Below are 115,343 nucleotides of genomic sequence, written 5' to 3'. Positions count from 1 at the left end.
AGCGGGGCATCGACCGGGTCTACAGTACCTACACCTGGAAGATCCACGCCACCAAACTCCTCTCGCTCTCCAAAATCTACGGCTTCTGGAACTACACCTCTCAAGAAAACCGCGAAGATATGCTGCGGTACATTGAAATGCTGTTCCACCTGCTCTACAAACCCATGGCGAAGAGCCTGTTGGAAAAACATATGCAGGCGTAACCTCAAGTAGAACGCGTTCCGCAGGCTGTGGCTTGGCCTGCGGAATGCCGTCATCCATTTCTGATCAATATCTGATTAATAACAGCTCAAACTTTCGCGGGTATCGCGTCCGGTGGTGGGATTGGTGCCTGACGCCATGTCACAAAGCTGTTCCTGAACATCGCCCCGCAGCAGCACATCGGTGAAATCTGCCCCGCTAATGGTGGCACCATCAAACTTTGTATTAAAGGCAAAGGCACCTTCGAGTACCGCGTTGGTCAAATTCGAGCGGACTAGACGAGCCGTATCGAGGGTCGCGTAGCTAAGATCCGCACCTTCTAGATTTGTGTTTTCTAAGTTTGCGCCAAAAAAGCTAACCCCACGCAGGTCTGAATAGCTGAGATCACTGTTACGCAGATTGGCTTTGGTAAAACTAGAGTCCGTCAAAACACGATGGGAAAAATCTGAATCCACTAGGTTTTGCTTGGTGTAGTCTTCTGCCCAAGCCTTACCAGGATAAAAGGTTAGGGCGATCGCTCCCCCTAAGATTCCCACCAGGGCGATCGCCCCTAATCGGTGCCATTGCTGACGAAGAACCTGCCCCATGGCCTGAAAACGGACAACCACTTGTCGGAGATTTCGACCTACTGGAAAACGTTCCATACCCTTGTTCAACGCGACGCTGTATCCTGATACTACCGGAATCTGGGGCAGGATCGTTCGATCAGTAGACTTCGATCAGTAGACAGAGGAGGTCAAGCATGGGAGATGACAGCAAGCAGCAAGACCGAGCAGCATTAGGCGATCGCGGTGAACGCTTGGTAGCCCAGTGGCTGATCCAAGAAGGTTGGACGATTTTACAGCGGCGCTGGCGCTGCCAATGGGGTGAGCTAGACCTAGTGGCCTATCGCTCCGACGGACGCAGCCGTGGCACCCTATCCTTCGTGGAAGTGAAAACCCGCAGCACTGGCAACTGGGATGCCGACGGACGATTGGCGATCACCCCTGGCAAGAAAATTAAACTGGGCCGAGCCGCAGAGCTGTTTCTATCCCGCTATCCTCACCTGAGCGATATGGACTGCCGCTTTGATGTTGCCCTTGTCCTGCGGCGATCGCCCCCTGTTAACGCAAAACAGCCAGATGCAAAACAGCACCGCCCGATCTCTCCAGGCAGTGCTGATGGTCAAACCAGTCAACCAGTCTCTATTCAACTTGGGATACCGGTCATCTACGACAACGACTGGCTCACCCTAGATTACATCGTCAATGCTTTTGATGAGGGCTTGTGATTAGGCTAGCGTTTCTGGGCAGTAGCCAAGACCTTGCACAAACTGACGGCGAAATTCTTCAATTTCATTGCGGTCGGGCTGCCCATGGGACACCACAGCCACTTGGTAGCGACGCATCACGTCTACTGGCGATTGTCCATTTTCCAGACCCCACAGCGCCATGCGCACGCGGATATCGGGTTCACTGGGAATGCCAAGTTCAGCAAGAAACGCCTGAAAGTCTCCGTGGCGCTGAGCATCAAGGCATCCATCGATCTTAACTTTCACCACCCATCCATCAATTTGGTGGATCACGGTCATAAACTGTACTGGCAGCCAGGTGGTGTTGTGTAGACGTTCGATCACCCGAAGCACTAAGCTGGCGTTGGCTAGATAGTAAAGGTATTCCATATCTTTTTGCTCGAAGTTGAGCCTCATTTCTCCCTGTTCTCATTGTGGTTCCTTTAGACAGGGGTGAGTAGGGGAGAAGCACCCGACTTACTATGGGGAAGTCCACCCAAGTTCTGGATTTTCTGGGTATTAGCCGGGTTAACCCTTCCCTTGTTTTGTTGGGTTGTGCTAACCCATCCTTAGGAACGGTGCGATATGCTAATCAGCACCCCTTGCTGCTTCAACCTAACGGATTGGGGCATTCTAGGCCACCTAACCCCAACATTTTAGTGAACCGCACTCTCTTCTATGACCTACGACAGTTTGGCCACGCCACCACCTGTGCCATCAAACCCATCTAATGACCTGGATCGATCGCTCTCGGCCTATGATTACCACCTTCCGGAGGAGCGAATTGCCCAAAATCCAGTCGTCCCCCGCGATCGCTCTCGGCTGCTCGTAGTCAACTCGACCACCACCCATGAGCATCAGCATTTCTACAACTTACCGCAGTGGTTAAAACCTGGGGACTTACTGGTACTCAACAATACCCGTGTGCTGCCCGCCCGTCTCTATGGCCGCAAACCCGGTGGGGCGGCGGCGGAAATTTTACTCTTGGAGGAACGGGGGGTGAACCAATGGCTCGCCCTGGTGCGCCCCGGACGGCGGCTGCGCCCCGGTGCCCAGATCACCTTTGGCAATCCCGACCAAGATCCGTCCTTAACCCTCGTCGGCACGATCCAAGAGGTCGATCCCGAAACCAGCGGGCGGATTATTGAATTTCAAACCCCACCAGGGCGATCGCTGCTGTCGCTCCTCGATGACCTGGGCAAGATTCCCCTACCGCCCTACATCACCGAAAGCACCGCCGAGCCCGAGCAATATCAAACCGTCTACGCCGAGCGTCCGGGAGCCGTTGCCGCGCCCACGGCTGGTCTGCACTTTACCCCAGAACTCTTCGAAACCCTACAATCCGCTGGCATTAACCATACCTACCTGACGCTGCATGTGGGCGTGGGCACCTTTCGCCCCGTGGAGGCGGAGGTGATCACCAACCACCAAATGCATGGCGAGTGGCTGGATATTTCCCCAGAAACCGTGGAGGCGATCGCCCGCACGAAGGCCCAAGGCGGCCGCGTTTTTGCAGTGGGAACAACGGTGGTGCGGGCCCTTGAAGGGGCAGCCCAATCGGGGCACCTACAGCCTTTCTCCGGCAAAACCAATTTATTTATCTATCCCGGCTACACCTGGCAGGTGGTTGACGGCATGATTACCAACTTCCACTTGCCCAAATCAAGCTTGATGATGCTAGTCAGCGCCTTAATTGGCCGCGAACGGCTGCTGTCGCTCTACCAAGACGCGATCGCCCAAGCCTACCGCTTTTATTCCTTTGGGGATGCCATGCTGATCTTGCCCGAAGCCCGCATAGATGCATCTCCTGACCTAGCCCCACCCCTGTGACGCCCCTTGAACCCCATGATGAACTTTTCCCGTTCCAGTCTGATCCAAGCCCCCGCCAGCACCGTTTGGGAGTTCCACGAACGCCCTGATGTGCTAGACCTGCTCACCCCGCCCTGGCAGGCCGTGTCTGTAGTGCGGCGTGAGGGCGGCCTGGGGGTGGGTGCGGAAAGTGAATTTCAGCTTTTCCTGGGGCCCATTCCCCTGCGCTGGCTGGCCCGCCATACCGCCTGCGATCTCTACGAAGAATTTATCGACGAACAGGTCACCGGCCCCTTCGCCTACTGGCAACATCGCCATCAGTTCAAAGCCGAGGGCGATCATACTCGGCTCACGGATGCGATCGCCTTTTCCCTACCCGGCGGTTGGGTTAGCGATCTCATGGGCGGTTGGTTTGTCCAAGCCCAGCTTGATCGATTATTCGCCTACCGGCATCAGGTCACCCAGCGCTACTGCGAGCTGTAGCCCTAGCGATCGCTGCCATTATTTTGCAGCAGCGGACGCACCACTAAGAAACCAGCTCCAAAGGCGGTGAGCATCACCACCACAATCACCAGCGTCAGCCAAAGTCCATTCATACTCCGAGGCTGACGAGTTTCTGCAGGCTGGGGGGCTTCGGTCTGCTCCGTAAAGAAGGCATCGAAGCTGGGTAGATCAGGAGCCGATGGCGCTTGGCCTGTCGCAGATGACGGTTCCGCCATGGGCCTGGCCGATGCTGTCGGAGCTGATGGGGCCGGGGCAGATGGAGCTGATGGGGGAGAAGCTGCCGCAGTAGATGGTGCAGCCGTACCGCCCACCAAGGGCTGCACCATCAACGCTGACTGCACTAGGCTGGTAAGAGCCTGCTGCAGTTGCTGATTGTGCTGGATGAGTTGCTGGTTTTTATGGCTGACGGAAATGAGTTGACCTTTGGTGGTTTCTAGCTCCGCCGCAAGCTGCCGGTAGACTGAAATGGGGACAGAGGGCGCGTAGCCATTTCCCCCGCTTGCAGCAGGCGGAGTCACAGACGGAGTGGTTTGAGAGTGAAGTTTGGGTGCCATCAGTTACAAACGCTGTCTTAGAATACTGAGCTGAACAACTGGGTGGTGCAAGGCGGGGGAGCCGGGAAACCTTGATCATCCGTGAGTCTTCATCCGCTGCCCACATCTAAGGACTGAATCAAGGCAGGCGTGCCTGGACAGAACATGTACATCGACGGAAAAGACTGACCTTAGGGTAGCTGAAATTTGAGCGATCGATCCCGTTTTTGCGAAATTGGTTACGACTTGCCCCACACCTGCCCATCAAGAGATGATGGTAGAAGTAGACCATGCACCTAATATCTAGAACCAATTAGACTCAACGCAAGCCATGACTAACCCTGCATCTAGCTCCACCACCGTAGACCATCAACCCAACACCCAAGCTACGGCCCAAAACGATGAACCCAAGTATGGAGAACGGGAAATCGCCGAAGGCAACCTGATTACCTTCCCCAACCCCCGTCCCGGCCGCCGCTATACCATTGCCATCAGCCTGCCGGAATTTACCTGCAAATGTCCGTTTTCCGGCTATCCCGACTTTGCCACCATCTACGTCACCTATGTACCCAACCAGCGGGTGGTGGAACTGAAGGCCATTAAGCTCTATATCAACAGCTATCGCGATCGCTACATCTCCCACGAAGAATCGGTGAACCAGATTTTGGACGATTTAGTCGCCGCCTGCGATCCCCTAGAGATGACCATCAAGGGCGACTTCACCCCTCGCGGTAACGTGCATACCGTGGTGGAAGTTCATCACCAAAAGCCAGCCCAATGACCCCAGCCATGACCGATCGCGATCGCCTCTTCCAGGTCATCGAAACCCTGGTGATGCACCATTCCCCCAGCGGCGCTGAGGGTGAGATTGATGGCTATTTGCGAGCGCAGTTCACCGCCCTCGGGCTCGACTGTTGGCAGGATCCAGCCGGAAATGTGATCGCCCGCGTGGCCGGGCAGGATTCTAGCCGGGCGATCGCCATCACTGCCCATAAGGACGAAATTGGCGGCTTGGTGAAAACCATTGACGCCGAGGGACGGGTACGGGTGGGCAAGCTCGGCGGTGCCTTTCCCTGGGTCTATGGGGAGGGCGTGGTGGATCTTTTGGGCGATCGCCACACCGTCAGCGGCATCCTCAGCTTTGGATCACGCCATGTGTCCCACGAATCACCCCAAAAGGTGCTCCAGGACGATCAGACTGTCCGCTGGCAAGATGCCTGGGTGGAAACCAAGCGTACCCCCGAGGAGCTGGCGGCCGCGGGCATCCATCCCGGCACCCGCATGGTGATCGGCAAGCACCGCAAGCGCCCCTTTCGCCTGCAGGATCACATCGCCAGCTACACCCTAGACAACAAGGCATCGCTAGCCATTTTGCTGGGCTTGGGCGAAGGCCTGCGATCGCCCGCCGTGGATGTCTACCTCGTTGCTTCCGCGAAGGAAGAAGTGGGCGCGATCGGGGCGCTGTACTTCACCCAGCACTTCGCCCAAAGCTTCAGCCAGCGGCTGCTCCAGTCTCTCGATCAAGACGACACCGTCCCCCGCAATACCCTAGAAGCGATCGCCCGGCAGATTGCCCAGTCTCAAACCCTCGACGCCCTGATTGCCTTAGAAATTTGCCCCCTGTCGCTGGAATATCCGGTGCAGGATGGGCCAGCCCCGGTGCTGCTGGTGCAGGACGGCTACGGGATCTATGACGATGGGCTCAACCAAGAGCTGCAACAGGCGGCGATCGCTGCCCAGATCCCCCTGCAGCTCGCGGCCCTCAGCGGCTTTGGCAGTGATGCCTCCATCGCCATGAAAAACGGTCACGTGGGGCGGGCCGCCTGCCTGAGCTTTCCCACCGAAAACACCCACGGCTACGAGATCGCCCACCTGGATGCGATCGCCCATTGCATCACCATCCTGCAGCATTATTGCGAGTCGTTAGGGTAGAGCAGGGATTCCTAAGCTAAGCCACCTACCCAATCCCACCCAATCCCCAACGGTGACTTGTGAAGAGCGATCGCCCTCCCTGGGGAAAACCGTGTCGGATGTAACAACCTGTGAATCCCTCAGGGCTGATCCCCGACCGTCCTTAATAATGGAACATAGATAATCCATCGCCCTTTAGGTTCAACTATGCCCATAACCGTCGCCGAGGTCATGAGTCGGGATCCGATCACGGTCAATCCCAACTCTCCCCTCAAAGAAGCAATTCAAATTTTGGCGGAGCGCCACATTAGTGGATTGCCCGTGGTTGACGATCAGGGCAAACTGGTCGGCGTCATTTCCGAAAGCGATCTGATGTGGCAGCAAACGGGGGTGACCCCGCCCGCCTATATCATGCTGCTGGATAGCGTCATCTATCTCGAAAATCCAGCTCGCTACGACCGCGAACTCCACAAAGCCTTGGGGCAAACCGTGGGCGAAGTCATGACCAAAGAAAGTGTCACCGTGCCGCCCAGTAAGCCACTGAATGCCGCCGCCCAGCTCATGCACGAGCGCCATGTACGTCGCCTACCCGTGGTAGACAGTGACGGCACCTTGGTCGGCATTTTGACCCGAGGTGACATCATTCGCCATATGGCTAGCCAAGACTAGATCCCCGCCAGTCCCGTCCCGAGATCGGATCACGAAGCCCCTTTGAGACAAGTGTATTTGCCCATGACCCATCCAGAGTCGATCCAGGCCTTACTCACTGCCGATGATGCCGGCGATCGCATCAGTGGCATCAATCAACTCCGAAAGATTGATCCAGCCGTTGCCTTTCAGATGATCCAGCCCGCCATTAACGACGCCAATGTGCGGGTGCGGTATGCCGCCGTCAGCCAACTGGCGTCCCTAGGGCTCCAAGATCGGCACCATGCCCTGCATCTCTTGCGCGATCGCCTTCTGAATGATCCCGAGCTCGACGTGCAGGCGGCCGCAGCCGACTCCCTAGGCGCGCTGAAGCTCACCGAGGCCTACGACGACTTGGAAAAGCTGTACCACTCCACCTCCGAGTGGCTGATCCACGTCAGCATCGTGGCTGCCTTGAGCGAAATGGGCGAACCGCGTGCCTTTGAGCTGCTCTGTACGGCCTTGAGTTCTGAGAATGAACTGGTGCGCACGGTGGCGATCGGGGCCCTGGGAGAATTTGGCGATCATCGAGCCATCCCCCTCTTAATTCCCTATGCCAACAGCGATGATTGGCAAGTGCGCTACCGCGTCGTGCAGGCCCTGAGCCGTCTCGATAGTCCTGACGTCCGAGCTACCCTAGAGCACCTGTCCCACGATCCCATGGAGTCGGTTGCCCAAGAAGCCAAGGCCTACCTTAACTCTGGGTCATGACATCCTGAGCAATCGGCTGACGCTGCGCTGACCCTTGATTACAATAGCTTTTATGGTCAACGCAACCCATTACCACACCCTTTCTGTTAGCCCCTCTGCAACCCAGGCGGACATTAAGCGTTCCTACCGGCAGTTGGTTAAACGCTTCCATCCTGACAGCAATCGGCATATCGGCAGTCATGAAGCGATCGCCCAGATTAATGCTGCCTACGAAATTCTCAGCGATCCCCAAACCCGGCGTTCCTACGATCGCCAGCTTGGCTATGGTCAGCACAAACCCGATCGCCAGGCAGAGCGTGGGCCATCTCCCCGCCAGCGCCGCCGAGGACGAGATGCGGATGAACATCTGCGCCAATGGCTGCAGCGAGTCTATCAACCGGTCAATCGTGAACTGTGTGAGGTGTTGTACTCTCTAGATGAGCAAATTGACGACCTCGCCGCCGATCCCTTTGATGATGAGTTGATGGACGATTTTCAAGCCTATTTGGAACAGTGCCGAGAAGCCCTAGCCCTGGCCCATCAGCTTTTTCAATCCATGCCCAACCCCGCCAGCGTTGCCGGGGCCGCAGCCAATCTTTACTACTGTCTCAGCCAGCTTAGCGATGGCGTGGATGAACTCGATCGCTTCACCGCCAGCTATGCCGAGCATTACATCCATACGGGGCAAGAACTGTTTCGCATTGCCCACCGACTGCGGCAAGAGGCGGAAGCCGGCATCTGCGAGTTGGGCATGGCGATCGCCCCCTGAGTTCTAAGATTGCGAGTACAATAGAAATTTGGGTATTTGAGCAGCGGAGTTCTAAGCAGTCTAGCAATGCTCTAGACAAGGCGATCGCATCATTACGGCGGGGGTGATGGGGGTTCGTGAATGGCTCAGATTTTTACTCGTCTATTCTGAATCACTCTCTATCGCGGCTGACGTCTCACGCATAAGTCTATGGTACTGCCGGTTGTTGCAATTATTGGTCGCCCCAATGTGGGCAAGTCTACGCTGGTCAATCGTCTCGCTGGGGTGAACGAAGCGATCGTTCATGATGAGCCCGGGGTGACGCGCGATCGCACCTACAAGCCAGCTTTCTGGCAAGATCGAGACTTTTTAGTCGTCGATACCGGCGGTCTTGTGTTTGATGACGATACGGAATTTCTGCCGCTGATTCGCGAACAGGCCATGGCGGCCCTCGCCGAAGCTAGCGCGGCGATCATGGTGGTGGATGGTCAAGACGGCGTCACCAACAGTGATGAAGAAATTGCTACCTGGCTACGTCAGCATTCCGTGCCGGTGTTGATTGCGGTGAACAAGTGCGAATCGCCCGACAAGGGGCTGATGCAGGCGGCGGAATTTTGGAGCCTAGGACTGGGCGAACCCTTTCCCGTCTCAGGCATCCACGGTAACGGCACCGGCGATCTGCTGGATCAGCTAATCACCCATCTACCGCCGATTAGTGAACTGGAAGAACTGGACGAAATCCGTGTGGCCATCGTCGGACGACCCAACGTGGGTAAATCGAGCCTGCTCAATGCCTTTGTGGGCGAAGCCAGGGCGATCGTTAGCCCCATTTCCGGCACCACCCGCGATGCCATTGACATGGTGGTGGAACGAGACGGCAAGCGCTACCGGCTCATCGACACGGCCGGTATTCGCAAAAAGAAACAGGTGGAATACGGCCCAGAGTTTTTTGGCATCAACCGAGCCTTTAAGGCCATTCGCCGAGCCAATGTGGTGCTGTTGGTGATTGATGCCGTCGATGGCGTCACCGAGCAAGACCAGAAGCTAGCCGGACGCATCGCCGAAGAAGGCCGGGCCTGTGTGGTGGTGGTAAACAAATGGGACGGCGTCGAAAAAGACTCCTACACCATCTACGACCACGAACAGAAAACCCGCGATCGCCTCTACTTTGTGGAATGGGCCGAGATGATTTACGTCAGCGCCCTCACTGGACAGCGGGTACCCAAGATTTTGGAACTAGTCGATCGGGCTGCTGAACAGCACCAGCGCCGCGTCTCCACCTCAGTGATCAACGAAGTCTTGGAAGACGCTGCCCGTTGGCACTCGCCGCCCACCACCCGCCAAGGTCGCCAGGGTCGGATTTACTACGGCACCCAAGTGACCAGCCAGCCGCCCTCCATCGCCCTCTTTGTCAACGATCCTAAACTCTTTGGCAACAACTACCAGCGCTATATTGAACGCAAATTCCGCGAAAGCCTTGGCTTTGCGGGCACCCCGGTTCGTCTCCTGTGGCGCGGTAAGAAGATGCGCGAAATGGAACGGGGATCCAACCGCGCCACCCGCGTGTAGCGCCGCTAGGCAAACTTAGGGCAGGGCGGAATCAGGGTAGGATGGAAAGTCGATTGGGCACCTCTGGTCTTCTATGGATTTATTGCGATCGCTCCCGATTGGGCTCTATCTTGAAACGCCCGTTACTTGGCTGCATAAAACCGATCCGCGGATCAAACTCGGGTGGTTGGTCAGCATTTTGCTTAGCCCCATTGCTGCCAATTCTGCTTGGCGGCTTTCCATCGTTGGCTTTCTGATCGTCCTCACCTTTATCCTGCGCATTCCAGGACGGGTATGGCGGCGGCAGTTGGGTCTCTTAGCTGCCTTCAGCCTGCTGTTGTTTGGCATCACCACCATTGCCCCCGATGGGCTGAATGTGTCTTACACGCCCCGATTGCCGGCCCAGGATCTCACCTTCAATAGGGTGCGATCGCCTGATGCACCACCCGAACCCGCCGACGAAGCCCTCGCTAATTTACCCCAGCCCACCAGCTACCGCTACATTTTGGTGCAGCAGCCCCTCTTTCGCATGGGCAACCGGCAGGTGATCCTCAAAGTGACCCAGCGCTCCCTCGACCTCGCGGTTCGTATCGGCAGCCTCACGTTTATCCTGCTCTACAGCAGCACGCTGTATCTCTTGACCACCGCACCCGAAGAAATTGCCGCCGCCTTTGAATACCTCGCCCAACCCCTGAAACGGTTCGGTGTTCCCGTGACCGAAATTGTGCTCACCCTCACCCTCTCCCTGCGGTTCATTCCCCTGGTGTTGGAGGAAGTGCAAAACCTGGTTCGCGCCGTGCGCACCCGAGGCATTAGCTGGAAAAAGCTGGGCTTTCGCGGCTCCGCCCAAGTTTGGCTGACGGTGGCCGAACGATTCTTGGAAAACCTACTGCTGCGGGCCGAGCAAATTGCCAGCGCCATGCTCGTGCGTGGCTTTGTCGGTGCCAATCAACACCAGGTACGCTGGTACGAATTTCGCCTACAGCTCAGGGATGGCATCATCATGGTCGGCATCCTAGCCTTTTGGGGGCTGCGCATCTATTGGGGCGGGCGCGGATGAGCCGAGAGTCCAACAGCCGACCCTGGCACTGGCGATCGCTGCCCTTGCAACAGCGCACCGGATCGGACGTCTTTGAGCAATTATTTCGATCGCCCTTTTGTACAGGCATTGGAGCGATCGCCACCCTGCTGGAAAGCCCCGCCACCTATTCCCCCTACGATTCCAGCCAGCCCTACCCCCAATCGCGCTACTCCATCTGTGCGGGAGCACCCCGCCGTGATGGCAATCAATGGCGCATCTGGACTCCCAACCTCGGGCAAATTCTGCCCACCTTGCAGCATCTCCACCATGGTGACAGCGACATTCCCAACGCCGACCTCCCCTTTATCGGCGGCTGGCTCGGCTGGCTCGGCTATGACCTCGCCTGGGAAATTGAACGGCTGCCCTGGCGACGGGAGGATCAACTGCCCTTCCCCGTTGCCTACTGGTACGAACCCGAGAATTTCGCCGTGCTCGACCATTGGCAGCAGCAGATCTGGATTGCCACCACCGATCCCCAAGCGGGCGATCGCCTCCAGCACCAGCTAGAAACCTCCCTCCCCAACCCTATCCTCAGCCTGCCTCAGATGGGTCGCGCCTCCTATGCCACCCAAGCTAACGACTACCAAGCCGCCGTGCGTCGGGCCCAGCACTATATCCAAGCGGGCGATATCTTCCAGACCAACCTCTCCCTGCGATTTGTTACCACTGGCTTTGCCGACCCCTGGCAACTTTACCGTACCCTCCATCAGATCAACCCCTCCCCCTTCGCGAGCTATTGGCAAACGCCCTGGGGTGCCGTCATCAGCTGTTCCCCCGAACGTTTAGTCCATCGCGTCGGTCGCCAAGCCCAAACCCGCCCCATTGCTGGCACCCGTCCCCGAGGAAAAACGCCAGAGAGCGATCGCCACTACGAGCAAGAGCTGCTCAGCAATGCCAAGGAAAACGCCGAACACATCATGCTGGTGGATCTGGAGCGCAATGACCTAGGGCGAGTTTGCGACTGGGGCACGGTGGAGGTTGATGAACTGCTCGCCATTGAGCGCTACAGCCACGTGATGCATCTGGTGAGCAATGTTCGAGGGATCGTGAGTCCTGATATTGATGCGATCGCCCTGATTCGCGCCCTCTTCCCCGGCGGCACCATCACCGGCTGCCCCAAGGTGCGCTGCATGGACATTATCGAAGAGCTAGAGCCCGTACGCCGCAGCCTCTTCTACGGTTCTTGCGGCTATCTCGACTGGCGTGGACATCTAGATCTAAATATCTTAATTCGTACCCTCCTGGCCGTCCCCGATGAACCATTCATCACCGGCGCACAACCGTTTCATATCTATGGGCAGGTGGGTGCGGGCATCGTTGCCGACAGTGATCCCGGTCTGGAGTGGGAGGAATCCTTGCAAAAAGCTAAGGCTCAACTGGCGGTCTTGGCTGGCTAGCGGCCACAGCCCATCGTCCATCCGTCAACCCAGACGGTGCGTTACGGCTTCGCCTAACAGCACCCTACTGGTACAACACGTTAGGTGTGTCCCACCACTACCCTACTGAATCTGTCATAGATAGGATAATCTCCTCTACCTCACATGCATCAGGCAACCAAACCTAGAAAATCTCGAATTAGATACGTCATAGCGCTCTGAACCTGCTGATTATGTCCAGGATACAGGCATAGTGTTTCATCTGCCATTCTAACCTCTATCGACAGCCAAGATACAGGTGGAGGATCATCATTATCTTTAGTGACAGGCTCAACAGACAAAATTCTACTTAATGGATAACGAATAATTTTTGGAGGTCTTCCAGGAAAAATTGCCGGGGTAGAACAGGTGAGGGTGCCAACTTGTTGATCAAAGGTATAGGTTGCATAGCGACCACCGCCCAACCCTCTGGCGATTAAGATGCCTGTGAAGGGCAAGGCAGCAGCGATCGCTCCCAATACAAGCGCCGGCCATAGAACTGAGCTAGCGAAGAAAACAAAGGCGCTGGCCACCCCAAAAAATATCAGAGGTTGAATCACCAATTTTTTAGCGCTGGGTGTTCCTCCATAGCTGTAAAGTCTTGCGCCATCAAGAATCACCAACTGCTGTGGTGAATGATCTAGCACCTGCATCGATGGGTTAAGAATTTGGCGTGACTGCATATGTGTTGGCGCTGATGACCTGAAAGAACCCGCGAGTGCACCTATCAACGAGAACAGCTTGCCTGTATGAGCAAGGAGTCGGGCGATCGCTTATCTATATAGCCTTGTTATCAATCTCAGACACCTATCGTATCCACAGCATGTCCACAGCATATCCACAGCGATCGCCCTCGTCAATCTTGATGTCCCGAATCGGTCTGTCCAGCCTCAGGGGCATTGAGCTTAGGCAACATCTGAGGCGGGCCCAGATCGGTTAGTTCATACCCTTGAGGATAACTACGTTGCGGTTCATCCATGTAGAAACTAGGCGTTTGCCGAGGGGGAACGTAGCGGAGGATGTTGCCACGCGATCGCAGCGCTTGCTCTACAACTCGACGCTGCCAGGGTTGGGGCGTGGGGAAGCCAAAGGCATGGATCATGCGATCGTCCATGATCGCATAAACAAAAGGGCGCACCAGAGGACGCAGGGGCTGGGGAAACCAACTGAGAAATAGATTTAACGTAGATTCTCCCACCCGTTGATTCGCGTCGCTGTAGTGAAAATGCTGGCGCTCGTAGTCTAGGTTATAGGCTTCAAAGGCTTCATAGCTGCTGGGAATATCTTGAATATGCATGAGCTGCCCTATGGACAACCAAAAATAAAATAAAGCCTGCTTTTCTAAGGGGCTTAAGGGACGCCAGCCAAAGCGCTCAATCCATCGCACCGGCTCATAGATAAAGGTGGAAAGGACGTAGAGAAAATCAGCATTTTGAATAGGAAAGTGACCGTGGATCTGATTCATCCGTTGAATCACGGACTGCCCTTTAGGAGAGTCATAGCCCCATTTGAGAATCATCGAGACCATCAGACCCGTATCATCGTATCGTTTTTGGGGATGACGATGAAATTCCGCCGTGCGATCGAGGAGCGTCGCCACACTCGGAACACAAAAGGTGCGGAATAAGGCAATTTCTAAGGCACGAGTGATATCCCAAGGAAATTCATACCCCGCAAGCTGCCGACAGATGTCGCAGGTATCCCGCACTGGGTCGAGCTGTTGAATGGCATGGAATCGAGCAAGTCTTTGCATATAGGTTCTCCCATGGGCATCAAAGGGACTACATCCATGAATAACTCCACGCCTCCGCCCTCAGCCTGTGATTGCAATCACAGGATAGGCATGGATCGATCACCTTAAAGACTGACCGACTTCACACATCTAAGGCGATCGCCTCACGTCGCCCCAGCGCCACTTCGTCCACAATACAGTCACATCTACAAATCAGGGTTTAGGAGTTGAGCTATGGATCACGTTAATAGCTATCGCTCACCGTCTCACTTAGCATCTGCCACCCAGGGCAAGGGCAAAACAACCGTTCGTCAGCGCAAGCGCCAGCACATTCAGCGTGGCCAGCAAGAGTTTGAGCGATCGCTCCATGTGTTAGGTCATCTCTTTCGCGAGGCTTCTAGTAACCAACAGCCTCAATAGGGCGACCGGGGCCATGGGCGATCAGATCACCGTTGCTTACGCTTGAGATGGTCAAGTTCTTCATCCATCTCCCATCGCTGAAATGTGGCTTCCAGCGGATCGGGAGCCGACTGGAACGTGTAATCTTTCTGGCTCCAGCCCGTTGCCTGCCAGGTTTGTTCGGCCTGGGTGCTAGTGCGTACAGCCTCAGCCTCAGCTCGCTTAGACTGCACTTCTTTCCGACGCTGCTGAATTTGGTTTTGGAGAGCGATCGCTTGCTGGATGCGCTCCTTCGTCAACTGCATCTGCCCCCAAAGCTGATTGCCCTGGCGCAATAGAGCGGCTTCCCGTTCCTCTGCAGGCTTCACTAAATCAAATCGTTGAGCGGCTTTCGCCTTTTCCACCCGTCCATGCCAGCGCTGCACGTCCTGAGCAGTTTCGAGGATTTGATCCTTGAGGTGCTGCTCACGGGTCTGTAGTTCTGCAAGTAAATTGATAGCATCCTCCTCTTGTTGGTAAAGCTGCTCTTCTAGCGCCATCAACTCAAGATGGGGATTATCACGAAGAAACTCCTCTAATCGCGTTTCCAGAAAGCGGCTAAAGTCTTCAAATACGCCCATAGTCAGACCCAGGTTGACGCTGCTCCTCTATCCTGCCATAATCCCACGCGGACTGCCCTAAACCCGTGCAATAGTCACCGTCTCGGATTGATCTTGATACTTGCCCTGCCTGGCTTCGTAGCTCACCTGACAAGGCTCTCCTTCCAAAAACAGCAGTTGCACAATGCCCTCGTTGGCATAAATGCGACAGTCGGCGCTCGACGAGTTGGAAAATTCCAGGGTCAAATGGCCGCGCCATGCTGCTTCGGCGGGCGTTAGATTGGCAATGATACCACAGCGTGCATACGTGGATTTACCGATACAAATTACGGTGATATTGTCAGGAATACTCAGTTTTTCCAGGGCAACACCTAGACCATAGGAATGGGCCGGCAGGATGAAAAATTCGCCGCTTTCGTCTTGATGGAGCTGGGTTTGCACCAAGTTATCAGGGTTGAAACATTTGGGATCGACCACCGTACCGGGTATGTGCCGAAAGATACGAAACTCCGCTGGCGATAGGCGAATGTCGTAGCCATAGGAAGAGAGGCCATAGCTAATCACCAAGCGATCGCCCCCTGCCGACTCCAAGCGCCGCACAAGGGATGGCTCGAAGGGCGCAATCATGCCCTGGTTAGCCATTTGATGAATCCACGTATCGTTTTTAATCATGATGTGCTTACGGCTTGCAGAGCAGGCAAAGAATGGGTTTAAGAACGGTAACTGCGGCGCAGTTCGGTAATTTGATCCGCAATGTTGAGGATGGATTCGGGCATGTCGGGGCCGGTCAAAATCACATCCACTTGGCTGGGGCGCTGGTGCAGAAATTCTAGAACTTCGGCTTCAGGAATGAGGCCAAATTTGGTTGCTAGGCTCAGTTCGTCTAGCACGATCAGCGCATAGTCGCCGCTGTAGACCGCCGTCTTGGTATAGTCCCAAAGCGCCTGCAGGGCGATCGCCTCTGCCTCTTCGATATGGGGCGTATCGATACATCGCGGCAAATCACAGCGCAGCCAGGTGAGGTGCTGACCAAGCTGAACGGGGTGGTCGGGCCCTTGCTGAATCCCACCTTTGAGAAACTGAACCACCAGCACCGGTGTACCTTGACCTGCCAAGCGGAGGGACTGAGCCATCACGCTGGTGAAAAAGCTTCGATGCGGCCCAGTAAACACCTGAATCAGCCCTTCAATGGTATGGCAGAAGGGGCGGTGATCATTCAGGGCATGGGTTTCAATTTGGGAAACCATAAAACTACTCTACTGAAAGAATCTGGGAGAACCAGCAAGCAAACGGGCCAAAAAAAATGGCCGCAAACAGTCAGGGCGATCGCGGCAGACGACGCCGTTGGGTTGAAGATTGCATCACCCTGTTCGAAGAAATGCCTCTCTCACAAACCGCTGATAATAGGGCAGTATAGCCTAGATTTTGATATCGGTTGGTAGCCCAGCAGCCGGGAAAATACTTTCCAAATATAGCGCAGCTTTTAGGCAGAAACTTGGTTTATAACGCTATATGTAGCATTAGCATTCCTAGTTCAGGATCCCGGACGGGCTTGAATTAGGGCGATCGCCAGTTGGCAAAATCCATCAATTTCTTCCCCCAGAGTGAGGTAGGCAGGGCGATAGGTGAGGCGATCGAGATAGGGCTGTAGATTGGCCACCCCCACTCCGTTTTGAAAGTCCTGAAACAATTCTTGATCATTGGGACTATCGCCCACGGTCACCACTAAATGTGGAGGGTATTGGGGAAAATGGTGCTGTAGCACGGCTAGCAATCCTTGCCCTTTGTTTTGCGCCAGCGGTCGAATGTGACACTGCACGGTACTGTAGGTGAAACCCCAGCCCTCCTGCTGGCAGCGATCGCCCAAGCGCTGTAGATCCACCGCCGATAGTTCTCCCACGTCAAACGTCCAATCCGTCAGCCGAAAGTGGTTATCGGTGGATGCTTGCAGGTGGGGATACTCGTCCTGTAGATTGGCAAACATCTGGGCCAGGGCTGGGCGATGGCTGGGCCGATCGGAAATCTCGCTCAGCCACTCTGGCGCAGCATTGCCATGGGCGTAGAAAAGTCCGCCATTTTCAGCGATCGCCCCCTGCACCGGCAGATAGTTGACCAAGCCCTGCACCCATCCTGCCGATCGCCCTGTGGTGATCACCACGGGAATATTCGCTGCTTTCAGCGCCTCCAGGGTCTGGAGTAGCTGGGAGGTAAATCGCCCATGGCGGGTGAGGGTGCCGTCCATATCGGTGGCAATCAGCCCCACTTTTTTGAGAAAATCAGGAGCAAAGTTGGGCAAGCGCTCGGTCAGTGGGTAGTCCTGCATATACACTTGGGGATGAAGAACGGGTCGCGATCGCCTGGCAATCCGTCGCGATCGCCTCGGGATCATCTCGATACTACGGAATCATGGGGTTGGCTATGGCAAAACTGTCTCCCGATCAGCGTAACTACTACTACCTAATAGAGGCTGAACGTAACGGTATCCATAAACCCATATTGGCGGCGCTCTACAGTGCCCACGGTGCGCCCCAGCTTGACAGCGGCGAAACAGGGCTGGGCGTCTATCCCATTCATCGCATTCCCGCCGCCGATCTCGCCACCTTTGCCGGACAGGTTCAGTATGCCGCCAACACGGTGCGCAGTATCACCGATCGCCTGACGGCCCAAGGCTGGCGGGGCACCGACCTGTGGAATGCTGATCGCGGCCGCTATGCCGATCGATTCATTCAAGCGATCGCTGAAGGCTATTCACCGCCATCCAATGACACCGAAGCGGCCTTGCTCGAAGCCACCGATGGTCTGCGGCTAACAGAAGCCTACATCGAAGACCTGACGATTGACTATCAAGGGGCAGAACTACCGCAGAACTTAGTCTATCTCGATGGTGCCCTGCTCACCTTTGCCGAACGAGTGCCCCGCTACTACCAAGGTCTACAGTTTCAGCGGGATGCCTTGCTGGAAGCCTTTCGCATGTGGCGCAAGCTGGGCAGCCGTCAGGCGGTCTTCTCAGCCCTGCAAAACACCACCGACGGCGCACCTCCTACAGACCTAACCAGCCTCGATCAACCGCTGCTGCAGTTTATCTTCAACGTGCCGCGCTACTACAGCGGCTATCCCCACCAGCGAGAATCCATGATTCGCATGGTGCAGCTCTGGCGGCAGCTCGAATCTCGGGAAGAAGCGATCGCCTCCCTTCGGGAAAATAACTCCGCCCTTTCCAGCCCCAGCATTGTTGATCCTGCCTTGGTGGCCTTCATGCAGCGCATTCCCCAGTTCTATGCTGGGCGAGCCGAGCAGCGCAATGCCCTCACCGAAGGGGTCCGGCTCTGGCGGGCCCTCGATTCTCGCACCAGCGCCCTGATTTCCCTGGGCGTCAGCCCCCAAGTGTTTTCCGGAGATGTTGATCGCGATCGCCTCGCCAGCATTGCCGCCCAGCTCGATCGCGAACTCGTCAATTTTGTCCAGCGGGTACCCGGCTCCTACCAAGAAAAGGAAAGCCAGCGCAATGCTTTGATCCGCTTAGTCCAGCTCTGGCGTAATGTAGACTCGCGGGATGCGGCCATTCAAACCCTGCTCGAAGACGTGCGCCGCATGCAAACGGCCCAGCGCGGCTCCCCCGATGCCGCCCCAGCACCCCAGCCGCCCCCAACACCGCCCCGTCCAGCTCGATGGACACCGTCCAATATTCAAATCCACGCCTCGATTATTCCCAACGGCAACTTTACCTGGGCAGAAGCCACCCACGGCGGCACGAGGATGCCCCCGGATCAGGCCACGGTGAACGCCATTATCCGCATCGCTACCCTGGCTCAACAGGCCCGCGATCGCATTGGTCGCCCCTTCCGCATCACCAGCTGGTATCGTCCACCCGATATTAACCGCCGGGTGGGGGGTGCATCGGAAAGTCGGCATATTGTAGGCGATGCCATCGATTTTTACTGCGATGGCCTCACCGGCGATCAGCTCTATTGGTCGCTCGATCCATGGTGGCCCGGCGGACTCGGTCGCTACACCAGCTTTCCCAGCCTCAGCCACCTCGACGCCCGAGGCTATCGAGCCCGCTGGCGACATTAGCTGGCGATATTAACTAAGGCACCTTCAACCCAGTCACCCCATACGGGATGAGATGTTTGGGTTGATACATGAGGTCATCCTGGCCTTGGGTGAAACCCACCAGGGTCATCATGTATTCACAACAATCGGCAAACTAGGGAGAAAGAACGGGAGATCTATCGGTAGGATTGAAGCAGTCCTTTGTTGTTTTTACCCTCTCCTTAAATCGTCCATGCCCGACTTCCAGGATGCGTTTATCTCCTACGGCCGTGCCGACAGCCTCGTGTTTGCCAAAAAACTCCACGCCCACTTGGTGAACCATGACCTTGATATTTGGTTCGACCAAAACAATATTCCCCTGGGAGTTGATTTTCAAAATCAAATTGACGTTGGCATTGAGCAGTCTCATAACTTCTTATTTATTATCGCTCCCCACGCGGTTAACTCTCCCTACTGCGGTAAGGAAATTGAGTTAGCCCTGAACTGCCAGAAACGGATTATTCCGCTCTTACACGTTGAGCAAATTTCCTACGAAACGTGGCAGCAGCGCTACCCCAGCCAGACGATCGCCCAATGGCAAGACTACCAAGCCCAAGGATTGCACTCCAGCTTTCCCAACATGCATCCCGTGATTGGCAAAATTAATTGGGTTTATTTCCGAGAGGGCATGGATGATTTTGACACCTCCTTTGCCGGGCTGTTGGAGGTTATGCATCGTCATCGCGACTATGTCCATCGCCATACGGTTTTCCTAAACCAAGCTCTCACTTGGTCTCGCAATCAACAGCAATCACGTTACTTACTCACCGGGCGCGATCGCCTCCTAGGAGAAGACTGGCTACGCGTTCAGTTCACCACCGAGCAAGCCCCCTGCGAACCCACCGATCTCCACTGTGAATTTATCTGCGAGAGCATCAAAAACGCCAATAACTTGATGGCGCAGGTATTTCTATGCTACGCCGACAGCGATCGCCCCCGTATGGAGAACATTCGGCGAAGCCTGATGCGCAAGGGCTTTACGGTTTGGACAGACACCACCGACATTCGCACCGGAGAAGATACGCAGGCGGTGAGCGATCGCGGCATTGAAGGAGCCGACGCCGTTGTCTATCTGCTCTCCCAGGCATCCCTCAGCAGCGACGACTGTCAGCATCAGTTAGCCCATGCCTTCAGCCATCACAAACGGATCATTCCCCTACAGATGGAAGCGATCGACGCATTAACATCATCCTCTCGGCGCAACCGACGCGGTCTAGATGCAATTTACACCAAGCTAGAAGAGGATGCCCCCGTTCATGCCCTACCGCTGCAGTTGCGATCGCTGCAGTTTATTGACTTTAGCCAAGCGGATGATCCGATTCATTATCACGCCAGTTTAGATAAACTAATTGCTACCCTTCAGGATAACGCCCAGTATTACGAACTTCATAAAATCTTGCTCACCCGCGCCCTCAAATGGCGCGATCAGAACCGAAATACCAGCATCTTATTACGAGGCTATCGTCTAGAACAAGCCGAGGCATGGCTCAAGAGCACCCAGCAAAATCCCGACCATCCCCCCACCTCTCTACAACAGGACTACATCAACGCCAGTCTCAGTCATCCGCCTGAAGAATCGCTGGACGTCTTTATTTCCTATCCCATGGAGGAAGCAGATTTTGCGCGGCGGCTCAATGAAGCACTACAGCTTCAAGGAAAGACCACCTGGTTTGATCAAGATAATGTAGAATCCCGTCTTGGCGCGGATGCCGAGGTGCTGCATGGGCTAGAAACCTGTGATAACGTCCTGGTCATCATTGCGCCCTATACCCTTGATCTTCCCAATCATGAGTCAGAAGTACATCACGCTCTCCAAATCAACAAGCGAATTATTCCCGTCTTACCCTACGGACTCAGCGACGAACTGCCAGACATCCTGAAGGGAATTCCCCCCATCGATTTTAGTGACGATGGCGGTAGCTTCACCATCAACTTTAGTGAACTGGTGCGGATGCTAGAGGTCGATCGCGACCATGTCCATAGCCATACCCACTGGCTTCAGAGGGCGATCGCTTGGGGAGATAAACAGAAAAACCCCGATCTGCTGTTGCGGGGCAGTGAGTTGGCGATCGCTAATACCTGGCTCAGAGAGGCGGACGATACCCAGAAAAATCCCCCTGTTACCAAGCTGCAGCGACAGTTTATTAATGCCAGCCAGCAGCTTGCCGACACCATCACCGCCGAGGAAAGCCGTAAGCAGGCTATTCTGCTGAAACTCCAGGAAGAACGAGCTCAAGAAGCGGAAGGACGGCTAGCGGCTGAACAACAATCATTTAAACGCCAGCGCCTGCTGCTGCAGGTGGTCACCCTCGGTCTGTTTGCGCTGCTGGGAGCTGTGGGCGTTGCTCTGTCAGAATATCGTCGGTCATCCATCCAAACGGTGAAGATCACGAGTCTCTATAGCCGTATCTTATCCAACGATAATAATCATCTCGATGCCCTCGTCGAGGTTTTGCAAGCAAGGCAACGCAGCGATTACTGGCTAACTCAGCAAGCCGACACCGTAGCAGCACGCAACCAAGTCGATCTTGCCCTGCGGCAAGTTGTCTACAGTATTCAGGAATTTAACCGAATTAGCACTGCCGACATCCCAACCAGCGTCGCCTTCAGTCCCGATGGGCAATGGATGGCGGTATCCTACGAAAATGGCACCGGAACGATCTGGACGGTTCAGGGCGACCTCAAGGCAAGCTTTGGCCATAGGAGCGATCGCCCCATCACCCAAGTTCTATTTCATCCCACCAGCCAATCTGTACTGACCGCCAGTGAGGATGGCACCCTCAAACAGTGGTCGCTAGACGGTACTCTCACCTCCACCATCCCCGAAGCCCACCCTGGAGGCGTGGTCAGTATGGTCTACAGTCCCGATGGGGCACATCTGCTCTCGGTAGGACAAGATCAGACCATGAAGCGCTGGACACTCGATGGCCAAGTCCAGCAAACCACGCCCCTGCCAGATGGCTCCGTGACCCAAGTCGCCATGATGCCCGATGGCCAAACCATCCTCACCAGCCATGACCGCGGGATAGACCAATGGTCACTAACGGGAGACCTGCTACGGCAAATGACGACGGATACCGGATCCATTTCAGCGATCGCCATCCATCCCGACGGCGACCTGATTGCAGCGGGCGCTCAAAATGGCACCGTCACCCTCTGGGATGCAGCCGGTGTTCAGGTCGGGACAATCTCATCAGCCCATGTCAGCAGAATCGAAGCCCTCGCCTTTGCCGATCGCGACACCCTCGTCTCCGCTGGACGCGACCGACGCATTCATCTCTGGTCTACAGATGGCGTCCTCAAGGAAACATTTTTGGGTCATGAGCATCAGGTCTTAGATCTAGCCGTACATCCCACCGGTGCGATCGCCTCCGTCAGCGCCGATCGCACCCTGCGACTCTGGCAACAAAATACCCGCCGCCGCATCATTAACGCCCATCCTAATTGGGAAATCAATGACCATGCCGTCCATACAGCCAGCGGCATCATTGCCACCGCCAGCGGCGATCAACGGGTACGTCTATGGCGGCAGACCGGCCAACAGCTTCAAGAACTCACCGAGCACAACGATACTGTGGAAGCCGTTGCCTTTAGCCCCAATGGCAGCTATCTCGCCTCAGGAGACCATGAGGGACGCATCCTTCTATGGGCGATCGCTGATGACATGACCCAACTCACCGATGCAGGGGCGGTGGATACCCTAGACATAACGTTGGCACAACGTTTAGACGGCCACGAGGGAGCCATTCATGATCTCATATTCAACGCTAGGGGCGATCGCCTCATTTCTAGCGGAGCAGATGGCACCGTGCGGATTTGGGATCTCAGCGGACAGATGCTGCAGGTGCTGTCTACCGAGGAAGACCAACGATTGCTAGGTCTCGACGCCCATCCCACCAGAGATTGGATTATGGTCGGCGGTGGTCAAAACCTCTTTCTTTGGGATTTGGAAGGCAAACGTCTGCAGACCCTACCGGCGCATGACCAAGCGATCGCCGACGCTGCTTTCAGTCCTCAAGGGCAGACAATAGCTACCGCCAGCATTGATGGATCGGTGAAGCTTTGGCAGATCGACTCGGACAGCAAGCTAACCCCAACCGGTTCGATCACCAACTATTCCAGCCCCATCCATCGCATCAGCTTTAGCCCCAGCGGCAACCGTCTAGCCGCTAGTCGGGAAGACGGTATGATTCAGGTCTGGAATTTAGACCATAATGCCCGTAATACCGCCATCAGCGCCATCCTCAGCGGTCATCGCGGCAGCATAGTCGCCCTAGGGTTTGGCGGCATGGACGATCGCCTCATTTCCGGCGGGCATGACGGCAGGCTGATGATTTGGGATCTGACCGAAATCCTTGAGATCACAGAGATCGACTATGCCTGTGCATGGGTTCAGGATTATCTTCGACAGCTCGATGGCGATCGCGCCCTATGTCGCAACGTGGATCAACAGGATAGCTCCTCATTATTTGATGTCCAGACCAACCCCTAGCCTGCACCAGCGCCTTTGATCTGAACAATGACACGATATCTCAGCGATCGCCTCCTTGCCCTCTGTAGGAAAATCAGTCACAATACGGGGACATTAATTACCGTTATATAGATACGTGCATGATGCAGATCGGGCAGCGGTGACATGGTTCGCGATCGAGGATCTCAACCCCTCCCTCTAGAAGGATTGGATGATTCTCTCGCAAAGGCCACTTTTCCCAGACCATGATCTCGATCAGGCATACTTATTGTTTTCTATCCTTCATGACTGACCAGGACTCAATCGGTGACTCTCCAAACCCAACTTCCACCCGACGCTTACACCACTGAGCACATCACCCGTCAGATGATTGTGATCCTCGACTTTGGCTCGCAATATTCTGAACTCATTGCTCGACGAATTCGCGAAACCCAAGTCTATTCTGAAGTGCTTTCCTACCGCACCACGGTTGAGCAACTCCAGCAACTCAATCCCAAGGGCATTATTCTATCGGGTGGTCCAAGCTCCGTCTATGACGACAACGCTCCCCACTGCGATCCCAAAATTTGGGATCTGGGCATCCCTGTTCTAGGGGTGTGCTACGGTATGCAGTTGATGGTAGAACAGTTGGGTGGCAGCGTTGAGCGGGCCCTGCGCGGTGAATATGGCAAGGCATCGCTCTACATCGATGATCCCACCGATCTCCTCACCAACGTAGACGACGGCACCACCATGTGGATGAGTCATGGAGACTCCGTCAAGGCGTTGCCCGATGGCTTTGAGCTGCTCGCCCACACCGACAATACTCCCTGCGCCGCGATCGCCCACCATGAGCGCAAGCTCTACGGCGTCCAGTTCCATCCCGAAGTGGTGCATTCCATCGGCGGTCTGGCGCTGATTCGCAACTTTGTTTATCACGTCTGTTGTTGCGAACCAACTTGGACAACCGAAGCGTTTGTAGAAGATGCTATTCGTGAAATCCGGGCCCGCATTGGCGAGAAGCGGGTGCTGCTGGCGCTATCCGGCGGCGTTGACTCCTCAACTCTAGCCTTTTTGCTGCACCAGGCCATCGGGGATCAGCTCACCTGCATGTTTATCGACCAAGGCTTCATGCGCAAGTATGAGCCAGAGCGCCTGGTGAAATTGTTCCACGAACAGTTCCACATTCCCGTGGTACACGTTCAGGCCCGCGATCGCTTCTTGGCAGTCATTGAAGGCATCAGCGATCCCGAGGAAAAACGTAAGCGCATTGGCCACGAGTTCATTCAGGTTTTTGAAGAAGAATCCAAGCGTCTTGGCCCCTTCGACTACCTAGCCCAGGGCACCCTCTACCCTGATGTGATCGAGTCAGCCGACACCAACGTTGATCCCAAAACTGGAGAGCGGGTGGCGGTGAAGATCAAGAGCCACCACAACGTGGGTGGGCTACCCAAGGATCTGCGCTTCAAGCTCGTCGAGCCCCTGCGCAAATTGTTTAAAGACGAAGTGCGCAAAGTCGGGCTGTCCATCGGTCTTCCCGAAGAGATTGTCAAACGCCATCCCTTCCCAGGCCCGGGTCTAGCCATTCGCATTCTGGGCGAAGTGACGGCAGAAAAGCTGAGCATCCTGCGCGATGCGGATTTCATCGTGCGGCAGGAGATCAACCAACGCGGTCTGTATAACGACTTCTGGCAAGCCTTCGCTGTGCTGCTGCCCATTCGCAGCGTGGGAGTGATGGGCGATCAACGCACCTACGCTTACCCAATCGTGCTGCGCTGCGTTTCTAGTGAAGATGGCATGACGGCTGATTGGTCGCGTGCGCCCTACGATTTGCTAGAAGCCATTTCCACGAGGATTGTCAACGAAGTGAAGGGCGTCAATCGCGTTGTGTACGATATTACGTCCAAGCCCCCAGGCACCATCGAGTGGGAATAGGCAGGATAGCGATCGCCCCTAGGTAGAGTCCCCCAACAACCAGCGAAACGTGAACGAGCCTTGAGGGAAACTGGAGCAATCCAGTCCCTCAGATCGCTTACAATGGATCGCCGGGGTGCGATCGCTGGGTCTCCATATGAAACGACACTCTGTAGATGAGATGGGACGTTAGTTCGACGTTAGTTCAAGGACAACGCCCGTCATTTAACTTAAATAATCATGTTGGTTTTCCACAGGTTTTCCACAGGTTTTTCCCAAGCGCCTGTGGAAAACTATGCCATTTCCTGTGGAAAACTCGCTTTTCCTGTGGAAAACCTGTGGAAAACTTCCACAGGAATGTGGAGAGTTGTAATCTTGGGATAGGGGATCCTGACGTCGCGATCCCCCCCTTCGAACCCATCAAGGTCAAACCTCTGTTCTCCGATCGCGGGCGATCGCGGGCGATGGGGTCAACGATGAATTGCGCTTCATACTTCATCCCCCATTCATCCCCCAGCTCAATCATTTCTTCACAATCGCTCCCGGCCATGAATCCGCAGAATTACCTTTGGCAGGCTTTCTTGCAGCATTTAAGATAACAGTAAGAACCATCACCATCCTCACCATTTTTTCTAAGTTGATGGTTGAGTGCTGAAGCCTATTACTTTATTTCTCCCATGCGCGGTTTAAGCTCCTCCAGCGGGCAGATCAATCTAGCGATCGCCCGCAATTTACCCGTGCTTTCTAGCACAACAACCCTAGATAAAGCGATTGCTGACATCGAACGGTTTCGGACATCTCACCATGCAGCGGTCGCATCGTCAGGTTGCTGTGCCCTTGTGATGGAGCAAGACACCTTGGTGGGGCTGGTGAGCGATCGCGATATAGTAGCCGCCTTAGCTGCCGGACGGATCCCCGCCCAAACGCTCGTCGGCGAGATGATGGCACCTCCCCCAAGCCCTATTCCCTTAGCAGAGGTGACCCATCTTCCCAGCCTCCTACCCCGCATGCAGCAGGCAAGCCGATGCTGCCTTCCAGTCATCGATCAAGGGCAGATCATCGGTTGTCTAGATACGGCCCATATGCTGCACATGCTTGGGGATCAGCTCAGCGCCTCCCTACCCACCCCTCAACCAATTCTCCTAGGAGTTCCAGTCCCCTGCTCTCGCCTCCAAAGCATGATCGCCACCAGTCCTGCGGTCATGTTCACCTGTCATCCAGGGGACAACTACAAAACTACCTTTGTCAGTGCAAACATCCAGGAACTGCTGGGATATTCGCCCCAGATGTTTGTCCAAGAGCCCAATCTTTGGAGCGATCGCCTCCATCCTGACGATCGCGATCGCCTCCTCAGTGCCCTAGCGCTCTTGCCGACCCAAGGCGTTCAAAAGCACGAGTATCGTTTTTTACACCACGACGGTCACTATCTCTGGCTCGGTAGCGGTTTGCGGATGGTGTTTGATCCCCAAGGCATCCCCGTTGAAATTGTGGGATATGTCATTGATATCACGGAGCAAAAACAGATTGAGCAGCGCCTGAAGCAGCAAGCGGCCCATCTCAGTGCCGCCCAGCGCATCGCCAATCTAGGCAGTTGGGAGTTTGATATTCAGACCGGAGCAATCACCTGGTCACCCCAAAGCTTTGTGGTCTTTGGCTTTGAGGCAGCCGATGGCGAACCGACCCTGGAGCAGCTTGAGGCTCGTTTTAGCCCAGAAGCCCGCCTGCATCACCGCCACGTGTTGGAGCAGGCGATCGCCCAGCAAATACCCTATAGCCTAGAAATTGAATTTCACCGGCCCAATGGATCCCGAGGCTGGGTGGCAGCTCGGGGAGAACCCATCTTTGATGCCAGCGGGCAACTCAGCCGCTTCGTCGGTACAGTCCTCGATATCACCGATCGTAAACTTGCCGACATGAAACGCAAATGTAGCGAAGCTCGCTACCGCGCCGTTGTGGAAGACCAAACGGACTTAATTTGTCGTTTCTTGCCAGACGGTCGGCTCACCTTTGCAAACTATGCCTACTGTCAATATGTACAGATTGATCCAGAGATCGGCATTGGTTACTCTCTTGAGCAACTGGTACCACCTGAAGAATATGCTTGCCTCCAGCAACTGCTGTCCCACCTGACTCCCGAAACACCAACCATCACCACCGAGCAAAAAACCTTGACGGCTAGCGGTGAAGAGCGCTGGCAGCTATGGACGGATCGGGCCATGTTTGACGATCAAGGACAGGTGATCGAGTATCAATCGGTGGGGCATGACATTACCGATCGCAAACGCATTGAACTAGCGCTACAGCGCAGCGAGACCCGCTATCGAGCGATCGTGGAAGACCAAACAGAGATGATTTGCCGCTTTCGCCCGGATGGTTCCCTCAGTTTTGCCAACACCGCCTACCGTCGCTATTTCAATCTAGACACCACCCTGCCAGATAACAATGCCATCTGGCAATATATCCCTGATGATGAGCTAGATTTTGTGCGCACGAAGGTGCTAGGCCTGACTCCAGAGAGCCCCACCGTGACCTATGAGCACCGCGTCCTGCTACCCGATGGCACGACGGCTTGGCAATTGTGGACCGATCGCGCCATTTTTGACGACCAAGGTCAGCTCTTGGAATATCAATCCGCAGGCCGCGATATTACCGATCGCAAGCACGATGAGCAGCAGTTGCGGCAGGTGTCAGAACGGTTAGCCCTAGCGCTCAAGTCGGGCGCGATCGGCATCTGGGAATGGGACTTGCTGCAGGATCATTTAGTCTGGGATGAGCAAATGTATCGTCTGCATGGGCGATCGCTCGATGATCCTGTCAAAAGCGGCGCAGATTGGCAGCAAAACCTTCATCCCGAGGATCGTCAAGCTACTGAGCTCGTTCTAGCGCAAGCGCTCCAAGGAGAGCAAGAGTTTGACGCTACCTTTCGAATTGTCTGGCCCGATGGCAGCCCACGCTTCATTAAAGCCTACGGGCAGGTGCAGCGTAGTGCCCAGGGTCAGCCCGTGCGCATGGTCGGCATTAATTTTGATATTACCAAACGGCAAGAAGCCCAGCAGCGCATCCAAATTCAGAACGACCAGCTCAGCCGCGCCAACCTAGAGCTAGAGCGGGCCACCCGGCTCAAGGATGAGTTCTTAGCCAGCATGAGCCATGAACTGCGCACCCCCCTCAATGCCATTTTGGGCATGTCGGAGGGGCTACAGGAGGATATTTTCGGAGCGCTGAATCCTCGACAACAGAAGGCGATCGCCACCATTGAGCGCAGTGGACAGCATTTACTAGAGCTGATTAACGACATTCTTGACCTATCCAAAATCGAGGCAGGCAAGCTGGAGCTCCAGCCTAGCCTCGTATCCATCAGCACCCTCTGCCAAGCTAGCTTAGCCTTCGTGCAAGAAGAGGCGATGCGGAAACATATTCACCTAGAGCATCACATTCAGGGGGTGACATCCCTCTATGCCGATGAGCGTCGTTTGCGGCAAATTTTAATTAACTTGCTGGTGAATGCCGTGAAGTTTACCCCTGATGGCGGCGTTGTTTCCCTTACCGTCACGAGCCAACCTCCTGCACAACCTCCCGATCCGTCTAGCCCATCCCACCTATCGACCCTGCCAAGCGTTGTTTTCTCGATCAACGATACGGGCATCGGCATTGCCGAGAGCGATCGCACGAAGCTCTTCCAGCCGTTTGTCCAAATTGATAGCGCCCTCAATCGAAAACATACGGGCACCGGACTGGGGCTGTCTTTGGTCAAACGTTTAATAGATCTCCACGGCGGCCATATCACCGTCGATAGCACCCCAGGACAAGGGAGCTGCTTCTCAGTACAGATTCCCTACGTCCATCCTCCCGCCCCATCTACCGAGAAGGAAGCCAGTCCCCTTGCGATCGCGCCACGAACGAATATGCGATCGGTTCTGATTATTGAAGATTCACAAGACGTGGCAGATCAGCTCCAGCGTTATTTAACCGAGCTAGGAATGTCTTCTACGGTTTGCCGATGTGGGGAGGATGCGATCGCTCAAGCCAAGACGTTCATGCCGTCATTAATTATTCTAGACCTCCTGCTGCCAGAGGCGTCCGGCTGGGAGATCTTAACCCAGCTCAAGGATATCCCGGCCACAGCTCACATCCCGGTCATCATTGCCTCAGTGGTAGATGAGCAAGATCAAGGGTTAGCATTAGGAGCAGTGGATTACTTAGTCAAACCCATTACCCGAGTCCATCTCCATGCGGCCATTCGTCGTCTCTTGCCGACACAAGACGGGGGCGATCGCCTCAGTCCTACCGTCATTACGCCCAGCTACCCTAACCATCATCATGACCCTGTCATTCTGGTCGCAGAAGACAACCCAGCCAATATTGAAACGATCGCCGACTACCTCACCCTCAAAGGCTACCATCTCATTTATGCCCATAATGGGTATGAGGCCGTCAACATGGCCCAAGTCCAAACACCAGACTTGATCCTCATGGATATTCAAATGCCTGGACTGAGCGGACTAGATGCCATTCATCAAATTCGAACTACCATCTCCCCCACCATGCCCATCCTTGCAATGACAGCCTTGGCCATGCCAGGCGATCGCGATCGATGCCTCACGGCTGGGGCCAACGATTACTTAACCAAACCAATTCGGTTAAAGCTGCTGTTAGAAACGATTCAACAGCTTTTGCCGCATCCTGAATGAGCATCTCCCAACCCTCATCAACGGATCTAGACTCACCCAATCCACCTGTAGCACCGTTCCGAATGATTTATGAAAACGGTATTTTGGTATGACAATCTCAGCGTCCATTCTAGTTATCGATGACGAGCCCGATAATTTTGATGTCATCGACACTTTTTTGCACGATGACAACATCCAGCTATCCTATGCTTCCAGCGGCAGCCGTGCCATAGCTCGCTTACAGGATATTCAGCCTGATGTCATTTTGATGGATGTGATGATGCCCCACATGAGCGGCATCGAAGCCTGTCAGATCATCAAAGCTGATCCCCAGTGGCAGGGAATTCCGATCATTATGGTGACGGCATTAACTAGTAAGGATGACTTATCGCGCTGTTTGAATGCCGGAGCCGATGACTTTATCAGCAAACCCGTCAACGGCACAGAACTGCGGGCTAGGGTCAATTCCATGCTGCGCATCCGCCAGCAATATGCAAGCGTGCAAAACCTGTTGAGACTGCGCGAAGATATGGTCAATATGATTGTCCATGATCTGCGCACGCCCCTATCTAGCATCGTGCTATCGGCAGATATGCTGCAAAGCGGTCAGCTCACCGCAGCGAAACAGCACCATAAAGCTGAGCAGATTATGACCGCCGCTCGCCAATTGCAAGCCCTGATTGATGACCTGTTGATCATGGCGCGCATCGAAGATGGTCAGATGCTGGTCGATCGCACTACGGTGGACTTGAGACATCTATGTAAAAAAGCCTTGGAAGAATTTGAAGCGATCGCCCAGCAAAAACATCTAGACCTTGTGGGAGACTTACCGGCTCAGTTAAATCCGGTTCACGTCGATGCCACTATGCTGCGCCGGGTGATTGATAACTTACTGTCCAATGCCGTCAAGTTTTCTCCCAAGGGCAGCCAAGTTGTTCTCAAAGCCGATTCGTTGGATCAGTCCACTATTATTCAGGTGGCGGATCAGGGTACCGGCGTACGCCTTGACCTCAGACAGATTATTTTCGAGAAGTATGAAACGGGCATGAGTGCTGAGGGCGTGACCCAACTGGGGCTAGGACTAGCCTTCTGCAAGCTAGCGGTGGAAGCCCACGGTGGCGATATTCGGGTGGATGACAATCATCCTCAGGGTTCGGTGTTTACGATTTCACTACCAATCTACGTCGGTGGATCCCAATCAACCATGGTGTAGGGTGCGGTTAGGCGTAGCCGTAACGCACCGGCTCATAGACGCGTTACTCAGGCTCTGCTTATAACGAACGCGGGGCAACCTGCTTCCATCGAGCAACTCCGAGGGCCGCGATCAAAACGACAGAGGCAGCGATCGCCACCGGTGACACCAGCCCTTGATCGGCATGACGCACCGCGATCGCCACAAACGCCCAGATCAAAACACCGGTAAACACCGCATCCCGATAGAGAAAGGCCATCACACTCCCCAAGAGGGTGGCCACCGCCAGCATAATCACCGTCCACGCCGGCATTCCCAATCCCAACTCCGTCCAGCCTGTACTGTAGAGGGCGATCGCGCCATTCACAATGGTGGCTACGCTAATCCAGCCCAGGTATAGGCTCAGGGGTCGGTTTACCAGCCAGCGATCGCGGCGGCTAGGCGTCACGGTCTGCCGCTGATGGTAGTAGCCATAGGCTAGGGCAATAAGAATGGCCGCCATGGCAATCATGGAGCCCCAAAAGAGTCGATATAGAAACAAAAAGACCCAAACGCCTTGAGCCACAGAGCTGAGGATCAGGGCATGGCGCACGGGGTCTAAGTCAGAGCGCGATCGCTGGCTGGGCAGCAGTTGATAAATCCCAAAGGCAATCAGCCCTAGATAAATTAGCCCCCAGATAATAAAGGCATAGTTGGCGGGAATAATCATCACATCCCCAAAGACCCGGTTGGAGATCGCGCCAATAGACTCGCCATTGATGGGGTCAATGTTCGACCAAGCATTCACAAGGAAGGTGCCGATGATGGCAACGATGGTTGCGTAGGGGCGAGCTTTGGCGATGAAAGTCGGCTGGACTGGCATGGGCGATCGCAATTCATAACGGTACTTCTAGTATGGGAGACATTCCCATACCTTGCCCTGTACCCACCAGCCGAAATTCCCGAACCCCGGCCTCTACCCCGCGCTAGACCCGCTGTCTAGGTCACCACAAAATTCACCAGCTTGCCCGGCACCACAATCACCTTCTTGAGGGTCTTGCCTTCGAGGTAGCGCTGGGCCACCTCCGACTCAGTGGCAAACTGTTCTAGCTCGGCTTTGCTGGCAGCGGCGGGAACCTGGATGGTGCCTCGGGTTTTGCCCATAATCTGAATCACCAGGGTGATTTCGTCCACCACCAACGCGTCAGGATCATGGCTGGGCCAAGGGTGCTGATGCACCGATTCGCTGTATCCCAAGCCCTGCCACAGCTCTTCGGCAATGTGGGGAGAGAAGGGAGCCAGGAGGATCACCAGCGTTTCAATACCCTCGTGATACACCGCCGAGGTTTTACCGTCAGCGTCACTCAGGGCATTGCTCAGCTTCATCAACTCCGACACCGCCGTGTTGAACTGGTAGTCGCCGTCGATGTCCTCCGTGATGTCTTTAATCGCCAGATGCACCGCTCGCCGCAGATCCTTTTCCGCCTTCGTCAGAGTCTCAGGCAGGGTCGGCGCAGGCGATGGCGCACGGTAGTCAGTCACCAGCCGCCACACGCGATTCAGAAAGCGGGACTGCCCTTCCACATCCGCATCATCCCATTCCAGATCCTTCTCCGGCGGCGCTTTGAACAGGATAAACATGCGGGCGGTGTCTACCCCATACTTGGCAATTACGTCCTCCGGAGCCACGCCATTGCCCTTGGATTTGGACATGGTGGCATAGAGACGCTCTAGGGGTTCGCCGGTGTCTGGATCGCGGGGATCGCTAGGATCGGCAACGCGATCGGAGGGAATCCACTGGTCTTTCCCACCCCGGTTGGGGTTGCGGTAGGTGAGCCCCTGCACCATGCCCTGGGTGAGCAGGCGCTGGAAGGGTTCGTCAAAGTTCAACAGGCCGCGATCGCGCAGGAATTTGGTGAAAAATCGCGAGTAGAGCAGGTGCAGAATGGCATGTTCAATCCCGCCCACATATTGATCCACCGGCAGCCAGTCGTTGGCCTTGGCAGGCTCAAACACCTGGCTTTCATTGCGAGCATCGGCGTAGCGCAGGTAGTACCAGGAGGAATCAATGAAGGTGTCCATGGTATCGGTTTCCCGCTTGGCCGGCGTGCCACAGGTGGGACAGGGCACATTCACCCAGTCCTCCAGCTTGGCCAAGGGAGAGCCGCCCCGCCCCGATAGCTCCACGTTGTCTGGCAAGACCACCGGCAGATCCGACTCGGGCACCGGCACGATGCCGCAGGTGGGGCAATGCACCACCGGAATGGGCACGCCCCAGTAGCGCTGCCGGGAAATCAGCCAATCCCGCAGGCGATAGGTGGCTGTCCCCTTACCCTTGCCTTCAGATTCAAGCCAAGCGATCGCCTTCTCCACGCTCTGCCCCGGCCCTTTCCCAGCGGGAATCCCATCCAGCGGCCCCGACTGCACCATCACCCCGTCGCCTGGCCAGGCCTTGGCCATAGCATCGCCGTCTAGGGTCTCGCCCTCCGGCTGCACCACAACGACCACCGGCAGGCCAAACTGGCGGGCAAATTCAAAGTCCCGCTGGTCGTGGGCTGGCACCGCCATAATGGCCCCAGTACCGTAGCCCATGAGCACATAGTCGGCAATCCACACCGGCACCTTCGCACCATTCACTGGGTTGAGGGCGTAGCTTCCCGTCCAGACCCCGGTCTTTTCCCGATCCTCCACCATGCGATCCAGGTCGCTCTTGCTGGCAGCCGCCGTGCGATAGGTCTGGATAGCCTCAGCCTGCTCCGGCTTGGTTAGCTTGTCTACCAAGGGATGCTCCGGCGACAGCACCATGAACGTGGCCCCCCAGAGGGTATCCGGGCGGGTGGTGAACACCGTCAGGTCTGCCCCATCTTCTGTCTTGAAGGTGACCTCTGCCCCGGTGGACTTGCCAATCCAGTTTTCCTGCATCAGCTTGACGCGCTCAGGCCAGCCGTCCAGAGTTTGCAGATCGGTGAGCAACTGTTCGGCGTAGTCAGTAATTTTCAAAAACCACTGGCTGAGCATCCGCTTTTCGACGATCGCCCCCGATCGCCAGGAACGACCATCCGCATCCACCTGTTCATTGGCCACCACGGTTTGATCCACCGGATCCCAGTTCACCGCGGCCTCTTTGCGGTAGGCTAGCCCCGCCTTCAGGTATTCAATAAAAATCCACTGCGTCCATTTGTAGTAGTCTGGTGCGCAGGTGGCCACTTCCCGATCCCAGTCGTAGGACAGACCCAGTCGCTTGAGCTGCCCCTTCATGGTTTCAATATTTTGGTAAGTCCAGGTCGCTGGATGAACCCCGCGATCGATGGCCGCATTTTCCGCCGGCAGCCCAAAAGCATCCCAGCCCATGGGGTGGAGCACCCGGTAGCCCTGCATCCGCCGCACCCGCGCAATCACGTCGGTGATCGTATAGTTGCGCACGTGACCCATGTGCAGATTACCCGATGGATAGGGAAACATCGACAGCGCGTAGTACTTCGGCTTCTCGTTTTCTTCGGCGCGATCGCTGCCTTGGTCAGCCCAAACCTGTTGCCACTTGGGTTCAATCTCTCCTGGGTTGTAACGGGACTCCACGAGCTTCTCCTAAACTTACTGGAATGCGGGATGCAGATCTCTGGCCATTTTGGCATAAGCCGTTGAGGATTTTTCAGGCATCTGCTAGATCCATCCCGGCTAGGTCACCGCTGACTCTGTCATCTGAATGGTGGCCGCCGTGGCGTCAATCTCCACCTCTAGGCCTACGGGCAGGGTCAACAACGGCTCTAGGTGACCGATCGCTGCCCCATACCAAGCTGGAATGCCCCGAGGTTCAAGGTGATCCCATACCACTTCTTCCAGGGTGAGCGACCCATAATCCGCATCGGGGCCACAGCGAGTGCATTGCCCAAAAATAAAGCCCGCCAAGTTGTCAAATACCCCTGCTAGGGCCAACTGGGTCATCATCCGGTCAATCCGATAAATCGACTCTCCCACATCTTCCAGAAATAGAATGCCCCCCGTGAGATCCGGCATATAGGGCGATCCAACAATCCCCGACAGCACCGACAAATTGCCACCGACCAACATCCCCCGAGCCTGCCCCGCCGTGATCGTCTGGGTGCGGTTCGACACCTGCATGAGGCGATCGCTATCAACACCAGCAAGACGATTGGAAAAGGTCACTGCCTCGCCATTGAACAACACTCGGCGAAACATATCCACCTCCTGCGATCGCCATCCAGATAGCCCATTGGGGCCATGGAAGGTCACCAACCCAGTCTGCCCGGTAATGCCCATGAGCAGAGCCGTGATGTCGCTAAAGCCAACGAGGATTTTAGGATTCTCGCGAATCAGGTCATAGTCTAAATAGGGCAAGACCCGACTACTGCCCCAGCCGCCCTGAACAGGAATCAACGCTTTGATCGCCGGATCGGCAAAGAAACGATTGATATCCGCCGCGCGATCGCGATCCTGGCCTGCCAAGTAGCCATAGCGATCAAACAGATGCTCGCCTAACACCGGCTCTAGCCCCAGGGCTCGCACCGCCTCTAGAACAATCTCCACATCCTCCCGCAGGAAAGCCGCCGTTGCTGGACTGATGATTCCCACAGCATCCCCGGCTGCCAATCGCGCTGGTTTGATGCGATCGCCCCTGATCGCCATCGCCCGATACGGAACAAGGGGAGCGATCGCTGCCCCGGCAGTTGCCCAAGCACTCAAACGTAAAAAATGCCGCCGCTGCATAAGAGATGATCCTGCTGAATAGATAGGGAACAGATATCACGTAACCCGTCTCAGACTAGCGCCCCATTTACCCCCCACAATCTTAGGGGTACAGCGCTTTCAAGACCATCGATTGACAAACGGCCTCGATTGAAAAAAGGTTGTTGAGATCACCAAGAAAGATGATCAGCGATTGTGTTATTCTGGAAAAGTTGTCAAAAATCGCACACCCAGATATTCGGGTGTTTCGCAGTTTGCGAAATGCACTTGGGTGGAGGATAAACCCGAAAGGAGTCAAAACACATGCCCGTAGTATCTTTGGCCGAACTCTTAGAGTCCGGCGTTCACTTTGGCCATCAAACCCGCCGTTGGAATCCCAAGATGTCGCCGTACATCTACACCTCACGGAACGGCGTTCACATCATTGACCTAGTCCAAACGGCTCAGCTCATCGAAGAAGCCTACGCCACCGTCCGAGACGCATCGGAGCAAGGCAAGAAAGTACTGTTCGTGGGTACCAAGCGTCAGGCAGCCGGCATCGTTGCTCAAGAAGCTGCTCGCTGCGGTGCTTACTTTGTAAACCAGCGCTGGCTGGGCGGTATGCTCACCAACTGGGCCACCATCAAAACCCGCGTCGATCGCCTCAAGGAACTAGAGCACCGTGAAGAAACCGGAGCCCTAGCCCTTCTACCCAAAAAAGAAGCCGCTGTTCTCCGCCGCGAGATGGAAAAGCTGCAGAAATATCTGGGTGGCATCAAGAGTATGCGCAAGCTACCCGACATGGTGCTGATTGTGGATCACCGTCGAGAATATAACGCTGTGCAAGAGTGCCAAAAGCTCGGCATTCCCATCATTGCCCTCTTGGATACCAACTGCGATCCTGACGTTGTAGACATTCCCATTCCCGCCAACGACGACGCTATTCGTTCCATCAAGCTGATTGTCGGTAAGCTGGCCGATGCCATTTACGAAGGGCATCATGGTCAAGGAGAGGTGGATTACGACGACTACGATGAGTACGACGGTGCCGAAGACGATTACGATGATAGTGACGTCTCCGACGGCAATGACGAGTCGGGTAATAGCTAACGCAGCAGGGGGCTCTAGAGGGTGAGTTATCCCCATCTAGAGAGGTTCCCTCGTCTGTCCGATCAACTGCGGATATACCGCGGACTGTTGATACATGTAGATGTAGGGGTTAAGCACAATGCCGGAGATCTCAGCAAAATTAGTCAAAGAACTGCGCGATAAGACTGGCGCAGGCATGATGGACTGCAAAAAAGCCCTGCAGGAAAATGAGGGTGATATCGCCAAGGCTGGCGAATGGTTGCGGCAGAAAGGGATTGCCTCGGCCGAGAAAAAAGCCGGCAAGGTCGCAGCAGAAGGATTGGTTGACAGCTATATCCACACCGGCGGCCGCATCGGTGTGTTGGTAGAAGTCAACTGCCAAACCGACTTCGTAGCTCGCAACGAAGACTTTCAGGCTTTAGTGCGCAATATTGCCATGCAGATTGCCGCTTGCCCGAACGTTGAGTATGTGCGCACCGAAGATATTCCCGCTACCTTCGCGGAAAAGGAAAAAGAGATTGAAATGGGTCGGGATGACTTGGCCAGCAAGCCCGAAGCCATCCGCGAGAAAATTGTAGTCGGGCGCATTGAAAAGCGCCTGAAAGAACTCTCGTTGATGGATCAGCCCTACATCAAAGATCAAAGCATCACGGTGCAAGAATTGGTCACCCAGAATGTGTCCAAGCTGGGTGAAAACATCCAGGTGCGTCGCTTTGTGCGCTTTGTTCTAGGGGAAGGCATCGAGAAGGAAGAGTCTGACTTTGCTGCAGAAGTCGCCGCCCAAACCGGTGCTGCTGCGCCTGCTGCGGTTGCGGAAGCGCCAGCAGTGGAAGAAGCTCCGGCTCCGGTCGCTGAAACACCTGCTGTGAAAGAAGCTCCAGCTTCAGACGCCAAGCCTTCTGGTGGAAAGAAGAAGGGCGGCGGTAAGAAGAAAAAGTAGGAGAGCTGGGATTTATGGGGGCGATCGCTCCTCCTAGATCCAATCCTGAACTCTAGCGTTTTTCAAGATCCTGAGGGGCTGTTCTACAGTCCCTTTTTTGTGGGATTTTTGTGGGATTGGTGATGGCATTTTTCGGGCGATCGCCCCATGACGTTCGGTTATCCGCCGTTGGGAGTAGCTTCAAGGTGGGGCAGCGGAGAGACGGATGTGGATATGATAGAAAAGGCAAGGGAGAGCGATCGCCCAGACTACTTTCCATGCCGTCTCCCCACCGGAGCGTCCCACGATGATTGTCAAAGCAAAAAACCGGAAGCTGGCTATTATCCTCGCCTTTGCAGGGGCCGTAGCTCCTGTCTCGGGGCTACATAAGTTTTACCTTGGGCAATATGGCTGGGGCATTCTCTACCTGCTCCTATCCTGGACACCCATTCCCCGCGTTGCTAGCGCCATTGAGGGCGTGTGGTATCTATCCCAGCATCCCGATGAATTTGACCTGACCATGAACCCCAATCTGGCACCCCAGACCCCAGCAGAGCCGCCGGTGGATCCCAAACAGGTGGGGGCGATCGCCGATTCCCTACGCCACCTGGATCAACTACGGCAAGATGGTCTGATTTCCGACTACGAGTTTGAGCAAAAGCGACGACAGTTGCTCGATCGCATTGCCTAACCCCCATTCACCACGTGGCAGAGGAGTGACCCATGAGGCGATCGAGCTGGCTAACAGCCATGGAACGGGTGGGCAACGGCCTAAAAACCCGCCTGCAACCCCTAAAAACCCGCCTGCTGAAGGATCCCTACTATCGCTTTCAGAATGCTGAGGAACTGGCCCTGGCCGCCCAGATTGGCGTAGTCATTGATGCCAACCAGGCTACGGTTGATGACTGGCTGCGGCTACCGGGGCTCTCGATTCACCAAGCGCGATCGCTCGTTAGCCTACAGCGTTCAGGCCTTCAGTTTCATTGCCTAGAAGATATTGCAGCGGCGCTAAGCGTACCCGTATCCAACATTCAGCGGCTTGCCCCCGTCCTGAGGTTTTGCTACTACGATGCCGACAGCATTTGCACCATCCAGCCGGTGAATCCCAATAGCGCTTCTGTGGAGCAGCTCACCCGCATTCCCGATGTGGATCTCTTTTTAGCCAGGGCGATCGTCCAAAATCGTGAGCAGCGAGGGCGGTTTCAAAGCATGGCCGACCTACAGCAGCGACTCGCCCTCCCAGCTTCTCTCATGGGCAGCCTGATGCATTACCTCGTGCTTTAACTGGCTAGATCCACCGGAGTGGGGCTAGGAGTCTCATTGAGCGTGATTCGAGGCGGACGAGGAACAACACCCAAGCGATCGAGGGGCCAAAACCGAACGATCGCCCGTCCAATAATATTTTGGCGCGGCAAAAATCCCCACACATGGGAGTCAAAACTATAGTTGCGATTATCGCCCAGCATAAAAACCTGATCCGGCGGCACCACCAAGGGATTCAGCACATAGTTCGGCGGTTCGGCAATGTAGGGTTCGGCGATCGCCACCCCATCCACCCAAACATGCCCATCCTGCACCTGCACCACCTGCCCCGGCCCGGCAATAAGACGTTTGATAAACACTTGGTTGGCTTCATAGCCCTGGGCCTGCAGCGCTTCTGGCGGCACGAAGACGACAATATCGCCAGGCTGAGGCTCGCGAAAGGCGTAGGATATTTTTTCAATCACCAAGCGATCGCCCACCGCCAAGGTCGGCACCATGGAGTCGGATGGAATAAACCGAGGTTCGGCAATGAAGAGGCGAACCAGCAGCGCTAATGCCACGGCGACAACAATCGTGCGCAAGGTATCACGGCGGGATTCGGGCGGCGGTTGAGGATTGGGCGAGGTATCCCCGGAGCCACCGGCAGGGTTTGAGGCATCGGCCGTTACCGTTGAGGTAGGCACCTCGTCAGGGATACGATCCGTATCGGATCCAGCCGGTGGCTTCGTCGGGTTTGAATCTTGGGCGGTCATAACAGCGTCAACCTGAGGCATTCTACTGGGTGAACAAGGTGTGGGAGAAGCAGGCGATCGCCCCACCGCCAAGACAGCACCCAGCTTCAAAGCGTATCATACCTGTTGGATCCCTTGGGCTAGATCCTGGATCCCTCGGGGATCCCCATGGCCCGCCCAGTTCTCTACCCTCTATGAACTATGTCATCCCAACCAGACACTTGGTATATCGTGCAGCAGAGTGATGGTCAATGCGACATTACCCACACTCAGCCTGAAGATGCATCGTCCCCAGCCAGTCCCACGCCCAAGCAATGGGGCCCCTATGCATCCCAAGCCGAGGCGATCGCTCACCGTATTGGTCTGATTCGCGCCGGCCATTGCCGTCCACGCTAGGACGCTTATCCGTCCCAAGTTCCGTCCCGGTGGCAAGACCACATCCTAAGGCTGCACATTCGCCTGAGTGGGGCGTCGCTGAGCAGTCATCTGGTCAGACAAGATCTCTAATGCTTGGGAGAACTGCGGATCGCGATCGGTGCCAATCAGGGTGCGATCGTTAAACAGCACCTCAATCTGCTCTTCCGTTAGCTCCACAATCACGTCTGGCTCAATGCCCTCTTGGTTAATATCTCGACCATTGGGCGTGAGATATTTAGCTACCGTCACGGCAATTCCGGAACCATCTCCCAGACCGCGCACCGACTGCACCAAGCCCTTACCGAAGGTTTGGGTTCCCACCAAGGTGGCACGTTCATTATCCTGCAGCGCACCGGAAAGAATCTCACTGGCGCTAGCAGAACCACCATCAACCAACACCACCAGCGGCAAATCGGTTAATGCGGTGCCATTGGCCACTTCGCGATCGGAGACGCCCTGACGATTCACGGTTGAGACAATACCGCCTTCATCCAGCCACATACGAGCAATGTCAATACTGGAATAGAGCAACCCACCGGGGTTGGAACGCAGATCGAGGACGTAGCCGGATACACCCTGATTCTGGAGGTCTTGAATCGCTTCTTCCATCTCTTGGGCAGCGTTGGCACTGAACTGGGTGAGGCGAATATAGCCAACATCACCGGTCTCCGTTTCCTGTAGCGAATACCGAACTGGATGAATCTCAATCAAGTCACGGCGCAACTGAAAGTCTAGTTCTTGCTCCCCCCGACGAATCGTCAAGGTGATTTCCGTACCCACAGGGCCACGGATCAGGTTGACCGCATCGTTGACGTTCATACCCTCCGTGCTTTGTCCATCAATTTCGACAATCACATCTTGGGCAAGAACCCCAGCTTCAAACGCTGGGGTGTCTTCGATGGGTGACACCACAACCAGCTCATCCGTCTCTTCATCCTGAGTGAGCTGAATACCGACCCCTGTGAGCTCTCCAGAGGTATCGATTTGCATGTCACGAAACTCGCGGGGATCCATAAAGCGAGTGTAGGGATCATCGAGCTGATCCAACATCTCCCGAATGGCAACGTAGGCATCGTCCTGATCTTGATAGGAGCGTTCGAGGTAATCTTGACGAACGGCCCGCCAATCGACCTGATTGAAGGTAGCATCCACATAGGTGCGGTCAATTAACTGCCAAACTTCGTCGATCAACTCCTTAGGACTATCTTGAAAGAAGGCTTGACCTCTAGATAGCTGCAATCCAGCACCCGTGAGCGTAACTGCCGTAACCGCCACAGCCGTTGCACCTAGAACAAGTCCGCGCTTCGTAATAACCATGTCTTGATTCCGATGAAGAGACGAGAATTAGGCCCAATCTAGCACAAGCGATATGAGAACAGGCTGAGAAATCAGCCTGAATTTGTCCGATCTTGTCCTCCAGACGCCTCATTCGCTTAGGGATCAACCCATCGTCCGTCTGCCTTAATCAGATTAATCAGCTCTGAAACGCCTTGATCTTCAGGCACGCGTTTGATTTCTTCGCGACCGCGATAGAGGGAAATATAGCCCGCCTGCTTGCCCACATAGCCATAGTCGGCATCGGCCATTTCTCCTGGGCCATTCACAATACAGCCCATGACGGCAATATCTAGCCCCGTCAGATGCTTGGTGGCATTGCGCACCTTGTCGAGCACTTCTTCTAGATTAAACAGGGTGCGACCGCAGGAGGGACAGGCGACGTATTCCACCATGGTCTTGCGCAGACCCAGGGCTTGCAGAATGCTGTAGCAGACGGGAATTTCCTTCTCGGGTGCTTCCGTGAGAGACACACGCAGGGTATCGCCAATGCCATCGGCCAAGAGGGTGGCAATGCCCGCTGTGGACTTGATGCGGCCATACTCGCCATCCCCAGCTTCGGTGACGCCGAGGTGGAGGGGATAGTCCATGCCGAGGTCATCCATGCGCTTCGCCATGAGGCGATAGGCGGCTAGCATCACCGGCACGCGGGAGGCTTTCAGGGAAATCACCAAGTTGCGGAAATCTAAGGATTCACAGATGCGAATAAACTCTAGCGCCGACTCCACCATGCCTTCGGGAGTATCGCCATAGGTGAAGAGCATTCGTTCTGCCAAGGAACCATGGTTGACGCCAATGCGCATGGACTTGCCTTGATCACGAAGGGAGATCACCAGCGGCTCTAGGGTTTCGCGAATCTTGTCGCCAATTTCGTCAAACTCGCTTTGGCTATATTCAGTGCGATCGCTCTTGGGTTTTTCAAACACGTACAGCCCGGGGTTGATGCGCACCTTATCGACATGCTTGGCCACTTCTAGGGCAATCTTCATGCCGTTGTGATGGACATCAGCGACCAGGGGAACCGGCTGATAGGTTGCCTCTAGCTTTTGCTTAATCACAGCGAGAGCCTTAGCGTGGGCCATGCTGGGCACGGTTACCCGCACAATTTCACAGCCGATTTCATGGAGTCGGCGAATGCCTGCCACCGAACCCTCGATATCTAGCGTATCTTCATTGATCATTGACTGCACCACCACCGGATATCCACCGCCAATGGTGACTGCCCCCACGGGCACGGGGCGGGTTTTGCGGCGACGAATGGTGGTATCAAAGGCGTCGGAAGCCGGACTAGATGCAGTGGGAGTGGGCAGGGTTTGCATAGAGGATTCGCCAAAATGCGGATTAGTTGGGGGACAGGTTAGACCGAGGCGATCGCCCCGACTAACGCATGTCTTTCTTCCAGATTGCCATAGTTGGGTTAACTTTTGGCAAACAGCAGGGCGATCGCCCCCAAGTCAAGATGTTCAAAGGTCGGTCAAGCCGATGGGACAACTTACTCTAAACCAGAGATCACGCTAAACCAGAGATGACCTTAGCCATGTCAAAGTCACTCGCCGTCAGACCACCAGCATCGTGGCTGGTCAAGGAAATGGTCACCTTGTTGTAGGAAACGGCAATGTCTGGATGGTGTCCGGCTGCTTCGGCTGGTTCCACCAAGCGATTCACAAAGGCGATCGCTTCAATGAAGTCTTTAAACGTACGCTGGCATTGAATCTCGTTGCCCGCCAACGTCCAACCTGACAGATCGTCTAAACGCTGTTGAATATCGGTTTCACTTAGAAGCTGAGCCATGATGATTCTTCCTTTTGTCTGCACTGGATTGGGGCAAGGGACATCACACCAGGCGATCGCCATTGGATTCACCCACCGTTGATGCCTACCTCTGGGGCCACCCTACCATGGGCAACGCTATTAAGTAGACTACCTTTACGCTATCGGGTTCTCACCCTTCAAAGCAAGAGCGATCGCTTCAGAGTTTTTGATACATAGCCTCGACATCTTCCTATTGCTGCTATCAACTCTCCGTGACAGCATTCCTTTCCTGGTATGCGATCGCTCTCCAACAAATAGGTAAAATCAACACAACCCCATCCCTCAAAACTTCAACCCCACCTCGTTGAAGGGATGGGATCATCTATCATCCCCAGCTACTGACCGTGCCTTACTGTATCGTCATGTTTAGGAATCAGTCATGTCATCTGCATCTGCTAAACCGCCATCGTCCTCCCAACCTCCAACCCCAAAACCAGCCGCTAGAGGCACCCCAGCCTCGACAACCTCCCAGGCGGCCAATCCAGATCACGCTTCTGACTCCCCTCAACCTCGCACACCGGTGCTTGAGGATGCTTGGCAGCGCTTTGGAGACTACGACAAAAACGCCGTCAAGGCTCAAAAAGCCTTCATTCGGCAGCGAAAATGGGTCGCCAGCCTAGGAGTTGCCTCGACCACCATTGCAGTCCTATACCTGGTCTTGGAAGTTGCCTTAGGACAAGAAGGGCCACCCCTCTCAGACTTTATTCAATCGGTCGCCACCGGACGACTGCGCAATACCAACGAGGCCATCATGGGGTCAATGAGCCTCTTGGTGATTCTGCTGCCCATTTTGGTAACGATTTTGATTGCTGCCTCCATTAAATTCAACATGGGGGTCAACTGGGTGATGCTGCGGGGCAGTGCAGAAACCCTGAAAAAGGAAATCTATCGCTATCGCACCCAGGTAGACATCTACGCTGCGGATGCATCGGAAATTCGAGAGGTTGTCCTAGCGCGCAAGATTAAAATTGTCGGCAAGCACGTCATGGAGACCCAGGTGAACCAATCTGGGCTGGACGTCTATGATGGCGAGCTACCACCGCCCTATGGCGCAGCGCGATCGCGGGGAGATGATGGTTTCTCAGACCTAAGCGCTGATTTATACCTGATCTATCGCCTAGAAGATCAGTTTGACTATTACCGCAAAAAAGCTCAGCGGCTTGGGCGAGAACTCACCCAGCTTCAATGGTGGGTTTATATTCTCGGCGGGGTCGGCACCCTCTTGGCTGCCGTGGGCTTTGAAGTCTGGGTTGCCGTCAGCAGTTCCTTTGCCGCCGCCTTCGCTGGATTTCTGGAATTTAAGCGGGTAGAACCCAATCTTATTTCTTGCAACACCGCCGCATCCGATTTATACGATCTGCGAGCCTGGTGGCGCGCCCTCCCCGAAACAGCCCGGCAGCAGCAGGCCAATATTGAAGCCCTCGTCAATGGCACAGAGCAGATCATCCAGGGCGAAAATTCCAGTTGGGTGCAGGAAATGCGAGACGCCCTAGCTGAACTCTACGGCGATCAAGAACAGGTGCAAGCCGATCAGCTCCAGAAAATGGCTGAGCAAGGTACGTTGATCAATGTGCGAGACAACCAAGAGATCATCCAGCAGATTGTGGTTGGGCCCGTGATCAACCCGCAGGAAGAAGCAGACGGATCAGAAACGACCGTGTCAGAAACGGCAGAAGAGCCAGCGATCGCCCCTGACCAGGCCCAAGACTTCATTGATATAGATATCTCTGATGAAGATGTCTCTCATGTCTCTCATGGTGATATGGGTATCTCTGGTGATACGAGCCTTGCTGAAGCTAACCATGGAACCGTCTCCGGCCCTGACCATGTGGTTCTCTCAGAGTTCAATGACCCTGACCAGGTCGATCTTTCAGAATTCAACGTGGATCTCTCAGACTTCTTTGACCCAGCGGATGACCTGCCTACCACACCCTCCGAAGAACAAGACGCCCAGCAAACACCAGAGGACATCGATTGGGACAAAGTCTTATGAAATTGTTGCCAGGTCGTGACCGTCGGCAATAAAACTTAAAAACCAAAATGACCGGAGACCCCCAAACCAGTAGTACGCTGTAAACAACGCTGTTTTGCCCCTTGCACCGTAACATGAGCTAAGTCTCCAGACCTTTTTATCCCGTATTATCGAGCGGCAAGGGGTAGCGTGCCGACGTTAATAATTGGACATAGCCTGAAAGGAAAACTCTCATGGTTCAACGTGGTTCAAAAGTTCGTATTCTGCGCAAAGAATCCTACTGGTACAAAGATGTAGGAACCGTTGCTTCCGTAGATCAAAGCGGCATTAAATACCCCGTTATTGTACGGTTTGACAAGGTAAACTACACCGGTTTTAGCGGCTCCGCTGGCGGTGTTAACACCAACAACTTCTCCCTAGATGAAGTGGAAGAAGTTTCGGCACCAGCGAAGAAAAAGTAAGACTCTCTAGCACGGAAAGCCGCTAGACTAGATTTACTCTACGTTTTGCAAACTGACTGTGCCCGAGCTACCAGAAGTTGAAACAGTATGTCGGGGGCTGAATGCAGCTACCCTACATCAAACCATTGTGGGTGGGGATGTGTTGCTTGATCGCACCATTGCCCACCCATTTTGTATGGACGATTTCATTGCCGGACTCACCGGACAGGCGATCGCCCAATGGCATCGGCGCGGCAAGTATTTGCTCGCAGAAATCACGTCAGCAGCACCCTCAACAACCCCCTCGGCCTGGTTGGGTGTGCATCTACGTATGACCGGTCAGCTCTTTTGGGTACCGCCAACCACGCCCCTAGAGAAGCATTGTCGAGTGCGGCTATGGTTTGAGGGCGATCGCGAACTGCGGTTTGTCGATCAACGCACCTTTGGGCGCATGTGGTGGGTGCCGCCGGGCATGGAACCCTCCCAGGTGATCACCGGTTTAACTCGCCTGGGCCCCGATCCCTTTACCTCCGACTTTTCGGTGGACTATGTGGCCCATTGGCTGAGCGATCGCCGCCGACCGATTAAAACGGCCCTGTTAGATCAACAGTTTGTGGCTGGCGTGGGCAATATCTATGCCGATGAAGCGCTGTTCCTCAGCGGCATCCATCCCACTACCGATAGCTCCACCCTTTCGATCGATCAATGCACGACCCTACACGCCATGATCCAGCGAGTGCTGCGGGAAGGCATTGAGTCGGGCGGCACCACCATCAGCACCTTTCGAGATCTGCAAGGCGTCAACGGCAACTATGGCGGCTTAGCCTGGGTCTATGGTCGAGAAGGCGATCGCTGCCGATTGTGTGACACCGTCATCGAACGCATCAAGCTGGCGGGGCGATCGGCCCATTTTTGCCCTGTCTGCCAGCCGAAGGGAGCGATCGCAAACGACTCGCCTTAGCGTATAGTTTGGGATAAGCTTCATTCCAGTCTGCGTGTTTGAATCCCCATGATTGCTTACCATCTAAGCCGGTTCAGTTCCATTGCCCGTTTATGAATCTAGCCCGTTGCAACCCAGTCTTTGATACCTTATGCAGGCAGGCGATCGCTCTTGTTTGTTCCCGCATTAAACCTGTAGCTCTTCGCCGTACCTCGCCATGAAATGGACACCTTGGATAGTTCTGAGCATCGTTTCAGGTCTAACCTTAGCGGCCTGCACAACCATGCCCGACTGGCTAGAAAACTGGTCATCGAGCTTCGGAGAACAACTAGACATCAATAGCGACCCCTCTGAAAACGAGACGCCCCCTGAATCTGATTCTGGACAAGAACTCCCACCCACCAAGCTGACCCTAGTGATGGTCGATGGCCAGCCCACGGAAGTAGAACTTGAGCTGTTCGACCATCAAGAGTTTCCCCTCACGCTTTACACCCCCCGAGGAGAGTTTAGCCGTCTATTTGAAACCGTCGGGGACACTCAATCTGTTCAGTTTAACCAAACCCAGGATGACGGCGAACCCAACCCATTCATCTATCTCCAAATCGTTGTCCCAGTTGGCGAGGTCACCATTGATGAGCTGCGCGATCGCGTCCTAGGAGACGACGGCATCCTCGCCAATCGTCGCTGGCAGATGGTCGATCGCACGCGCGTGCTCACCTATACGTGGGCTGATGAACGCATTGACTTTCAACATACAGTAGACGACACCGTTTATCGTGGCTCCTTGTTTCTGGGCGATCGCGATGGACAGCCCTTCTATGCCCTCACCCACTATCCGCAAGCGATCGCTCCTAGCATCACGCCCCGTCTATCGATGATTTTAGACACCATCGATAGACGCGACATCTAGACTACCCCTGCATCCCTGGACGTATCGCCTCTTAGTACTGGGGAGTGTTTTAAACCTCATCCAAATCCTGATGCTCTCGTACGAAAGATCAAGGGGTTTAGCAGGTTTTAAACCAGAGCCTCATACTCTGAGACAGAAGTAACCCGCCTAGTTGCTCAGGCGGGAAACCTTGTGCGTCCTGGAAATCCTTTTCGTTCTTCTGTCTTCGTTTTTCTATCTTCGTTCTTCTGTCTTGTGGTACTAGGAGGCGATCGCTCCTCGGCGACGTAGATGAACCTTAATGCCTTCCGCAATGCCGTCGGCGAGCTTTTTCACGTAACTCTCGTCAATGAGATTGGTTTCATCAGTTTGAGTGGTGACATAGCCAACTTCCACTAACACCGATGGCATGGTGGTTTGGCGGAGGGTGAGGAACGTAGCTTGACGAACGCCCAAGTCCTTGATGCCTACTTTTTGCAAAATTTGATCATGCACCACTCGCGCTAGCTCTCCCCCCTCATCGGAGGAGCGGTAATAGTAGGTCTCCACCCCATTCACCTCATAGCGACTGAGACTTAGGGCATTGGCGTGAATACTGACCAATAAATCAGCTTTAAAGTCTTCGGCTGCTTTCACGCGCGCATCCGACGCCACGGCTTGATCGGTCGATCGCGTTAGAGAGACAAGCACTCCGGCCTGCTGAAGCTGAAACGCGACAGACTGAGCGACGGGCAATACCAAATCTTTTTCCTTCAACCCACCGACCCCCACTGTGCCGGGATCGGTACCGCCATGTCCTGGATCGAGCATCACCCTTGGAGCTGTGGGAGGTATCACCACCGAACCACTGGGATCAGTGGGAATAACTGATCCGTCGGGATCATTGGAAATGGATGCGTCAGGCTTCACCACAAACGTCGAGGTGACGGGCTGCGATCGCTGGGCATACACCAAGGCCTGATACACCATTGCAGTGACCTCTGCCCTGGTTGCGGTTTGGTTGGGATTCAGCTCCTGCAGTTGGGGATGGTTCACCACAATTTCCTGGGCAGTGGCCGCAGCGACAGCATCGAGGGCATAGGTGGGAATGCGATCCTTATCCGTAAAAAAGTTCAACAACTGGCGATCGCCTGGTTCTAGCCCCAAGCCACTGGCTAAGGACAGCAACACATGCAGCTTGAGCAAATTATCCTGCGGGCGGAAGCTACCGTCGCCAAACCCTGACAGCCACTTGCCTCGATAGGCTCGCTGAATCACCCCAGCGGCCCAAAAACTATTGGGCACATCATCAAAGGTCACCACGGGGCGATCGGGCAGGGGATTGAAGGTGCCAGACAGCAGCGCCGCATATTCCGCCCGAGTCATCAACGCATTGGGGCGAAAGGTGCCATCTACAAAGCCACGGATGAACCCCTGACTGGCTAAGCCACGGATGAAGGGCGCGGCCCAATGGCCATCAATGTCAGAGAAAGAAGGCGTTGCCAAGGCAGGTTCCACAATGAAGGGGGACGCGATCGCCCATCCCCGCCCCGTGATCACCAAGGCTTGGTAGAGCAAGGCCGAAAGCTGGGCACGGGTAATCGTTTGCATGGGATTGAGCATATCCACCAAGGGGTGGTTCACAACCATACGCTTCTGGGTGGCCGTGGCCACCGCTACGGCTGACTGGCTGGGAATCTGGTTGCGATCGCGATAGACCTGGAGAGAATTGGGTGTACCGCCGGTTAAATCTAGCCCTTTCACCAACGACTCAATCACCTGAACGCGGCTCATGGTTTGATTGGGTCGGAAGGTGCCATCCGCAAATCCTGACAGGAACCCCATGGTTTGGGCCTTAGCGATCGCCCCCACCGCCCAGAAATTGGATGGCACGTCGGAAAACGAAGCTGGCGCGACCGTATCAGGCAGTTGAAACGCCTGGGAGACAAAGGTGGCATATTGGGCACGGGTCACGGTGAGTTCAGGACGAAAGGTGCCATCGGTAAAGCCACTGACAATGCCCCGACGCACCAAGCCGCGAATAAAGTGCTCTGCCCAATAGCCCTGGATATCCGTCAGCGTCACCTCTGTGGTGGATGCGGTGGCGGGCGGTGCGGGCACTGGTGCTGGAGGCGCGGGCGCTGGCGCTGGAGGAACCACCACCGGCTCTGCCCGGACTTGCAGGGAGCTGGGCGTGGGTGTCGGCAGGGTTGCCCCAGGAGCCATGGCCGCAAATTCAATCGTTCCTGTGGTGCGGTTCAGGTTGATTTGATTGCCCACCGACACTGCTTTTGCCGTACTTTCGTTCACCACATCGGCTTGAATATTGCCATCAAAAACATTGCCCCCCGGCGACAGGCTCCGACCTAGATCGGGCTGGGCCGTATCGCGAATCAGCAAGCCAATGCGGGTATTGCGGGCAATCCAGTTATTGCGCAGCACCGGCCGGGCCGATCGCGATAGGACAATACCGGAATGATTTTCCAAAATCTGGTTGTCTGCCAAAAGGGGCGCGGCTTGGTCACTAATGGCGATGCCATAGCCGGTTTGCTGAAAGATATTGTGACGTAGTTCGCCCTTAGCGTTGCGCACAATAGAGATACCGCTGGCGGCATTGCGCCGAAAGAGGTTGTTGACCAGTTCCGGCGTCGCGCTGCCAGTGACAAACACACCTTCCCGCCCGCAGTCCACAAAGGTGCAGTGGGCGATCGCAGGTTGGCTAGACTCAATCCAAACGCCAGTACCGCGCGCATTGGGGTTGGTGACACTCAGCCCCACCAGCCGCACCCCATCCGCTGGCACCAAGGCCACATTCTGCTGCCCAAAGGAGGCACTGCTAAACAGCCCTCCGCCAGAAATAATCACCGCTTGCCCCCGGTTACTCTCCTCGCCCATGAGCGTCACCCCTTCTGGAATTTGGATGGGAAACGTCTCACCGGAGGATGTGTTGTAGGTTCCTGGGCTCAAGTAAATGGTGCTGCCCTTGGGAGCCCGCTGCAGGGCAAAGGTCAGCGTTTTATACGGATTGGCGCGATCGCCCGTCGCATTATTGTTGCCGCGTTCTGGATGAACATACCGCTGTACAGAAGTTGGGGCAGACTGAACCATGGATGCTTCTCCCTAAACAAAAGCCACGAGTGGGAATGGAGGCCGGCACAGTAACCTAACGTTCAACTCAGGATGGCCGGGGGGATCTTGATTCTACGTCCTGGATAGCCCGATGACCGCGAACCCCTAGTGCCCCTCAACAGTTTACGGCTGATTGCTGGGAACAAGACAGGGGGCCAATAGTTCTAACCCACACCCCACCGCCTAGGATCGGCTCAAATCGGCTCATAGCAGCTAGCAATAGTATGATGAACAAACAGCCATCCGGGCGATCGCTCTCCCCTTGCTTTCCATAGGACACCCATGGTCACCACCGTCTTGATCTTGAATGTCTTGATTGCCGCCATCTGTTGGTATATCACCTGGCACGTTTGGAGCCTGCGGCGCACCTTGGCCAATGTAGCCGATGCGCTCCTGTCGGCAGAGCAAAGCACCCATGATGTTTTGCATGGAGCACCGGAGGCGATCATCACGGCACAGAAAGGCTCCTACCAACTGCGGCAAAGTTATGAACGGCTGAACCAGCAGGTGGCTCGATTGCAGCAGATTTTATCGCTCCTGGCCGTGGGTCAACTGGCCTGGCGGCGGCTCCGCTATCCATCCCCCCGTCGCCGGACGCGATCGCCCCGTAACCGTTAAGCGGCTAGACAGGTCTGATGTCGCGATGGAGAATCTCCACAGTCCCCATGATCGCTGTCCTAGAAATTCCACAAACTCGCTACATATTGAGGTATCTTAGGGGCAAGTTGGGGCACACCAACATTAGGCATAGGTTGCCATCAATGGACAACGTCCAGACTTCTGTTTAATGTTAATGCGGTGCAGCAGAGGAAGAAAAACGCATGGTAGAAAAGCGATCGGGTTCGTCCGGAGCATTTGTAGGCGGGTTGCTGATTGGGGCAGCCGTTGGAGCCATTACTGGGCTATTGGTAGCCCCTAAGACTGGGCGGGAAACTCGTCAGCTTTTGAAAAAATCAGCGAGCGCCCTACCGGATATTGCCGAAGATTTGTCCACCACTGTCCAGCTCCAGGCCGATCGCCTCTCAGAATCTGCCCTGCGCAACTGGGATGGCACCTTAACGCGCCTCAGGGAAGCGATCGCGGCGGGGGTGGAAGCCAGTCAGCGCGATCGCCAGATGGCGCTTGACCGTGATGACGACTCCGGATCTGAGGTCAGCAACCATTCCCACGACTCCAGTTTGACGTAACACCTGTGATAGATCCTGTATTTTGGCTGGGGGTATCCATTCTGCTGGTGGCCGTGAGTTTGGCCGCTGTCTTGGTTGCAATGATACCGACCTTGAAAGAACTGGCGCGGGCGGCTCGCAGTGCCGAAAAGCTGTTTGATACCCTAAGCCGTGAACTTCCCCCCACCCTCGAATCCATTCGTCTGACAGGGCTGGAGATTAGTGAACTGACCGATGACGTGAACGATGGCGTTCAAAGCGCCAAGCGGGTGGTGCAGCAAGTGGATCAAGGACTTGGAGGTGCCCGTAAGCAAGTGCAGCGGGCTCAGTCGTCAACGCGCAACCTCGTTGTTGGGGTGAAGGCAGCCTGGCGCACCCTGCGGCGTCAGCCATCGCGGCGATCGCTCGATCGCTTACCGGCTAGCAGCAGCCAACCCTTTGACGATCGGATGGAGCAGTCTCCCCAGCCGGAGGATCGCCGTAACAGCGAAGGCGATCGCATTCAGCAGCGCGAATATTGGGCTACCCCTGCGGACAATGACGGGCGGGTGGACTAATCCTACGTCTCATCCCAAACAGCTAATCGCGGGGTGTAGACGAGGGCGATCGCCACATCAGGAGTAGCTTGTAGCTGCCTAACCCCAAGAGCAGCAGCAGCGCTAGCTTCACCACAAAGGAGATCAGTTCTAGCACAATACTCAGCACCGTCAGCACCACGGCGATCGCCCCCAGTCCCACCATCCATTTGCTGCCGTCGGACAACCGCCCAAACCAGCGAAAGAGCCGGTTGATCAAATATCCCGCTCGGGTAGACGACTCAATCAACACTTGAACTGGCTCAGCATCGCTGGGGGCATGATACTCAGCCCCTGGGGACGATGATCCTAGATTCGATTGGGGGGAAGGGGAGGAAGGAGTCATGAAAAAGGCGCAGACCGCCGCGCAGTGACAATCTAAGATACATACAGCGATGGACTGGGGGCATCCGCCATCCTGGGATGAAGCACCCAGCCCATCGATTCCACAGGTAGTTGTCCTAGAGGTGAAGACCGCAGGGGGTCTAGACGATCGCCTACAGGATGAGCGATCTGCCGATCGGCCGGTTCAATCGGCGACTGAATCGACAACCCTGACCGGCAGACCGCTCCTAGGAACATGCCCTACCAGCAGACGCTAAGCTGTCCAAGACGTGCGAATAGCTTCAATACGGGTGCGATTCACCCCCAGATCAGACTGCCCCAAACGGGACGCCGATCGCACATGGATAATGCCTGTGTCGGGTTCTGCATAAAACTCTACATCATCCACAAACCCCATAAGGGCACTGGTGAACTCAACGTAGAGATAGGTATCCGATTCGTCGATAATCTCCGTGCGCTCCATGCCTTGAATAATGCCCTTCAGGGTGGCGATCGCCTCTCCTGGTGTAGAGCGATAGGTGAGGGGCGCGATCGCATGTTCTGCGTCGGCGGCATCAGCTTGGCTGCTCACACAGTTGGGGGATGCGGGACAAGCGGCTAGTTTGCCGTCCTTCACGCCCAGATTGGAAGGACGCTGACCGGAAAAATGAAACAAGGGTTGACCTCCTGATGAAACCTCAGCCACGGGCACGGTTGCGATCGCGGCGGCAGGTGCTGCCCAAAATCCCACACTCCCAATCGCCAGCAGCACAACACAAGCGGTGATCAGAATTCGTATAACCATGACGGGCCTACTGCGTACATTTCCCTTCATGTTACTTAATATTGTCCCCGCTGCAATCAATCTCGTCCAAGCCTGGGCGCGATCGCCCTGAGATGGCCTCCACCTATCGTCAGGCATTGACCTATGACTCTGAGACGGAAGTAACCCGCCTATGGACTAAGGCGGAAACCCTTGGGCATCCTGGAATTTCTTTTCGTTCTTCTATCTTCGTTCTTCTATCTTCGTTCTTCTATCTTTGCTCTTCTGTCTTTGCTCTTCTGTCTTTGCTCTTCTGTCTTACGATACTCGTGAGACGTTCCCATGGGCACACAACCGATGGATTGTCCGTCTATAATAGTAAGACCGGGGAGAACTTGCCTCCAGATCATGGACTTCCAAATCATGGAGAGCGACGCATCTACCGGAGACCCACGCGGGGCTGTAATGGTTTCGACGTTTTAGTGAACACTACTTTGTGATTCAGGCCGAGAGCGAGTCCACTCTCGTAAATCAAGACTCAAAAAAAAAGTAAATGCGAACAACATCGTACCTTTTGCTCGTAAAGCGGCACCTGTTGCTGCCTAATAACGCCTCTTAACCGGCTCGAGCGTCTGCAGTGTGACTCCGTTAAGGGCTGTGGACAAAAACCAACGGATGCTCTAGTGGGCTGCCTCTGGTCAACCACTAGCTAAGACTTTACCAGAGCATCCTACCGTCCGGGATAATGGACGGTTCCCGCTTCAAGGGTTAGAGAAGCTACGCCTGTGAACGAGTGAAGTACCAATAGCTGAGGCGGACACGGGTTCGACTCCCGTCAGCTCCATTTCAAGCAAAACCTCCAAATGAGCGATCCTAATCCTAGGGTCGCTTTTTTGATCGGGGCGATCGACATATCCGCCGTAGTTCCATCACTTCGTCCTCCGATAGATCTCGCCATTGGCCTGGCTCCAGGCCTTCCAAGCGCAGGTGGGCGATCGCTCGTCGCACTAGCCGCAGGGTAGGATGGCCCACCGCCGCCGTCATTCGCCGCACTTGGCGGTTGCGTCCCTCGGTTAACGTCAACTCCAGCCAGGCCGTGGGCACGGTTTTCCGAAAGCGGATCGGCGGATCGCGGGGCGGTAGATCGGGTTCTTGTTCCAGAATCCGCACTTGGGCTGGCCGGGTGCGATCGCCCTTAATCACCACCCCCTGCCGCAGGTGCTCCAAGGCAGGCTCATCGGGACATCGTTCCACCTGTACCCAGTAGGTGCGGGGATGGGCAAACACCGGATCGGTCAAGCGATGCTGCAGCCAGCCATCGTTGGTCAGCAGCAACAGTCCCTCACTATCCCGATCCAGCCGACCAGCAGCATAGACCCCCGGCACGTCAATATAGGCTTTCAGGGTATCTCGGGACGCCTCGGTGCGATCGCTAAACTGCGTCAACACAGCATAGGGTTTGTAAAACAAAAGGTAACGGTGGGAATGGGTCATAGGGCGATCGCCATGAACAACCTAGCCCCCGTATGTTAAGACATATGTCGGTTCATCTAAAAAAAGGTTGAGTTCGCTCAGGTCAAGGGCAAACACCCTTTAACCTAGGAGTTTAAGGAGTACGAAGTTAGACCGCCATGAACATGGAAAAGTATCGCGTTGCCTGCACCCTGTCCTTCGGGGATATCTACGGTCAGATTGTCGTTTGGCTGATCGTTATCTTCCTCAGCCTTGCTACAGCCCTCGCTCTCATGGGCGCTAGCCGTCCCATCTATGCCCTAGCCACCGTGGGCTTGATTTTGGTGCTGTCGTTACCCTTTTTGCTCTTCGCCTTCGTCACCACCCTCCTCAACCACATTGAATTTACGGCCGTCGAACCCAAGACAGAATCCAGTCCAGCCAGCCAGCCCGTCAGCACCCAAAATCCTCAAGTGGCTAGCTAGTTGTCCTTTACCCAGGCGATCGCTCTCCCAGATGCCGATCATCCTAAAGAGTTCCCTGCGTTTTGGTGGGGAACTCGCCGATCTGCGCCAGGATAGAAGCGCCCAACCCACAATCCTCGACCATGATTGAGCATGATGTTCTGATCATCGGCGGCGGCCTAGCTGGCTGCCGCGCCGCCGTTGAAATTGCCCGCACCAATTCCGCCCTCTCCATCGGCGTCATTGCCAAAACCCATCCCATCCGCTCCCACTCCGTGGCTGCCCAAGGGGGAATCGCCGCCACCCTCAACAACGTAGACGCCGCCGACAGTTGGGAAGCCCACGCCTTCGATACGGTCAAAGGCTCCGATTACCTTGCCGACCAAGACGCGGTGGAAATTTTGACCCGCGAAGCCCCTGGCGTGGTGATTGATCTCGAACATATGGGCGTGCTGTTTTCCCGATTGCCCGATGGCCGCATTGCCCAACGGGCCTTTGGTGGCCATACCCATCGCCGTACCTGCTACGCCGCCGATAAAACCGGCCACGCTATTTTGCACGAACTGGTCAGCAATCTACGTCGCTATGGGGTCACCATTTACGACGAATGGTATGTAATGCGCCTGATTGTGGAAGAGGGGCAGGCGAAAGGACTGGTGATGTATCGCTTGGTGGACGGGCATATTGAAGTGGCCCGAGCTAAGGCGATCATGGTGGCCACCGGCGGCTATGGACGCGCCTACAATACCACCTCCAATGACTTTGCCTCCACCGGGGACGGTCTAGCCATGGCGGCGGCAGCCGGGATTCCGCTGCAGGATATGGAATTCGTGCAGTTTCATCCCACCGGTCTCTATCCCGCTGGGGTGCTGATCTCCGAAGCCGTGCGGGGGGAAGGGGCCTATCTGATCAACAGTGAGGGCGATCGCTTCATGGCCACCTACGCTCCCAGCAAGATGGAGCTAGCGCCCCGAGACATCACCTCCCGCGCCATCACCAAAGAACTGCGCGCAGGTCGCGGCATTCACCTCGATGGCAGTGCTGGCGGCCCCTTCGTCTATCTCGATCTACGACACATGGGCCAGGACAAGATCATGAGCCGCGTGCCCTTTTGCTGGGAAGAGGCCCATCGCCTTGCTGGTGTGGATGCCGTCCATGAACCCATTCCCATCCGTCCTACCGTGCATTACTCCATGGGCGGCATTCCTGTGAACACCGATGGTCAGGTGCGCAGCGGCCCTGATGGTTTTGTAGACGGTCTCTTCTCCGCTGGTGAAACGGCCTGCGTATCCGTCCACGGAGCCAATCGTCTAGGCAGCAACTCCCTGCTCGAATGCGTGGTCTATGGACGACGGACAGGAGCGGCGATCGCCCGTTATGTCAGCGATCGCAAACTGCCGGAAGTAAACGAACGGCGCTACGTCCTCGAAGCTCAGCAGCAGGTAAACACCCTCATCCACCAATCCGGCGACTACCGCATTGCCGAGGTACGCCAAGCCTTTCAAGACTGCATGACCGATCACTGTGGCGTCTTCCGCACCGCCGAGACCATGCAGCAAGGTTTAGAACAACTGCAGCAGATCCAAGAGCAGGCCCAGCGCATTTACCTCGACGACAAGCAAGCCCTTTGGAACACCGAGATCACCGAGGCGCTGGAGCTGCGCAGTCTGCTCACCGTTGGGCAAATTATTCTAGAATCCGCTCTGCAACGCCGAGAAAGCCGAGGAGCCCATTGCCGCGAAGACTTCCCCGATCGCAACGATGCCGACTTCCTGCAACACACCCTGGCCTACTACTCCCCCGCTGGCGTAGACATCTCCTATCGCCCTGTGGTGATCAACCGTTTTGAACCTCAGGAACGAAAGTATTAGCCATCAGCAAGGGCTACTCCAGCAACCTCCTGGTGTTTCCAGCATCCAGTACAATCAGGGCATTGGACTGGATAACCACAGTGGCAATTGATTTTTCTAACTCCTGGCTGATCGCCATGGCTCTCAACACGGTGCTGCTGGGTCTCGCCTGGCTAGCACCCAAAGCACTCCTCACCCCAGCGGGCCTGGTGCATGCTTGGGTTTTGGGCGTTTTGATTTGGGGTAGCTTGGGCTGGCAGGGCTATACCGTGGTCATGGTCTACTTCTTGGTGGGGTCGGCGGTGACGCGCATTGGCCGGGCCCAGAAAGAAGCAGCGGGAATTGCCGAGAAGCGATCGGGGGCAAGGGGGCCAGAAAACGTCTGGGGCTCGGCCCTGATCGGTGCGCTTTGTGCCCTGGGTCTACTACTGCTCCCAGCTACGGACATCGAGGGGCGATCGCTCCTCCTCTTGGGCTATGTCGCCAGTTTTGCCACCAAGCTCTCCGACACAACGGCCAGTGAAGTGGGCAAGGCCTATGGAAAACGCACCTTTTTGATCACCACGCTACAAGCCGTCCCTCGGGGCACGGAGGGCGCAGTCAGCTTGGAAGGCACCCTGGCGGGCGCAGTCGCGTCGGTGGCGATCGCCCTCGTCGGCTGGGGCGTCAGCATGATCGATCCCTTAGGCATCGGTCTCTGTATTGTGGCGGCCTTAGTGGCGACCACCGTGGAAAGCCTGATCGGTGCGACGCTGCAAGACCAGTGGGACTGGCTGACCAATGAACTGGTGAACGTGATCAATACCCTAGTTGGGGCGATCGCTGCCATGGGTCTCGCCCTATTAATCCGCCTTTGGGTAGCCATCTAAGGCTGAGGGTCACCATGAGCATTCGCATTTACGGCAATCGTCAACTCAAAACCCTGCCAGGACTGGCAACTCGCCCCACCCCGTCCCGTGTTCGACAGGCCTTATTCAATATTTGGCAGGGAGAGATCACGGGCTGCCGCTGGCTAGATCTCTGTGCTGGCAGTGGCGCTATGGGAGCCGAGGCCCTGTGTCGCGGTGCGGCAGAAGCGATCGCCATTGACCAATCAACGCCAGCCTGCCGGATTGTGCAGCAAAACTGGCAGCAGGTGGTGCAGCCCCATCAACAGATTCAGGTGCGGCGCGGTGGAGTGCTCCAGCAATTGGCTACTCTGTCGGGTGCCTTCGACCGCATTTACTTTGATCCGCCCTACCAGAGTGAGCTGTATCAACCCGTACTAGAAGCGATCGCCCGCCGCCAGTTACTGGCCCCAGGCGGTGAACTCGCCGCCGAGCATGATCCTCAACAGCCCCTCCCCGATCGCATCCCCAGCCAGACCTCAAGCGGACTCATCGCCGTACGCCATAAGCAGTATGGCAACACCGCCCTCACGTTTTATGGCAACGCCTAAGCCCTGCTAACGCAAAACCTCCCAAGATCCCAGGGAACTTGAGAGGTTTACTATCGATCGACAGCCTAGGATCTATGCGGATCCTGGCCGTCCTACCATCGTAGATTCAGACTACAGGTCGAATTCGTTGCCACGGCGGTACTGGAAATAGGCTGCCACAAACAGGCCTAGCAGGGTCACCGGCACTAATCCCAACACAATTCCAGACAATAGAGGCTCTACCACAGTTCAACTCCTTCGATCTCAACGGTTTTATTTAATCTTAGTGCTACCCGTGCCTCAGGGCAGAGTTTTTGCCCACAGTCTGCCTACAGAGCAACCATCCGCGTGGGTTGAGAACGGCTGTTTGTGGCAACGTCACCTGGGGCATCACAACATTTCTTACCATTCTTATCATACTGGGCAGGGGTACAAAGTTAAAGGAGCGATCGCCCCGTGGTCACATCAGTCCTAGCATCCCCGAGGCGATCGCCCCCTCATGATCGAAAATGACCCTCTTCACCTCTGCTTAAGCTTTGCAAGATCGAATTAAGTTAATTAAACTTATGTATGCGACAAATACATGATCCGGGTTCACGCGTCGCCAGCAATGTTACAGCCAAGTTTTACGTTTCATAAACCGTTTTCATCACCCATGTTCCATAGCTGCGGCTACTTTGAGTTGTGACTAGAGATTTACTGAACGCGCCAGATCAAAAGCAGCCTTTACAAGAACGAGCCATGCTGCACATGGCTCTCGCCGCATTTTTTGTGTTACTTGCCCTGCTCATTGGCATCCTAGTAACCTATCAGATTTGGTATTCTGATCCCTACGTCCAGCAAGTTTTATCCCTAGACGGCGATCCGGTGCGCGGCCATGCTATTTTTCAGATGAACTGCTCAAGCTGCCACGGGCTCTATGCCAATGGACTTGTGGGCCCCAGTCTCCAAGATGTAGCCGATCACAAATCACGAGTGAGCCTCATCCATCAAGTTACCAGTGGGCAAACGCCGCCCATGCCTCAGTTCCAGCCTAGCCCTCAAGAAATGGCAGATTTGCTGAAGTACCTCGAAAGCCTCTAGTACAAACATCTCTATCTGTACGCTGTACTTCGTTGACTAAAACCCTTAACAATCGGTGGAATCAGCGGCGATCGCTGTGGTGGGCCGCTCTCTTGGCGGGGGCGATCGCTTTTTTGTGCGTGGGCGCGATCCTCAGCCGGGAAGCACAGCGCAGTCCGGAGTTGGCCCAGCGGCTCACCATGAGCTTTCCCAACGAGCCCAAAACCTTCAATGTTGCCCTGAATGAAGAATCCCCCAATGTCTTTGACGGCGTCACCTATGCGAGCTTGCTGCGCCAGAATGGCTTAACGGGGGAACTCCTGCCCAACTTGGCGGAATCGTGGCAGGTGAGTGAGGATGGTCAGCGGATTGTTTTCACCCTACGTCCCGCCATGCAATGGTCGGATGGACAACCGTTGACCGTTGATGACGTGGTGTTTACCTTCAACGATGTCTGCTTCAACCCAGCCGTGCCCACGCTGCTGCGGGATAGTCTGCGCATTGGCGAATCCGGTGCCTTACCGACGGTTCAACAGGTGGGCGATCGCCAGGTTGAAATCATATCCCCCGAACCCTTTGCGCCACTGTTGCGCAACATGGGCGGGGTGCCGATCATGCCCCGCCATGCCTTGGCCTCGGCGCTGGAGCCCATAGACGGTCAGCCGCTGCCATTTTTGTCTACCTGGGGAACCGATACACCAGCAGAGCAGATTGTCAGCAGCGGCCCCTTTCGCATGGTTCAGTACATCCCAGGGCAACGATTGGTGTTCGAACAAAATCCTGGCTATTGGGCCTGGAACGATGCCGCTAGTCCGCAGCCGGTGCAGGAGATGGTGTGGCAAATTGTTGATTCTCCCGATACGGCCCTAATGCAGTTTCGGTCGGGAGGGCTGGATGCGGTGGGAGCATCTGCCTCAAATTTTGGCTTGCTAAAGCGGGAAGAATCTCGGGGGCAGTTCACCATCTATAACGGTGGCCCAGCCCTCTCCACCAGCTACCTGATGTTCAACCTGAATCGCGGTCAGCGGCCCGCCGGCCAGCCGTTGGTGGATCCAGTCAAGTCGGCTTGGTTTAACCAAAAAGAATTTCGGCAAGCGATCGCCCATGGCATTGACCGCCAAACCTTGATTAACAACATCTTTCAAGGGTTGGGCACTGTTCAACATGCCTCCATCGCCCTGCAAAGTCCGTTTTACCTATCCCCAGACGATGGGCTGCCCACCTACGCCTATGATCCCAGCCAGGGCATAGCTTTACTGGAATCCGTCGGGTTTACCTACGATGCGGCTGGTCAGCTCTTGGATGCCGACGGCAACCGTGTTGAGTTCACTCTGATGCATGTGGCCGGATCGGGTACCACCGACGCGATCGCTACCCAGATCCAGCGTGATCTAGGGAGATTGGGCATTCGAGTCACCCTACAAGCCCTGTCCTTCAACGCCATCGTCGATCGGATTACCCTCAGCCTGGATTGGGAAGCACAAATTTTAGGCACCACCAACAGCCTAGAGCCCCACTCCGGCATCAGTGCCTGGTCACCTGAAGGTCGCCTTCATGACTTCAATCTCCGCCCAGATGCCGATGACATCATCGGTCGAGAGGTGGCAGACTGGGAGGCAGAAATCGGTCGTCTCTATGTGCAAGCATCCCAAGCCACCGATTTTGAAACGCGCTACCAACTCTATGCCGAGGCCCAGAAGCTAGCCCAGGAGTATATGCCGATCATTCACTTGGTCAATCCCCTATCTTTGGTCGCCGTGCGCGATCGCATTCAGGGGATCCAGTTCTCCGCCATCGGCCACCTGCTCTGGAATGTCCATGAGTTCAGGATGCTAGAGCGATCGCCTGACCCAGAAGCAGCGAACTGATGCTCTCGGTGGAGAAGTTCTAGTGCAATCATCCTGAACAGGGTAGGATGATGTGAATATTTGTGTCGTGATAGGTTCTCAAGGATCCCCCAATGACGCTGACGAAAGATGCGGACTTGCAGCAAGGAAAATACGTGATTCGTCACGTCCTCGAAGAGGGCGATCGCGGTATCACGTATTTAGCGACCCACAGCGTTTTACAAGAAACCGTCCGTCTGCGCACCCTCATAGCACCGAAGGACAGTGACCAGTCCCAAGAGGTCATGCACCGGCGCTTTTTAGACCTAGGACGGCGACTCTACGGCTGCCATCATCCCCACCTTGTCCGGGTGATCGACTCTTTTATTGAACAAGACCAGCCCTTCCTGGTGCTCGAACATCCCGAAGGACAAACCCTGGCAGAGGCGATCGCCCACCAGCCCCTCTCCCAAGCCGAAGCCTTGCGCTACGTGCACCAAGTTGGCTCCGCCCTCGCGGCCCTGCATCGCCATGGCTTGCCCCACGGAGCGGTTTCCCCCCAGACCATTGTGCTGCGCCCCACCACACCCCCCACGGCCCAGCTAGGGAGCATCAGCCTTGGCACTATCCAAAACGAAGAAGGTACCGCACGCTACCCATCCCCCGCCCAAGATCTCCAGGATCTAGCCCGCGTTCTCTACGCTGCTCTGACTGGACAAACGCGATCGCTGGATGCCTTGGATATGGTGCCTCTGCTCCACAACCTGCATCAGCATCAGCCCCATCTCAGTCCGGTGGTTGAGCAGGCGCTTCTGAAGGCCCTCAAACCAGACGAGCACAGCGCCTTTTCAGGGATTGAACATTGGCTAGCCCTGCTTCCCCAAGTGGTAGCCTCCTCCCAAGCATCCGCCAGATCCGAGGTAGCCAGCCCGGCAGCAGAGACAGACAAAGAAACAGAGACAGACGCAGCAACTACCGATACTCCGCCTGCCCATACCCTCTCTACGGCTCCCACCCAGGTGGTGGCCCCGGCCGCTTCTCCAACTGAACCATCCCACCCAGAGGCTGATTTGACCGAACCCACCCAAGTCATCGCTCCAGACCTATCCCAAGCAACCGCAGCGCCCCCAACCTCTCAACCGACATCTGCTAAATCTAAAGGGCGATCGCCCCGTCCGCATACCATTCGTTGGTTCCCAATTACCGTTGGTCTGACCTCAGTCCTAGCTGCCCTAGGTGGTCTAGGGTTTGGGTTTTCCCTGAGGCTAGAAGAGCCCAATAGCCCTCGCCGTAATGGTATTTTTCTAGACCGAGAACAAGCCTTTCCACCATCCAATGAATGGCCAGGTGAAGGTATCACCGATACCGCTGCCTCCGATTACTTATTTGAATCACCCACTTGGGCATCTCCCACCCAGGAACAGGATGTAGGGGCGTACTCATCTCCCAACCCCGTGCGGGAATACATTGGCCCTGGTGACGTCGAACCCATCTATCCCACGGAGCCCAGTTATCCTGCGGAGCCCAGTTACAGCGAAGCAGCACCTGACTATCAGGAAAGTCCGCCAGAACGTCCCAAACCCAATGCTGAAGCTATAGAGGCTCCCGTCTATTCAGACAGTCCAGAGCCAGGATTCTCACCCGATCCAGTGCCGCCACCGGAGGTCAAACTCGATGACCTACCCAGCTATGACCCCGTCGTGGTGCCGGATCCTGGATTAGACCTGCCCTCTCCTAGCCCCGAGCCGTCTGGTGTGGTGCCCGGGCCCGATCCAGCTCCACTCTAGACGCCAGTGCTGGCTGAACAGGAGGGATGATGAAGCCCGCCCTTCGTCGCTAGACTAGCGTTATAGACAGCAATACATTTGCACTAATCACACGTCCTTGACCTTCATTGTCATCCCTGGGCGTGGGCTTTCACATGCCTAGAAATCAACGTCATACCAAGGGTTTCAGCTCATTACAAAGCCTAGATATAACCTAAGGAATCCGTTAACCTGAAGAGTACTCGGTGATCTTTTTTTTGAACAACTATGTCCTTTGTTGGCCTACATATCCACAGTGACTACAGCTTGCTCGACGGGGCTAGCCAACTGCCTCAACTGATTGATCGGGCTATAGAGCTAGACATGCCAGCGATCGCTCTCACGGATCACGGCGTCATGTATGGGGCGATCGAGCTGTTGAAGGTCTGCAAAGGCAGGGGTATTAAGCCGATCATTGGCAATGAAATGTATGTGATCAACGGCGACATTACGAAACAGGAACGTCGTCCCAAGTATCACCAAGTAGTGCTGGCTAAAAATACCCAGGGCTACAAAAACCTGGTGAAACTCACCACGCTCTCCCATCTGGATGGCTACCAAGGCAAGGGGATCTTTGCCCGCCCCTGCATCAACAAAGATCTGCTGGAAAAACATCGGGAAGGGCTGATTGTCACCAGCGCCTGCCTAGGCGGCGAGGTGCCCCAAGCGATTTTGCAGGGCAAGCCTGAGATTGCCCGCCGGGTGGCCCGCTGGTATAAAGATCTGTTTGGAGACGACTATTATCTAGAGCTGCAGGATCACGGTTCCCAGGAAGACCGGATTGTCAATGTGGAAATTGTCCGCATTGCCCGCGAGCTGGATATTCAACTAATTGCCACCAACGACTCCCACTACATTTCCTGTTTCGATGTGGAAGCCCACGATGCGCTGCTCTGCATTCAAACCGGCAAGCTGATCACCGAAGACAAACGCCTGCGCTACAGCGGTACGGAATACCTGAAATCTGCCGATGAAATGCGTCGCCTGTTTCGCGATCATCTCACCGATGATGTGATTGAAGAAGCGATCGCCAATACCGTCACGGTGGCCGACAAGGTTAGCGAATATACCGGACTCTTGGGCGAACCCCGCATCCCCAACTATGTCGTTCCCGACCATCACACAGCGGATACCTACCTAGAAGAAGTGACCTGGGACGGGCTGCTGGGGCGGCTGAGCGTTAGTCAGCGGACTGACGTACCGGAAGAGTATCGCGATCGCCTAGAGTATGAACTGCAAATGATGCAGCAGATGGGCTTTTCCACCTACTTCCTGGTGGTATGGGACTATATTAAATTCGCCCGCGATCGCAACATTCCCGTGGGCCCTGGGCGAGGATCGGCGGCGGGCTCCTTGGTAGCCTATGCGCTGGGCATCACCAACATTGATCCAGTTCACCATGGACTGCTATTTGAGCGCTTCCTCAATCCTGAACGGAAGTCCATGCCAGATATTGATACCGACTTCTGCATCGATCGCCGGGATGAGGTGATCCAATATGTGACCGAGAAATATGGCAGCGATCGCGTTGCCCAAATTATTACCTTCAACCGCATGACCTCCAAGGCGGTGCTCAAGGACGTGGCGCGGGTGCTGGATATTCCCTACGGGGAGAGCGATCGCATGGCCAAGCTGATTCCTGTCTCTCGGGGCAAGCCGGCCAAGCTCGAGGCGATGATTTCGGAGGAAACGCCGGCAGCGGAGTTCAAGGAAAAATACGATAGCGATGCCAAGGTCAAACGCTGGGTAGACATGGCTATGCGCATTGAAGGGATGAACAAGACCTTTGGCGTCCATGCGGCGGGGGTGGTGATCTCCTCCGAGCCTCTGGATGAAGTGGTGCCGCTGCAGCGCAATAATGACGGCGCGGTGATCACCCAATACTACATGGAAGACATCGAGGCCATGGGGCTGCTGAAAATGGACTTTTTGGGGCTGAAAAACCTCACCATGATCCAAAAAACCGTGGACTTGGTGCAGCATACCCAGAATAAGAGCATTGATCTCGACCATTTGCCCCTTGATGATCCCAAAACCTACCAACTGCTGGCCCAGGGAGAACTAGGCGGTATCTTCCAGCTAGAATCCTCGGGGATGCGGCAGATTGTCCGAGATCTCAAGCCTTCGGGGTTGGAAGATATTTCCTCAGTGCTCGCTCTCTACCGACCGGGGCCGTTAGATGCCGGTCTGATTCCCAAGTTCATCAACCGTAAGCACGGTCGAGAGGTGATCGACTATGCCCATGAAATTCTCCGCCCTATTTTGAAAGAAACCTACGGCATCATGGTCTACCAAGAGCAGATCATGAAAATTGCCCAGGATATGGGCGGCTATTCCCTCGGGCAAGCCGACCTGCTGCGGCGGGCTATGGGTAAGAAAAAAATGTCGGAAATGCAGAAGCACCAAGCCACGTTTGTGGAAGGTGCGGAAGGCAATAAGGTAGATAAAAAAGTGGCGGAAGCTCTGTGGGATCAGATGGTGCAGTTTGCTGAATACTGCTTCAACAAATCCCACTCCACAGCCTATGGCTATGTCACCTACCAAACCGCCTACCTCAAAGCCAACTATCCGGTTGAATACATGGCGGCGCTGCTGACGGCCAACAGCGGCGATCAGGAAAAGGTGCATGGCTACATCAGCACCTGCCACAAGATGGGCATCCAGGTAGACCCCCCCAACATCAACCGTTCGGGGCTAGACTTCACGCCCTTGCAAGATCGGATTTTATTTGGGCTATCGGCGGTGCGCCATGCTGGACAGGGAGCGATCGAAAGTCTGCTTGAACAACGAGACCAGGGCGGCGAGTTTAAGTCCCTGGCAGATCTCTGCGATCGCATTGACCTACGAGCCGTGAACCGTCGAGCCATTGAGGCGTTAATTCAATCTGGAGCGCTGGACTGCCTCAAGCCCAACCGTCGTCAACTGATGGACGATTTAGACCTGATCTTAGACTGGGCTCAGGCGCGGGCGAAGGATCGAGCCATTGGGCAAGGTAATTTATTTGATATGTTTGCAGAAACGGCCGACAATCCAGCGATCGAGACCTTCGAATCGGCTCCCACTGCGCCCCCAGTAGACGACTATCCCCAGCAGGAAAAGCTGAAGCTAGAAAAGGAACTCATCGGCTTCTATATTTCCGACCATCCGTTGAAAGACATTCAGCAATCGGCCAAAGTTTTAGCTCCCATCAACCTGAGTCAACTGGCAGAGCGCGCGTCAGCAGAAAAAGATAATGAAACCATCAGCGCTATTGTCATGCTGGTCAGTGTCAAGCCCGTGATCACCAAGAAGGGCGATCGCATGGCGATTATCCAACTGGAGGATCTGTCTGGCCAAGTAGAAGGAGTGGTCTTTCCCAAATCCTTTGAGCGCATCGGTCATTTAATCGAACCTGATGCTCGCCTGATGGTCTGGGGCAAGGCGGATCGGCGCGATGACCGCCGCATTCAGCTGATCGTTGAAGACGCTGAGCCCATTGAAGCGGTGCAGTTGGTGATGATCGACCTGTCGCTGGATACAGCCAACGATATTGCTCAGCGCAACCACCTGCGGGAAATCCTCAAGCAGCAGCGGGGCGCAGAAGACGATGGGGCACGGGTATCCGTGGTTGCCAGCGTGGGAGCCAACGGACAGCGGCAACTGGTGCGTTTCGGAGCCCAGTTCCGCGTCCATGATTCTCACCAGGCCGTGGCGGCCCTCACCCAGGCTGGCTTCCAAGCCCGCACCTCATCCCTGCTGCCGGCAGGTCGCGCCTAGGACGGACGCTGCACCATCACTTCCATCACCCGCGTTTTAGACGCTGGATCGATGCCAATGATGCGCACATACTCCTTGGGATATTGGGCCAGGCTTTGCTCCAGTTGGGCGATCGCCTCCCGCCCTGACCCCGCCGTAATGGATGGGCCGCTCTGCCAAGAATTCATGCGAAACCGCCGAGCGTCCACATGCTCTAGACCAATGCAACAGCCTTGGTTCACCAGACGCTGCACTTGCTCGCACACCTCTGGATCAAGACGCGCAGATGCACCGTTCAGCCCAGCATGATCGGGTTGCTCAGCTGCGGTCGATGGCGTAGACGGTGTGGATGTAGAAGCTGACGGAGGAACTGACGGGGGAGCTGGGGTTGATGGCAGGGGCGACACATCGGGTTCATCCGCAAGCTGCGATCGCCCCAAACCCTGGTTATATTCCCGCACCAAGCGCATCTGCCGTACCCGATCTTGTTCCATGATCAACGCCTGGGCATGGCCTTGCAAATGCTCAAAGTTAAAGTCAGGCTTGGGGAACGTGGGCGGCCCCTCCTTACTATTCACCACGCGCTGAGACACCCGTTCCAGCCCAATGTCGTGAATGAACCGCTGGATTTGTTCGTCATAAATCCGCGATCGCAACGCACTGAAGAAGTCAATCGACTGCTTGGGATACAGGTCTACCAACTTCTCAATCTCCGCAGTTGAGAGGCGATCGCCCTCAAAAATACCGCTGACAATACCCAGGCGATCGCTGCGATCCGGCTCCCAGTAGAACTTCACCATCCGACCATCCCGGATCAGCGGCGCATAGAGCGTAGACAAATCATTCCCCGTCACCAAAATCGGAATCCGCTGAATCGGCCGTTCATCGTAGCTCCCTGGCAACTGCACATTCGTGGGATTATCCGCAATGTTCATCAGCGTGCCGTTGACCAACTGCGTATTGACGGTGTACTGCGTACCGCCATCAAAGCGGCCGGCCCCCGCATCTAGATCATTGATCATCAGCACCGTCATCTTGCCCTGCACCCGCACCAGTTCCGCTGCCTCACGGTAGCGCAGCCGCACCAGCCGAGCTGGATCGCCCGCATCAGGACTTTCCAACTCTGCCCCGGAAATATGCACCACATTGATCTTCATTTTCTGAAAGACCAATTCACATTGAAACGACTTCCCCTCACCCTTGCGCCCATGAATGCCCAAAATGAGCGGCACCCGCACATTAGGCAAGTCTAGGAAATTCTTCGTAATGTGAACCGCTAGGGTATTCAGAAAACGAGGTGAAATGTAGTAAGTCATGGTGGCGATCGCGATACGAGGACTCTGAACATAGGCTTGGAATGCCCATCTCCAGCTTATGGCAAAGTGTTGCCGTTTATGAACAGGCGATCGCTACCCACCCAAGGAGCAATTGTATCGATACGTTACAATTATTAAAATTCATCCCTAGGGCGGCAGAGACTGCTATTCATCGATCGCAACGAACAGCAGTGATTTTCATTTAGAAATAACCGTGATATAGATCACTAAATAGATTTCTTTTAGACAATCTTTAGCACTATTAAAAAAAGACTATGCATTTACCCAATAAAGATGAGTTGATGTCTGGGGTATCCTCGTCGCTACATTCCTTCTCCCAAGCTTGGGCTAAGCGTTATGTACAACAGGTTCATCAACCCTCGCCGTTCCCAACCAACGCTCAAACCTCTCGCTACGATATTGCCGACCATTTGCGACAAGAGCTACGGGCCGTCAGTGCAAGAGCGTGGAGTAAAACAGAGCATTTACTTGCAGAACAAGTTAAGCGCCACCAACTGCCGCCCAACCTCATCAACCCATGGGCGATCGCTAAGGATGTCCATGACATCTACGATCAAGCCTTTATCAGCTACGTCTCATCCGTCACGCCTGAGCGATTTGCAGTCAATATTTCGCCTCTTCTGGGGCATATTCGAGCGAAATACACCCTCGTTGATCCAAGGGTGATCGGCTTTGTGAGCATGCAGTTCCACTACACCGGCCTGTTTTTGCTGGAGCTAGCCACCAACGATCAAGAGGCTCTACGACTCTATTTCAAAGCTATCGATGATCATCTCTATATGCCCCTGCAACGGGCCTATGATGCCGCTGCTCAGCACTCCTATGAATCGACAGATTTACAGCTTGTGAGAAAGCTCCTGCCCCAAAGTAGTGCGATCGCCCATCGGGTTGTCGATCAAGTCATGGCGGCATTTCCCCAGCATCATTGCTATAGTGGTGCGCTCAATTCTCCGCAGGTTAAAATCTCCAGTCTGCGGGATGCAGAGATGTTTCAAACCTATCTTTGGGTCTGCATTTTAGAAGATAACATCAGCATCGTGCAGCAAGAGCTGTTTCCCCTCTGCGTGATGCTATACCCCATGCTGAATGTGCGTTGGGAGCTAGTGCGCTACATGCTAACGCTAATGGATCATGAATTTGCCCAGTGTCTAGACACAGCCCAATTCATCAAGTGTTCAACCTATCTCGATAGTTTGAAGATCATGTTTGCCGAAGATGTCTTTGCTAGCGAGGTCACGCCTAGCTACAACGGAGTCGCCTAACAAGTACCGCAAGATAGAGGAACGAAGACAGAAGAACGAAGACAGAAGAATGAAAAGAAGTTCCAGGATGCACAAAGTAGCCCGCCTCAGCACATAGGCGGGCTACGTCCGCCTCAGAGTACTAGGGAATTCTTGATATGAGTATTTCTTCGACCTAGCTTGGCGCGATAGGCCGACCGTTGGCGCGCAGACAAGATGGCGATGAACCTTGGATAGTACGGGCGATCGCTCCATCGGCCTATCCCCGATCTTGGCAGGAGCAGGTTGACGCTTCTCCATCCATAAGGAGCAATGGTGCCGTAGCGACGTTGCACTTAAAACAAGGGGCACTGCCCCTCAAACCCTAGTGCGGGATCATAGCCATGAGGGGTAAGTGCCTTCATTGAATTCATTCAAGGCCGTGCTATGTTACCAGTGAAATTAGGAGATACCAAACAACAGCGTGTCATCCCTTTCACGGCCTTACCCCCAGGCTATGTGAATCGGTTGTAAGGATAAGGACTTGTGAGAGACCGTTGGTCTAGCAATTTCAAGATCTTTAAGAAGCGCACAGGTATCCTGTGCCACCATCATCTAACTACTACTGTAGAGTGAACGCTCAAAAATGGCTAGTGCGTTACGCAATGTCATTCATTGATAAAACTAGGACGTATCTCCGCATATTTTCTGAACCTATGCGGAGATACGGAGCCCAATCTGCCCCTAGGCCAAGACGTTCTCTCTATCAAAGATCAGAAGAATTGCGATTGATTGGTCTTCATAAATCCTGCACTGTTGAGTTGGGTCTTGCATCTACACAGGGCTAGGACAATGAAATACGCGTTTGCTGCAATGATTGCACTCCTTTCTCTCGCTGCGACATCTATCATCATGGAGCCAATGAGTAAGAATCCACCATGCAATCCCGAATTGGAATGTGATGTTGTTGTCCAGCTCCATGGGGTGAAGACCGTACGTAATCAGTAGCGTCTAATAGAACCATGACTAGAGAGCTTGTGACAAGGAAAATCGATTGGCGAGAGATTGGCTTACTCCTGACCATCGCGGCTGCCACTAGTTTTATTACGCTAGGGGTTTTGGAATGCCTGTTTAACAATGTCCGCTGTGTGCAAGTTGGAACAGACGGCAGCTACAACCGGCTGCATGGCTTTCAGAACTGTGCGCCAGCAGACATGACTCAGCGATCCCAGGACTGGTCGCGATCGCAACTAGAACCTTAATTGCCACCTTGCTTAAGACGGCACTAGGGCTCTCTAGTCAAGCAGAATCTTGCCCATCTTGTTCGCCTTCCTAGAGGGCGCGCCGTTGGCATAGCTATATCTCAGCACCCGTCACCTATGATCGAGCGATCGCTTCAACCAACCCCAAGCGATCGCTTGATGATCACGCCTACTAAATTCCCATAGGTTAAGCTGCCCATACATCCGTAAATACACGGGCTAACCGCAAATCCACGGATAGCTCGATGTAAAAATCATGAGGCTTCTATAAAGCTTGTATGAAGATGCTTGGCTGATCTAAAACGTGCTGCCTCAGAAGCATTACGGAGAGGCTAGTACTGCCGCCTTGAATTCATCAGCAGCCTAAGTCCCTGCACCTTGGTTGATCAGCGCTGTCCTTCTCTGACCTTATGACGCAGCACCGCTGCCAAAGTTCCGACTTTACTATCAACCAGGGAGCGATCGCTGAATCGCTCATCAGATGGCGGTAAAATCGGGGGGATCATTCGCGGGTCTTCAGGCATGATTCCAAGCTGTAGCTGGCAGCGGCCCCTTGGGCTGGGCTGGACTAATCCTTACACCGTTCGCTACGCCAGCAATCTCGACGATGGCCCTTGGCATGGGATGCCGTTGGGTGGCTTTGGGGCAGGCTGTATGGGGCGATCGCCTCGGGGAGACTTCAATCTCTGGCATATTGACGGCGGCGAGCATGTGTTTCGCTCGGTGCCAGCCTGTCAGTTCGGCCTGTTTGAACAGTCTGGCCAGCAAACCCAAGCCTACGCCCTTTGTACCGAAGCCGACGCTGTTCCCAGCGCTTGGACACCCTACCCTGCCAGCAGCAAGGGGCAGCCAACGGGACACTACCATGCCCTCTATCCCCGCAGTTGGTTTGTCTATGAGGCATTGCAGGCGCGAGTCACCTGTGAGCAGTTTTCGCCGATTTTACCCGGCAACTATCAAGACACCAGCTATCCGGTGGCGGTGTTTCACTGGACGCTGGAGAATCCCACCGATGCCCCCCTCACCCTCAGCATTTTAGTCACCTGGCAGAATATGGTGAGCTGGTTTACCAATGGGCAGAGTACGCCGGAGGTGCGGATGCGAGACGACGGCAGCCCCGTGTATGACTACCAGCCGCGCTGGGGCGATAGCCAAGGCAATAGCAACCAGTGGCAGCCGATGGATACTGCCGGACGGGTGGGCTGGGTGATGGATCGGGTCAACCGACCGGCGCAGCCCCAAGAGGGTGATGGACAATGGGCGATCGCTGCCCAAGCTAACGACTGCGAGGTGTTCTACCACAGCCGCTGGAATCCCGATGGCGACGGCGCGGAGCTATGGGACAGCTTTGCCCGCGATGGATCCCTGCCCAATGTGGCCGACCCTACCCCCGCCGCTGCTGGAGAACAGATTGCCGCTGCCATGGCCTTACGCATCACCCTTGCGCCGGGAGAGCGTCGTACCCTACCCATGGCGATCGCTTGGGACGTCCCGGTGACCGAATTTGCCCAGGGAGTGACCTATCTGCGGCGCTATACAGACTTTTTTGGCGCAGATGGGCGGCAGGCCTGGGCGATCGCTCAGACGGCGCTGGATCACTATGCCACCTGGCAGCAGCAGATCCAGGACTGGCAACAGCCGATTCTTGACCGAGAGGATCTGCCCAATTGGTTCAAAATGGCGCTGTTTAACGAACTCTACGATCTCTGTAGCGGAGCCAGCCTCTGGAGTGCGGCCAGCGATCGCGATCCGGTGGGGCAGTTTGCCGTCGCGGAATGCTTAGACTATCGCTGGTATGAAAGCTTAGACGTACGCCTCCATGCCTCATGGTCGCTGCTGCTGCTGTGGCCCGACCTAGAAAAAGCCGTGATGCGCGCCTTCGCCCGAGCCATTCCCAGCGCCGACGATACCCCACGGGTGATTGGCTACTACTACACCATTGGCGCAGAAAGTCCCATGGCGATGCGCAAAACCGCCAACGCCACCCCCCACGACCTGGGTGCCCCCAACGAACATCCCTGGGAAAAAACCAACTACACCAGCTACCAAGACTGCAACCTGTGGAAAGATCTGGCTAGCGACTTCGTGCTTCAGGTCTATCGAGATTTTCTATTCACCGGCAGTACCGATCTGGCCTTCCTCAGAGACTGCTGGCCCTCGGTGGTCAGCGCCCTCGACTATCTCAAAGGCTTCGACCACGACGGCGACGGCATTCCCGAAAACTCTGGAGCACCGGATCAAACCTTTGACGACTGGCGGCTCAAGGGCATTAGTGCCTACTGCGGCGGCCTCTGGCTGGCGGCCTTGGAAGCAGCGATCGCCATCGGTCAAGTCTTGGAGGAAGCTGGGGAAGTCGCCCCCCGTCCCGCCGACCCAATCTCGCAGTACCAAACCTGGCTAGCTCAGGCTAAACCCCTGTACCAAGAAGCGCTATGGAATGGTCGCTATTACCGCTTGGACACCGGCAGCGGCTCCGATGTGGTCATGGCGGATCAGCTTTGCGGTCAGTTCTATGCCCGCCTGCTGGGTCTACCCGATATCGTGCCTAGCGACTGCGCCCAGTCTGCCCTTGAAATGGTGTACGAAGCCTGTTTCATGCGCTTCCACAATGGCCAATTCGGCGCGGCCAATGGTCTGCGTCCCGATGGTTCGCCTATGAATCCAGACGACACCCATCCCCTAGAAGTGTGGACAGGCATCAACTTTGGCCTCGCCGCCTTTTTGGTGCAAATGAACCTGCGAGACGAAGCCCTGCGCATGACGGAGGCCGTCGTCAAACAGATCTATACCAACGGGCTGCAGTTCCGCACGCCAGAAGCCATCACCGCCGTGGGCACCTTCCGCGCCTGTCACTACCTGCGGGCCTTAGCCATCTGGCTGACCTACGGCATGTTGACAGACTTTGCGCCGGTGTTGCCTAATCACTCCAGTCATGGGGATTGAGCACCACGATCATACTGTGAACCACCGGCTCCACCTCATCTAAACGCGGATGATCCGAGGGAAACAGGGTATCGCCCATGATCGGATAGTCTCCTTCATAAAGGCTCATCTCATTGTGGGAAGGGCGCATCCGTAGGTACAGGACATTGCGGTAGGCATCCAGCCGGCTGTTATCCAGTTGAATGGTGCCGCCGTAGTCCCAGGCGAACCCATAGAACTGGAAATCCCCCAAAACCTGTCTCAGCTCTGCCAAATCCATGCCGGTATGCACACCTTCTGGCGTGTGCCAGGCAGGGCCTAACTCCCGAACCTCAAAGGGGCGCGATCGCGTCTCATCTGTCCAGATAATTGCCAGCGATCGCCCATCCTCCAACTCCACCCAAGTGCCTGGCTCCTCAAAGCCTTCCCCCACAGCGATGGCCTCATCGCGGAGCTGGTCTTCGCCAAAGATGGCGGCAAGCTGCTGGCGATTGGTGTCGCGGGTGATGGGCCCCACGCGCTCACCGGGAATCACGGTGGTGTCCGCTAGGGGATCAACCTGGGTCTCGTCTACCGAGGGGCGATCGCTGATCTGGGGAGAAGACGGGGCGGGTTCAGCCGGCACTGACGTAGCTAGATCGTCAGCAGGTTCATCGGCGGGTTCGTCTTGCACAGCTTCCGACTCCGGGGGCGGCGGCGGGGCCGAGACATCTGGCTCCGGTGACCCTCCACAGGCGGTAGATAAAAGAGCGATCGCTCCCAGTAATCCTAAAAAACGTCGGTTCATGACATGGTACTCATAGCGTCAGGCTCACCAGCGGTTGTAGCTTGTTGTGCCAATCCGGCGAGTGCAGTCCTGTTAGATACATGACTCTACCCTAAGATTTCCTGCGTGTATTGGGGGGCGATCGGAGGATACTTTCAAGAATGGCACAGGTATAGGCAGCTCATGAGATTAAGCACGCTTTTACTTATCTCAAGTGACTTAGCTATAGGCTCTTGAAGCGTCATCAGCTCATGCATCCTCTGATAATGGTGCATCAAACAGAGATAAGAATTCAACTTATAACGACGATATCGTGTCGCAAGCATCAGGGCGATCGCCTGCATCCAAGGCGTATGCTTCGTGCTCTCCTGTCCATGCCAACCCGATCATGACTGCAGTGCTCCAAGACAGCGGCATAGCCATCAACGTTAAGGGACTATAAGGATATTCCCCAACGTCAAACTTGTGGAGGAAGATAGGAGAGACCAGCGGCTCTCATGGGCAATGTCCCGCCTGCCGTCCAGTCCTGATGAGAACACTCTGCGATCGCTGAACCCATGTCACTCAAGTATGCCTACTATCCCGGCTGCGTCGCCCAAGGGGCCTGCCGCGAACTCCACCAATCCACCCAGGCCCTCTCCCAAGCCTTGGGCATCGAACTGATTGAACTCAAAAAAGCTGCCTGCTGCGGGTCGGGGACTTTTAAGGAAGAGTCGCAACTGCTGGAAGATACGGTGAATGCCCGCAACATTGCCCTAGCGGAATCGCTCAATCTACCGTTGCTCACCCACTGCAGCACCTGCCAAGGGGTGATGGGCCATGTGGATGAACGGCTGAAGGAGGCGCAGCAACAGGATCCGGCCTACCTCAACCAAATTAACGGTCTGCTGAAACAAGAAGGCTGCTCACCCTACCAAGGCAGTAGCCGCGTCACCCATATCCTTTGGGCTTTGGTGGGAGACTATGGCGTGGAAGCGTTGCAGAAACGGGTGACTCGGGCGCTGTCGGGCCTGAACTGTGCGGCGTTCTACGGTTGCTACCTGCTACGGGCCCAGAAACATCTGCCCCACGACGATCCCCACGCGCCAGAATCCATGGAACGGGTCTTCCGAGCTGTGGGAGCAACGCCTATTTACTATGCAGGACGCACCCAGTGCTGCGGCTGGCCGATTTCCAGCTATGACACGACCAATTCCTTCAAAATGGCGGGGTCGCATCTCCAAGAAGCGATCGCTGCCGGGGCGGACTGTATTGTCACGCCTTGCCCGCTCTGTCATCTCAATCTCGACTCACGACAGCCGGAGGTGGCGAAGGTGATGGGGCGATCGCTTGACCTACCCATTTTGCACCTACCCCAGCTCGTCGCTCTAGCTCTCGGGGTATCACCCAAGGATCTGGGATTAGACCGCCATGTGGTCTCCACTCGCCCCGTTCTGGAAAAACTAGGGCTGCTGTAGTTGGATAAATAATGATGACATCTGCCAAGGCTGTGCTGAAAAGAATCACGGTGTTATCTACTAACCGCATAGTTAAGAGGAGCCTATGCTATGACTATCCCTTTAGATCTACCATCAGAGCTAGAACATGAGCTTGCTACTGAGGCTTCTCAGCTTAAGCTGCCTCTGTCCGAGTATATTCTTCGCGTTCTCTCCTTTCGCCCCTTGCTTCAGAATCCCCCCAAGACAGGGCTAGACCTCGTTACCTACTGGGAAAGCGTTGGGGTGATCAACTCTCGACCTAATATTACCGACAGCCAGAAGTATGCACACAGGTTGCGCGACCAAGCCGAACACCGTGAGCGGGATTAGGTAGCCAATGTACCTAGTCGATACCGATGTCATGATCGATATTCAGCGAGGTTATGAGCCTGCAATTGCTTGGTTTGCCTCTCTCCCTGAACTGCCAGGTATCCCTGGCTTTGTGGTGATGGAGTTGATACAAGACGCTCAGAATAAGCAACAAGTGCGTAAAGTTCTGCAGCTTGTAGCACCGTTAGCTATTGTTTGGCCTACTGAAGCTGACTGCGCCCGCGCCCTATCTGACTTTACGGCTTATCATATGTCCTATAAGGTTGGTCTGATTGATGCTTTGATTGCAGCTAGTACTGTTGGACGTAACGCAATCCTCTGTACCTTCAATGTGAAGCACTACCGAGCGATCCCAGGATTGAGCATAGAGCAACCCTATAGTCGTTGAACCGCCAACACAGCGTACCATGGCTGTATAGAACCGCCGACTTTTGAGTTAGGTCGAACCTGTGATATGCGCGTGTTGCTTGTCGAAGATGATGTTGGTATTTCTCGATTCATCCACCAGGGATTGAACGAAGCAGGATATGCTGTCGATGTTGCCCAAGATGGTTGTCAAGGCATAGATTATGCGATCGCTGCCGAGTATGACGCAATCATCCTCGATATCCTGTTGCCGAAGATGGATGGAATTAGTACGTTAAAGCATTTACGTCAGCAGGGAATCCAGACACCCGTACTGCTGTTGACAGCTTGCAATACCGTGCAAGACCGAGTGTTGGGTCTCGATGCAGGGGCGGATGATTATCTAATTAAGCCCTTCGATTTTACAGAACTGCTAGCCCGGCTGCGGGCATTATTAAGACGTCCTCCCCTTCAAGTTGATGTGATCTTGCAGGTTGGTAATCTAGAGATGGATACCGCCCAGCGACTTGTGAAACGGGGCGATCGCTCCATTGAACTCAGCCCCCGCGAGTTTTCGTTATTGGAATACCTCATGCGAAACCCTAACCAGGTTCTTAGCCGCACCCAGATTGCCCAGCATGTTTGGAGCTTTGACTTTTACGGTGACTTCAAAGTCATTGATGTGTACATCGGCTATCTGCGTCGAAAAATTGATCGAGATGAGTCGGACTCTCTCATTCACACCATTCGAGGCGTAGGCTATCGCATGAGTGCTGAAAGCAAACCTTGCTCTCCCGATCCGTAGAGTCTCATCGTCATAGATTCATCATGAAGCAACGTAAGCCATGGCAAAATTTACGATTACGGCTAGTCGCCTGGTATAGCCTGTTAGCAGGGATTTCCATGCTGATCTCTGATGGGTTTATGTACGTTGAGTTTCGGCGAACCTTACTTGATCAAGTCGATAGTGCCCTAGAGGTAACTGCCATTCAGGCATTGAAAAATATTGATGATGAAGTGGATGTTCTAACCTTTGATCCCCGAGAAGACTCCCCCGTATTGACATCGTTGCTCGATGAAGCAGGCGTTTCGGTTGACTTGTTAGATCAAAATGGTGTGATTAACCAGCGTTTGGGGGACTCATTAACCTTTCCCTTACAAGCTCAACTGAGTCCTGGATTTAAGACCATTATCAATGCTGATGAACGATGGCGTGTTTACATTCTAGAAATCTTGCCTCGGGATAACCGTCCAGCAGGATGGCTGAGAGTTGCCCATTCATTGCAGTCTGTGGACACCACATTAAGGGATCTGCTAAAGCACCATTTATTTGAAATTCCTTTAATTCTTGGCATGGTTGGGCTGGGCGGCTTATTTTTAGCAAACCGTGCCCTAAAACCCATTGGTCAAATTACCGAAATGGCAGAGCGCGTCAGAATTAGTGGTGATTTGACGCAGCGCATTCGCTATCAGGGGGTTACCGATGAACTAGAACGATTGGCCAATATGTTTGATACCATGCTGGACTCCCTACAAGCCACGTTTGAACGAGAAAAGCGGTTTACGGCGGATGCATCCCACGAGCTACGGACACCGCTCACGGCTATCAAGGGACGGCTGCATGTGACGCTGAGCCAGCAACGTACAGCAGAAAACTATGCAGAAACCCTGCAAGCCATTGAACAAGAAGTCGATCGCCTGATTCGTCTAAGTAGTGATCTTCTTCTGTTGTCGCAGCTTGAGCAGCATCATCTAGCCTTAAACTTAGAGTTGATCGATCTGAGTGATCTATTGGCCGCGATCGCTGAACAGGTTCAGCCCCTTGCCGAGCTGCATCATCTCAAGTTCTCGACCCATATTGCGTCCAACCTTTATATTCAGGGCAGTCCTGATCATTTGATTCGCCTGTTTCTGAATTTGCTTGATAATGCCATAAAGTATGCCGCCAATGATGGCCAAGTCACCCTCACAGCACTATCGGGCGATCGCTCTATCCAAGTGATGGTCAGTGATACCGGGATAGGTATTCCTCCAGAGCATGTATCCCACCTGTTCGAGCGATTCTATCGAGTGGAAAAGTCTCGCTCACGCGCCATCGGAGGCACTGGATTAGGGCTAGCGATCGCTCAAGAAATTGTCCATCGCCACCATGGAGCGATCGCGATTCAAAGCGGGCTGGGTCATGGTACAACCGTTACTGTCACATTACCCAGTCAATAGATTCAGGCGTGATTCTGCCTTTTGTTCTGAGCAAGAGTAAGAAGTTTCTTACCGTTTTCCTACCGTCCTCTTACAGCTCGCCTCCTAGACTGAGTTGAGTCGGTTGAGATGGGTTCCATTGCCTAACTAACGACCCATCAATAGCCGCGTAGTAGAGCAGTTGGAGAACGCATGATGAAATTATTCGCAGTTGGTTCAATTTTTGTCAGCAGCCTGGTTGCCGTTGGCATCGCATCCACCATCCAGGCTCAAAGCAGCGGCTCGTTTACCGGCACCGTAGAGCGGGTTTGGGAAGACGGCTTTCGCCTGAATGCAGGTGACCGTGTCCTTCGAGTCGATTCGTGGGATCTGTGCGGTGACCATACTGCTAGCTATGTGTCTGTGGGCGATCGCCTCACGGTAACTGGGGAATTTGAGCTTCGTGACTTTGATGCGTTCTCCATCACAACTAGCGACGGATTAGCTCTTTGCCGAGCATGAGTTCTATTGTGCTTGTCTTCTAGGCTAGAGCGGAAACATGTTTAGGGTGTATTCCACAATGCCAGGGCTTTCTTACCCGGCATGGTGACTGCCATAGCAGCAATTTTTGATGTGTAACAGATTCGTGATTGATGAAGGAGCGAAATGACATGAAAGATATATTAACGCTAAGCGATGCTTTTGAAGATGAAAGTGTGTCAAGAACCTTGTTCTTTTTCGGTGATGGGGACGGCGACGGCGACGGTGATGGCGATGGGGACGGTGATGGCGATGGGGACGGTGGCGACTTCTTTGGAGATAATCGCAACAATGTGATTCGCGGCACCGGACGGTCTGATGATATTCGAGGAGGGGGAGGAAACGATCGCCTATTTGGTCTTGGAGGCGATGATGATCTCTTCGGCGGTAACGGCAACGATATCTTAGTGGGTGGAGCCGGTGACGACGACCTCTTCGGCAACAATGGCAACGACACGTTGCGCGGTGGTGACGGCAATGATGATCTGCGTGGCGGAGCTGGAAGGGATATCCTCATTGGTGGTCGTGGCCGAGACACATTTGTCCTGGAAAGCAACGGTAATGATATCATCCGCGATTTTCAGGATGGAGTAGACGAACTAGGCATTGGCGGTCGTCTAGAGTTTAACGATCTGGTATTTCGGCAGCAGGGGAACAACACCCTAGTTCTTGCCAATAGGAGCCGAGTTGCAACCATGCTGGGCGTTGATGCAACTTCCATCACACGGGCTGATTTAGATTAAACCGCTCACATATCTTGGTTTTGCTTAACGATAATTGGAAGTAACTTATCCCTCTTTTGCCTAGAACTGGCAAAAGAGGGGAAACCCTGATTCTTGCGTCGGATATCGTGAGCTGCAATGACGAGAATTCATCAGGATGTCCCCATGTGGCAAAAGCGGGATCAGGCAGACATTCACAATCTAAAAGCGGAGACATGGTTATGCAACGGTTATTACTCTTGCTAGTGTTGGCATCATTATCTAGTGTGGCAACTGCACGGGCCCTAGAACAGGCTGCTCTCTCAGTAGAGGAGAGCGATCGCAATGTTGATCTGGCGGTTGCAGACGCTTCGTCTCTGGATCAGACCCAGACCATCATGGTTCAGAGCAATTCTGCTATGACCGAACCCACACGACTCATCAGTAGTGGAGATAGGGACGGGGACGGGGATGGAGATGGAGATGGAGATGGAGATGGAGATGGAGATGGAGACGGTGATGGGGACGGAGACGGTGATGGGGACGGTGACGGCGATGGTGACGGCTGGTACGACGATTAAGATTTCATGAATCCAGGCTTAATTCCGTAACCTCAGTGAAAGGAGCGATCGCATGACTTATTTAGCTTCAGATCATTGCCCTCATCTTGATAGGCCAGTCCTTAAAACGCCAGCATCCTACAATGTCGTGAGTGCTGAGCATGATGCGATCGCTACCCTCATACAGGCAGTGCTTACCGAGCAACCTTATTTAGGACAGCCCATTGCTTGCCTAGGGCCAACCTATGTAGGGCTCCGCAAAGGTGGACAGTTGCAACAGGCCTATTGGCGTTATGACACCGACCTAGAGCAGATGGTCGAGGGCGTTGTGGAGCAGGCGATCGCCTCCTTAATCGCCTCCAATTCTTCCAAGACTGATACCCTAGATCACGCCAAAACATCTGGCATTGATACGATTGAACTCTGTCTGACCCATAACTATCGATGGGTAGCGATCGCAGAGTTTGATCGGGTGTTTGCCAATATCCATCGCGGCATTCGCGGCATCGAAGTGCAGTATCAGGATCGCGTCTACCGCTACAGCCCCACTCGCATGATTGCGGCTAACCTCAGCTTCCAGAAAGCATTTCAACAGGTGCTCGATCAGGAGTCTATTTCAGATCAGACCTTCATTCGCAAAGGCGGACTGATTCAGGCATTCGAAGCCCGCCAGCTTCTGATTCGCCTGACACCCCAAGTGATGGTCACAACCCTGCATCGAGGCAACCGCATCGTTCCCCTAGAAACCCTAAGCGGTGATGTCTTGGCAGATATGACCCGCTGCATGGGGCAATGGATGGTGCGACAGGTGCAGATGGATGGTCGCATGGTCTATAAATACTTTCCCAGTCGAGGCGACGAATCTGCAGCCAATAACCTGATCCGTCAATTCATGGCGACGCTGTGTCTGATCCGCTATGCGCGCTTTACCCAACAAGACACGCATTGGGCGCTAGCGCGCCATAATCTCAATTACAACCTCAAGCAGTTTTATCATGCTGAAGAAACGTTGGGACTCGTAGAATATGACGGCAAGGTGAAATTGGGGGCGATCGCTCTGGCTGCCCTAGCCATTTTGGAATCTGGCGACACAGAAGAGAAAGGAAGCCCATCTCTAACCATACCCTCTCTCTATACTGACATCTTCTCATCGCTCTGCCATACGATCGAACATCTTTGGCAACCTGATGGATCATTTCGCACCTTTTATAAACCCAGCGATCGCAACGATAATCAAAACTTTTACCCTGGAGAAGCCCTGCTGTTTTGGGCATCCCTGTATCAGCGTACCCATGACGCCGATTTACTAGAGCGGTGTTACACCAGCTTTCACTACTATCGAGCCTGGCATCGGCAGCACCGCAACCCGGCCTTTATTCCCTGGCACACCCAAGCCTATGCTCTGCTCTATCAAGAAACGGGCGATCGCCAGTTCCTTGACTGCATCATGGAGATGAACGACTGGCTCTTACCCATGCAGCAATGGGATGGGGTGCGCTATGCCGATGTGCAGGGGCGATTCCATAATCCTAAGCATCCTGAGTATGGGCCACCCCATGCGTCATCAACAGGGGTCTACTTAGAAGGTCTAGTAGATGCCTACCATCTCGCGGTTCAAACCCAAGATATTCACCGAGCTCAATGCTATCAACAGTCTATCTGGCGAGGGTTGCGGAGTATTCGTCAACTGCAATTTCGAGATGAAATCGATCTGTTTTATATATCGAAGCCGTCCTTCGTACATGGTGGCATCCGCACAACGGTATACGACAATGTAATTCGGGTCGATAACGTGCAGCACTGCCTGATGGCATTGCTAAAACTGATGCAATGCCCCACCTTTTCCCAAGCTACCACTCCTAGGTTAATCGACGACACATCAGAGTACTGGAATAGTCTTAGAGATTCTGTCCAGATTACCGTTCAGGATAAGATATCGGGCAGATCTCCATCGATGGACACCCCCCAAGAAACCCCAAGAACTATTGCTGAAGGTGAAGCGCGATCGCACTTACAGCAGTTCCAGTTGCTCGATGCCACCGTTGATCTACGCCCACTTCTCGTTGAACTTGATGCCAATGCCCACTACTGGCTCCGCGACACGAGCCGTCAAGACCATGTGAACGTGCAGCGTGAAACCAACTCTATTTATCTACGTAGTGCCGTCAAACCGCTCCCTCCTGGTGCAACCAACAGCAACGACGTCCATGAGAGCCGCTGCACTGCCATGGCCAAGCACTTTCCGAAGATATTAGGATGGACAGAGAATTTTGCCGCATCTATCGGTGGCGAACTAGGGCGAGTGACGGTGGTGCGATTAGCTCCCTATGGTCGAGTCTATCGCCATATTGACCATGGGGACTATTACCGGGTACGCGATCGCTACCATCTTGTTTTAAGGAGCGAGGCAGGAAGTGTCCTTGGTGCGGGAGATGAGTGGGTGCGTATGCAGGAAGGAGAACTGTGGTGGTTCAACAACAAGGCAGCCCACGAAGCCTATAATGAATCCAGCGACTGGCGTGTTCATCTTATCTTTGACGTATTGAAGGGCGATCGCTCTTTCTCATAATGCGTCAGAGATCAGTGCATTCTAGAAACAACCGTTAACGTCTCATTAGGCACGAAGAAATTACTTGAGGCGATCGCTTAACCTTCTCCCTCTATTCTTCCACCTAGCCCTGAGTGGCGTGGAGGGCGATCGCTCTTGCTAAACTTGATGCTTGCGGGAGCGATACGTTTTATCAGAAACCAGGACTTAAGACTTTCCCAACCTGGGAGCATACGATTCATCATCTATCATAGTGAAAGGCAGACGATTCTCCCTTGAACCTACGTTGAGGCTCTATTGATGTTGAGTGTTACCGTTGATGAACTTCTACGCGACCCTTCAAAGTACATGCGTCAAGTAGAAGAAGGTGAAACTTTTATCATCGTTCAAGCAGAGAAGGCGATCGCTGAACTGAGACCCATCTCGTCGAGCAGTAAGCAGCTACGACCCTTTGGCTTATGTGCTGGCAAGTTCACTGTCCCCGACGATTTTGATGCACCTTTGCCAGAAGAGATTTTGAGTGTATTTGAGGGCACATGAAAATCCTGCTCGATACACACATATTCCTGTGGTTTATCAGTGGTGATAGTCAGTTGTCCATGGATGTTCGGGATGCAATTCGTGATCCAGACAATGAGGTCTATCTGAGCGCAATTTCAGTTTGGGAAGCAATTGTCAAATACCAATTAAGCAAGCTACCACTGCCGGAACATCCTGCAACGTACTTACCCGAACAGCGTGATCGCCATCAAATTGCCAGCCTTCCTCTTGATGAAAGTAGTGTGACTCAACTGGCTAAACTGCCACCGTTACATCGCGATCCATTTGACAGAATGCTTATCTGTCAAGCCTTGCAAAATGGTTTGACGATTGCAACTGTAGATAAAGCCATTCGTGCCTATTCAGTCAGCGTCATGTAAAAGCATGAGTATAGATTGATTTTCCAAAAACGTCAAAACTCACCTAGTGCGCTTCTGTGAAAGGCAAGGGGAGGATTGTTACCTCTACGTTAAGGCAACTCAAGGTTTTGTCAAGACCAGTTTATGGGTAGAAGATTGCCTGAGGCGCTCTCCCTAGCAACATCAAAATAGCCCTAGGATCTTGGATGATCTCCAAAAACCTAGGGCCATGCCATAATGTGGCATTTACTTATTTAAAGCTTAAGCCACTGGGGCTGAGGTAACTCTACCTAGACCTGACGCCAAAGCTGACGTAGGGTGCTGGGCAGATAATTATCGACTTCCCGCACTCGTTCAGGAGATAAGCATTCCTTCAGGGTGGTGAAGACCGCCGCGATCGCATCCTCGGGGGCAATGCCCTGGGACAGACCGGCTTCTTGGCTAATGCGAAAGACAAAGCTATCGGGAGAAATGTCTAGGGGAGCACGCACGCGGCTCAGCCAACGTACCAGCAGGTTGGTATCTTGCCAGAGGTCAGCGATCGCCACTCCAGACTCACCCATGGTTGCAGGCGTGATCGTCTGTAGCTCTTCGGTGACGCGATCGACCACTTCGTTGGGCATCATGTCGCGCAGGGTGCGGAAGACCACCTCGGATATATCTCGGGCATCATAGAGATCTTCTAGGCGGGCGCGCCGCTGCACTTTCTCTAAAAACTCAATTCCCTGTACACTCGGGGGCAACCCGGACGGTGTGGTGTTGGGTGCAATGTTCGTGTTCATGGGGGGTTCCTCGATTACAACATAGGTGGTCGCAGCGCAATGCACGCGTCTATTACCCACTCTGCCCAGAGAAACCGGACAGACTGTTGCGAACTTACTGTCAAGGACAAGCAGCCTTAACTTCAACAAAGTTCACAATTGTTTACATCTTGACACAAGATCTAGGAATTCTCCAGATCCCATGGGTAGAGATTGCCGGATACTTGAGTCTTCAACATCGGCCTACCTGCCTAGTCCCCACGATGGAGTTGGAATCGGAATCATCCAGATGTCTCAGATCGTTGTCAACGCCTCTTTTGTTTCCAAGCGTCCCACAGGGCTTAGCATCTACACCCGCAACGTCGTGCCCCACTTGAGCAACCTGCAGCCCATTGTGCTCACCCCGGAAGCGATCGCTCCCCATGACGCCCATCCCCAAGTGCCGCCCACCATGACCCCTGACCAAGGATCCCGAGGTCATGCCCGCCGCTTAGTCTGGACTCAAACCCGCCTCTTGGAAATCTATCGCCAAAGCAACGCACCCCTTTTGTTCACGCCGGTACCCGAAGCGCCTTTATTCGCCCAATGTCGCTATGTGGTTACGGTTCACGACCTGATTCCCCTCCGATTTCCCAAGCGCTGGTCGCCCCTCACGCCCTACTTCCGCCACTACGTACCCGCCGTGCTGCGCCAGGCCCAGCATATTGTGTGCAACTCCCACACCACTGCTCGGGATGTATGCGATCGCTTTTCGATCCCCGCCCAGCGCCTCACCCCCATTCCCCTGGCCTGTGATACCGATCATTTCCGCTTCCTCGACCTACCAACTCAGCCCTACTTCCTCTACATCGGCCGCTATGATCCCTACAAAAACCTAGGGCGAGTAGTGGCGGCTTTAGGCGCAATGCCGCGATCGCTTGCCTGTGAGCTGTGGATTGCCGGTAGCCCAGATGACCGCTACCAGCCAGCCCTACAGCAGCAGGCCGAGGATCTGGGGGTGGGCGATCGCCTGCGCTGGCTCGACTATGTGCCCTACGATCACCTGCCGATTTTGCTGAACCAAGCGCTCGCCCTGGTTTTTCCCAGCCTCTGGGAGGGGTTTGGCTTACCCGTCCTAGAAGCCATGGCCTGCGGAACACCGGTGATTACCTCCAACCTGTCGTCCCTGCCCGAGGTGGCTGGCGATGCGGCGCTGTTGGTGGATCCCTACGATACAAGAGCGATCGCCCAGGCCATGCAGACCATGGTGAGCGATGACCAAACGCGATCGCAGCTACGCCAGGCCGGTTTGGCCCGGGCCCAGCTCTTTAGCTGGGAAAAAACCGGTGCCGCCACCCAAGCCATTCTGCGCGACTGTTTAGACCATTTAGCCTAGGTTGGCGGGCCGTAGAACTACCATCCCATGCCGATCCTGATCGAGAAATGCCCATAGTTTCCCGGAGGCGATGGATCTGACAGTGAAGCTAGGTTAAGAACGTAACTGGCACACTAGCACTGGCACAGCATTCGTAGTCTGGAACACAGTTTCAGACACCACGGATCGATAAAGTCAGTCTCTAATTGCTAGATCCAGGGAGCGATCGCCGAGAAGTTGATGGAAAGCTGTTGTTTCAGTCAGCGAGTTTTGTATCAACGTTAGAATCGGAGCGAAATCCAATTCCTAGACGCAAGAGAGGAACGATATGACGAGCGCAGTTCAAGCGTCCTTCAGTCGTGAACAAGTCACGGTTTGGTTACGAGGTCTACTCAGCGTAGCTTGGGCCGATGGCGACTTTGACGAACACGAAAAGGACATGATTGCCAGCCTCACCCAAGATGAGATAGCCCCTGATGCTAATCTCACCACCCTCGAACCTATCTCTGCGGTAGATCTGGCAAATACTCTCGGTGCCGACAAGAACCTTGCTGAAAATTTCCTGAGGACCGCCGTGATGGTGGCGATCGCCGACGGGGTCTACTCGCCCCCCGAAGATGCCCTCCTTCACGAATTTTGTCACGAGTTGGGTTTATCAGACGATATGTTGAAATCGCTACGCCTTACCCTAGAAGCCCCAGCCCCTACCTTCACTTCCGTTGAGGCTGGAGCCGCTACGTCTCTGACTCGCCCCCCCATCAAGCCAGGTCTAAAACCCCTGCGCCCTGTCCAAGATTGGCTCGATCAGCTCGATATTCATGACCCTAGTGTGGCGCGATTTCTCTGCAAAATGATTCCGCCCCAATGTCCCTTTGAGCGGGATGTCAAGGTCTTTGGCCGCAAGATTGTCCACATTCCACCCCTCTGCAAGCTCAATCCACTCTATGAGCAGTTGGTGGGACTACGGTTTCGGGCTCTATCCTTTTTAGCCGATGACTGTGGTGAAGATATTTCGCCTTTTATCTAACACCCCAGCACCACGATCGCTAGCCCCCGGCTTGTTCTAGAAGACGGGGGTTGCTTGTAGAATGCTATGCCTTATCAAAAGGAAGAGTCTTAATGTAAGCTGCCAGGCGCTCAGCCTCAATAGTATTCAAATCAGACGGCAACTCAAACTCTACTTTATAGTCTGGGCGCAATACATAGGAGTGATTGATGTGGTCACATCCCATCTCATTACTACTCTCTTGAGTTTTGACATCAAGAGATGAAGAGATAGGTATTTCATCTTCTATAGAATTATTTGAAGACTCATCCAAAACAATACTGCCAAGACTTGAAAAGCTGCCATAGGGCTGAAAACGTGACGGCTTCCCTCGACGACCAGTCCAAAATCTGCCAAGCCCTAGTTCCTGAAGCTTTTTCAACACATCAATCACTTCTTGTCTAGAAATCTCGCTATTCTCTTGTTGCAATTTCTCTTGTAAGTCATCTACATTCACCTCGCAACCAGTAGCATCTCGGTTTCGCAGAAAATAGATTACGGTAGCAGCTACAACTCCAGAAGAATAGAGCCTTCTTAATCTTTCTAGAGGTCTTAAATCATTGATAGCCATGATTTCTGTTTGCGGGATGATTTTGGACTCTTTTTCTCATGAAATACTTGGTTCTAAAATCATTGTCAAAGATCGGTGACAGATAGAAATGACTGTGACGGGCACAGGACAAGCCTCCTGCCCGCCACATCATCTATTAAACTTTAATGAACCAAAATCAATATCAACTAACCTTTAAAGTTAACAGCTTTAGAGTGTGAGCTCTACTACCAGTTGACAAACCTCATGCAGCGGATACTTGATTTCAAAGGCTTCTTCCTTATCGTTCCAAACACCGCAGTCACAGTCTTGTAACTTCTTAAACCACTGCTTAACCTCATTAACGTTAGCATTGCATCTATAAGTTTGAAATAGAGAGTCACGAATACTCTTTAGAGAAATTCTTTTACGAAACCTTTCTCGCTTAGCAGTCATATCGAACAGCATTTTAGCTGTTTTGTCTGAATTATATGTCTTAATGAGAGGATCAAGTTCAATGTAGTCGACTAGCCACAAGGAGTCTTTTGTATTCATGTTGTTTTTTCTCCTATCACAGGAAGATTACCTTACAAAAATACCTTAGCACCTTAGTGCTAACATAGTCAACCATTTTAAAGGTTAGCCTTTAAAACCTTTGTGAAGGAGGAGTAGATTCTAAAGGCGGCTACTGACTACGAATAGCCTCACCCATGCTTTAAGCAAATACCACAATCAAAGTAGGGTGGGCATTGCCCGCCCTACTAGCACTGAGATGTTGTTGATCTTGGGCAGAGGTATACCTCTTAGGGCTAGGCCTGCACGCCTTGAATCACGGCGGTAGCCTTGAGAATTTCCTCTACCTGTGCTGGCGATAGGTTGGGATTAGCGCCCATCATCAACGCGGCTACTCCAGCCACAAATGGCGATGCCATCGATGTACCGCTGTAGCTTTCATAGCGATTGCGGAGCACGGTTGAGCGAATGTTGACCCCTGGAGCGACTACAAAATCTAGGGGCACGTTACCGGCTGGATTTGAGAAGTTGGCAACCCGCCGAGACGAGTTCACCGCACCCACTGCAATCCCCAGATCATCCAAGGCATAATAGGCGGGCTGAATCGGTCGGCGTGCCCCCTCTTGGCGTTCATTCCCCGATGCCATCACCACCACCACACCCGCATCGCGGGCATAGGACAGGGCTGCGCGAGTGCGGGTCATGTCTGGATCACCGATATAGTTGCCTAGGCTCAGGTTCACAACATGAGCACCGTTATCGACCGCGTAGCGAATGCCATCAGCTACGTTGCGGTCAAACAGGCGATAGGAGCCGTCATCCCGACCATCAATCACCTTCACGGGCATGATTTTGGCATTGTGGGCCACACCCGTAACCCCCACACCATTGTTTAGACCAGCAATAATTCCGGCGACATGGGTGCCATGCCCTTCAAAATCCATCGGGTTGTTGCTGTCGCTATCGACAAACTTCCAGCCCTGCACATCATCCACGTAGCCGTTACCATCATCATCAATGCCGTTTCCGGCAATTTCGCCAGGATTTTGCCAGATATTGCCGCGCAGATCAACATGGTTGTAGTCCACGCCGGTATCCAACACCGCAACAACGATATCTTGACCGGTATGGCCTTGGTTCCAAGCAGCAGGAGCGTTAAGCATATCTAGCCCCCAAGCACTGCCGCCCAACGGTGGAGCACTTGCAAAGGGAGCTCGACCCGCCGCTGAGGCGACAGCAGCAGCAGCGTCAACTAGCCCATAGCCATAGGAAAAGTTGAAGTTGTTGATGGTGCCGGGGTTAGACGGATCAGACGGATTGGAGGGGGCCAGCGACAGAGCGCGGGTAGCAAGGTTGTAGGCTCCGGTTTCGAATTGAGCATAGCTGGTCACTCGAATGCGATACTCGACCCCAGCTTCAGCCACTAAATTAATGCGGGAGTTGGTGTTCGTTTGACTAATGTCATCATTCTGCCGAAGCACCTTGCCGTTGGTGGCATCAATCACCTGCAGAAATGGATCAAAGCGGTTGGAGGTGAGCGTAATACGAATGCGATCGCCCTCGTTGAGGCCGGACAGCACATAGTCATCGGAGTAGCGGTTGCGTCGTTTGGGGTTGAGGGCATCGGTGGGTCTAAGAACCCCCTGGAGCGCATCACTCGGTTGGATAGCTGCGCGGCCAGGTCTGAAAGAACGGCTGCGGGACGACAGAATACGAGACCAAACGGCGGGGCCAGATTCACGAGCAGATGTTTCAACACCGGCGCGCCCAAGCATCCGTTGGATAGGATTTTGGAAGGCTTTTGCATCCACCGATGTTAGATCCGACGATTGGAGTGAGGCGGTGTTTGATCGGTGGGAGTACGAAGAATACTGAAACCTAGAAGACAATGGTGACATGGTGACCTTCAGGATAAAACGGCATAGGACGTCAACTCGACAGCAGCTCATTAGGGGCGTTGAGGTGGAGCTGTCGGGCGTCGCAGAAGAATGTAATTAATGACACATTCAAAGAAATTACGGAGGATTCCAGAAAGGTGAGGCAGTTTTTTGTAGTGTTGGAGACATAGCAACGCTGCTTCCATGGCACAGAAACCGTTGTTGTGCCCCTAGCTTCGTCATGGTTGACCAGTATTCCTTCCCATAAGGTAACGATTATGCCTGCACCGATGCCTCCGGAGAATTGCCGACAACTCTTGTCAGAAGCGCTCCAGCTTTCCCGCACGCTCCTGCAATCGGCTAGCGATTCCGATGCCGCCACTCAGCGTCGTCAAGAGCGGCTGCGATCGCTGCAAACCCAGCTCCAAGCCTACGCCCATCCCATCCAGGGCGATCGCCTCCCCATGGACACCATTCCCCTGGCCGTGCGGCAGGCCTTTGTGCGATCGCTGGTGCTGGTATCCCGCTATCACCAACTGGGGGGGCAAGATTGGCGCGGCACGCTGGACTCCTTCACCCTGCAGCATTATCAACCCACCCCCGTACCGGTAGATTGGCAAGGCGAGGCAGCGATCGCCCGCTGGGTAAACCATTTTCAGCTTCCCGCCGCCATGGCAGCAGAGTTGCAAGAGGTCGTGGCCGCGGTGGATCGCCAGGTTGCCGAACAACAGCGCATCATGGCGGCCGTCCTCGACAGCGTAGGATTAGCCAACGCATCGCAACCGCCTGGGGCTGCGACCCTGAAGCTTTTCCAGCATCTGTTTGGTGCCGTGCCCCTGCCGATGGGTGCCCTCCATTGTTTATACACACCGTCCCAGATTTATTTCTGCGTGGATTATGGTGACCAGCGGCTGAGCGATGAAACGCTTTGGGTCTCCCTGCCGACCAGCCAGCAAGCCGCGATCGCCCAATTTCTAGCCAGGATTAGCCCCTTTAGCTTCGAACGGTTCAACCGCTTCCCCATTTTCGGAGCCTGCAGTCCTCAGGATCTGGATCACCCTTGGTGCGATCGCCTAGCCGCCACCCTCAACATCCCCACCAGTCGCCTGATCCAATGCCTGCTGCGCTCCATTAGCATCATTCCCACCCAGAAGGCTGAAGCGTTTCTGGTGCATGATATTTGGGGACATTATTGGCAATCGTTGCTCACCCAGTTTGAAAGCGACTACAGCATCTTGGCCGACTGTGACGAACCGCTGCGGGCGGGGGAAACCGCCTACACCCCCGAAGGGCCGATCACCTGCCGGGAGCTTTTTCGCCTAGATGACCACGGGGTAATTCTTGATGAAAGCCGGGCCCGCCTATTTTTCCACGGAGAAGTGCAGCAGCGGCTGGGTCTCGTGTTCACCCATCTGCTGGGGGAAATGGTTGCCGACGTGGCGGAATTTAAGTTCATTTGGGATCATCCCCACTTCAGCGATCGCCTGCCCAGTTCCTCGGTGTTCAAAACCCTGCCCACCAAGCTGGACTTAGGATTAGCCGACATCGACTTTTTGTTTTTGCGGGTTTTGCAACCCCTGCTGTCTATCCATCTATCGGCGCTGGAAGCATCGCCCTTGGAAACGGAGCTGTGGGCAGAGTGGTCGGCTGAGTATCCCCCCGGTCTAGAAGAGCAGACGAGCCTCAAGGTGGCGATCGCCCGTCTCTACCACATTTTTCTGGATGAATATAACCGCCACTATTTGCCCACCCTCACCGGCGAAACGGGGATGTTCACCCAGGTGGTCAGCAACCTGCTGTATCTACAAAATGCCCTCAACCAGCTCTACACCCATGACCTAGCCCGCACCAGCGCCCTACCGTTTCAAGACGTGCTGATGATTTTTGTCGCCTTGTACTGTTCTAGTGATTGCTACGCTGAATTCTGGGATGTGGATGATGCGATCGCCTCCTACTTCCTGCCCTGCTGGTACGGCTTGGATCCAGATGGGGCGGTGGCACATGGAACTGACCCGTCGATCCACAAGTCAAGGTAGACTTGGCGGTGGCATGTCAGGATGGAAATCTAACCTGGGCATCCTAACTCTAGAGATAGATAGTCTGGGCTTGAGGATCGGGTATCCAGAGTCTGGGATCAAGCGGATCGACCTAGACCTGCATGGTTCTAGACACACCGGTTCTACAGGCACCAAGCCTATCTAGACGACACCAGGACATTGCCCCGGATGGTTGGGAACCCCGATCCCTCGGGACGTCAGCCCCCCGACATCCACCCACTGTTCACTGATTCACCCCTCATCAACTGTGCTAAAACCTTACGATTCTCAGCCCAATCTGCCGATGGTGCGCGCCGCAGCGATCGCCTCTCCCCAGGTGATCTCGCACCGTAACTTAGATCTTTGCCTATTGGCCGTCTGTTCCTGCGCCTTGACATTGCTCTGCCACCAAGCCGCCAATTTATCCCACAGCAGCAGCGCCGCCACCCAGGCCAACCCCTCCATGACGCAGGTTGAAATGAGCCTGAAGGCAGGTTGGTTTGCTCAGCAAAAATCTGAGGAAGACGGTCAGCAAGAGGAAGCTTAATGGTTACCGTGGCTAGGACAGGGTGGCGCGGAAATGGATCGATCCAGCCAGCCGCTGGCCTGCTGCAGGTGGGCAAGGGCTTCTTCAGGGCGATCGCTCAGTAGGTAAACCATAGCGCTAGCCAGTTCTGCCTTAGCACGGGAAGGACGATGTCCCTTGAGGCGATGCCAGTCATGGGGCGCGATCGCTAACCGTTCTGCTAGGGCTTGGGCCAATTCGAGGGTAGACCAGTCTGCCAGAGCTTCACTTTTGGCTGTTTTCAGCGTTTCAGCAATCAGGGGTTGGGATGGATGTACCATGGTGCAATCGTCAGACCCAACTGGATCCGGATAGAGGTCAACAGCTTCTTTAGTGTGACATTCTCTCCAAGCAATCGCTAGGCCATAGGGTTGGAGGACGGTGAAGGATTTTGATAGGATTGCGGCTATGCGTTTGCAGGTTCTTCATCTAGGGGTATAGGGTTTTCAGATGCCATCTTCTCCAGAGCCCTCGTCGGCACCATCCTTTGATGAATCCCTCGCTGAGGTTGAGACTGCCCTGCACAAGCTCAAAGATCGCTATGCCCAGGTGCAGCGCGATCGCCAGCGCCGAGACGAACTACGCAACCGGATTGATGATATCCGCCGCATTCCCAAGGGCGATCGCACCCCAGACCTCAAGGACGAACTCAGCCATATCGCCCAGCAGCTTGATGACCTGAAGCTGGCGCTAGAAAGTGATCTCTTTACCTGGAGCAGTTTGAGCGAACCCTTTTGGCAAGCCGTGCGGTTTGGTGGCATCGGGATTGTCATCGGCTGGCTGCTAAAGGCGATCGCTGGCTAGCTCCATCCACCCCTCAGGAGCATCGATGGCCAACGAATCTCACCGCACCATATCTCACCGCGTTGACGTCACCACTTGGTATTTAGAACTACTTAGCCCCGATGAGTTTCGTCCCGCCTGGAGCGATCGCCCTGAGCTCACCGTCATCCAAGCCGAACTCCCCTGTCCTGAACTCAGCCGCTTTCTCTACGCCAGCGTCGGCGGTGATTGGCATTGGCGCGATCGCCTCCCCTGGAGCTATGCCCACTGGCAAGCCTATCTCCAGCAGCCCACCGTGCAAACCTGGGTGGCCTACCTGCGGGGCACGCCTGCGGGGTATGTAGAACTGCACCACCAGCCGCAGCAGCGCAACAGCGTGGAACTGGCCTACTTTGGCTTACTCAAACCCTTTCTCGGGCAGGGCATTGGCAAACATTTGCTGAGCACGGGCATTCAAAAAGCTTGGGACATGGGGGGCGATCGCGTTTGGGTACACACCTGTTCCCTAGATGGCCCCTATGCGCTGAAAAACTACGAAGCTCGCGGTTTCAAGCAGTATCAGCAAACCCACTGCACCGAAACCCTACCCCTAGAACCTATCGGCCCCTGGCCCGGTGCCTATGACGACCGACCGCCAGAACAGCCCTCGCCCAGTCGGGAGCGATCGCCTGGCATCTAGCCCTCCGTCCTAGGATTCGCCTTGGGTTCAGACCAGAGCTTCAGTCGTAGGGGTTTAGGCGAAGCCGTAACGCACCGTCTCATCAGGCTTGGATGCTGCCTCAAAGACCCTCACCCCAAACCCCTCTCCCAGGTCGGTAGAGGGGCTTTGAAAACACCTGCACCTTTCTTGCTCCCCTTCTCCCCTGGTGGGAAACGATGGGTCAGCCACCCACCCAGAGATGCAGGCAACGTCCCCGGACGATTCAAAAAGCCTTACGCTAGTTACTACACGATCCGGTTTTTGCAACTCACCGCCGGACAGTAAGACTGTAGAACCCATACCCGTTGCAGCCATGACCCTTCGCCGTATTGTTGAAATCCTTCGAACCGGCCAGCCCGATGATGCCGTCACCATTCGGGGCTGGGTGCGCACCAAGCGTGAACTCAAAGACTTTACCTTTGTGGACGTCAACGACGGCTCCTCCCTCACTGGGCTGCAGGTGGTGCTCAATAAAGACCTGCCCAGCTACGCCGACATCATTGCCCAGATTAATACCGGCGCGGCGGTGGAGGTCAGCGGGCAACTGGTCGCCTCCTTGGGCAAGGGACAGCGCATCGAAATGCAGGGGCAAACCATCACCGTCCATGGCGGTGCCGATCCGGAAACCTATCCATTGCAAAAGAAGCGCCATTCCTTTGAATTTCTGCGCACCATCGGTCATTTGCGATCGCGCACCAACACCCTCGGGGCCGTCTTCCGGGTGCGCAACGCCTGCGCCAACGCCATCCACCAATTTTTCCAAGAGCGCGGCTTCATGTGGGTGCATACGCCGTTGATTACCGCCAGCGACTGTGAAGGGGCGGGGGAACTGTTTGCGGTGACCAATCTAGATCTGCAGAACGTTCCCAAAACCAAAAGCGGCGACGTGGACTATGGCCAAGACTTCTTTGGTCGCCCTGCCTACCTCACCGTCAGCGGGCAATTGGAAGCCGAGATCATGGCCATGGCGTTTAGCAATGTCTACACCTTTGGCCCCACCTTCCGCGCCGAAAATTCCAACACCTCCCGCCACCTCGCCGAGTTTTGGATGGTGGAGCCGGAGATGGCATTCTGCAACCTGGATGGCAATATGGATTTGGCGGAGCAGTTCCTCAAATATCTCTTCCAGCGGGTGCTAGACCAATGTCTTGAAGATATGGAGTTCTTCAATCAACGGATTAGCGATACGGTGCTGTCCAATGCGGATGCAATTATCAACAGCCAGTTTGAACGGATTACCTATACAGAGGCGATCGCCCTCCTAGAAAAAAGCGATCGCACCTTCGAGTATCCGGTTTCCTGGGGGCTAGACCTACAGTCGGAACATGAGCGCTACCTGGCCGAAGAGTTGTTCAAACGTCCGGTGATCGTCACCGACTACCCCGTTGAGATCAAAGCCTTCTACATGCGCCTCAGCGATGATGGCAAAACCGTGCGGGCCATGGACGTTTTGGCACCGGGCATCGGTGAAATTATCGGCGGCTCCCAGCGGGAAGAACGGCTCGATATCCTAGAACAACGCATCCAAGCCCAGGGAATGCCCTTGGAAGACCTTTGGTGGTATCGGGATCTGCGCCGCTATGGCACCGTAGAACATGCGGGCTTTGGCCTCGGATTTGAACGGCTAGTGCAGTTTATGACTGGCATGGCCAACATTCGCGACGTCATTCCCTTTCCGCGATCGCCCCTCAATGCTGAGTTTTAGGGATTTGCCCATGGCCACCTCCAACCCACCCTTCTGGCGCTATACCTGGACCTATGTCGTCCTAGGAGCGATCGCCCTTGCCATGCTGCTGCCCCTGCTGTGGCTGGTTAGCACCGCGTTTAAGTCACCCACGGAAGATATTTTCCAATTTCCGCCCCAGTTCATTCCCCAAGAGTTCACCCTGCAAAACTTTGTGACGGTGTGGAACAGTAACCCCTTTGGGCAATATCTGAAAAACAGCGTCATCGTTGCTGTGCTCACGGTGACCCTCAACCTCCTCTTCTGTTCCCTTGCCGCCTATCCCTTAGCGCGGCTCGACTTTCCTGGACGGGATGCCACCTTCGCAGCGATCGTGGCCACTATTCTGATTCCCTTTCAGATCGTGATGATTCCCCTCTATATCCTCACCGTGCAGCTTGGGCTACGCAACACCTATCTGGGTTTGATCTTTCCAGCGATCGCCTCTGCCTTCGGCATTTTCCTGCTGCGGCAGGCCTTTCTGGGTGTCCCCAAGGAGCTGGAAGAAGCGGCTCGGGTGGATGGTTGCTCTGATCTGGGCATCTGGTGGCACATCATGCTGCCCGCCGTGCGCCCTGCCCTGGTCACCCTGGCAATCTTCGTCTTTATTGGCTCCTGGAGCGATTTCCTCTGGCCCCTGATCATCCTCGATCGCCCCGAATACTACACCCTGCCCCTAGGCGTTGCCAAACTAGCCGGTGCCTTCTCCCTCGACTGGCGCTTGATCGCCGCTGGCTCTGTGATTTCCATCGCCCCGATTTTGGCCTTGTTTGTGATCATGCAGCGCTACATTGTGCCCACAGATGCTGGCAGTGGCGTCAAGGGCTAGCGGGGCCAATCTAGAGCCGTCATGCGCATCCCGATCAACCACCGAAGCAGGAACCCGTCACCGAGGGCTTGGGTCTGGCTAGACACATACCTGCTTTTCAACCTCTCAGCCTTCATGGGTCTATACCTTGCTCCATTTCAATAAACGACCTTGACTATTCATAAATTTGCATTGACACGGAAACTGCTGGCAACCTACTTTTTTCGAGTAGGCTGGCTTGTCTTAGACTGCTGGCACTATTTCAAGCTGCGGATTTTTGGGGTGGTGGTGCTGAATTGGATCGGCGTCACCAGTGCTGCATCCGTCTTTGGTGGCTTTATTCTCTATGTGCGCTACCTAGAATCGGGGCAATCGCTGACCGTATTGGGTATCGATATCCAGCTCGAAACACCTTATATGCTGGCTATCTCAGCCATCTCGCTCCTATGCCTAGGGATCATGAGCTCGGTCTGTTTATATCAAACCGATTGGCTGATTGCTCGATTGGTTGTGGCCTATCAAAAACGTTCCGTCTATCGACTATTTGAGGTGGCTAGCGATCCGGCCTACCAAGGATGGCAAAAGCTGCTAGACGGGCCGCCTAGCCAGGCCATGCAGTTTTTGTTGAGCACCAGCCGCGCCAGTGCGATCGCCCTCAAAGGTTTATTAGGAGGGATTTTACCTGCCCTAAAGTTTATCCTGGCGCTCATCTTTTTAGTCTCAACCAGTGTTAACCTAACAGCCCTTCTGATTCCCCTCGTCTTGATCTACTTTATTCCACTGTATCAAGCGAATCACTGGGTCATGCAGCGGCAAGACGACTATTCTAAGCTCAATCGACCTGCCCAGAAAAATGTATCTCAGAGCTTAGATAACGTTCTCGAAACCCATGCGTCCTATGAACAAAAAATGGCTCATACCCAACGGGTGCTGGAGTCTCCAGAGTATCAGAAAGCATCGCTTTTATTCTATGCTCGACACCTAGTCACCAGTCGTCTGCGGTTGATCAATACGCTATTTTTCACCGTTTGCCTGATCAGCGTATTTACATTTTTTGCCTTCAGCCAAACCTATGGCGAACACCGCTGGTCTAACTTACTGATCTATCTATTTGCCCTACAGTTAGCCTTTAGTGGATTGCAGCAGATAACGACGGTCATCGGCAGAATGAGTCGTCTATTGCCTATCTATAAATACTATGTAGACTTTATGAGCCAGGTCGAGCAGTACCGCCGACATCGGCAGCGATCGCCCCTGCTCAATCACCCGCTGCCTAGTCAACTGCTTTGCTCGTTTTCTGCCATCGACTTTCACGAATCAAAACGACAGCTCGACATCCAGCCTGGCAAACCTGTATGGATTGTCATTTCCGATGCGCCTAACTACAGCACCCTAGAAGCCGTCGCCGCCCACTTAGAAGACACCCTGATTCCCCCTACGGATTTATTATCTAAATCTGCATTTATCGCCAAATCGACTCTAGATCAAGAGTTTACGCCGAGGGAACCACAGACCCTACAGCAGCTTTTCAACTCTATTCCATCGTCGCTGCAAGATTATCTTCAAGAAGCAGGACTGAGGGCAGAACTAGAGGACTATCTCCGCTCACAGGACAACGATCCTACCGGAGACAATCTTAGCGATGAGACACGCTACCTACTGGATGCCTTGCCGCTCATGCAGTCCAAGCGCGTCCTCTGGATCAGCATCAAACCACTCCTCAAACTGAATTCCGGCTTTGTCAATGCCATCCTGACGTCATGGACAGACCACTACCTGTTTTTAATCACAGCAGAGCCGGACAAGGCCTTGGCAAGAAGAGCCTTACAGCATCAACGCGACCCATCTACACCCGTCCTCATCTTTGGCAATGACGGCTTCTCGGGCTGTAGCGATATCCAATGGCTTATCCATCATCTAGCAGACATTCAAGTTTATCTCAATACCCATCGAGAAGCCGCCCGAGCCTTCTATGGAGAGGTCGATGGCATGGAAGCTGACTAGTCCTCTAAGGCGGGAAACCTTGTTTTTCCTAGAATTTCTTTTCGTTCTTCTATCTTCGTTCTTCCGTCTTGCAGTACCAGGTTCTACCGCGCTGTCATTCGCTTATAAACAGAATAGAGCGATCGCAATCCTGGGGTGGTTTTGATTAAATACTTGAGGCGATCGCGGCGGCGGAGGCGATGGCGCAAACGCTTTAGATCGCGTACCGTGGCAACGTTTTTGTACTGGGTCAGCGGAGGTATGGGGTGATCATCCGTCATTTCGACAGGGTGAATATCCATCCAATGCAGCGCTACCCCAAGCTGCCGCATATCCGACTGCCAGGCTTCTTGGTCACGGGGCGATCGCGTTTGGGCAACTTGAAAGGTGAAACGGGTGAAGGGGCGATCGCTCTCTAGCAGTTCTTTGGGCACAACCGCCTGATAGGTTCTCACCACGGTTCCTTTTCCATCCAGCAAGGCCAGGGCCACGTGGGTATCGTTCACGCTAAGGCTGAGGCTATCGATGATACCGGATTCAACTGCATTAATGATGCGAAAGGTGACGCGCACATCAGCCTGTTGAGAGAGGGGCACATCCAGCGTCGATGTCGTCGAGGGGCCCGTCCAGCGGAAGTAGGTTTGATCAACAGCCACCTTTTCGCGATGGTGCCAGCCAGAACCGCTGAGGGCATGGGCAAAGTCAACCCGGATGACCTCCGAGGGAGGAATCTGACGCTGTTTTTGGCAGTCTGTATAGTGGCGATCGAGCAGAGTTTGCATGGTTTCTGGATCCTCGTCCCAGGTCTCGGGGCGCGGTTCACCAGGCTTGGCAAAGTCGTGCAGATGCTGAATCATGGCCGATAGGCGTTCCTGAAACGCCGCATCCGCATAGCTATAGAGCAGCGTATCCAGCTCGTTGTAGTCCTCCAGCATGTCTCGCACATCGGTGGGCAGGGCGTCGATTTCTGCCTTGCTAGTAGCTTCTCGCAGCTTTGAGGTGGTGCCCACGGGCGACCAGCCAAAGGTGTAGCTCATCAAGGCCATGGATTCGTTGAAGCGTTCCACGAGCCCAAAGAAGGCGCAGTCATCTAGCTTTTGCTTAGCCCGCTCTAGGCTTTCGCTGTCGGAGTAGGTGATGCGATATTTTTCCAGCCATTGATCGACGCGATCGCGAGACTCGTTGTAATGAAAGACCGGATCGTTGGGCGGAGCGCTGTGGATATCAAACGACAGGTTACGGGTTTGTTTGTTGGAAATCCGGGTGCAGGTTTTGGGATGGCTGACGAAGTCGGCAAAGCTCATCTGGCTAGATTTTGCCAAGGAATGGACTCGGGTGCCAGGCTCCCGCAGCACAAACTTATAGGTAGACAGAGCAAGGGGAATGGGCTGCCGCAGCATGGTCAGGCAAACAGGCTCCTTGGGCAGGAGGGACTTGAGACCATTGGCTCCAAAATGCCCTCGATAGAAGCGGTACTTGCCAATTTGATCCGGGGGAATTTTGGCCAATTCTTTCCAGAGTTGAGCCGGGAAAATTTCATTCACGTCAAACTTGGCATCCAGCAGTGAGATGAGGGTGGTGCCAGCAGTTTTGGGGATGTGAATGAAGTACAGCAGGTCGTCTTGGCTCAACATACGGGTCTCTAGTGCTCCAATCCTCTATGACGGCGGCGGGCTGAGGGTGCTCCAATCAGGCAAGCAACTGCGCAGAATAAACATCCCTATCATACAGGCAATTCAAACGCAACCAGGGCGCTGGACTAAGCAGGCTTTAGCGTCAACGTTGCCAGCACCGCTATTTTGAGCCCAAGGGTGAACTCAGGAGGCTGATATAGGCGAAGCCAAAGCTCTTAATCTGACAAACAAGCAGGGTAGAATGCTGTTAATCCATTGCAAAAAGCACTTTAACACAGGGTATGGCTTTAACAAACGATGCCCATCGTCTCATTTTTTGTATGAACTCGGGACGGGCTGGTTCCAAGTATTTATCTAAGGTCTTGGGCAGTGCCAAGCAGGTGAGAAGCTTCCATGAGGCAGACCCAACTATGAGTGGCGAGTATCTGCATTGGATTAATCACAAGCCCTATGCTGAAACATTTGCAATGCGTCAGTGTAAGGCGATCGCCCTTAGAAAGCTACTCAACGATTTGCCAAGCCAGGCGGTTTACTGCGAAACCAACCACATGTTTATTAAAACCTTCTTTGATGTGGTGGTTGATGCCTTTGGTGCCCAGATTGAGGTCATTCTCCTCAGACGCAATCTAGCGTCTGTCCTCAAGAGTTTTCTAGAGCTAGGCTATTTTTCTGATCAAAACGAGGTTTGGCCAAACTGGATGTCTAGCCCCAATGCCGTGACGGCAGCGATTCCCTGCATAGATGCTGATGACCATCTCGATCCATGCGATCGCTCGATTGCCTACTTGATAGACATAGAAGCGAGGGCATTACGATTTTGCCAAGACTATCCACACATTAAGGTTCATCCGGTGCGGCTAGAGTCATTTAGTCGTTTTGAATACGTGATGCAGGTCTTTGATCAGCTGCGGCTTATACCCACAGACAAAACCCGAGAACTGGCTCAAAAAACCTTCAACACCAAGGAAAAACGCAAACAGCAGATTAATCAAACGGTAGATCTTCACGACTGCCAGGCACGCATTCACCACTATATTGAACGAGCAACAGCCCAAGGGATTCAATGTCCTAACACATTAGCCTTAGAATAGTCATTGCTTCATAACTACGATGCACCGTCTACTTCGTCGTTTGTTTAAACGCTCGTTAGGATCGAACCCCCAAATGGAGAACTTGGCTGGGCTGACCGATTGGTTTGATGACATTGTTTGCCTGAGCTTGCCCGCCAGTCTCGATCGGCGGGAGCACATTCGTCAGCACTTCGAGGCGGTTGGCATTCAGCGCTATCGTTTTTTTGATGCGATCGCTTCTGATGCGCCCATTGTGGACGACTACTACTGGCAAGAGCGGGTGAAGCGCTATCCCGATTGTTTTCGCTGCCATAAGCTGGAGTGCGGCAAGGACGATTGCAACAATGTTTTGCTTCCCTCCCAGGTGGCCACTTGGCTTAGCCATCAGGCGGTGTGGGAGCTAATTCGCGATCAGGGGTGGAAGAATGCCCTGATTGTTGAGGATGACATTCTCTTTAATGATCATGCGCCCCTGGTGTTGCAGCAACTGGTGGCAACAGACGAGTTTACGCAAAACTTCCAAAGCGATCGCCCTTGTTTGCTGCGGCTGGGCTGGAGGCTGCGGGATGATCATCAGTATCACGGGACGGTGGAGCTTTCGACAACGCTCATCCGCATGTCTAACCCTTGCTATGCCATCAACCGAGCGATGGCGATCGCCCTCATCGATCAAGTGAAGAAAGTAGACACCACGGTCGATGTCTATGTTCATCGTCAGGTTGCGCCGCAATACCATAACTACACGGTGGTGCCGCCCTTTGCCCATGAACATTCAGCCTCGACTGGGGCAATGGCATCGTTAATCCATCCCAAGCAACAGCATGTGGACTATTTGGTGCAGCAGCAAGCGGATGAAGCAACGATTCGTGCAGCGAAGCAGAGCATGGAGCAGCATGTGAAGCACGCTATTATTCGGGATGTTTTATGTGTAGGACATCCGCGCTGTGGGTCTGGCTATATGAGTCAGTTGTTGAGCGCTTTTGGGTTGGAGGTGGGGCATGAACGCATGGAAGCCCAAGGCATTTCCTCGTGGATGTTTGCGGTGGATGATGCCCGATATCCCTACGGCAAGGACAAGTATGCGCGATCGCGTCGCTATACGCACTTTCGGCACATCATTCATCATGTGCGATCGCCCTTAGATGCTATCCCGAGTTTACTGGTAGAAAACCAATATTCAGAGACGTCGTTTGCGTTTCGCCAAAAGCACATTCAGCGCTACTTTGGTCTTGATTTAGCAACTCTTAGCCCCATAGACGCAGCGGTTGCAACCTTTATCTATTGGAGCCGGATCATTGAGTTGATGAAACCGGATCTCACTATTCGTATTGAGGATGATCAGAGGAAGCTATTCCGGTTTCTAAAACGCAAAAAGTTAGTAGATGAAGCTCGAAAATTTACCGAGATTGAAGCTCCATCCAAAACTATCAATACACGCAAGCCCTACAAAGGAAAAATCATTGAGAAACCAGTGCTAAGTCCTGAAGATTGGCATAGTATCAGTGACTTCTTAAAATCAGAGCTTAGATTTTTCTGCAAAAAACACAATTACACCTTGACTGTTTTGGACTAAAGCTATCATGATTGTTTCTCATAAACATAAGTTTGTTTTTATCAAAACTGCTAAAACAGCAGGAACCAGCATAGAAATTGCCCTTTCAAAATTTTGCGGCGATGATGACATTATCACGCCTATTATTCCTGAGGATGAGGAGTTAAGAAAATCATTAGGATATAGAACAGCTCAAAATTATACGACTATCGAAGGAGAAGATATTAGACCCCATATTTCTGCCCGCAGGGTCAGAAGACTTATATCAAGAAGGGTATGGGATCAATATTATACGTTCTGTTTTGAGCGGAATCCCTGGGACAAAATAGTGTCTTTATACTACTATCGTTTTCAAAAAGAGCCGCGTCCTTCTATTAATGATTTTATTAAATCTGAACACAACAAACGTTTTAGAAGAAAAGGATTTGATCTATACACGATCAAAGGGAGCATAGTAGTCGATAGAGTCTGTTTGTATGAAAGCCTTGAAGAACATCTAAGGGACGTTCTTCACAACAAACTAGGCATTCAAGAATCCATTGAATTACCAAGAGCCAAGGGAAATCTTCGACCAGCCAACACTTCCTATCAAGAACTTCTGGATCCTGAATCAGTGGATATCATCACACGCTTATTTTCTGAGGAAATTCAATTATTTGGCTATCAGTTTTAAGCTATTATTCCGGTTACCATTGGCATCTCGATCTCAAGTTCACTCAACTTTCTAGCCTCACACAGCTTTAAACCTATATGTTTTCGATAGACGCAGACCAGAGAACTATTATTTTCATTTGTGGATTACACAGAAGCGGAACGTCGCTCCTGCACGAGCTTTTAAAGAAACATCCTGACATTAGTGGATTCAGTAATACAGGCGTTCCTAAGGATGAAGGACAACATCTACAAAGCATCTATCCACCTGCCAAGGTATTTGGCGGCCCCGGACGCTTCGGGTTTGATCCAGCCTCCTTTATGGATGAACATCATCCTTTAGTCTCTGAAGAGAATGCACGTAAGTTATTTGATGAATGGAGTCATCACTGGGATTTAAGCAAATCAAATTTTGTAGAAAAATCTCCTCCCAATCTGGTCAGGATGCCTTTCCTGCAAGCACTGTTTCCCAAGGCTAAATTTGTCACTATCCTAAGACATCCTGTTGCTGTTGCCTATGCTACCAAGGCAAAGTTTCACAAAAAGGGAAAAATTGACGAACTCATTGAACATTGGATAGTCTGTCATCAAAGATTTTTAGACGATTTACCGCGCATTAAAAATCACTATTTTTTAAGATACGAAGACCTCGCTTCAGACTATCAGGTTGAAGTGAGTAAAATCTTCCAATTTCTAGGCATTCAAGAGGTATCTCTTAGTGAAGAAGTTTCAAGCACTGAAAATCTGAAGTACTTTGAAAAGTGGAATGTAGAACGAGAAGAGATCCTTCAAAGTACTCGATTTGATATCCAGCAATGGGAAAAGTGGGCAAAGGCATTTAGTTACAGCCTAGATAGTTAACTTGAACCTTTACACTTGCTTACAGCAACTTACTTACAGCAACTCATCAGAAATAAATTCCATACCAGGAATTGGCATGGTTGCTCGTTCACTGTCTAAAAAATTTTGAATAATTCGATGATTGGCGAGCTTATCTATAGATCGATAATATTCCACAAACTGACGAACTTGATATAAGTTGTGATCTGAATAGTCCTGATATTTCGAGTACTCATCAGATGTTTCTGATAAATCGACTCGGTCATTTCCCAGGTGAAACGTTAGGTGGTGACCTCTAAAAACACGAAACCTTTTCGCGTTGCAAATAATATTAAATAGCAAGATCTGGCCAATGCTTAATGCTCCAATGCAAGCATCCAACAAACGATATTGAGAGTACACATCGCGATTGAATACAAAGCAATCATGTCCGGGATGATTCTCTCCATATTCTGCATACATTAATGGAATATCATCCACCCCTTTATAATCTTTTGATATCGTGCGACGAGTAATGGCAAATCCATCAAATCCTCGTTCAATAAACCTTGCAATCGTCGTATAAAAAAACGGCATTAAGGCAATATCAACATTCGTATAAACAAGATAGTCTGCATCCGTTGCAGCATATAAGCGATCTAAAATATCACCCAGCAATGGAAATGTTCTAGGCACTTGGAATTGAATCTTTGCCACATCTAAAACTGAGCGATCTAAAGGGGGTGTTTTAATAAAACTACTCGGAACAACTTCTTCATCAACCGGATAGTAGGCAGCATAAAGTTCTACCTCCAGACCATAGTCTTTGGCAAACCGCTGGGCAGTTTCCATGGTCTTAAATGTGATCGGCTGAGCCAAGAATAAATCCTGGGTTTCTTTTGCCTTAAATGGGTTAATAATATGAGCAATTTTCATCGTGTTACAAATCGGCACTCACAGGTAAAGTGCTTGAAAATAGCTGCTGAGATGAGCATAATAGATCTTGATACGTTGTGTTCAGCGCCTCATAGTGATCTACTTTCTCTTGTGTAATGTCTAGCTGATCGCAACGCTCATCAAACAACTGCTTTGCATAATCAAACAGTGCAATATCAGCCTGATTTCGCTGCCGGATCAAATCAATTACCCTAGGTTCAACATCAGCGACAACTGTTTTTTGCTTCGATACATTTTTACGAACATAATAAATATCTCGCCAGAACAACAGTTTCTTTGCCATTAGCAAAAACCGTGTATAGTCATTCGTCAAACCAAACAACGAAAATCGGCTCGTCAATGTTTCTTTAGCATCCTTCAGCAGTTGATCAGTATCGTCCCAAGGAGAGGTCACAGATTGACCTGCTTTTTTTCTGAACGGAGCCCGATACAAACTGCCGACCAATCGGCGAGACTGAGCATTTTCTAGTTCAACAATTTCCTTGGATTCGATAAATTCTTGCAGTGTCATCTGCTTGGCCTTATGACGTAGCGGATGCACTTTAGAGGTATACAAATAGTCATAATATGAAACAACGCGGCTGACAGGATCCCGCAACATTGTCATATGAATCACGGGTCGATTTAGAAGTTGATATAGAATCGAGTTGATTCTGTGATGTCCCATCACCAAGTCACACAACATATCGCGTTTAAATAAGAGGTAAGGCTTGTGTTCCAATTCTGGAGCATTAGCATGAATTGAATGATGGCTCTCATGGTTTTTATTTAACACATATGCCAACGTTGAACCACCTACTTTTGGAATATGTAAAAACAAAACAATAGAGCGATCGCCCCCAATACTAGGTACATTATTGGATGTCACATTAATTCTGTATTCTTCGCTATCAAGAAGATTGACTAGAGTATCCCAGCTTACAACTAAGCGATCGAGTTGCTTTAGATTACGCTCAGCTCTTACCTCCATCGACAATGCTTTCCAAGCTTTTAGGCTAGCTTCTGTGATGGGAGTTCCGTCAGAAAACTTTCCCAAGTCCAACAATTTATCGCCTCCTTTGGCTGTTACTTGACATCACACAACTAGTCTTTCATCACTCCTGATATGACTGCTTGAAAGACATCACCGTTATTGCTCATAGACCTCTTTTTATGGCCATGACGCGATCGCTACGATGGGGCGTTGAACATACGCCAGCACCCAAGTTGTCCCAATCACTCTATCGCAAAATATACGTCAAATGACCTCAGAGCAAGCGATCGCCCCCGTCTCTGATGGACTCAAGTTCCGCCCAGCCTAGTCGGGCTGCCAGTCTGGACAAGCCTGCCCCTGCCAACCATAGGGATGAAACCCGCAGATCAACAACGTGCGGCGATCGCGGGCCTGCCCATAGGCAACTCCATGGTAGTGAGCACAACCGCGACAGACCGCCGGCCGCGAGGGCGCAACCTCCGAAAACCCAAGCTGCGATCGCAAAATGTGGAGCTGGCTTTGGTGGCGATGCCAACGCTGGTGCGCCGATCGCCTGAAACAATCGTTAGCTTTTTGAAACGAATCGTCAGCGGTATTCATAGAACTTTGTTAACGACTAGAGAGAGGCATCAAGGGATCGATATACTAAGGTTTAGGGTGCTTAAGGATATTTTTAGATTACCCGTTACCCCCTTGAGCGATCGCGTCTGGGTGGCGTTGCGCTTCTTCGCAATGACCTGATCACCCCTGCGCGTAGGACTCCAGTCATTGTTTTAAGTTTTAACAAGGCTCGCCGTCATGATCTCTGCTCTGCCGCCCATTGATGAATCGTCCAACTCCCAAGCGATCGCGCCCCTGCAGCCCATTCCAGAACTCATCAACGACCTTCCTAATCTTTGCGGCTGGGAAACCGATCTAGAGCAGGTGCGGCAGGATCAACGTCCGGTCTTTTTGGAACCATCCTCCCCATCCTTAGAGACCTACACCGCTGCCTTTGCCGTCGCGCTGCATATGCATCAGCCCATGGTACCCAGCCAAGAGCCAGGGCACCTGATCAGCCATCTTCAGTATATGTTTGAGCATCCCTTCGATGGGGATAATCACCGAGCTGGCACCTTCACCTACTGCTATAGCCGCATCGCCAACTTTATGGTTGACCTGATCAACCAAGGCTATAGCCCACGGGTGATGTTGACCTACTCCGGCACCTTGCTGTGGGGTCTGCGGCAGATGGGACGCGGCGACGTGCTCGATAACCTCAAACGCATCACCACCGAAAAAACCTACCAGCCCTACGTCGAATGGCTCGGCACCTTCTGGGGGCACGCGATCGCTCCCATCATTCCCGCCGCTGATTTCAAACTGCATATCCAAGCCTGGCAGCACCACTTCGCCGCCATCTTTGGCTGGGAGGCCCTGCGGCGCGTGCGGGGCTTCTGCCTGCCCGAGCTCCAGCTCCCCACAGAGCCCAATGCTCTTTATACCCTAGTGCAAACCCTGCAAGATACTGGCTACCGCTGGCTCTTGGTGCGCGCAGAGCAGGTCTGCACCCCCGAACGACAACCGCTCTCCCAGGTTCACCTCCCCCATCGTCTAGAGGTGACCAACACCCAAGGGCAAACCCTAAGCATGGCGGTGCTCGTACAGCCCAGCCACTGCACCGCCGAGTCCCTCGCCAGCATGGAGCCCTACCGCCAAGCCCAGCAGCTTGCCCGCCAACCCCTCGGCGATCGCCTCATCCCGCCCCTGGTCACCCAGATCGAAGACGGCGAAAACACCCATGCCATGATGCACGACTTTCCAGCCGCCTTCCGCAATACCTGGTATGACGTCCTCAACCAAGGCGATCGCTCTGTACAAGGGCTCACCGGCACCGAATATCTAGAGCTGCTGCAGGCCACCGGTCTAGGGCTCGATGACTATCCCGTCTGCCAGGTAATGCCGTCGCCCTCCACCCGTCCCGACGTGCCCCACCAACGCCTACACCAACGCTTCCACCACGCGATCGCCGCCGGCCACCGTCCTCCCCTAGCCGGTCACCGCCTCAGCGAATCCCCCCGCTATCGCAAGGCGTTGCTCTACTACCTGCTGTCGCAAACCAGTTGTTTTCAGCACTGGTCATCGGAAAGCCATTGGCAAAGCGCTTGGCAAGGGTTATATCAACAGACCGATGCCTTACTACGGCAAGGATTTTAGGAATCGAAGGCGATCGCCAAAAATCTTTTGTAAAGGTTGACACAACCTGTAACACAACTGCTAATATATGTAAGCAGCCGTGATGGGGTGTCGCCAAGTGGTAAGGCAGCGGGTTTTGGTCCCGCCATTCCTAGGTTCGAATCCTAGCACCCCAGTTAACTCAATGTCCTTGATCTAATAGACTTGGCATAAAAAAAGCAAAGAGCTTCTGCTCTTTGCTTTGATGTGTACATTACAGTGACGATGGTTGAGTCATTCCAGAGGGCTGAGGTCCACAGAGTTCCTTGTTGCTTTATGACTCAGCTTCTAGGGAAACTCCGCCAAATAAGTTGCCCAAGAGATCAAGAGATCGCTCAAAATCATCCGAGGAGCGCTGAGCGTGATGCTTGGTGACCGGAGTTCTGACCGATGGTTCTGGCGTGGGCGGATGCCGTAGCGTTTCAAGGTGATCGAGGATATCGTCCGTGGTGACAGCGTAAACCGGACATCCTGAATGCTGGGCCGTGCGAATCAATAGGTCTCTAGAGGCAATGGCTGCTCGGGCGATCGCCACGTCTCGCATGGTTGATGCGGCATGTTCGAGACGGTGAAGAACAGAAGACTGCGGTGTCATGGCTAGACGCACCTCATCTTAGGTGGATAACGGAGGATTTGGATGGGTCTTGTTGATCACAGGAGCTCACGACTACGTCGCCGTTGGGATATACGAGGCAGACGGTTTTGCTAGTTAGGGTTGTAGGAGAAACGTCTTGAGAAAAGGTAAATGGATCTGTACAACCAGATGGATGGGTAGACTGGGGGGTTGAGAATACATTCATGGGATCGTCCTTCGGAACTCCTATGCTCTTACTGTAGTTGGTTACCTAGGAGACTGTAATCTGGGCAACTACTCATATTTTTGAGCGCAATGGCGGGGGTCGATCCGCAGTTCTACTTGCAAAATCGCTATATTCGTTAGGAACTAGCGCTTTTACATAAAGTTTTCATGAAGCTAGCCTCCAATGCGATCGCATTGGCTTCATAGCTGGGCAAGGTAGCCCTAAGGAACTCCTAATTCCTCTAACTCCCTTGCATTCCCATTCCAGAGCGATCGCCACAGGCAGGGCGGTAGGGCTCCCGTCCTATATAATGCCGCCAGTCTGATCGCGTCATCGGTAACGCTAGGCGATCGCAAGCCTGATCAATTAGATCCACTGAACTCCATGACCATAGCCAAACCTGGCGCGCTCCCGTCACCCCCAGCATGGGCTGGGATGGACTAAAAACGCTACTACGCGGATTGACGATGCGCCGCAGCCGAGCCACTTCCCGACGGCTCGATATCTGCCATAGCTGCACCCCCTGCCCTTGGCTCACCGTCGATAGATACTGACTATCGGGGCTAAAGCCTCCCATACCAATCAACGACTGATCGGCTAACGTCAACACCGACTGCCCCTGATCCACCGTCCACACCTGAATCGTGTCATTTTGTGATGGCTGCAGCAGGCGCGGCCCGCTGACGGTGGCCAGGTACTGCCCATCGGGACTGAAGGCGATCGCATTCACATCATGGGTGTGGGTCAAGCGATGGACTTCGGGTATGCCGGGCTTGCGCCGATCCCAAAGGCGGGCGGTGTTATCCAGGCTGGCAGTAGCAATATAGTGCCCATCAGGGCTAAACAAAACAGATTCCACAAAACTGCCGTGCTCTAAACGGGCTAGCTCTTGGGGAGTGGCCTGTTGCCAGTCCCAAATGCGGGCCGTATTATCCAGGCTGGCGGTGGCCACGAAGGCACCATCGGGACTAAAGGTCACCGATTCGACAAAGCTATCGTGGGTTAGCCGCGCCACTTCCAAACCGCTACGGGTTTCCCAAACGCGCGCCGTTGTATCTGTACTGGCCGTCGCTAAATACTGCCCATCAGGACTGAAGGCGATCGCATTCACCGGATTCATGGGCGGTAGGGTCAGAAGCAGGCTGCCGCTATCGGGCTGCCAGAGCTGCACATTGCGATGGTTGGTGGCCGCTAGAATCTGTCCATCGGGGCTAAAGGTCAGGGTATGCACAGGGTACTCCGTCTGCCACTGCCGCAACCGCCGACCATCCTCGTGCCAGAGGCTGAGGGTACCATCACCGCTGCTCACGGCAATCAGGGAATCAACGGGACTAAAGGCGATCGCTAAAATTGGCCCTTCCTCGTCCAGCACCGTCAGCGCTGGATTGCCCACCAGTTCCCAGAGCTGGGCCGTATTGTCGAGGCTAGCAGTGGCCAACTGTCGCCCCTGGGTCAAGGTCACTCCCATAACCGCTTCTTGATGCTGAACCTGGGCAACCAGCGTATCTTGGGTCAAATCCCAGACCTGGGCGGTGCGATCAAAACTAGCGGTGGCCAAGAGGGTGCCGTCGTCACTCAAGGCCACATCCGTAATATTGCCTTGGTGGGCAACTTGGGCGATCGCCTCCCCAGTTTGCACATTCCACACCTGGGCACTGTGTCCTTGGCGCAGCGGCAGGGGGCTGCCGGTCGCCGTCACCAAGCGCTGGCCATCTTGACTAAAGACCACCTGCACAACGCTATGGGCATGGAGCCAGCGGCGCACTTCGGTTTGGGTGGCAACATCCCACAGGCGGGCGGTGCGATCGGGGCTGCCCGTGGCGATCACCTGACCATCAGGACTGAACGCGATCGCCTGCACGGGGCTATCCTGCTGGATCAGCGCCGACTCCGCCCCATCCCAGCGCCATAGATCCATCTGGCCATCCACACTAGCGATCGCCACCTGGGCTTGATTGGGATGCACCGCCATGGCCGTGATGCGGGTCGGGCGTCGCCGTTCGGTCAGCCGCTCACCGCTGACCACATCCCACACCGTCACCGTAGACGCTCCCGCCGTCACCAGTTGGGAGCCATCTCTACTGAAGGCGATCGCCTGGATCGCTTCCCCATGGCTCAGCACCCGAGCCTCGTTCTCCTGCCCATCCCAAAGCTGCACCGTTTGATCTTGGCTAGCCGTGGCCAAATATCGTTCATCCGCGCTAAATGCCAGGGTGTTGACCGCCGCCCCATGCTGCAGAGTGGTGAGCAACACCGAGCGATCGTCATCCCCAACAACCTGCCAGACCTGGGCCGTACCATCAGCGCTAGCCGTCGCCCAATAGCGCCCCGTGGCACTCAGGGCCACGGCATTCACATCGTCATCATGGGCAATCCGCAGTTGCGATCGCGGTAGACGACTCAGACCCGTTTGGATCAAATCCTCCGCTGGCAGGGTGGGCAACTGCAGCGATCGCAGCCGCTGCCAAGCCTCGATCGCTAACTGTAGGGAGGTTTTCAACTCCTGTCCCGCAGGCGGCAAGAGGAGCTCCGACTGGGCCAACAGCCGCTGAGCGGTGATCATCTGCTGACGCTGCCACTCCCGCCGCCCCCAGCTCACCAACAGCAGCGCCACCAGCAACGCCAACACCCCACAGGTTGCCAACAACGGCTGATGGGAGCGCCACCAGGGCACCTTGACGGTGGGTCTCTCTGGGCGATCGTCATCCAAGGGTGGGCGGGTTACGTCCACATCGGTCACGCCATGGGAGGTGACCATGGGGTAGGGCATGGGCTCCAAAGCCTCGCTAAACATGGAGGTGGGCGTCAAAATCACCTGCACCTCTGCCAGTCGATCCAGCAAGTCTTGGGAATTGCGGGGACGGGCGATCGCTTCTTCATCCGCCAAGTCACTCACCAGATTTGCCAACAGCGGCGCAATGTGGGGCGCATAGCCCTGCCAGTCTAAATTATGGGTTTGCTCATCCTCCGGCAGTTCATTGGGATGGGTCTGGGTCAACAAATGGATAAAGGTACGACCCAGGGCATAGAAATCCGACTGGGGCGTCGCCCGCCCGCGAATTTGCTCCGGAGCCGTATAGCCATCAGAATAGACCACGGTGGAATCTCGCCCCTCCAGCACCGTTTGGCTCACCTCCCGCACCGTACCAAAGTCGATCAGCGTCAACTGTCCCCAAGGTTCCGCCGGGCGCAGCATGATATTGGAGGGCTTGATATCGCGGTGAAAAAGATGGTTTTGGTGGATTTGGTGCAGGATATCGGCCAGTTGCTTCAGCCAAGCCAAGGCCAGGGGTTGGCTAATGGGAGGATGGTAGGTCATCCAGCGCTGCAAATCTTCGCCCTCAATGCGCTCCATCACCAAACAGCGCACGGGATGATTCCACTGGGCCGGGGTCACCTGAAAACAGCCTAGGTCATCAATTTTCGGAATACCGGGATGGTCGAGCCGTTGGAGCACCTCCGCTTCCCGCTCAAACAGTTCCACCAGCTTGCGATCGCTCCGGGTCAGCACCTTCATCACCTTCACCCCTTGGTCTACCTCATCCTCCACCTCAAAAACCTCGGTGAGATAGGTAGACCCCAAATGGCGCAGCGGTCGCACCAGCCGATAGCGATCGCCAATACGTAGCTCGGTGCCACAGGTCTGGCACTGCTTTAGATGACTAGGATTTAGGCGCTGATGACAGTGGGGATTGATGCAATACCCCCACTGCGATGCGGTTGGACGATCGGCCCCCTGTATCATCCCGAATATCCTGCAAACGATGTCAGTTAAACCGAGTCTACACCGTTTCAATTTGCCTATTGGACTCCCAGGCGCAGCTCACCCACGAATCCAGCCGTTGATCGTAAAGCGACTATCCAAAAAGGCCCGGCTAGGGCAGTGAATCGTCAATACCTCATGCATGACATGGCTGGGGAAAAACACGATGGAATTGTCCAAGGGTTCCACTGTATGAAACGACTCCGCCTGCACATAGGTATTCTGCTGAATGTGGCTATCGTAAACGCGCAAATCCCCACCCGTAAACGCTTTGGGCTGATGGTGGAAATAGTACACATAGGTGAGGACACGGGTGCAGGTGTCGGCACTGCCACTGTCGTTGTGGACGCGGTAGTAATGGCCGTCGTTGTGGGCCGTGAGCTGGGTTTCGATCTGGGTGGGCTGGAAGGGAGCGATCGCCAACTGATCTAACACCAGGGGCAAGGCCGCATGGATTTTTTGGGAGAATAATTCCCCAATCTCCGGCAAGGTATAGAGCACCAAGGACTTACGATAGTCCACCGCTTGGGTAGAGGTGGTGCTGGGCTGAAACTGGCGTTCCTGCTGCACCGTCCAGTCCAGCAAATGTTGATGCTCCGCTGGCGATAGAAAATTGGGAATGCGCCACACCGGCGACGGTGTCACCCCTCGCCCCAACGGCGTCGCTAGCCTCGACGATGGCAGCACCATGGGCGGCTCTGTGATCACCCCCACAAGGCGATCGCCCGTAAAGGCCAACACCGCCTGGCCATCCTGAATCGGGATCTGAAACAACCGCTGCGATCGCTGTCCCACAGGATCTGTCAATGTGCTCATCAACTGCTGCAACAGAGACGAATTGGGAGCGATCGCCAGCGTTTGCTGATGTCCACCCTCCAGCAGCAGCGTTACGTTAATGTCAACCGAGTCCAGCTTGGGATCAAGAGCCATAGGCAATGACGTGATCAGCAGAGTAGAGTCCGAAGGGTCACACGACCCCTTCCTAGGATATAAGCAGATGCTCCAAGGAACTGGGGGAGCGATCGGGTGAGCAATGTATTGTTGCGGTCGTCTTAACGTTGCCCATCATCCGCTGCGGAAACCTCTGCATCATAACCAATCAACCTTCGGACAAGAACCCTTAGCGCTGCAGATCAGGCAGCAGCGCCGCACAGCTTTAACACTTTATCATCAAGTTAAATATTGGTTAAAGATTGGCCAAAATTAGGTTAAGGCCTGTGTAGCATAGAGTCGAAACTCAAAAATTTTGAGTGGTATTTCGCGGCAAATACTACAAGGGCATGGGTGTCTGTCACAAGACAACATGCATGTCTAGGGAGTCTATCGGTATTGAAGGCATAGGCTGTCACGCTTGTTTCTTACAGCCTTAACAGACACCTGATTTATCGTTGCAGTCCATGCCATGACGTTCGAGCAAATGGTATTTGCCAATTCGTCCATTTCAGAGCCCTTCGCTTTAGTAGATGAGCTCTGAAATTTAAGCATGAGGTTTTACCTTGTTTATGACTAAAGATCCAACCATAAAGCTTTACATTCCTTCTGTACCACAGAGGATTGCCGAGATCATCACATCCATTGCCTTGTTAAATTTCTTTTTTTCTAGGGCGGCAAAACTAGCTGGAGAAAGAGGAGACAATTGGCTAGGCTAGGCACAGAGGCGAGAACAGGGTGAGGCAATCAAGATGG

General features: G+C 54.1%; 102 protein-coding genes, 1 tRNA gene and 1 other RNA gene (1 of these 104 running past the window's edge). 69 read left to right on the top strand and 35 right to left on the bottom strand.

The window, feature by feature from the left end; genetic code table 11:
• Nucleotides 1-203 carry the 3' end of a sucrose synthase gene (locus JUJ53_RS21045; protein WP_204153990.1) on the top strand. It extends 2,218 nt beyond the left edge of the window, so 203 of the gene's 2,421 nt are visible here — the last part of the coding sequence; its start codon lies off the left edge, out of view; the stop codon is at nt 201-203.
• 75 nt (nt 204-278) lie between these two features.
• Here the strand turns inward: JUJ53_RS21045 and JUJ53_RS21040 are convergent, their stop codons facing one another.
• Nucleotides 279-845, bottom strand: a complete 567-nt coding sequence (locus JUJ53_RS21040; protein ID WP_239125256.1) for a pentapeptide repeat-containing protein — start codon at nt 843-845, stop codon at nt 279-281.
• 98 nt (nt 846-943) lie between these two features.
• Here JUJ53_RS21040 and JUJ53_RS21035 point away from each other — a divergent pair, with 98 nt between their 5' ends.
• Nucleotides 944-1,471 carry a YraN family protein gene (locus tag JUJ53_RS21035; protein WP_204153989.1) on the top strand — a complete coding sequence of 176 codons (528 nt, stop codon included), beginning with the start codon at nt 944-946 and terminating at the stop codon, nt 1,469-1,471.
• On the opposite strand, the gene JUJ53_RS21030 is transcribed toward JUJ53_RS21035, so the two are convergent.
• Complete coding sequence (locus JUJ53_RS21030; RefSeq protein WP_204153988.1) at nt 1,472-1,861, bottom strand: hypothetical protein; 390 nt, start codon at nt 1,859-1,861, stop codon at nt 1,472-1,474. It abuts the gene before it with no gap.
• Between the two features lie 288 nt (nt 1,862-2,149).
• Between JUJ53_RS21030 and queA the strand changes: the two genes are divergently transcribed.
• Together queA and JUJ53_RS21020 are read left to right on the top strand one after the other, a co-directional pair.
• Nucleotides 2,150-3,301, top strand: a complete 1,152-nt coding sequence (gene queA, locus JUJ53_RS21025) for a tRNA preQ1(34) S-adenosylmethionine ribosyltransferase-isomerase QueA (RefSeq protein ID WP_204153987.1) — start codon at nt 2,150-2,152, stop codon at nt 3,299-3,301.
• Between the two features lie 15 nt (nt 3,302-3,316).
• Entirely contained in the window at nt 3,317-3,763 is a 447-nt protein-coding gene (locus tag JUJ53_RS21020; RefSeq protein ID WP_204153986.1) for an SRPBCC family protein, read from the top strand.
• Between the two features lie 2 nt (nt 3,764-3,765).
• On the opposite strand, the gene JUJ53_RS21015 is transcribed toward JUJ53_RS21020, so the two are convergent.
• A complete protein-coding gene (locus tag JUJ53_RS21015; protein ID WP_204153985.1) occupies nt 3,766-4,338 on the bottom strand; it encodes a hypothetical protein in 573 nt (190 codons plus the stop codon).
• Between the two features lie 310 nt (nt 4,339-4,648).
• Between JUJ53_RS21015 and queF the strand changes: the two genes are divergently transcribed.
• The 8 genes from queF to JUJ53_RS20975 all read left to right on the top strand — a co-directional run bounded on the left by queF (nt 4,649) and on the right by JUJ53_RS20975 (nt 12,379).
• Nucleotides 4,649-5,098, top strand: coding sequence for a preQ(1) synthase (queF, locus tag JUJ53_RS21010; RefSeq protein ID WP_204153984.1), 450 nt, complete (start codon nt 4,649-4,651; stop codon nt 5,096-5,098).
• Nucleotides 5,099-5,106: 8 nt separating this feature from the next.
• Complete coding sequence (locus JUJ53_RS21005) at nt 5,107-6,249, top strand: M42 family peptidase (RefSeq protein WP_204154166.1); 1,143 nt, start codon at nt 5,107-5,109, stop codon at nt 6,247-6,249.
• Between the two features lie 186 nt (nt 6,250-6,435).
• Nucleotides 6,436-6,897, top strand: a complete 462-nt coding sequence (locus JUJ53_RS21000; protein ID WP_204153983.1) for a CBS domain-containing protein — start codon at nt 6,436-6,438, stop codon at nt 6,895-6,897.
• Nucleotides 6,898-6,960: 63 nt separating this feature from the next.
• Nucleotides 6,961-7,626 (top strand): phycobilisome degradation protein NblB, encoded by a 666-nt coding sequence (locus JUJ53_RS20995; RefSeq protein WP_204154165.1) that lies wholly within the window; start codon nt 6,961-6,963, stop codon nt 7,624-7,626.
• 52 nt (nt 7,627-7,678) lie between these two features.
• Nucleotides 7,679-8,374, top strand: a complete 696-nt coding sequence (locus JUJ53_RS20990; RefSeq protein ID WP_204153982.1) for a J domain-containing protein — start codon at nt 7,679-7,681, stop codon at nt 8,372-8,374.
• Between the two features lie 189 nt (nt 8,375-8,563).
• Nucleotides 8,564-9,922 (top strand): ribosome biogenesis GTPase Der, encoded by a 1,359-nt coding sequence (der, locus tag JUJ53_RS20985; protein ID WP_204153981.1) that lies wholly within the window; start codon nt 8,564-8,566, stop codon nt 9,920-9,922.
• A gap of 73 nt (nt 9,923-9,995) precedes the next feature.
• Complete coding sequence (locus tag JUJ53_RS20980) at nt 9,996-10,961, top strand: energy-coupling factor transporter transmembrane protein EcfT (RefSeq protein WP_204153980.1); 966 nt, start codon at nt 9,996-9,998, stop codon at nt 10,959-10,961.
• A complete protein-coding gene (locus JUJ53_RS20975; RefSeq protein WP_204153979.1) occupies nt 10,958-12,379 on the top strand; it encodes an anthranilate synthase component I in 1,422 nt (473 codons plus the stop codon). The genes JUJ53_RS20980 and JUJ53_RS20975 overlap by 4 nt, the downstream gene beginning before the upstream one ends.
• 149 nt (nt 12,380-12,528) lie before the next feature.
• Here JUJ53_RS20975 and JUJ53_RS20970 read toward each other — a convergent pair whose 3' ends face one another.
• Together JUJ53_RS20970 and JUJ53_RS20965 are read right to left on the bottom strand one after the other, a co-directional pair.
• Entirely contained in the window at nt 12,529-13,080 is a 552-nt protein-coding gene (locus JUJ53_RS20970) for a hypothetical protein (protein ID WP_204153978.1), read from the bottom strand.
• Nucleotides 13,081-13,253: 173 nt separating this feature from the next.
• Nucleotides 13,254-14,150, bottom strand: coding sequence for an oxygenase MpaB family protein (locus JUJ53_RS20965; protein WP_204153977.1), 897 nt, complete (start codon nt 14,148-14,150; stop codon nt 13,254-13,256).
• A 213-nt stretch (nt 14,151-14,363) separates the two neighbouring features.
• On the opposite strand from JUJ53_RS20965, the gene JUJ53_RS20960 reads away from it, so the two are divergent.
• Nucleotides 14,364-14,549, top strand: coding sequence for a hypothetical protein (locus JUJ53_RS20960; RefSeq protein WP_204153976.1), 186 nt, complete (start codon nt 14,364-14,366; stop codon nt 14,547-14,549).
• 26 nt (nt 14,550-14,575) lie between these two features.
• Here the strand turns inward: JUJ53_RS20960 and JUJ53_RS20955 are convergent, their stop codons facing one another.
• From JUJ53_RS20955 to JUJ53_RS20940, 4 genes are all read right to left on the bottom strand, one after another.
• Entirely contained in the window at nt 14,576-15,148 is a 573-nt protein-coding gene (locus JUJ53_RS20955; RefSeq protein ID WP_204153975.1) for a TIGR04376 family protein, read from the bottom strand.
• Nucleotides 15,149-15,205: 57 nt separating this feature from the next.
• Nucleotides 15,206-15,799 carry a dCTP deaminase gene (gene dcd / locus JUJ53_RS20950; protein ID WP_204153974.1) on the bottom strand — a complete coding sequence of 198 codons (594 nt, stop codon included), beginning with the start codon at nt 15,797-15,799 and terminating at the stop codon, nt 15,206-15,208.
• A gap of 38 nt (nt 15,800-15,837) precedes the next feature.
• Complete coding sequence (locus JUJ53_RS20945) at nt 15,838-16,374, bottom strand: P-loop NTPase family protein (protein ID WP_204153973.1); 537 nt, start codon at nt 16,372-16,374, stop codon at nt 15,838-15,840.
• A 287-nt stretch (nt 16,375-16,661) separates the two neighbouring features.
• Nucleotides 16,662-17,450 (bottom strand): HAD family hydrolase, encoded by a 789-nt coding sequence (locus JUJ53_RS20940; RefSeq protein ID WP_204153972.1) that lies wholly within the window; start codon nt 17,448-17,450, stop codon nt 16,662-16,664.
• Between JUJ53_RS20940 and JUJ53_RS20935 the strand changes: the two genes are divergently transcribed.
• From JUJ53_RS20935 to JUJ53_RS20915, 5 genes are all read left to right on the top strand, one after another.
• Nucleotides 17,435-19,201 (top strand): D-Ala-D-Ala carboxypeptidase family metallohydrolase, encoded by a 1,767-nt coding sequence (locus tag JUJ53_RS20935; protein ID WP_343328005.1) that lies wholly within the window; start codon nt 17,435-17,437, stop codon nt 19,199-19,201. The two genes, JUJ53_RS20940 and JUJ53_RS20935, sit on opposite strands and share 16 nt — an antisense overlap.
• Before the next feature lie 211 nt (nt 19,202-19,412).
• A complete protein-coding gene (locus JUJ53_RS20930) occupies nt 19,413-23,711 on the top strand; it encodes a TIR domain-containing protein (RefSeq protein ID WP_204153971.1) in 4,299 nt (1,432 codons plus the stop codon).
• Between the two features lie 285 nt (nt 23,712-23,996).
• Nucleotides 23,997-25,604, top strand: coding sequence for a glutamine-hydrolyzing GMP synthase (guaA, locus tag JUJ53_RS20925; RefSeq protein WP_343328004.1), 1,608 nt, complete (start codon nt 23,997-23,999; stop codon nt 25,602-25,604).
• 623 nt (nt 25,605-26,227) lie between these two features.
• The gene (locus JUJ53_RS20920) at nt 26,228-30,274 is read left to right on the top strand and encodes a PAS domain S-box protein (RefSeq protein WP_204153970.1); all 4,047 of its coding nucleotides are present in this window, start codon (nt 26,228-26,230) and stop codon (nt 30,272-30,274) included.
• A gap of 88 nt (nt 30,275-30,362) precedes the next feature.
• Nucleotides 30,363-31,466 carry a hybrid sensor histidine kinase/response regulator gene (locus JUJ53_RS20915; RefSeq protein WP_204153969.1) on the top strand — a complete coding sequence of 368 codons (1,104 nt, stop codon included), beginning with the start codon at nt 30,363-30,365 and terminating at the stop codon, nt 31,464-31,466.
• A 58-nt stretch (nt 31,467-31,524) separates the two neighbouring features.
• Here JUJ53_RS20915 and JUJ53_RS20910 read toward each other — a convergent pair whose 3' ends face one another.
• The 3 genes from JUJ53_RS20910 to JUJ53_RS20900 all read right to left on the bottom strand — a co-directional run bounded on the left by JUJ53_RS20910 (nt 31,525) and on the right by JUJ53_RS20900 (nt 36,149).
• Complete coding sequence (locus JUJ53_RS20910; RefSeq protein ID WP_204153968.1) at nt 31,525-32,307, bottom strand: tryptophan-rich sensory protein; 783 nt, start codon at nt 32,305-32,307, stop codon at nt 31,525-31,527.
• A gap of 116 nt (nt 32,308-32,423) precedes the next feature.
• Nucleotides 32,424-35,000 carry a leucine--tRNA ligase gene (gene leuS / locus JUJ53_RS20905; RefSeq protein WP_204153967.1) on the bottom strand — a complete coding sequence of 859 codons (2,577 nt, stop codon included), beginning with the start codon at nt 34,998-35,000 and terminating at the stop codon, nt 32,424-32,426.
• 99 nt (nt 35,001-35,099) lie between these two features.
• Nucleotides 35,100-36,149 carry an LD-carboxypeptidase gene (locus tag JUJ53_RS20900; protein WP_204153966.1) on the bottom strand — a complete coding sequence of 350 codons (1,050 nt, stop codon included), beginning with the start codon at nt 36,147-36,149 and terminating at the stop codon, nt 35,100-35,102.
• A 282-nt stretch (nt 36,150-36,431) separates the two neighbouring features.
• Between JUJ53_RS20900 and rpsB the strand changes: the two genes are divergently transcribed.
• From rpsB to JUJ53_RS20880, 4 genes are all read left to right on the top strand, one after another.
• On the top strand, nt 36,432-37,217 hold the full coding sequence (gene rpsB, locus JUJ53_RS20895; RefSeq protein WP_204153965.1) for a 30S ribosomal protein S2: 786 nt from the start codon (nt 36,432-36,434) through the stop codon (nt 37,215-37,217).
• A 118-nt stretch (nt 37,218-37,335) separates the two neighbouring features.
• Nucleotides 37,336-38,136 carry a translation elongation factor Ts gene (gene tsf, locus JUJ53_RS20890; RefSeq protein WP_204153964.1) on the top strand — a complete coding sequence of 267 codons (801 nt, stop codon included), beginning with the start codon at nt 37,336-37,338 and terminating at the stop codon, nt 38,134-38,136.
• A gap of 286 nt (nt 38,137-38,422) precedes the next feature.
• A complete protein-coding gene (locus JUJ53_RS20885; RefSeq protein WP_204153963.1) occupies nt 38,423-38,806 on the top strand; it encodes an NINE protein in 384 nt (127 codons plus the stop codon).
• A 32-nt stretch (nt 38,807-38,838) separates the two neighbouring features.
• Nucleotides 38,839-39,399 (top strand): ComEA family DNA-binding protein, encoded by a 561-nt coding sequence (locus JUJ53_RS20880; RefSeq protein ID WP_239125254.1) that lies wholly within the window; start codon nt 38,839-38,841, stop codon nt 39,397-39,399.
• Here JUJ53_RS20880 and lepB read toward each other — a convergent pair.
• Entirely contained in the window at nt 39,396-40,220 is an 825-nt protein-coding gene (gene lepB / locus JUJ53_RS20875; RefSeq protein ID WP_239125253.1) for a signal peptidase I, read from the bottom strand. The genes JUJ53_RS20880 and lepB overlap by 4 nt on opposite strands.
• Before the next feature lie 90 nt (nt 40,221-40,310).
• On the opposite strand from lepB, the gene JUJ53_RS20870 reads away from it, so the two are divergent.
• Nucleotides 40,311-40,505 (top strand): hypothetical protein, encoded by a 195-nt coding sequence (locus JUJ53_RS20870; protein ID WP_204153962.1) that lies wholly within the window; start codon nt 40,311-40,313, stop codon nt 40,503-40,505.
• A 45-nt stretch (nt 40,506-40,550) separates the two neighbouring features.
• Here JUJ53_RS20870 and ctpC read toward each other — a convergent pair whose 3' ends face one another.
• The 3 genes from ctpC to JUJ53_RS20855 form a co-directional block, all read right to left on the bottom strand.
• Nucleotides 40,551-41,843: a carboxyl-terminal processing protease CtpC gene (gene ctpC, locus JUJ53_RS20865; protein WP_204153961.1), complete on the bottom strand. Its 1,293-nt coding sequence runs from the start codon at nt 41,841-41,843 to the stop codon at nt 40,551-40,553.
• 116 nt (nt 41,844-41,959) lie between these two features.
• Entirely contained in the window at nt 41,960-43,180 is a 1,221-nt protein-coding gene (gene ispG / locus JUJ53_RS20860; protein ID WP_204153960.1) for a (E)-4-hydroxy-3-methylbut-2-enyl-diphosphate synthase, read from the bottom strand.
• Nucleotides 43,181-43,370: 190 nt separating this feature from the next.
• Nucleotides 43,371-43,652 carry a 4a-hydroxytetrahydrobiopterin dehydratase gene (locus JUJ53_RS20855; protein WP_204153959.1) on the bottom strand — a complete coding sequence of 94 codons (282 nt, stop codon included), beginning with the start codon at nt 43,650-43,652 and terminating at the stop codon, nt 43,371-43,373.
• Between the two features lie 400 nt (nt 43,653-44,052).
• Between JUJ53_RS20855 and JUJ53_RS20850 the strand changes: the two genes are divergently transcribed.
• The 4 genes from JUJ53_RS20850 (at nt 44,053) to JUJ53_RS20835 (ending at nt 47,935) form a co-directional block, all read left to right on the top strand.
• Nucleotides 44,053-45,666 carry a DUF4231 domain-containing protein gene (locus JUJ53_RS20850; protein ID WP_204153958.1) on the top strand — a complete coding sequence of 538 codons (1,614 nt, stop codon included), beginning with the start codon at nt 44,053-44,055 and terminating at the stop codon, nt 45,664-45,666.
• A gap of 212 nt (nt 45,667-45,878) precedes the next feature.
• The gene (locus JUJ53_RS20845; RefSeq protein WP_204153957.1) at nt 45,879-46,106 is read left to right on the top strand and encodes a photosystem I reaction center subunit IV; all 228 of its coding nucleotides are present in this window, start codon (nt 45,879-45,881) and stop codon (nt 46,104-46,106) included.
• A gap of 58 nt (nt 46,107-46,164) precedes the next feature.
• A complete protein-coding gene (locus JUJ53_RS20840; RefSeq protein ID WP_204153956.1) occupies nt 46,165-47,046 on the top strand; it encodes a DNA-formamidopyrimidine glycosylase in 882 nt (293 codons plus the stop codon).
• Between the two features lie 196 nt (nt 47,047-47,242).
• Nucleotides 47,243-47,935: a hypothetical protein gene (locus JUJ53_RS20835; RefSeq protein WP_204153955.1), complete on the top strand. Its 693-nt coding sequence runs from the start codon at nt 47,243-47,245 to the stop codon at nt 47,933-47,935.
• A gap of 240 nt (nt 47,936-48,175) precedes the next feature.
• Here JUJ53_RS20835 and JUJ53_RS20830 read toward each other — a convergent pair whose 3' ends face one another.
• Complete coding sequence (locus tag JUJ53_RS20830) at nt 48,176-51,001, bottom strand: S-layer homology domain-containing protein (RefSeq protein ID WP_204153954.1); 2,826 nt, start codon at nt 50,999-51,001, stop codon at nt 48,176-48,178.
• 303 nt (nt 51,002-51,304) lie between these two features.
• On the opposite strand from JUJ53_RS20830, the gene JUJ53_RS20825 reads away from it, so the two are divergent.
• The 3 genes from JUJ53_RS20825 (at nt 51,305) to JUJ53_RS20815 (ending at nt 52,745) form a co-directional block, all read left to right on the top strand.
• Complete coding sequence (locus JUJ53_RS20825) at nt 51,305-51,640, top strand: hypothetical protein (RefSeq protein ID WP_204153953.1); 336 nt, start codon at nt 51,305-51,307, stop codon at nt 51,638-51,640.
• Nucleotides 51,641-51,843: 203 nt separating this feature from the next.
• The gene (locus tag JUJ53_RS20820) at nt 51,844-52,209 is read left to right on the top strand and encodes a YtxH domain-containing protein (protein ID WP_204153952.1); all 366 of its coding nucleotides are present in this window, start codon (nt 51,844-51,846) and stop codon (nt 52,207-52,209) included.
• Nucleotides 52,210-52,214: 5 nt separating this feature from the next.
• Complete coding sequence (locus JUJ53_RS20815) at nt 52,215-52,745, top strand: DUF948 domain-containing protein (protein ID WP_204153951.1); 531 nt, start codon at nt 52,215-52,217, stop codon at nt 52,743-52,745.
• 22 nt (nt 52,746-52,767) lie between these two features.
• On the opposite strand, the gene JUJ53_RS20810 is transcribed toward JUJ53_RS20815, so the two are convergent.
• Nucleotides 52,768-53,109, bottom strand: coding sequence for a hypothetical protein (locus JUJ53_RS20810; RefSeq protein WP_204153950.1), 342 nt, complete (start codon nt 53,107-53,109; stop codon nt 52,768-52,770).
• A 49-nt stretch (nt 53,110-53,158) separates the two neighbouring features.
• On the opposite strand from JUJ53_RS20810, the gene JUJ53_RS20805 reads away from it, so the two are divergent.
• Entirely contained in the window at nt 53,159-53,365 is a 207-nt protein-coding gene (locus JUJ53_RS20805; protein WP_204153949.1) for a hypothetical protein, read from the top strand.
• On the opposite strand, the gene JUJ53_RS20800 is transcribed toward JUJ53_RS20805, so the two are convergent.
• Nucleotides 53,362-53,763 (bottom strand): DUF1499 domain-containing protein, encoded by a 402-nt coding sequence (locus tag JUJ53_RS20800; protein ID WP_343328010.1) that lies wholly within the window; start codon nt 53,761-53,763, stop codon nt 53,362-53,364. The genes JUJ53_RS20805 and JUJ53_RS20800 overlap by 4 nt on opposite strands.
• A 543-nt stretch (nt 53,764-54,306) precedes the next feature.
• Here JUJ53_RS20800 and ssrA point away from each other — a divergent pair.
• Nucleotides 54,307-54,697: a transfer-messenger RNA gene (gene ssrA, locus JUJ53_RS20795) on the top strand.
• Between the two features lie 32 nt (nt 54,698-54,729).
• On the opposite strand, the gene JUJ53_RS20790 is transcribed toward ssrA, so the two are convergent.
• Nucleotides 54,730-55,344 (bottom strand): pseudouridine synthase, encoded by a 615-nt coding sequence (locus JUJ53_RS20790; protein ID WP_204153947.1) that lies wholly within the window; start codon nt 55,342-55,344, stop codon nt 54,730-54,732.
• Nucleotides 55,345-55,481: 137 nt separating this feature from the next.
• On the opposite strand from JUJ53_RS20790, the gene JUJ53_RS20785 reads away from it, so the two are divergent.
• The 4 genes from JUJ53_RS20785 (at nt 55,482) to rsmD (ending at nt 59,054) form a co-directional block, all read left to right on the top strand.
• Nucleotides 55,482-55,787 (top strand): hypothetical protein, encoded by a 306-nt coding sequence (locus JUJ53_RS20785; protein WP_204153946.1) that lies wholly within the window; start codon nt 55,482-55,484, stop codon nt 55,785-55,787.
• Between the two features lie 122 nt (nt 55,788-55,909).
• Nucleotides 55,910-57,637 carry a succinate dehydrogenase/fumarate reductase flavoprotein subunit gene (locus JUJ53_RS20780; RefSeq protein ID WP_204153945.1) on the top strand — a complete coding sequence of 576 codons (1,728 nt, stop codon included), beginning with the start codon at nt 55,910-55,912 and terminating at the stop codon, nt 57,635-57,637.
• 80 nt (nt 57,638-57,717) lie between these two features.
• On the top strand, nt 57,718-58,485 hold the full coding sequence (locus tag JUJ53_RS20775) for a TIGR00297 family protein (RefSeq protein ID WP_343328003.1): 768 nt from the start codon (nt 57,718-57,720) through the stop codon (nt 58,483-58,485).
• A gap of 14 nt (nt 58,486-58,499) precedes the next feature.
• A complete protein-coding gene (gene rsmD, locus JUJ53_RS20770; protein WP_204153944.1) occupies nt 58,500-59,054 on the top strand; it encodes a 16S rRNA (guanine(966)-N(2))-methyltransferase RsmD in 555 nt (184 codons plus the stop codon).
• Between the two features lie 111 nt (nt 59,055-59,165).
• Here rsmD and petG read toward each other — a convergent pair whose 3' ends face one another.
• Nucleotides 59,166-59,279, bottom strand: coding sequence for a cytochrome b6-f complex subunit PetG (gene petG, locus JUJ53_RS20765; protein WP_204153943.1), 114 nt, complete (start codon nt 59,277-59,279; stop codon nt 59,166-59,168).
• 504 nt (nt 59,280-59,783) lie between these two features.
• Between petG and JUJ53_RS20760 the strand changes: the two genes are divergently transcribed.
• The 4 genes from JUJ53_RS20760 to JUJ53_RS20745 all read left to right on the top strand — a co-directional run bounded on the left by JUJ53_RS20760 (nt 59,784) and on the right by JUJ53_RS20745 (nt 67,482).
• Nucleotides 59,784-60,116 carry a cytochrome c gene (locus JUJ53_RS20760; RefSeq protein WP_239125272.1) on the top strand — a complete coding sequence of 111 codons (333 nt, stop codon included), beginning with the start codon at nt 59,784-59,786 and terminating at the stop codon, nt 60,114-60,116.
• Nucleotides 60,117-60,148: 32 nt separating this feature from the next.
• A complete protein-coding gene (locus JUJ53_RS20755; protein ID WP_239125252.1) occupies nt 60,149-61,963 on the top strand; it encodes an ABC transporter substrate-binding protein in 1,815 nt (604 codons plus the stop codon).
• Nucleotides 61,964-62,055: 92 nt separating this feature from the next.
• Nucleotides 62,056-63,708, top strand: a complete 1,653-nt coding sequence (locus JUJ53_RS20750) for a protein kinase (RefSeq protein ID WP_204153942.1) — start codon at nt 62,056-62,058, stop codon at nt 63,706-63,708.
• Nucleotides 63,709-63,954: 246 nt separating this feature from the next.
• Nucleotides 63,955-67,482: a DNA polymerase III subunit alpha gene (locus JUJ53_RS20745; RefSeq protein WP_204153941.1), complete on the top strand. Its 3,528-nt coding sequence runs from the start codon at nt 63,955-63,957 to the stop codon at nt 67,480-67,482.
• On the opposite strand, the gene JUJ53_RS20740 is transcribed toward JUJ53_RS20745, so the two are convergent.
• Complete coding sequence (locus tag JUJ53_RS20740; protein ID WP_204153940.1) at nt 67,479-68,777, bottom strand: ribulose bisphosphate carboxylase small subunit; 1,299 nt, start codon at nt 68,775-68,777, stop codon at nt 67,479-67,481. The genes JUJ53_RS20745 and JUJ53_RS20740 overlap by 4 nt on opposite strands.
• A 275-nt stretch (nt 68,778-69,052) precedes the next feature.
• Here JUJ53_RS20740 and JUJ53_RS20735 point away from each other — a divergent pair, with 275 nt between their 5' ends.
• From JUJ53_RS20735 to JUJ53_RS20725, 3 genes are all read left to right on the top strand, one after another.
• Nucleotides 69,053-70,060 carry a hypothetical protein gene (locus tag JUJ53_RS20735; protein WP_204153939.1) on the top strand — a complete coding sequence of 336 codons (1,008 nt, stop codon included), beginning with the start codon at nt 69,053-69,055 and terminating at the stop codon, nt 70,058-70,060.
• Between the two features lie 980 nt (nt 70,061-71,040).
• The gene (locus JUJ53_RS20730; RefSeq protein ID WP_204153938.1) at nt 71,041-71,280 is read left to right on the top strand and encodes a hypothetical protein; all 240 of its coding nucleotides are present in this window, start codon (nt 71,041-71,043) and stop codon (nt 71,278-71,280) included.
• A 522-nt stretch (nt 71,281-71,802) separates the two neighbouring features.
• Complete coding sequence (locus tag JUJ53_RS20725) at nt 71,803-74,223, top strand: GH116 family glycosyl hydrolase (RefSeq protein ID WP_204153937.1); 2,421 nt, start codon at nt 71,803-71,805, stop codon at nt 74,221-74,223.
• On the opposite strand, the gene JUJ53_RS20720 is transcribed toward JUJ53_RS20725, so the two are convergent.
• A complete protein-coding gene (locus JUJ53_RS20720) occupies nt 74,198-74,989 on the bottom strand; it encodes a hypothetical protein (RefSeq protein ID WP_204153936.1) in 792 nt (263 codons plus the stop codon). The two genes, JUJ53_RS20725 and JUJ53_RS20720, sit on opposite strands and share 26 nt — an antisense overlap.
• Before the next feature lie 536 nt (nt 74,990-75,525).
• On the opposite strand from JUJ53_RS20720, the gene JUJ53_RS20715 reads away from it, so the two are divergent.
• The 11 genes from JUJ53_RS20715 to JUJ53_RS20665 all read left to right on the top strand — a co-directional run bounded on the left by JUJ53_RS20715 (nt 75,526) and on the right by JUJ53_RS20665 (nt 84,568).
• Entirely contained in the window at nt 75,526-76,425 is a 900-nt protein-coding gene (locus JUJ53_RS20715) for a CoB--CoM heterodisulfide reductase iron-sulfur subunit B family protein (protein WP_204153935.1), read from the top strand.
• Nucleotides 76,426-76,515: 90 nt separating this feature from the next.
• The gene (locus JUJ53_RS20710; protein ID WP_204153934.1) at nt 76,516-76,776 is read left to right on the top strand and encodes a hypothetical protein; all 261 of its coding nucleotides are present in this window, start codon (nt 76,516-76,518) and stop codon (nt 76,774-76,776) included.
• Nucleotides 76,777-76,783: 7 nt separating this feature from the next.
• On the top strand, nt 76,784-77,164 hold the full coding sequence (locus JUJ53_RS20705) for a PIN domain-containing protein (RefSeq protein ID WP_204153933.1): 381 nt from the start codon (nt 76,784-76,786) through the stop codon (nt 77,162-77,164).
• Nucleotides 77,165-77,230: 66 nt separating this feature from the next.
• Nucleotides 77,231-77,926, top strand: a complete 696-nt coding sequence (locus tag JUJ53_RS20700; protein WP_204153932.1) for a response regulator transcription factor — start codon at nt 77,231-77,233, stop codon at nt 77,924-77,926.
• A 98-nt stretch (nt 77,927-78,024) separates the two neighbouring features.
• A complete protein-coding gene (locus tag JUJ53_RS20695) occupies nt 78,025-79,341 on the top strand; it encodes a HAMP domain-containing sensor histidine kinase (protein ID WP_239125250.1) in 1,317 nt (438 codons plus the stop codon).
• 174 nt (nt 79,342-79,515) lie between these two features.
• Nucleotides 79,516-79,821 (top strand): hypothetical protein, encoded by a 306-nt coding sequence (locus tag JUJ53_RS20690; protein WP_204153931.1) that lies wholly within the window; start codon nt 79,516-79,518, stop codon nt 79,819-79,821.
• Between the two features lie 149 nt (nt 79,822-79,970).
• Complete coding sequence (locus JUJ53_RS25250) at nt 79,971-80,582, top strand: hypothetical protein (RefSeq protein WP_275415819.1); 612 nt, start codon at nt 79,971-79,973, stop codon at nt 80,580-80,582.
• A gap of 200 nt (nt 80,583-80,782) precedes the next feature.
• A complete protein-coding gene (locus JUJ53_RS20680) occupies nt 80,783-81,121 on the top strand; it encodes a hypothetical protein (RefSeq protein WP_204153929.1) in 339 nt (112 codons plus the stop codon).
• Nucleotides 81,122-81,248: 127 nt separating this feature from the next.
• Nucleotides 81,249-83,669, top strand: a complete 2,421-nt coding sequence (locus tag JUJ53_RS25630) for an aspartyl/asparaginyl beta-hydroxylase domain-containing protein (protein ID WP_204153928.1) — start codon at nt 81,249-81,251, stop codon at nt 83,667-83,669.
• A 279-nt stretch (nt 83,670-83,948) separates the two neighbouring features.
• Nucleotides 83,949-84,188 (top strand): type II toxin-antitoxin system Phd/YefM family antitoxin, encoded by a 240-nt coding sequence (locus JUJ53_RS20670; protein ID WP_204153927.1) that lies wholly within the window; start codon nt 83,949-83,951, stop codon nt 84,186-84,188.
• Nucleotides 84,185-84,568 (top strand): type II toxin-antitoxin system VapC family toxin, encoded by a 384-nt coding sequence (locus JUJ53_RS20665; protein ID WP_204153926.1) that lies wholly within the window; start codon nt 84,185-84,187, stop codon nt 84,566-84,568. The genes JUJ53_RS20670 and JUJ53_RS20665 overlap by 4 nt, the downstream gene beginning before the upstream one ends.
• Before the next feature lie 269 nt (nt 84,569-84,837).
• Here JUJ53_RS20665 and JUJ53_RS20660 read toward each other — a convergent pair whose 3' ends face one another.
• The gene (locus tag JUJ53_RS20660; RefSeq protein WP_204153925.1) at nt 84,838-85,329 is read right to left on the bottom strand and encodes a DUF2267 domain-containing protein; all 492 of its coding nucleotides are present in this window, start codon (nt 85,327-85,329) and stop codon (nt 84,838-84,840) included.
• Nucleotides 85,330-85,597: 268 nt separating this feature from the next.
• Here JUJ53_RS20660 and JUJ53_RS20655 point away from each other — a divergent pair, with 268 nt between their 5' ends.
• A complete protein-coding gene (locus JUJ53_RS20655; protein ID WP_204153924.1) occupies nt 85,598-86,683 on the top strand; it encodes a glycosyltransferase family 1 protein in 1,086 nt (361 codons plus the stop codon).
• Between the two features lie 307 nt (nt 86,684-86,990).
• Nucleotides 86,991-87,689, top strand: coding sequence for a Mo-dependent nitrogenase C-terminal domain-containing protein (locus tag JUJ53_RS20650; RefSeq protein WP_204153923.1), 699 nt, complete (start codon nt 86,991-86,993; stop codon nt 87,687-87,689).
• Between the two features lie 64 nt (nt 87,690-87,753).
• Here the strand turns inward: JUJ53_RS20650 and JUJ53_RS20645 are convergent, their stop codons facing one another.
• From JUJ53_RS20645 to JUJ53_RS20635, 3 genes are all read right to left on the bottom strand, one after another.
• Nucleotides 87,754-88,278: a hypothetical protein gene (locus JUJ53_RS20645; RefSeq protein ID WP_204153922.1), complete on the bottom strand. Its 525-nt coding sequence runs from the start codon at nt 88,276-88,278 to the stop codon at nt 87,754-87,756.
• Nucleotides 88,279-88,467: 189 nt separating this feature from the next.
• Complete coding sequence (locus JUJ53_RS20640; protein WP_204153921.1) at nt 88,468-88,791, bottom strand: hypothetical protein; 324 nt, start codon at nt 88,789-88,791, stop codon at nt 88,468-88,470.
• Nucleotides 88,792-89,045: 254 nt separating this feature from the next.
• Entirely contained in the window at nt 89,046-90,560 is a 1,515-nt protein-coding gene (locus JUJ53_RS20635; protein WP_204153920.1) for a S8 family peptidase, read from the bottom strand.
• 344 nt (nt 90,561-90,904) lie between these two features.
• On the opposite strand from JUJ53_RS20635, the gene JUJ53_RS20630 reads away from it, so the two are divergent.
• The gene (locus tag JUJ53_RS20630) at nt 90,905-92,662 is read left to right on the top strand and encodes a hypothetical protein (RefSeq protein ID WP_204153919.1); all 1,758 of its coding nucleotides are present in this window, start codon (nt 90,905-90,907) and stop codon (nt 92,660-92,662) included.
• Nucleotides 92,663-92,930: 268 nt separating this feature from the next.
• The gene (locus JUJ53_RS20625; protein ID WP_204153918.1) at nt 92,931-93,209 is read left to right on the top strand and encodes a hypothetical protein; all 279 of its coding nucleotides are present in this window, start codon (nt 92,931-92,933) and stop codon (nt 93,207-93,209) included.
• On the opposite strand, the gene JUJ53_RS20620 is transcribed toward JUJ53_RS20625, so the two are convergent.
• Entirely contained in the window at nt 93,206-93,508 is a 303-nt protein-coding gene (locus JUJ53_RS20620) for a DUF6439 family protein (RefSeq protein WP_239125248.1), read from the bottom strand. The two genes, JUJ53_RS20625 and JUJ53_RS20620, sit on opposite strands and share 4 nt — an antisense overlap.
• A gap of 169 nt (nt 93,509-93,677) precedes the next feature.
• Between JUJ53_RS20620 and JUJ53_RS20615 the strand changes: the two genes are divergently transcribed.
• The 5 genes from JUJ53_RS20615 (at nt 93,678) to JUJ53_RS20595 (ending at nt 99,245) form a co-directional block, all read left to right on the top strand.
• Entirely contained in the window at nt 93,678-94,031 is a 354-nt protein-coding gene (locus JUJ53_RS20615) for a DUF2203 domain-containing protein (protein ID WP_204153917.1), read from the top strand.
• Between the two features lie 25 nt (nt 94,032-94,056).
• Nucleotides 94,057-94,689, top strand: coding sequence for a GNAT family N-acetyltransferase (locus tag JUJ53_RS20610; RefSeq protein WP_204153916.1), 633 nt, complete (start codon nt 94,057-94,059; stop codon nt 94,687-94,689).
• 334 nt (nt 94,690-95,023) lie between these two features.
• Nucleotides 95,024-96,415 carry an asparagine--tRNA ligase gene (gene asnS / locus JUJ53_RS20605; RefSeq protein ID WP_204153915.1) on the top strand — a complete coding sequence of 464 codons (1,392 nt, stop codon included), beginning with the start codon at nt 95,024-95,026 and terminating at the stop codon, nt 96,413-96,415.
• A 10-nt stretch (nt 96,416-96,425) separates the two neighbouring features.
• Nucleotides 96,426-97,262 (top strand): carbohydrate ABC transporter permease, encoded by an 837-nt coding sequence (locus tag JUJ53_RS20600; RefSeq protein ID WP_204153914.1) that lies wholly within the window; start codon nt 96,426-96,428, stop codon nt 97,260-97,262.
• Between the two features lie 171 nt (nt 97,263-97,433).
• On the top strand, nt 97,434-99,245 hold the full coding sequence (locus tag JUJ53_RS20595; protein ID WP_204153913.1) for a hypothetical protein: 1,812 nt from the start codon (nt 97,434-97,436) through the stop codon (nt 99,243-99,245).
• 83 nt (nt 99,246-99,328) lie between these two features.
• Here JUJ53_RS20595 and JUJ53_RS20590 read toward each other — a convergent pair whose 3' ends face one another.
• A complete protein-coding gene (locus tag JUJ53_RS20590) occupies nt 99,329-100,858 on the bottom strand; it encodes a sulfotransferase family 2 domain-containing protein (RefSeq protein WP_204153912.1) in 1,530 nt (509 codons plus the stop codon).
• A gap of 281 nt (nt 100,859-101,139) precedes the next feature.
• Here JUJ53_RS20590 and JUJ53_RS20585 point away from each other — a divergent pair, with 281 nt between their 5' ends.
• The 4 genes from JUJ53_RS20585 to JUJ53_RS20570 all read left to right on the top strand — a co-directional run bounded on the left by JUJ53_RS20585 (nt 101,140) and on the right by JUJ53_RS20570 (nt 104,992).
• Entirely contained in the window at nt 101,140-101,949 is an 810-nt protein-coding gene (locus JUJ53_RS20585) for a hypothetical protein (RefSeq protein WP_204153911.1), read from the top strand.
• A gap of 73 nt (nt 101,950-102,022) precedes the next feature.
• Nucleotides 102,023-103,501, top strand: a complete 1,479-nt coding sequence (locus JUJ53_RS20580; protein ID WP_204153910.1) for a glycosyltransferase family 25 protein — start codon at nt 102,023-102,025, stop codon at nt 103,499-103,501.
• A 7-nt stretch (nt 103,502-103,508) separates the two neighbouring features.
• On the top strand, nt 103,509-104,153 hold the full coding sequence (locus tag JUJ53_RS20575; RefSeq protein WP_204153909.1) for a sulfotransferase family 2 domain-containing protein: 645 nt from the start codon (nt 103,509-103,511) through the stop codon (nt 104,151-104,153).
• Nucleotides 104,154-104,230: 77 nt separating this feature from the next.
• Complete coding sequence (locus tag JUJ53_RS20570) at nt 104,231-104,992, top strand: sulfotransferase (protein WP_204153908.1); 762 nt, start codon at nt 104,231-104,233, stop codon at nt 104,990-104,992.
• A gap of 33 nt (nt 104,993-105,025) precedes the next feature.
• On the opposite strand, the gene JUJ53_RS20565 is transcribed toward JUJ53_RS20570, so the two are convergent.
• The 3 genes from JUJ53_RS20565 to JUJ53_RS20555 form a co-directional block, all read right to left on the bottom strand.
• A complete protein-coding gene (locus JUJ53_RS20565; RefSeq protein ID WP_204153907.1) occupies nt 105,026-105,886 on the bottom strand; it encodes a hypothetical protein in 861 nt (286 codons plus the stop codon).
• A 4-nt stretch (nt 105,887-105,890) separates the two neighbouring features.
• On the bottom strand, nt 105,891-106,949 hold the full coding sequence (locus tag JUJ53_RS20560) for a sulfotransferase family 2 domain-containing protein (protein ID WP_204153906.1): 1,059 nt from the start codon (nt 106,947-106,949) through the stop codon (nt 105,891-105,893).
• Nucleotides 106,950-107,204: 255 nt separating this feature from the next.
• Nucleotides 107,205-107,480 (bottom strand): hypothetical protein, encoded by a 276-nt coding sequence (locus tag JUJ53_RS20555; RefSeq protein ID WP_204153905.1) that lies wholly within the window; start codon nt 107,478-107,480, stop codon nt 107,205-107,207.
• 198 nt (nt 107,481-107,678) lie between these two features.
• Between JUJ53_RS20555 and JUJ53_RS20550 the strand changes: the two genes are divergently transcribed.
• Complete coding sequence (locus JUJ53_RS20550; protein WP_204153904.1) at nt 107,679-109,076, top strand: glycosyl hydrolase family 57; 1,398 nt, start codon at nt 107,679-107,681, stop codon at nt 109,074-109,076.
• 83 nt (nt 109,077-109,159) lie between these two features.
• Nucleotides 109,160-109,231: transfer RNA gene (locus JUJ53_RS20545), tRNA-Gln, on the top strand.
• Nucleotides 109,232-109,368: 137 nt separating this feature from the next.
• Here JUJ53_RS20545 and JUJ53_RS20540 read toward each other — a convergent pair.
• The 3 genes from JUJ53_RS20540 to JUJ53_RS20530 all read right to left on the bottom strand — a co-directional run bounded on the left by JUJ53_RS20540 (nt 109,369) and on the right by JUJ53_RS20530 (nt 114,587).
• A complete protein-coding gene (locus JUJ53_RS20540) occupies nt 109,369-109,689 on the bottom strand; it encodes a hypothetical protein (protein ID WP_204153903.1) in 321 nt (106 codons plus the stop codon).
• A gap of 446 nt (nt 109,690-110,135) precedes the next feature.
• On the bottom strand, nt 110,136-113,639 hold the full coding sequence (locus JUJ53_RS20535; protein ID WP_204153902.1) for a protein kinase: 3,504 nt from the start codon (nt 113,637-113,639) through the stop codon (nt 110,136-110,138).
• 78 nt (nt 113,640-113,717) lie between these two features.
• Nucleotides 113,718-114,587, bottom strand: a complete 870-nt coding sequence (locus JUJ53_RS20530) for a 2OG-Fe(II) oxygenase (protein WP_204153901.1) — start codon at nt 114,585-114,587, stop codon at nt 113,718-113,720.
• Between the last annotated feature and the right edge of the window lie 756 nt (nt 114,588-115,343).

Origin of the sequence: Leptolyngbya sp. CCY15150, assembly GCF_016888135.1 — a bacterium.
Lineage (GTDB): Bacteria > Cyanobacteriota > Cyanobacteriia > RECH01 > RECH01 > RECH01.
Note: the sequence above shows the minus strand (reverse complement) of the source record. Positions and strands in the feature narration are given on the sequence as shown.

Coding starts and splice junctions, on each gene's coding strand:
- JUJ53_RS21040 (WP_239125256.1), bottom strand. CDS start 845: ATGGAACGTTTTCCAGTAGGTCGAAATCTCCGACAAGTGGTTGTCCGT.
- JUJ53_RS21035 (WP_204153989.1), top strand. CDS start 944: ATGGGAGATGACAGCAAGCAGCAAGACCGAGCAGCATTAGGCGATCGC.
- JUJ53_RS21030 (WP_204153988.1), bottom strand. CDS start 1,861: ATGGAATACCTTTACTATCTAGCCAACGCCAGCTTAGTGCTTCGGGTG.
- queA (WP_204153987.1), top strand. CDS start 2,150: ATGACCTACGACAGTTTGGCCACGCCACCACCTGTGCCATCAAACCCA.
- JUJ53_RS21020 (WP_204153986.1), top strand. CDS start 3,317: ATGATGAACTTTTCCCGTTCCAGTCTGATCCAAGCCCCCGCCAGCACC.
- JUJ53_RS21015 (WP_204153985.1), bottom strand. CDS start 4,338: ATGGCACCCAAACTTCACTCTCAAACCACTCCGTCTGTGACTCCGCCT.
- queF (WP_204153984.1), top strand. CDS start 4,649: ATGACTAACCCTGCATCTAGCTCCACCACCGTAGACCATCAACCCAAC.
- JUJ53_RS21005 (WP_204154166.1), top strand. CDS start 5,107: ATGACCGATCGCGATCGCCTCTTCCAGGTCATCGAAACCCTGGTGATG.
- JUJ53_RS21000 (WP_204153983.1), top strand. CDS start 6,436: ATGCCCATAACCGTCGCCGAGGTCATGAGTCGGGATCCGATCACGGTC.
- JUJ53_RS20995 (WP_204154165.1), top strand. CDS start 6,961: ATGACCCATCCAGAGTCGATCCAGGCCTTACTCACTGCCGATGATGCC.
- JUJ53_RS20990 (WP_204153982.1), top strand. CDS start 7,679: ATGGTCAACGCAACCCATTACCACACCCTTTCTGTTAGCCCCTCTGCA.
- der (WP_204153981.1), top strand. CDS start 8,564: ATGGTACTGCCGGTTGTTGCAATTATTGGTCGCCCCAATGTGGGCAAG.
- JUJ53_RS20980 (WP_204153980.1), top strand. CDS start 9,996: ATGGATTTATTGCGATCGCTCCCGATTGGGCTCTATCTTGAAACGCCC.
- JUJ53_RS20975 (WP_204153979.1), top strand. CDS start 10,958: ATGAGCCGAGAGTCCAACAGCCGACCCTGGCACTGGCGATCGCTGCCC.
- JUJ53_RS20970 (WP_204153978.1), bottom strand. CDS start 13,080: ATGCAGTCACGCCAAATTCTTAACCCATCGATGCAGGTGCTAGATCAT.
- JUJ53_RS20965 (WP_204153977.1), bottom strand. CDS start 14,150: ATGCAAAGACTTGCTCGATTCCATGCCATTCAACAGCTCGACCCAGTG.
- JUJ53_RS20960 (WP_204153976.1), top strand. CDS start 14,364: ATGGATCACGTTAATAGCTATCGCTCACCGTCTCACTTAGCATCTGCC.
- JUJ53_RS20955 (WP_204153975.1), bottom strand. CDS start 15,148: ATGGGCGTATTTGAAGACTTTAGCCGCTTTCTGGAAACGCGATTAGAG.
- dcd (WP_204153974.1), bottom strand. CDS start 15,799: ATGATTAAAAACGATACGTGGATTCATCAAATGGCTAACCAGGGCATG.
- JUJ53_RS20945 (WP_204153973.1), bottom strand. CDS start 16,374: ATGGTTTCCCAAATTGAAACCCATGCCCTGAATGATCACCGCCCCTTC.
- JUJ53_RS20940 (WP_204153972.1), bottom strand. CDS start 17,450: ATGCAGGACTACCCACTGACCGAGCGCTTGCCCAACTTTGCTCCTGAT.
- JUJ53_RS20930 (WP_204153971.1), top strand. CDS start 19,413: ATGCCCGACTTCCAGGATGCGTTTATCTCCTACGGCCGTGCCGACAGC.
- JUJ53_RS20915 (WP_204153969.1), top strand. CDS start 30,363: ATGACAATCTCAGCGTCCATTCTAGTTATCGATGACGAGCCCGATAAT.
- JUJ53_RS20910 (WP_204153968.1), bottom strand. CDS start 32,307: ATGCCAGTCCAGCCGACTTTCATCGCCAAAGCTCGCCCCTACGCAACC.
- JUJ53_RS20900 (WP_204153966.1), bottom strand. CDS start 36,149: ATGCAGCGGCGGCATTTTTTACGTTTGAGTGCTTGGGCAACTGCCGGG.
- rpsB (WP_204153965.1), top strand. CDS start 36,432: ATGCCCGTAGTATCTTTGGCCGAACTCTTAGAGTCCGGCGTTCACTTT.
- tsf (WP_204153964.1), top strand. CDS start 37,336: ATGCCGGAGATCTCAGCAAAATTAGTCAAAGAACTGCGCGATAAGACT.
- JUJ53_RS20885 (WP_204153963.1), top strand. CDS start 38,423: ATGATTGTCAAAGCAAAAAACCGGAAGCTGGCTATTATCCTCGCCTTT.
- JUJ53_RS20880 (WP_239125254.1), top strand. CDS start 38,839: ATGAGGCGATCGAGCTGGCTAACAGCCATGGAACGGGTGGGCAACGGC.
- JUJ53_RS20870 (WP_204153962.1), top strand. CDS start 40,311: ATGTCATCCCAACCAGACACTTGGTATATCGTGCAGCAGAGTGATGGT.
- ctpC (WP_204153961.1), bottom strand. CDS start 41,843: ATGGTTATTACGAAGCGCGGACTTGTTCTAGGTGCAACGGCTGTGGCG.
- ispG (WP_204153960.1), bottom strand. CDS start 43,180: ATGCAAACCCTGCCCACTCCCACTGCATCTAGTCCGGCTTCCGACGCC.
- JUJ53_RS20855 (WP_204153959.1), bottom strand. CDS start 43,652: ATGGCTCAGCTTCTAAGTGAAACCGATATTCAACAGCGTTTAGACGAT.
- JUJ53_RS20850 (WP_204153958.1), top strand. CDS start 44,053: ATGTCATCTGCATCTGCTAAACCGCCATCGTCCTCCCAACCTCCAACC.
- JUJ53_RS20845 (WP_204153957.1), top strand. CDS start 45,879: ATGGTTCAACGTGGTTCAAAAGTTCGTATTCTGCGCAAAGAATCCTAC.
- JUJ53_RS20835 (WP_204153955.1), top strand. CDS start 47,243: ATGAAATGGACACCTTGGATAGTTCTGAGCATCGTTTCAGGTCTAACC.
- JUJ53_RS20830 (WP_204153954.1), bottom strand. CDS start 51,001: ATGGTTCAGTCTGCCCCAACTTCTGTACAGCGGTATGTTCATCCAGAA.
- JUJ53_RS20825 (WP_204153953.1), top strand. CDS start 51,305: ATGGTCACCACCGTCTTGATCTTGAATGTCTTGATTGCCGCCATCTGT.
- JUJ53_RS20820 (WP_204153952.1), top strand. CDS start 51,844: ATGGTAGAAAAGCGATCGGGTTCGTCCGGAGCATTTGTAGGCGGGTTG.
- JUJ53_RS20810 (WP_204153950.1), bottom strand. CDS start 53,109: ATGACTCCTTCCTCCCCTTCCCCCCAATCGAATCTAGGATCATCGTCC.
- JUJ53_RS20805 (WP_204153949.1), top strand. CDS start 53,159: ATGGACTGGGGGCATCCGCCATCCTGGGATGAAGCACCCAGCCCATCG.
- JUJ53_RS20790 (WP_204153947.1), bottom strand. CDS start 55,344: ATGACCCATTCCCACCGTTACCTTTTGTTTTACAAACCCTATGCTGTG.
- JUJ53_RS20785 (WP_204153946.1), top strand. CDS start 55,482: ATGAACATGGAAAAGTATCGCGTTGCCTGCACCCTGTCCTTCGGGGAT.
- JUJ53_RS20780 (WP_204153945.1), top strand. CDS start 55,910: ATGATTGAGCATGATGTTCTGATCATCGGCGGCGGCCTAGCTGGCTGC.
- rsmD (WP_204153944.1), top strand. CDS start 58,500: ATGAGCATTCGCATTTACGGCAATCGTCAACTCAAAACCCTGCCAGGA.
- JUJ53_RS20760 (WP_239125272.1), top strand. CDS start 59,784: ATGGCTCTCGCCGCATTTTTTGTGTTACTTGCCCTGCTCATTGGCATC.
- JUJ53_RS20750 (WP_204153942.1), top strand. CDS start 62,056: ATGACGCTGACGAAAGATGCGGACTTGCAGCAAGGAAAATACGTGATT.
- JUJ53_RS20745 (WP_204153941.1), top strand. CDS start 63,955: ATGTCCTTTGTTGGCCTACATATCCACAGTGACTACAGCTTGCTCGAC.
- JUJ53_RS20740 (WP_204153940.1), bottom strand. CDS start 68,777: ATGACTTACTACATTTCACCTCGTTTTCTGAATACCCTAGCGGTTCAC.
- JUJ53_RS20735 (WP_204153939.1), top strand. CDS start 69,053: ATGCATTTACCCAATAAAGATGAGTTGATGTCTGGGGTATCCTCGTCG.
- JUJ53_RS20730 (WP_204153938.1), top strand. CDS start 71,041: ATGACTAGAGAGCTTGTGACAAGGAAAATCGATTGGCGAGAGATTGGC.
- JUJ53_RS20725 (WP_204153937.1), top strand. CDS start 71,803: ATGATTCCAAGCTGTAGCTGGCAGCGGCCCCTTGGGCTGGGCTGGACT.
- JUJ53_RS20720 (WP_204153936.1), bottom strand. CDS start 74,989: ATGAACCGACGTTTTTTAGGATTACTGGGAGCGATCGCTCTTTTATCT.
- JUJ53_RS20715 (WP_204153935.1), top strand. CDS start 75,526: ATGTCACTCAAGTATGCCTACTATCCCGGCTGCGTCGCCCAAGGGGCC.
- JUJ53_RS20710 (WP_204153934.1), top strand. CDS start 76,516: ATGACTATCCCTTTAGATCTACCATCAGAGCTAGAACATGAGCTTGCT.
- JUJ53_RS20705 (WP_204153933.1), top strand. CDS start 76,784: ATGTACCTAGTCGATACCGATGTCATGATCGATATTCAGCGAGGTTAT.
- JUJ53_RS20700 (WP_204153932.1), top strand. CDS start 77,231: ATGCGCGTGTTGCTTGTCGAAGATGATGTTGGTATTTCTCGATTCATC.
- JUJ53_RS20695 (WP_239125250.1), top strand. CDS start 78,025: ATGCTGATCTCTGATGGGTTTATGTACGTTGAGTTTCGGCGAACCTTA.
- JUJ53_RS20690 (WP_204153931.1), top strand. CDS start 79,516: ATGAAATTATTCGCAGTTGGTTCAATTTTTGTCAGCAGCCTGGTTGCC.
- JUJ53_RS25250 (WP_275415819.1), top strand. CDS start 79,971: ATGAAAGATATATTAACGCTAAGCGATGCTTTTGAAGATGAAAGTGTG.
- JUJ53_RS20680 (WP_204153929.1), top strand. CDS start 80,783: ATGCAACGGTTATTACTCTTGCTAGTGTTGGCATCATTATCTAGTGTG.
- JUJ53_RS20670 (WP_204153927.1), top strand. CDS start 83,949: ATGTTGAGTGTTACCGTTGATGAACTTCTACGCGACCCTTCAAAGTAC.
- JUJ53_RS20665 (WP_204153926.1), top strand. CDS start 84,185: ATGAAAATCCTGCTCGATACACACATATTCCTGTGGTTTATCAGTGGT.
- JUJ53_RS20660 (WP_204153925.1), bottom strand. CDS start 85,329: ATGAACACGAACATTGCACCCAACACCACACCGTCCGGGTTGCCCCCG.
- JUJ53_RS20655 (WP_204153924.1), top strand. CDS start 85,598: ATGTCTCAGATCGTTGTCAACGCCTCTTTTGTTTCCAAGCGTCCCACA.
- JUJ53_RS20650 (WP_204153923.1), top strand. CDS start 86,991: ATGACGAGCGCAGTTCAAGCGTCCTTCAGTCGTGAACAAGTCACGGTT.
- JUJ53_RS20645 (WP_204153922.1), bottom strand. CDS start 88,278: ATGGCTATCAATGATTTAAGACCTCTAGAAAGATTAAGAAGGCTCTAT.
- JUJ53_RS20640 (WP_204153921.1), bottom strand. CDS start 88,791: ATGAATACAAAAGACTCCTTGTGGCTAGTCGACTACATTGAACTTGAT.
- JUJ53_RS20630 (WP_204153919.1), top strand. CDS start 90,905: ATGCCTGCACCGATGCCTCCGGAGAATTGCCGACAACTCTTGTCAGAA.
- JUJ53_RS20620 (WP_239125248.1), bottom strand. CDS start 93,508: ATGGTACATCCATCCCAACCCCTGATTGCTGAAACGCTGAAAACAGCC.
- JUJ53_RS20615 (WP_204153917.1), top strand. CDS start 93,678: ATGCCATCTTCTCCAGAGCCCTCGTCGGCACCATCCTTTGATGAATCC.
- JUJ53_RS20610 (WP_204153916.1), top strand. CDS start 94,057: ATGGCCAACGAATCTCACCGCACCATATCTCACCGCGTTGACGTCACC.
- asnS (WP_204153915.1), top strand. CDS start 95,024: ATGACCCTTCGCCGTATTGTTGAAATCCTTCGAACCGGCCAGCCCGAT.
- JUJ53_RS20600 (WP_204153914.1), top strand. CDS start 96,426: ATGGCCACCTCCAACCCACCCTTCTGGCGCTATACCTGGACCTATGTC.
- JUJ53_RS20590 (WP_204153912.1), bottom strand. CDS start 100,858: ATGTTGAGCCAAGACGACCTGCTGTACTTCATTCACATCCCCAAAACT.
- JUJ53_RS20585 (WP_204153911.1), top strand. CDS start 101,140: ATGGCTTTAACAAACGATGCCCATCGTCTCATTTTTTGTATGAACTCG.
- JUJ53_RS20580 (WP_204153910.1), top strand. CDS start 102,023: ATGGAGAACTTGGCTGGGCTGACCGATTGGTTTGATGACATTGTTTGC.
- JUJ53_RS20575 (WP_204153909.1), top strand. CDS start 103,509: ATGATTGTTTCTCATAAACATAAGTTTGTTTTTATCAAAACTGCTAAA.
- JUJ53_RS20570 (WP_204153908.1), top strand. CDS start 104,231: ATGTTTTCGATAGACGCAGACCAGAGAACTATTATTTTCATTTGTGGA.
- JUJ53_RS20565 (WP_204153907.1), bottom strand. CDS start 105,886: ATGAAAATTGCTCATATTATTAACCCATTTAAGGCAAAAGAAACCCAG.
- JUJ53_RS20555 (WP_204153905.1), bottom strand. CDS start 107,480: ATGAATACCGCTGACGATTCGTTTCAAAAAGCTAACGATTGTTTCAGG.
- JUJ53_RS20550 (WP_204153904.1), top strand. CDS start 107,679: ATGATCTCTGCTCTGCCGCCCATTGATGAATCGTCCAACTCCCAAGCG.
- JUJ53_RS20540 (WP_204153903.1), bottom strand. CDS start 109,689: ATGACACCGCAGTCTTCTGTTCTTCACCGTCTCGAACATGCCGCATCA.
- JUJ53_RS20535 (WP_204153902.1), bottom strand. CDS start 113,639: ATGATACAGGGGGCCGATCGTCCAACCGCATCGCAGTGGGGGTATTGC.
- JUJ53_RS20530 (WP_204153901.1), bottom strand. CDS start 114,587: ATGGCTCTTGATCCCAAGCTGGACTCGGTTGACATTAACGTAACGCTG.